The organism is Curtobacterium sp. 320, assembly GCF_031455235.1.
Classification (GTDB): Bacteria; Actinomycetota; Actinomycetes; order Actinomycetales; family Microbacteriaceae; genus Curtobacterium.
In genome coordinates this window covers 1-114367 of the sequence record NZ_JAVDSI010000009.1, presented here as the reverse complement: position 1 = coordinate 114367, position 114367 = coordinate 1, and the positions used below count along the sequence as shown (strand labels likewise).

Sequence of the window (114367 nt, the reverse complement as noted above, 5' to 3'; positions counted from 1 at the left end):
GGGTACCGCTCGGGGCCTCGGGACACACGGGGTTGCCGGTACGGTTCATCCATGGCGAACGACCACTACTTCTCCGCGAACCCGTCGTCGGACACCCGCGAACGCCAGATCCACGTCACCCTCGCCGGTCGCCCGCTCACCCTGACCACCGCCGCGGGGGTCTTCAGCCCGGACGGGCTCGACCGTGGCACGCGAGTGCTGCTCGGATCGGTGCCGCCGCCCGCGCACGAGGGGGCGCTGCTCGACGTCGGCTGCGGCTGGGGTCCGATCGCCATCACCATGGCCCTCGACTCCCCCGCCGCCCAGGTGTGGGGCGTCGACGTGAACGAGCGGGTGCTCGGTCTCGCCCGTGCGAACGCTGCTGCTGCGGGGGCCGACAACGTCACCGTCGCACTGCCGGACGAGGTACCGGCCGACCTGCGGTTCCGGACGATCTGGTCGAACCCGCCGATCCGGGTGGGCAAGGACGAGCTGCACCAGATCCTGCTGACGTGGCTGCCCCGGCTCGCGGTCGGTGGGGACGCGTGGTTGGTCGTGTCGAAGGACCTCGGGGGCGATTCGCTGCAGCGGTGGTTGCGGGAGTCGCTCGACGCCGGGTTCCACGTGTCGCGGGCGTCGACGGACAAGGGGTTCCGGGTGCTGCGGGTGCACCGCGCGGCCGAGTAGGCGGCGCGTGCGCGCGTGCCGCGTGCCTGGCGCCGTCGCGCGAAGCGCGCGGTCCGAGTGGAACCACGATTCCGACATCGAACCAGCGCGAGCACGCGGTTCAATGTCGGGAACGTGGTTCGACACGTCACGCGACCCGCCAGCGCGGCTAGCGCGCCGCGACCCGCCAGCGCGGCCAGCGCGCCGCGACCGGGCAGCGCGGCCAGCGGGCCGCAGCCAGCCAGCGCGGCCAGCGCGCAGCGCAGCCAGCGCGCCGCAGTCGGCCAGCGCGACCGACCCGCCCGTCCGCACCACGGCAGTGGCCAGGAGGCGCGACTCAGGTGACGAGCGTCGGCGCGCCGAACCGCGCCTCCTGGCCGGAAGCCCGCCCGGGTCAGACCGTCAGGTCACCCGAGAAGACGAGTTCTGCCGGCCCGGACAACGCGACGTGCTCGCCGTCCTCCGCCGCGAAGATGCGCACCGTGACGACCCCACCCGGCACGCGCACGCGCCACGTGTCCGGCGCACCGTTGCCCGCCCAGTACCGCGTCGCGAGGGCCGCGGCGACGGCGCCCGTGCCGCACGACAGGGTCTCGCCGCTGCCGCGCTCGTGGACGCGCATCGTGATCTGACCGACGCCGTCCTGCACGAGCGGGTCGCCCGGCAGCACGAACTCGACGTTCGCGCCGGCCGCGGGCACCGGCTCGAGCACCGGCACGTACGTGAGGTCGACCTCGGCGAGTTCGTCCTCGGTCGCGACGGCGACCACCACGTGGGGGTTGCCGACGTCGATGCCGAGCCCGGGGCGTGCTCCGTCGAGGTTCTTCGCCCGCACGAGCACGTCGTCCGCGCCGCCGCCCTCGATGCCGAGCCCCCAGCGCCCGAGGTCGGCGGAGAAGCCGTTGGTCGTCCGCTGGATGTCGACGAGGCCCTTGCGGCTGCCGACCGTCAGCGTCTCGCCGGGGGTGAGGTCGACGAGCCCGGACTCCGTGAGGTAGCGCGCGAACACGCGGATGCCGTTCCCGCACATCTCGGCGACCGTGCCGTCGGCGTTGTGGTAGTCCATGAACCAGGTCGCCGCGGGGTCCTCGGCGACGAGCGCCTGCCCTTCCGGCAGCGCATCGGACCGGACCGCCCGGATGACGCCGTCGCCGCCGACACCGAACCGGCGGTCGGCGATGGCGCGGATCCGCTCGGGGGTCAGGTCGACCGACGCGTCGGGGTCGGCGAACAGGACGAAGTCGTTGCCGGTCCCCTGGCCCTTGGTGAAGTGCAGCTCGGTCACGGGACGATCCTACGGGCAGCCGCTGTCAGAGCCGCCCGGTCGGCGCCGGTGACGTCGAGGAGCTCCGCGTCGGCGTACCGCCGGAACCACGACACCTGCCGTCGGGCGTACTTGCGCGTCGCGATGCCCGTCGCCTCGACCGCCTGGTCGACGGTCGCATCCCCACGGAGCACCTCGAGCGCCTGCGAGTACCCGATCGCCGCCCGCGCGGTCCGCCCCGACTCGAGGCCCTGCTCGCGCAGCCCCCGGACCTCGTCCACGAGCCCGGCGTCGAACATGCGCGCCGCGCGCTCGTGCAGCGCGGCGACGAGCTGCGCTCGTTCGCGGTGCAGGTGCAGGATCCGAGCGGGTCGCCAGGCGCGGGGCGCGGACGGGAGGCTCGGCGTGACCACCTCGGATCGGCTCGCGATCTCGAGTGCACGGATCAACCTCCGCGGGTTGCGGGCGTCGATGGTCGCCGCGGCCGCCGGGTCCAGGCCGCGGAGTCGTTCCAGCAGGATGCCCGGCCCGAGTTCCTCGTGCTCGCGCTCGAGGCGGGCGCGGAGTTCGGGGTCGGTCCCGGGGAACGCGAGGTCGAAGAGCACGGCCGAGACGTACAGCCCGCTGCCGCCGACGAGCAGGGCGACGTTCCCGCGGCCGTGGATGGCCTCGATCTCCGCCCGCGCATCACGCTGGTAGGCGGCGACACTGGCCTCGTCCGTGACGTCGAGCACGTCGAGCTGGTGGTGCGGGATGCCCCGGCGCTCCTCGACGCTGAGCTTCGCGGTGCCGATGTCCATGCCGCGGTAGAGCTGCATGGCGTCGGCGTTGACGATCTCGGCGGGGCGGCCTGCGGCGCGGAGGCGTTCGGCGATCGCGATCCCGAGGTCGGACTTGCCGGTGCCGGTCGCCCCGACGACCGCGATCAGGTCGCCGCCGCCGGCGCGCTCCTCGTCAGCGGCCGACACGGATGCTGGGCAGACCGAGCGACACCGGCCGCGGGCCGTCGGCGGCCCCGACGGGTGCCGGCGTCGGGACGCCACAGCTCTCCGCCTGGGCACGGTCCCACGCGTCGCCGGCACGGGTGCGCCGGATCCGCAACGGTGCGTCCCCGTCGGCGATCAGGAAGTGCGGGGCCGAGCGGGTGACCTCGACGGTGACGACGTCCCCGGGGCGCGGCACGTCCGATCCGCCCGGCACCGAGAAGTGCACGAGTCGGGAGTCCTCGGCGCGGCCCGACAGCCGGTGCGTGGCGTCGTCCTTCTTGCCCTCACCGGTGGCGACGAGGACCTGGACCGTGCGCCCGACCTGCTTCGCGTTCTCCTCTGCCGTGATGTGCTCCTGCAGGGCGACGAGCCGCTCGTACCGCTCCTGCACGACGTGCTTCGGCAACTGCTCGTCCATCGTCGCCGCTGGCGTCCCCGGCCGGATCGAGTACTGGAACGTGAACGCCGAGGCGAACCGCGACTGCTCCACGACGCGCAGGGTGTCCTCGAAGTCCGCGTCGGTCTCGCCGGGGAAGCCGACGATGATGTCCGTCGAGATCGCCGCGTGCGGGATCTTCGCCCGGACGCGGTCGAGGATGCCGAGGAACCGTTCGCTCCGGTAGCTGCGGCGCATCGCCTTGAGGACGCGGTCCGACCCGGACTGGAGCGGCATGTGCAGCTGGGGCATCACGTTCGGCGTCTCGGCCATCGCGTCGATGACGTCGTCCGTGAAGGCGGCGGGGTGCGGGCTGGTGAACCGGACCCGTTCGAGGCCCTCGATCTGACCGGCGGCACGGAGCAGCTTGCCGAACGCCTGGCGATCCCCGAACTCGACGCCGTACGAGTTGACGTTCTGCCCGAGCAGGGTGACCTCGATCGCGCCGTCGTCGACGAGTGCCTGGATCTCGGCGAGCACGTCACCCGGGCGGCGGTCCTTCTCCTTGCCGCGCAGCGACGGCACGATGCAGAACGTGCAGGTGTTGTTGCAGCCGACCGAGATCGACACCCAGCCACTGTGCGTCGAGTCGCGCTTGGTCGGGAGGGTCGACGGGAAGACGTCGAGCGACTCGAGGATCTCGATCTGCGCTTCGTCGTTGTGCCGGGCACGCTCGAGCAGCGTCGGCAGCGACCCCATGTTGTGCGTCCCGAAGACGACGTCCACCCACGGCGCCTTCTCGAGGATGACGTTCTTGTCCTTCTGCGCCAGGCACCCGCCGACCGCGATCTGCATGCCGGGGTGCTCGCGCTTGATGCCCGCGAGCTGCCCGAGGTTGCCGTACAGACGGTTGTCGGCGTTCTCGCGCACGGCGCACGTGTTGATGACGACCACGTCCGCCTGCTCGCCGTCGGCGGCGACGTACCCGGCGGCCTGGAGCGACCCGCTCAGCCGCTCGGAGTCGTGCACGTTCATCTGGCACCCGTAGGTGCGGACTTGGTAGGTGCGGGGGCGCGCTGCGACGGTGGCCATGGTCGTCCCAGTGTAAAACCGTCGCGACGCTACTCGAAGCGGACGGAGCCGCGAGGTCCTGCCGGCGGACGCCCACCGCCGTCGAGCGCACGCTCGACCGCGATCCGCACGATGCCGCCGTTGTAGCCCTTGCGCATCAGGAAGCCCGAGAGCCGTCGTTCCGCCGTCGCCCGGTCGAGCCCGCGGAGCTGCCCGGCACGCTTCTGCGCGAGGTCGATCGCCCGGACGAACTCGTCGTCCTCGTCATCGGCGGCTGCCTCGAGCGCCGCGTCGATCGCGACCTGGTCGATGCCGCGGCGCCGCAGTTCGGCGACGACGCCCTGGCGCCCCAGACCCTTGCGGTCGTGCAGGCGGTCGACGAGGTCGGTCGCGAGCGCCACGTCGTCCACGAGTCCGACGCGGGTGAGCCGCTCGATCTCGTGCTCGACGACGTCCGGGTCGAGGTCGTTCTTGGTCAGCATCGTGCGCAGCTCGGACTCGCTGACGCCCTTGCGACCGAGCGCGCGCATGCTGAGCCGCTCGGCGTCGGCACGCTGTTCGTCGATCGGCCGTGGGGCGTCCGCGGGGTCGAGTTCGGCACCGCCGTCGATCGCGAACACGGACGCCGTCGTGGCGTCTGCCGTCCGGTCGTCGTCGTAGCCGTCCTGCTCGGCACGGGCACTGCGGCCGCTGCCGTCCCCGACGACGGGCGAGAGCCACTCCGCCTGCGCCCGAGCGCCCTGGATCGGCAGCGGGACCGGCGCGTCGGCGTCGGCTCCGCCGTGGTCCGTCACGGCATCCGTGTCGCCCGCCGTCTCCGGCCCAGCCGCGGGTCGGCGACGGGACCGCGCACCGCGCGCACCGAACAGGTCGGTGACCGGTGCGAGGTCCTCGTCGCCGTCGTGGTCGGTCGTCACGCGCCCTTGCGCTCCGCGATCTTCGGCGCGATCGACTCGACGGGAGCCTCGACCGCCTCGGCCGACGCACCGCCGACACCGAGCTTGGCGAGGATCTTGCCCTCGATCTCAGCAGCGATCTCGGGGTTCTGGATCAGGAACGACCGCGAGTTCTCCTTGCCCTGCCCGAGCTGGTCGCCGTCGTACGTGTACCAGGCACCGGACTTCTTGACGATGCCGTGGTCGACGCCGAAGTCGAGCAACGAGCCCTCGCGCGAGATGCCCGTGCCGTACAGGATGTCGAACTCGGCCTGCTTGAAGGGCGGGGCCATCTTGTTCTTGACGACCTTGACGCGGGTGCGGTTGCCGACCGCGTCGGTACCGCTCTTGAGCGTCTCGATGCGACGGATGTCGAGGCGGACCGACGCGTAGAACTTGAGCGCCTTACCGCCGGCGGTGGTCTCGGGGCTGCCGAAGAACACACCGATCTTCTCGCGCAGCTGGTTGATGAAGATCATCGTGGTCTGCGTCTGGTTCAGGCCACCGGCGAGCTTGCGGAGTGCCTGCGACATGAGGCGCGCCTGCAGACCGACGTGCGAGTCACCCATCTCGCCCTCGATCTCGGCGCGGGGCACGAGCGCCGCGACGGAGTCGATGACGACGAGGTCGATCGAGCCGGAACGGACGAGCATGTCGGCGATCTCGAGCGCCTGCTCACCGGTGTCCGGCTGGGAGACGAGCAGCGCGTCGATGTCGACGCCGAGCTTCTTCGCGTACTCGGGGTCGAGCGCGTGTTCCGCGTCGATGAAGGCCGCGATGCCGCCGGCGCGCTGGGCGTTGGCGATGGCGTGCAGCGTCAGGGTCGTCTTACCCGACGACTCCGGGCCGTAGATCTCGATGATGCGGCCACGCGGGAGCCCGCCGATGCCGAGCGCGACGTCGAGGGCGACCGAACCGGTCGGGATGGTGGCGACGGGGGCGCGCTCGTCCGAGCCGAGGCGCATGACCGTGCCCTTGCCGAACTGACGGTCGATCTGGGCGAGAGCGGTCTCGAGGGCCTTCTCGCGGTCCTGGGGTGAGGGCATGGTGTGCTTCCTTCGTGCTCGGTGTCGGCCGCCTGTAGGCTGTCGCGTCCACCCGGCCGGTGGTGCAGGGCCGGTGCTTCAGCGACAAGGCTTCGGGCTGTTCCCGTTGACTCGAACCTAGGGCGGGCCACCGACATCACTGCCGACGACCGCGCGATCTGTGGACGAACTCTCCGGACAGCGCCGCTGTGGAGGAAGCTACCACCGATCGAACACCCGTTCGAGCAACACGCCGAACAGAGTTTCGGACGGAGACCGCGCGTCAGTCCCGCGGTTCCGCCAGCCCCTTGCCGTGCCGCTTCTCGAGCGGGACGTCCTGCGACTCGCACAGCGCCTCCCACACGCGGCGCGCATCGATGCCCGCGTCGAGCGCCTCGGCCGCCGAGCGTCCGCCGAGTTCCTCGAGCACCACGTCACGACTGACGACGGCACCGTAGGCATCGCCGAACACCTGGTCGACGGCCCGCCAGAACTCACTCACACGCATCATCCCAGCGTAACCGCGCCGCCCCGACGCCAGAGCACGGCCCCGGAACGCCGAACGCCCCCGCTGGCGGACCAGCGGGGGCGTTCGGGAAGCGGTGGCGTCAGCGCACCGCGAGGTCGTTGTCGAACTCGGCGACGAGGTCGTCCGGGAGCGTGTCGGGCACCGGGGTGAGCCCCTCGACCACCGCGAGACGGTCGCCGACCTCACGCATGATGGTCGAGATGGGGGTGTCCAGCGCGTCCGCGACGGACGCGAGGATCTCCGAGCTGGCTTCCTTCTGCCCACGCTCGACCTCGCTGAGGTACCCGAGAGCCACGCTGGCCTTGGACGCGACCTGACGGAGGGTCCGGCCCTTCTGCAAGCGGAAGTCCCGCAGAACGTCGCCGATTTCCTGACGAACGAGAACCATGAGAACTCCTCCTCTCTGTCGTCTCCGCGCCCGCTCGGTCCTGATGGCCGAGTTCGGGTTCAGCAACAGTAGCGTTGCCGGTTGCAGCATGCTAACCACGCCGGCTGCTCTACTGCTGGAGATTGCGTGAGATGTAACCCAGTGGAAACGGGACCTATTCCCGGGCCCGGATCGTGGACGACATCCGTGCCAGGAGTTCGGAGACGGTCGCCCAGCGGATTGCATCGCGATCGCCGTCGAGGTGCAACTCGTACGCCTGGGCACCGTCGGCGTCCGCGATGCCGACGAAGACCGTCCCCACCGGCTGACCGTCCTGCGGGTCGGGTCCGGCGACACCGGTCGTGCTGATGCCCCAGGTCGCGGGTGCGCCGTCGACCGCGAGTGCTGCTCGCACGCCCGAGGCCATCTGCCGGGCCACCTCGGGGTCGACGGCACCGTTGGACGCGAGCAGCGCCGACGAGACGCCGAGCACGGTGTGCTTCACGGGCGTCGCGTAGGCCACGACTCCCCCGCGCACCACGGCGCTGGCGCCCGGCACGCCGACGAGGGTCGCGACGACGAGTCCACCGGTGAGCGACTCCGCCACGGCGACGGTGTCGCCCCGTTCGGTCAGGCGCGCGACGAGGTCGCGGGCGGACGTCCGGACGTCGGGTCCGGTGTCGTGTCCTGGAGGCGCGGTGCCGGTGACGTCGTCGGCCGCCGTCACGCGGTGGTCCGGTTGTGCTTCCACGCCTGGTACAGGTAGTCGATGCCGCTCAGGATGGTCGCCAGGAAGGCCGCGGTCATCAGGATGCCGTTCACCCAGTGCGCCCAGTCCCCCACGAGGTTCCACCACGGGAAGAGCGCGGCGGTCAACGCGACGGCCTGCAGCACGGTCTTGATCTTGCCGCCCCGGCTCGCCGGGATCACCCGGTCCGAGAGCACCGCGAACCGGAAGACCGTGATGCCGATCTCGCGCACCATGATCAGCACGGTCACGTACCAGGGGAGCTCGCCGAGGATCGACAGCGCGACGAGCGCACCGCCGATGAGGACCTTGTCCGCGATCGGGTCGACGAGCTTCCCGAAGTCCGTGACGAGGTTCTGCCGGCGGGCGATGATGCCGTCGGCGCTGTCCGTGACGATGGCGACCACGAACACGACGGCCGCCCAGATGCGCAGCGGCCCGTCGGTGCCGGCGTCCGTCAGGAGCAGCACGAAGAACAGCGGCGCCATGAGGATGCGCACGACCGTGATGATGTTCGCGACGTTGCCCGTCGACGCCGGGCCGGGGCCCTTGCGCAGGAGTCGTCCGCGCCACGGGAAGCGTGCGCCGTGCGTGGTCTCCGTGCTGTCCGAGGCGGTCATCGCACTCACTCCCTGCCCGTCAGTCCCCACGCGTCCTCATCGGGCTCGTCGTCTGCTTCATCGTACCCGCGCGTCATGTCCGCCACCGGGTCGGCACCGTAGCGGTCGCCGTCGTCGGTCGGGGCGGACGCCGGCGCCGGAGCCGTGGGCGCCGGACCGGCAGCCGGGGCTGCCGGGGCAGCACCCGCTGGTGGCTCCTCGCCCCGGAGCTTCGCGAGCACGGCCGGCAGCTGGTCGGTCGTCACGAGGACGTCGCGCGCCTTCGAGCCCTCGGACGGCCCCACGATGTCGCGGGACTCCATGAGGTCCATCAGACGGCCGGCCTTGGCGAACCCGACGCGGAGCTTGCGCTGGAGCATCGAGGTCGACCCGAACTGCGTCGACACGACCTGCTCGACCGCCGCGAGGAGCAGCTCGAGGTCGTCGCCGATGTCCGCGTCGATCTCCTTGCGCTCGACCACGGCCTGGACGTCCTGGCGGTACTCCGGACGGGCCTGGCGGGTGACGTGCTGGACGACCTCGGCGACCTCGCTCTCCTGCACCCAGGCACCCTGGACGCGGAGCGACTTCGACGACCCCATCGGCAGGAAGAGGGCGTCGCCCTGCCCGATGAGCTTGTCGGCGCCCGGCTGGTCGAGGATGACCCGGGAGTCGGTGACGCTGGTCACCGCGAAGGCGATCCGAGACGGCACGTTCGCCTTGATGAGCCCGGTGATGACGTCGACCGACGGACGCTGCGTCGCGAGCACCAGGTGGATGCCGGCGGCACGGGCGAGCTGGGTGATGCGGACGATCGACTCCTCGACGTCACGCGGCGCGACGAGCATGAGGTCGGCGAGCTCGTCGACGACGACGAGCAGGTACGGGTACGGCTTGAGCTTCCGCTCGCTGCCGGCCGGAAGGACGATCTCGTTGTTCGCGATCGCCTTGTTGAAGTCGTCGACGTGCCGGAACCCGAACGACGCGAGGTCGTCGTACCGCATGTCCATCTCCTTCACGACCCACTGCAGCGCCTCGGCCGCCTTCTTCGGGTTCGTGATGATGGGCGTGATGAGGTGCGGGACGCCGGCGTAGATCGAGAGCTCGACGCGCTTCGGGTCGACGAGGACCATGCGGACCTCGGACGGCTTCGCGCGCATGAGCAGCGACGTGATCATCGAGTTGATGAACACCGACTTGCCGGACCCGGTGGAGCCGGCGACGAGCAGGTGCGGCATCTTCGCGAGGTTGGCCACGACGAAACCGCCCTCGACGTCCTTGCCGACGCCGATCGTCATCGGGTGCTTGGACTTGCGAGCGGCGTTCGAGCGCAGGACGTCACCGAGGGAGACGGTCTCGCGGTCGGTGTTCGGGATCTCGACGCCGATCGCGCTCTTGCCCGGGATCGGCGACAGGATGCGGACCTCGTTCGAGGCGACCGCGTACGACAGGTTCTTCGACAGGGCGGTGACGCGCTCGACCTTCACGCCGGGGCCGAGCTCGATCTCGTACCGGGTCACCGTCGGCCCACGGGAGAACCCGGTGACCTTCGCGTCCACCTTGAACTCGGTGAGGACGCTCGTGATGGCGGCGACGATGTCGTCGTTCGCCTGGCTGCGTGCGACCGACGGCGTGCCGGAGCTCAGCGTCGTGGCGGCCGGCAGCCGGTAGGGCGCGGCCGGGTCTTCGTCGGGGCCGGCCACCGGGGGCAGGCCGTCCGTGTCGTCGGCGGCGTCGACGGAGAGGTCCTCGGCCGGGAGCGACGGCGAGACCACCGGCGACACCGAGGCGTCCGGACGGACGACCTCGGCCGGCGCGGGGCGTTCCGGCACCGGGGTCCCGAAGTCACGCAGGGCCTGTTCGGCGATCTGCAGGTCCTGCTCGACCGAGTCGTTGAGGTTGACCGAACCGGGCTCGGCCGGCGTGTGGTCGACCAGACCGGCGGCGGCACCGGCGTTCGGGCCGGGTGCCGGCGCGGCTGCTGCGGCCGGGGGGACGGTCGACGTCGCACCGCTGATCACGGGGCTGTCGTACGCGGGGTCCTCTTCGCGACCGGACTTGTTCCGGCGCCACCACGGGATGGTCCCGCCCTCGGCGTCGGACTCGGCGGCCTTGTCGTCCTCGAAGCCGAGGTCGTCGAACAGCTGGAAGTCGGTGTCGCCCTTCGCGCCGCGCTTCTTCGTCGGCTTGGTCCGTGCGGCGGGCGCCTCGGCGACGGGCTCGTCCGTCTCGGTCGCCGGCGCTGGCGCGCCGAACAGGTACGCGTAGAGCTCGTGCAGCCGCCGACCGATCTTGTTCGGCGGCGTCTTGGTGATGATGAAGAGCGAGAGCACGAGCAGCAGCACCGCGACCGGCACCGCCACCCACTCCGTCGCGACCGCGACGAGCCAGGCGATCACGACCCAGCCGATGACACCGCCGGCGGTCGCCAGCGCGGGCATGCCGTCCGAGGCGCTCGGCTGCCCGCCGAACACGTGGCAGAGCGCCGCGATCGACACCAACAGCAGGCCGAGGCCGATCCCGATCCGGGTGTTGTCGTGCACGGACGCCGGGTGCCGGAAGAGCCACCCGGCGAATACGACCATGATGACGGGCAACGCGAAGGCCAGTCGGCCGAACAGCCCGCCGAACGTGTACGCGTCGAGCGCCACCGAGACGGCGTTCGACGGGTTGAGCCACTCGACCACCGCGCCGGCGACGGCCAGCACGAAGAGCAGGAACGGGAACCCGTCGCGCCGCTGGTCCTTCTCGAGCGTCTCCGTGCCGAGCAGGCGGAAGACCGCGCCGACGCCGTGCGCCATCGCGAGCCAGAACGTCACGAGGGGGTTCTGTTCTCGGAAGACCGGGGTCGGTGCGGCCTGCGGCAGCTTCTTCGTCGTGGCCTGGGTGCGCGACGAGCCACGCGTCCCGTTTCCACGGGACGACGAGGACGCGCGCGAGCGCGTGGTCGACTTGGTGCCTCCGGCCATGGGCAGAACCCTAATCCCCCCTCAGGACAAACCGAGCGCGGCCCGCCGGTCAGCCGACAGGCCGGAACGTGCCAGGAGGCGCGGTGCACGTCCGTCAGGAACGTGCACCGCGCCTCCTGGACACGGCCACTGCGACCACCGCGACGTGCGCGGTGGTCGCGACGAGCGCTACGCCTCGATGACCACCGGCACGATCATCGGACGACGACGGTGCTTCGTGTTCACCCATCGACCCACGGTCCGGCGGACGACCTGCCCGAAGGCGTGCCCGTCGCGCGTGCCGTTCGCGGCCGCCTCGGCGAGCGCCTTCGCGATCTGCGGACGGACGTCGTCGAAGACCGAGTCGTCCTCGGCGAAGCCGCGCGACTGGATCTCCGGGCCGACGACGCACTGGCCGGTGGTGAAGTCCACCGCGGCGAAGATCGAGATGAAGCCCTCTTCCGCGAGGACCCGGCGGTCCTTGAGGTCGGCGTCGGTGATCTCGCCCACGGTCGACCCGTCGACGTAGACGTACCCGATGTCCAGCTGGCCGGCGACCCGGACCTCGCCGTCCTTCAGGTCGACGACGATGCCGTCCTGGCCGAGGATGACGTTCCGCGGCGGCACACCGGTCTGGATCGCGAGGTCCGCGCTGGCGTACAGGTGGCGGTGCTCGCCGTGCACGGGCAGCACGTTCTTCGGCCGGAGGATGTTGTAGCAGTAGAGCAGTTCGCCGGCCGACGCGTGTCCGGAGACGTGCACCTTGGCGTTGCCCTTGTGCACGACCTTCGCGCCGAGCTTGGTGAGCCCGTCGATGACGCGGTACACGGCGTTCTCGTTGCCCGGGATCAGCGACGAGGCGAGGATGACGGTGTCGCCCTCGCCGATCTCGATCTGGTGCTCGAGGTTGGCCATGCGCGCGAGCACGGCCATCGGCTCGCCCTGCGACCCGGTCGACATGTAGACGATCTGGTCGTCGGGGACGTTCTTCGCCTTCTTCGTGTCGATGAGCACGTTCTCGGGCACCCGGAGGTAGCCGAGGTCGGCGGCGATCGTCATGTTGCGGATCATCGAGCGGCCCATGAACGCGACCTTGCGGTTCGCGGCGGCGGCGGCGTCGAGGACCTGCTGCACACGGTGCACGTGCGACGAGAAGCTCGCCACGACGACCTTCTTGCGGGCGCGCGTGATGATGTTCTCGAGCACGGGTCCGATGTCGCGCTCGGGCGCGGTGAAGCCCGGCACGTCGGCGTTGGTCGAGTCCGGCAGGAACAGGTCGACGCCCTGCTCCCCCAGGCGTGCGAAGGCACGGAGGTCGGTGATGCGGTCGTCCAGCGGGAGCTGGTCCATCTTGAAGTCACCCGTGTGCAGGACACGACCGGCGGGGGTCGTGATCGCGACGGCGAGGGCGTCCGGGATGGAGTGGTTGACGGCCACGAACTCGAGGTGGAACGGGCCGAGCTGCTCGGTCTGGTCCTCGGCCACGACGAGCGTGTACGGCTTGATCCGGTGTTCCTTGAGCTTCGCCTCGACGAGCGCGAGGGTCAGCGTGGAGCCGATCAGCGGGATGTCGTCGCGGAGCTTCAGCAGGTACGGGACGGCACCGATGTGGTCCTCGTGGCCGTGCGTGAGCACGACGCCGAGGACGTCGTCGAGGCGGTCCCGGATCGGCGCGAAGTCCGGCAGGATCAGGTCGACCCCGGGCTGGTGTTCCTCGGGGAAGAGCACGCCGGCGTCGACGATGAGCAGCTTGCCCTCGTACTCGTACACGGTCATGTTGCGACCGATCTCGCCGAGTCCCCCGACGGGGATGACGCGGAGGGTGCCGGCTTCGAGCGGCTGCGGTTCGGAGATCTGTGTGGGCATTCGGTCCTACGGATTCGGGCGACGCGCGTCCTGCGCGCCGCGTGTTCGCTAGCGGGTGGTGCCTGGCACCTTCGGAAGAGCACCGCCGGCCGCTGCGTTGCGGTCGGGGCGGAAGTTGGAGAAGTCGGCGCCCGGGATGTCCCGGACGGCTTCGAGCGAGGTCTCGATGGCGTACGCCTCGGAGTCCTCGGGGCCGACGAGCGGCAACCGGACGCGCGGGCTGCCGATGCGGCCGAGCCCGTGCAGGATGTACTTCGCCGCCACGGTACCCGGAACGTGCGTCATCACGGCACGGACGAGGGGTTCGACGCGCTTGTGCTCGGCGGTCGCGGTGGCCAGGTCGCCCCGGTTCACGGCGTCGACGATGGTGCGGTACGGCGTCGACGTGATGTTCGCCGTGACGCCGATGAGCCCCGTCGCGCCGATCGACAGGTGCGGGAGCACGTTCGTGTCGTCGCCCGAGAAGTACATGAGGTCGGTGTTGTTGAGCACCCGGGACACCTCGGCGAAGTCGCCCTTGGCGTCCTTCACCGCGAGGATGTTCGGGTGGTGCGAGGCCCGCACGATCGTCTCGTACGTGATCGGGATGCCCGTGCGACCGGGGATGTCGTACAGGATCACCGGCAGGTCGGTCGCGTCGGCGATCATCCGGAAGTGGGTGAGCACACCGGACTGGGTCGGCTTGTTGTAGTACGGCGTGACGATCATCACACCGTCGGCGCCGGCCTTCTCGCTCTGCTTGTAGAGGTGGATCGCGTGTGCGGTCTCGTTCGACCCGCCACCCGTGATGATCTTCGCGCGGCCCGCGGCGACGGACTTGCCGACCTCGACCAGCCGGAGCTTCTCGGGGTCGGTCAGCGTGCTCGTCTCACCGGTCGTGCCGGTGACCACGATGCCGTCGGCGCCGGCGGTGATGCAGTCGTCGATGTGCTGCTCGACGCCGGGCCAGTCGACCTCGCCGTCGGCCGTGAACGGGGTCACGAGGGCGACGAGGACCTGACCGAAGGGATTCTCACGCGGGGACACGGGCACCAGCGTACCGGGGATGCGCGCGAGGGCTGCCGTCCGCGTGGACGGTGCGGCCCAGGAGGCGCGGCTCGACCCCGCCCCACGCGCTGCGGCCGCGCGGTGCGTGGCCGTCCGGCGCTGGCGCGGCGCGGCCGCTGCGTCCGCCGCGTTCGCACAACGGAAGTCACGGGGAACCGCGGAAAGGCGCGGCGCGACGTGTCTTTGGTTGTGCGCCGCCCGCGGCGCGCGGCGCCCGCGGCGGCGCCCGGCGCTACGCGCGCCGGCGCCACTCGAGGAAGCGGTAGCGCGTCCCGTCGACGCGCGACTCCTGCCACGGCCCCTCGTCGACGAGCGACCATCCGGCCACCCCGGCGAGCGTCGGCGCCACGGTGTCCCCCGGCACCTCGGCGTCGATCACCGTCTCGGAGACCCGGTCGGCGAAGGGCATCCCCGCCGCGTACACCTGCCCGCCGCCCATGATCCACACGGCCTCGTCGGTGTCCAGCGCGGTCGCCAGGTCGTGCACGACCTCGGCCCCGTCGGCCGTCCACGAGGCGTCCCGCGTCAGCACGACGTTCCGCCGCCCGGGCAGCGGCCGGAAGCGCTCCGGCAACGACTCCCACGTGCGGCGCCCCATCAGGACGGTCGCGTCGCCGGTGACCTGCCGGAAGTGCGCGAGGTCCTCGGGCACGTGCCACGGCATCCCGCCGTCGGCCCCGATCACGCCGTTGGTCGAGCGCGCCCAGACCATCCCGACACCACGGACGGGTTCGGTCCACGAGGACGACATCAGACAGCGACCGTGGCCGTGATCGCCGGGTGGTGGTGGTAGCCGACGACCGTGAAGTCCTCGTACTCGTAGTCGTCGATCGAGTCGCGCGGCGCGAGCTCGAGTGTGGGGAGCGCGTACGCGGTACGGGACAGCTGCTCCTCCACCTGCTCGACGTGGTTGTCGTAGACGTGGCAGTCGCCGCCGGTCCACACGAACTCGCCGACCTCGAGCCCGGTCTGCGCCGCGATCATGTGGGTGAGCAGCGCGTACGAGGCGATGTTGAACGGGACGCCGAGGAACATGTCCGCGCTCCGCTGGTAGAGCTGGCACGAGAGCTTGCCGTCGTTCACGTAGAACTGGAAGAACGCGTGGCACGGGGCGAGCGCCATCTCGGGGATGTCGGCGACGTTCCACGCCGAGACGATCAGGCGGCGGCTGTCCGGGTTCGTCGTGATCTGCTCGATGACCTGGGCGATCTGGTCGACGTGCTCCCCCGACGGCGTCGGCCACGAACGCCACTGCACGCCGTACACCGGGCCGAGGTCGCCGTCCTCGTCCGCCCACTCGTTCCAGATCCGGACGCCGTGCTCCTGCAGCCAGCGGGCATTGCCGTCGCCGCGCAGGAACCAGAGCAGCTCGTAGGCGACGGACTTGAAGTGCACCCGCTTCGTCGTGACGAGCGGGAAGCCCTTCGACAGGTCGTACCGGAGCTGTGCGCCGAACAGGCTGCGGGTCCCCGTCCCGGTGCGGTCGCCCTTCGGAGTCCCTTCGGTGAGGACACGCCGCAGCAGGTCCTCGTAGGGGGTCGCGACGGTGGGGTCGGGCTGCACGGTCTCGCTGTCGGTCACGACCACGAGCCTACGACGAGCCGGAGACATCCACGGGCAGTTGAGTAGCGTGAGCGACATGACGACAGCGCCGCTCTCGATCCTGCTCGCCGGTGCGTCCGGCTTCATCGGTACACCCCTCGTCCACGCCCTGCGCGAGGCCGGGCACCACGTCACCACCCTCGTCCGACGCGAGCCGCGCACGGCGAGCGAGTTCCGCTGGTCCCCGGGCACCCGGAAGCTCGACCCGGCGATCCTCGACGGCGCCGACGTCGTGATCAACCTCGCCGGCGCGAACATCGGCAAGCTCCCCTGGACCGAGACTTACAAGCGGGAGATCCTGCAGTCGCGGGTGTCCGCCACCGAGACTCTCGTCGAGGCAATGCGCCACGCGACGAACCCGCCGCCGCTGTTCCTCTCGGGCTCGGCCTCGGGGGTCTACGGCGACCGCCCGGCCGACGTCCTGCAGGACGACGCGGCCGCCGGCACCGGCTTCCTCGCCGAGGTCTGCACCGCGTGGGAGGCAGCAGCGAACGCCGCTCCCGAGGGCGTCCGCGTCGTGACGCTCCGCACCGGCATCGTCGTCGGGAAGGGCGGCGGCGCGCTCGCACCGCTCGTCCCGCTCACGAAGACCGGGCTGGGCGGCCGCCTCGGCACCGGTGGGCAGCACTGGCCGTGGATCGCCCTCGAGGACGAGGTGGGCGCGATCGTGCACCTCGCGACGAGCCCCGACGCCTCGGACGTCGTCGGGCCGGTGAACCTCGCCGGCCCCGAGGCCGCCGTCGCCGACCGCATCACCAAGCGCGTCGCCGAGGACCTGCACCGGCCCTACCTCTTCCGGATCCCGGAGTTCGCGCTCCGGCTGCTCCTGCAGCAGGCGGCCGACGAGATGCTCCTGTCGAGCCAGCAGATGGTGCCGACGAAGCTGCTCGAGTCCGGCTACGCGTTCCGGTACCAGCGCGCCGAGGACGCGGTCGACGCCGCGTTCTGACGCGACCGGCTGCGGGCCCGGAGGCGCGGTGCGGGCCCGCACCGCGCCTCCTGTCAGGACGTGCGTGCCCTGGTGAGCGCTTCGCGCATCGCGGCCCGCGCCCGCTTGCGGTCACCCGCGGCGTCGTAGACGACGCCGAGTCGGTACCACCCGCGCCAGTCCGTCGGGTCGGACTCGACGGCGGCCTTGTACTCGGGGAAGAGCTCGTCGGCGGCCTCGCGCGTGGGACGCCCCGAGGGACGGACCGGGACGACGTCCGAGGGGGCGCCGCCCTCCTGCTCGAGCCGGGCGCCGAGCCGCGTGATGCGCAGGCCGAAGCGGAACTCGAGCACGAGCAGCAGCGCACCGATCGCCGCGACGACGAAGAGCGCGACGCCGATGCCGATGCCGATCGGGATGCCCGTCGCGATGAACGCCACGGCACGCTGCCCGACGAGCACGATGTACAGCGCCAGCAGCACCGCCATGAGCGCCGCGCCCCAGAAGGGCGAACGGAGGGACCGGGTCAGGCGCACGACGGTCAGCCGATGCCGAGGACGCTGCCGAGGCCGACCGTGAGGCCGCGCATCGACCCCACGGCGGACAGGGCCGCACGGATGCCGGCGACGTAGGCGACGTCGTCGTTCGTGTCGTGCCGGATGGTCAGGGTCTCGCCGGGGCCACTCAGCACCACGTCCTGCACGGCCTTGACGCCCGGCAGACGGAGCGAGTGGATCGGGACGCTCGCGACCTGCTGCCCCCGCGCGCGCTGGTCGACGTGGGGGGCGTCAACCGGACCGACCTCACGCCGGGCGTCGGCGATGAGCTCGGCCGTGCGGACCGCGGTGCCCGACGGGGAGTCGATCTTGCCGGCGTGGTGCGTCTCGACGATCTCGACCGAGGGGAACCACGGAGCGGCGATCGTCGCCAGGTGGGTGCCGAGCACGGACCCGATCGAGAAGTTCGGGACCACGAAGACGCCCTGCTCCGGACGCGACTCGAGCCCGGCGCGGAGCGTGGCGAGTCGGTCGCCGGACCACCCGGACGTGCCGACGAGCACGTTCGCGCCGCTCACGAGGGCGTTGTCGACGATCGCGGGGCTGAGCGCCGGGACGGTTACGTCCACCACGATCGCCGCGCCGCCGAACACGTCGGGACCGGCCTGGTGCGCGCCGTCCTTCGAGGACAGGCTCGCGACGAGCTCGAAGTCGGGCAGTTCCGCGACCACGGCGGCCACGAGGCCCCCGAGACGACCGGTGGCGCCGACGACGGCGACGGGAGTGACCATGTCCACCATCCTAGGATCGACGCATGACGCTCGAGGTCAGGACCGTGCCGGCAGACATCCCCGAGGTCGACGCCCTGCTCGACGCGTACCTCGACGAGCGCGAGGCCACGTTCCCGAGCGCGCAGGGGTCGTACTCGCGGAAGCGCACCCCGGCGGCCGAGTTCACGCCGCCGGTCGGCACCTTCGTCGTCGCGTACGACGGAGGTCGCGCGGTCGGGTGCGGCGGCCTCCGCCGGATCCCCGACGACGAGGACGACGTCCGGTTCGAGGTGAAGCACGTCTTCGTGACCCCGGAGGGACGAGGACGCGGTGTGGCGACGGCGGTCATGGACGCGCTCGAGGCACGCGGTGTCGAGCTCGGCGCGACGGCGATCGTGCTGGACACGAACGACTCCCTCGTCGCCGCCGGTGCGATGTATCGCGGTCGGGGCTACGAGCGGGTACCCGCGTTCAACGAGAACCCGAACGCGACCGCCTGGTACCGCAAGCCGGTGCGCTGAGGCGATCCGCGCCTCCGCTCCGAACGGCAGGGCGTGGTCCTGCTCCTCCGTGCCCTCGACTCCCCGACCCGCCTGCCGTTCCTCTCGATCTCGCTCGTCCGGATCGCGCTCGGACTGTTCTTCGCCGCGTCCGGGTGGAACAAGACCGTGACCGCTCCGGGTCGCGCGGCGATGGCGGAGACGATCCGCTCGATCGGCGCGCCGGTGCCCGACGTCACGGCCACCGTGGTCGCGGGCTGCGAGCTCGTCTTCGGCCTGCTGCTCGCCGTCGGCCTCGTGACGCGGGCGGCCGCGGCCGTCCTCGCCGTGATCAGCACGGTCGCGCTCACGACCGTGGCGGTCCACCAGCTCGGGCCGGCGGACGCGGTGACCTGGTTCAGCGACCTGCTGTACCTGCCCGAGGTGCTGTACCTGCTCCTAGCGGTGGTGCTGGTCGCGCTCGGCGGTGGGCCGTTCGGGCTGGACTGGGTGTTCCGAGCGCGGGTCGCCGCACTCCGGGCGCGCGGGGCCCGTCAGACGGGCTGACCGACCGGCAGGCCCGTCCTGAGTTCGACGGGCAGGTGCGCCAGGTCGTTGAGCGCGACGACCTCGGCCGGCTTGGCCGAGCGGATCCGGATGATCGTCAACGCCGTGTGCGCCACGTTCGTCCCCATCCAGCGCCACTCCGGCGCCTGGAACGCCTCGCGCACGAACCAGCCGATGACGGCGTTGTGCGTGATGAGGAGGTCGTGCCGGTCCTCGCGGGCAGGGGTGAACCACTCCGCCACCGCATCGCCCATCTGGGCCTGCCCGGCGACGATCTCTTCTTCCGTGATGCCGCCGTACCACCCCTGGTAGGCGTGCGGCATGTCCGGCGTCGGACCCGACGGGATGCAGTCGAAGAGCAGGGTCGACGGCTCGGGCTCGATCGCCGGGAGCCGCTGCGACAGGAACGACGCGGTCTCGCTCGGCGCTTCGAGCGGCGAGTGGTAGACGCCGTCGAACGGCACGCCGCCGAGACGGTCCGCGACGAGCATCGCCTGCCGCTTGCCGCGCTCGGACAGCTTGCCGTCCCGCAGCCCGTGTTCGGCGTCCTGGTGTTCTCCGTGCCGGACGAGGTAGAGGTAGTGCGACATGTCGGTGCTCAACCGCCGATCCCGATCGCGGCCGCGAGCTCGTCCTGCTGCACCGCCCCGACCACCGAGGTGATCGTGGGCCGGGTCAGGAGGTCGCGGGCCAGCTCGAGGACGTCGTCGGTGGTGACCCGGTCCACGCGCTCGAGCGCGGTGGCCAGGTCGGTGAACTCCCCCGTGCCGAGCTCGGACCGGCCGAGTCGGGTCATCCGGGCGTCGGAGTCCTCGAGCGAGAGCGTCAGCGCCCCCTCGATCTGCCCCTTCGCGCGACGGAGCTCGTCGCTGGTGATGCCGTCGTCGACCATCCGGCGGAACTCCGAGTCGACGATCTCGACGACCCCGGCGACGTTGTCGGGGGCGCACCCGGCGTAGACGCCGAAGGCACCGTTGTCGAGGTAGGCGGGCGCGAAGGAACTCACCGCGTAGGCGAGTCCGCGGCGCTCGCGCACCTCTTGGAAGAGTCGGGAACTCATGCCACCGCCGAGCACGGCGTTGAGCACGCTGAGGACCGGCCGCCGTTCGTCGCGGAGGTCGAGGCCCTGCGACCCGCGGAGCATCGAGACCTGTTCGGTCGGACGGTGCACGACCGAGAGCTTGGGGATCGCCGGGTCCGCCACCGGCTGCGGGGTCCGCCGTGCCAGCGGAGCAGCGTTCGGGGCGCCCTGGAACACGGCCTCGACGAGCTCGCAGAAGCGGTCGTGGTCGATCGCCCCGGCGGCGGTGACGACGATGCCGTTCGGCGCGTAGTGCTCGCGGTAGTGGGCGAGGACCTCGTCCCGCTGCACGGCGCGGATGCTCTCCGGCGTGCCGCCGATCGGCCGGCCGAGGGCGTGCCCGTCGAAGGCCGCGGCGAAGAACGCCTCGCCGGCGACGTCGGCCGGGTCGTCCGCCGCCATCGCCAGCTCTTCGAGGATGACCCCGCGCTCGATGTCGAACGCCGCGTCGTCGAGGACGGAGCCGGTGACCATGTCCCCGATGACCGAGACGGCCATCGGGACGTCGGCGTCCCGCACCCGTGCGTAGTAGCAGGTGTACTCCTTGGCGGTCGCGGCGTTGTGCTCGCCACCGACGGAGTCGAACGAGATCGCGATGTCGAGGGCCGACCGGGTCCGGGTCCCCTTGAACAACAGGTGTTCGAGGAAGTGCGTCGAGCCGTACTGGCCGTCGCGTTCGTCGCGGGAGCCGACCCCGACCCAGAAGCCGAGGCTCGTCGAACTCGCTCCGGGCATGGCCTCGGTCAGGACCCGCACGCCGGACGGGAGGACGGTTCGGCGGACGAAGGCGCCCCCGGACGTCAGGAACGACGTGTCCGGGGCCTCGAGCGGCAACGGCACTGGGTGGTTCATCGCAGACGAGCCTACTGACCTCGGAGCGCGCTCCATCCAGTTTCCACAGCCGCGCACCGTGTCACTCGAAGTGGGGTACAGAAAAGGAGGATAGAAAGACTCGTCTGTCTGTCCTCCTTGTGATACTGTTCTTCTACCGGATCGGAAGCCCCCCTATATTCCGATCCGGTGGCTCGGGACATCAGTCCTCACGCGGCACGAGTCCCCCCGCTCCGCCGCGGAGCCGATGAGCCCAAGGAGAGCCACGCTGTGACGGTCGATTCCCCCCAACCGACCGTCCAGCGTCTCCCTGGCCCGAGCACGAACCTCGCGTCGCCGGACGGGTCGAGCGTCCCCCCGGCTCCCCGTTCCGGCGGCGCGAAGGTCCGGATCCTCGAGACCGCCACGCGGCTCTTCTACGAAGAGGGCATCCACGGCGTCGGCGTCGACCGTCTCATCTCCGAGGCGAGCGTCACGAAGGCGACGTTCTACAAGCACTACGGGTCGAAGGACAACCTGATCCTGGCCTACATCCGGACGCAGCACGAGCGCGTGCAGCAGCGGATGGAACAGCTCATCGCCGACGCCGGTTCGCCCGAGGCGGCCGTCCGAGCCTGGGTCACGGCCCTCGCCGACGAGGTCAACGACCCCGAGTTCCGCGGCTGCGCGTTCCTCAACGCCGCCGCCGAGTACCACGACCCGCGCGACCCCGTGCGCGAGGTCGTCGCGATGCACCGCGACTGGTACACCGAGCGACTGGCCGACCTGCTGCAGGAGTCCGGCCACACCCTGCCGGGCGACGGTGCGGACGAGCTCATGCTCGCGCGCGACGGCGCCATGTCCGGCGCGTACGCCGGTGACGCGATCGCGGCGACGGCGGCCCTCGGCCGCGTCGTCGAGCGCGTGCTCGCCGCCTGACGACGTACGTCGCGTCGACGAACTCGACCGCCTGTCGGCCTGGAGGCACGGGTCGGCCCCGCACCGCGCCTCCCGTCCGCCGGTTGACACCGAGCGACATCCGAGCACGCGGGTGTTGGCTGGGGACATGGCCAACGACCCCAACTGGAACCTCCCCGAGGTCCCGTCCTTCACCCTGACCAGCCCCGACTTCACCGACGGCGGCGTGCTCCCGACGTCTGCCCGCGGCACCGACGCCGGCGGCGAGGACCGCTCCCCCGCGCTCGAGTGGTCGGGCGCTCCGGAGGGCACGCAGAGCTTCGTGCTCACGGTGTACGACCCCGATGCCCCGACGGGGTCCGGGTTCTGGCACTGGAGCCTCACGGACATCCCGGCGTCGGCGACCTCGTTGCCGGCCGGTGCCGGGACCGACGACGCGCTGCTCCCCGCCGAGGCGCTGCGCCGCCGCAACGAGTTCGGGACGGACACGTTCCTCGGCGCGGCACCGCCCGCCGGGCACGGGCCGCACCGGTACTTCTTCACGCTGAGCGCGCTCGACGTGCCCGTCCTCGAGGCGCCCGCGGACGCGACGCCCGCGGTGGTCGGCTTCGTGCTCCGCGAGCACCTGCTCGGCCGCGCGCAGCTCGTCGGTACCCAGGAGACCCCCGCCGCGTAGTCCCGCAACGGCGAACGGCCGCCGCCCCGGAAGGGACGGCGGCCGTTCGTGCGTCAGGACGCGGGAGGGATCAGCCCTCGGCCGGGGCCTCGGCGTGGGACTCGTGTCCCTTGCCGCCCTCGGTGTCCACCTCGTCAGCGACGACCGGCGCGAGCGACAGCTTGCCGCGGTCGTCCACCTTGGTGACCTCGACCAGGATCTTCTGGCCGACGCCGAGGACGTCCTCGACGTTCTCCACACGCTTGCCACCGGCGAGCTTGCGCACCTCGGAGACGTGGAGCAGACCGTCGCGGCCCGGGAGCAGCGACACGAACGCACCGAACGTGGCGATCTTGACGACCGTGCCGAGGAACTGGTCCCCGATCTCCGGGTTCGTCGGGTTCGCGATCGCGTTGACCTGGGCGCGAGCGGCCTCGGCCGACGGACCGTCGACGGCGCCGATGTACACGGTGCCGTCGTCCTCGATCGAGATGTCGGCGCCGGTCTCGTCCTGGATGCCGTTGATCGTCTTGCCCTTCGGGCCGATCAGCTCGCCGATCTTGTCGACGGGGATCTGCACCGAGATGACACGAGGAGCGGTGTCCGCCATCTCGTCGGGGGCGTCGATCGCCTCGTTCAGCACACCGAGGATGGCCGAGCGGGCCTCCTTGGCCTGCTTGAGCGCGGCGTCGAGGACCGACGAGGGGATGCCGTCGAGCTTCGTGTCCAGCTGGATGGCCGTGACGAAGTCCGAGGTGCCGGCGACCTTGAAGTCCATGTCGCCGAGCGCGTCCTCGGCACCGAGGATGTCGGTCAGCGCCGCGTAGCGGGTCTGACCGTCGACGGTGTCGGAGACGAGGCCCATCGCGATGCCCGCGACCGGGGCCTTGAGGGGCACACCGGCGTTGAGGAGCGACAGGGTCGAGGCGCAGACGGAACCCATCGACGTCGAACCGTTGGAGCCGAGGGCCTCGGACACCTGACGGATGGCGTAGGGGAACTCCTCGCGCGACGGCAGCACCGGCACGAGGGCGCGCTCGGCGAGGAAGCCGTGCCCGATCTCGCGACGCTTCGGCGAACCGACACGACCGGTCTCACCCGTCGAGTACGGCGGGAAGTTGTAGTGGTGCAGGTAGCGCTTCTTCGTGACGGGCGACAGCGAGTCGATCTGCTGCTCCATCTTGAGCATGTTCAGCGTGGTGACGCCCAGGATCTGGGTCTCGCCGCGCTGGAAGATGGCCGAACCGTGGACGCGCGGGATCACGGCGACCTCGGCGTCGAGCGGACGGATGTCGGCGAGGCCGCGACCGTCCATGCGGACCTGCTCGGTCAGGATCCGGCCGCGGACGACCTTCTTCGTGACCGACTTGTAGGCACCGCTGACCTGGCCGTTGGCGCTCTCGGGGAGCTCGCCGGCGGTCACCTTGGCGGCGATGGCCTCCTTGACGCGGGCCTTCAGGGCGTCGTCGGCGTCCTGACGCTCGAGCTTGCCGGCGATCTTGTAGACGTCGCCGAGCTCGGACAGCGCGATGGCCTCGACCGCGTCGTAGACCTCGGGGGCGTACGGCGGGAAGACCGGGTAGTCCTGGATCTCCTTGGCCGACTGGGCGGCCATCTTCGCCTGCGCCTCGACGAGCTGCTTGAGGAACGGCTTCGCCGCCTCGAGCCCCTGCGCGACGACGGCCTCGTCGGGCTTGGTGGCGCCGCCCTGGATGAGGTCCCAGCTGTGCTCGGTGGCCTCGGCTTCGACCATCATGATGGCGACGTCCTCGTTGCCGGCCTCGTCCGTGACGACACGTCCAGCGACGGTGAGGTCGAAGACGGCCTCGGCGAGCTGCGACGCCTTCGGGAACGCGACCCACTGGTCACCGATGAGCGCGAGGCGCACACCGGCGATCGGGCCGGAGAACGGCAGACCAGAGATCTGTGTCGACGCGGACGCCGCGTTGATCGCGAGCGCGTCGTAGAACTCGTCCGGAGCGATGCTCAGGACGGTGATGACGATCTGGACCTCGTTGCGGAGGCCGTCGACGAACGACGGGCGCAGCGGCCGGTCGATGAGGCGGCAGACGAGGATCGCCTCGGTGCTGGGACGGCCTTCACGACGGAAGAACGAACCGGGGATCTTGCCGGCGGCGTACGAGCGCTCCTCGACGTCGACGGTCAGCGGGAAGAAGTCGAACCCTTCACGCGGGTGCTTGCCGGCGCTGGTGGCCGAGAGGAGCATGGTGTCCTCGTCGAGGTACGCGGCGACCGCGCCCTGCGCCTGCTGTGCGAGCCGACCGGTCTCGAACCGGACGGTGCGCTTGCCGTACTTGCCGTTGTCGAGAACGGCCTCGGCGAACTTGATCTCGGGACCCTCCAAAAGGGTGCCTCCTTGATGTGTTCGGCAGGCTGGGGCCACGGCACCCGATGGTGCGTGCGCGCCGAAGGGATCGGGACGCATGTCTGGCCAGCAGTAGAAGCACTCGGGAAACCGTCCGGCCCGCGAGCCACCACCGATGACCAGCTCCGTGCCCGGCCTGCGCAGTGTTTGTCGTAACGCCCGGGGAAACGGTCCCTGGACGTGATGGACTTTACCAGTCCTCAGGGATTCGGCGGCGAGGCTCACGGCGAACCGGAGTGTCCTCGCTAGCCTGCTGCCATGCGCCTCACCCCCTCCCGGGGCTGGTTCGTCGCGGCCGCAGTGGTCGTCGGCGCGCTCGTCGCCCCCGTCGTCACCGCTGTCCCGGCGAACGCGACGGAGTACCCGAGCTGGCAGGACGTCGAGCACGCGAAGGGCAACGAGCAGACCAAGAAGGCCGAGGTCGCCAAGGTCCAGGCGGCGCTGGAGTCCGCCCAGCAGGCCGCAGCCGTGAAGTCGCAGGCCGCGCTCGTGGCGTCCCAGCGTGCGGACGCGGCCGAGTCGGCACTGGCGTCGGCCACCCAGGCCGCCACGAGCCTCCAGACCCAGGCGGACCAGGCGGCGAAGACCGCGGACCGCGCCCAGCAGCGCGCCGGCCAGCTCGCCGCGAACCTGTACCGCGACGGCAGCTCGAGCCAGATGACCACGCGCATCGCGACGGCGAAGGACCCCTCCCAGCTGCTGTACCAGCTGGGCGCGCTCGACCAGCTGTCGTCGACGTGGGCCGGCGTGATGGACGACGCCTCGGTCGCCGCGAGGACCGCGTCCTCGCTGCACGACCAGGCCACCCGTGCCGAGGACGAACGCGCCGACCTGGCCGACGCCGCCGAGACGAAGGCGAGCGCGGCGAAGGACGCCGAGGCCGCCGCCGACGCCGCGGTCGACGACACGCAGCAGCACAGCGACGAGCTGTACGCCCAGCTGGCGTCGCTCAAGGACACCACCGCGAAGACCGAGCAGCGCTACCAGCTCGGCGTGCAGGTCGCGGCGCAGAAGGCCGAACAGCAGCGGAAGCGCGAGGAGGCGGCCGCGGCAGCAGCAGCCGACGCGGCACCGAGCCCCGCCGTGCCGTCGACGAGCGGCGGCGGTTCGTCCTACCCGAGCACGGGCGGCGTCGTGGTCGACCCGGCGGGTGCCCAGGCCTACGCCCGCAGCGCCATCGGGTCGTACGGGTGGGGGTCGGACCAGTTCTCGTGCCTGGTGTCCCTGTGGACGCAGGAGTCAGGCTGGCGCGCGAACGCCCTGAACGTCTCCAGCGGTGCGTACGGCATCCCCCAGTCCCTCCCGGCGGAGAAGATGTCCGTCGCCGGTGCGGACTGGCGGACGAACGCGGCGACCCAGATCAACTGGGGCCTCGCCTACATCCACGATGCCTACGGCTCGCCGTGCGGGGCGTGGAACCACGAGATGAGCGTCAACCCGCACTGGTACTGATCAGCCGTCGTCGGCGGGCCAGCCCCCGATCCGGACGACGGTGCCGTCCGCAGCGACCAGGCGTGCCGCGCGACCGCTCCGCCGGAGCATCTCGGTGGCACCCTGTCCGCGGACGACCGCGGCGGTCGTCATCGTGTTCGCCGTGACGCACGACGGCGCGACGACGGTCACCGAACGCCAGACCGGTTCGGCCGGCAGCCCCCACCGCGGGTCGAGGATGTGGTGCCGGGCGTGGCCGTCCTGCTCCCACCGGCGCTTCTGGGTGCTCGAGGTCGCGACGGACCAGCCGGACGTGATCCGCACGTGGTCGGCGGGGTCGTCGTCGAGGTCCTGCACCCGGACCTGCCAGCCGCCGGACGGGTCGGGCCCGGCGGTCGCGACGTCCCCGCCGAGCGAGACGAGCGCGCCGATGCCGAGGCGGGCGGTGATGCTCGCCGCGGCCATGTCGGCAGCGGCGGCCTTGGCGGTGGCACCGAGGTCGAGCGTGACGCCCTCGGGCACGCGCAGGAAGGTGCCGGACAGCAGGACCCGCTGCCACGCCGGGCGGCCGTCGAGCGCTCGGGCCACGGCCTCCGGTGTCGGCACGGGTGGGGCGTCGGCGAACGCGGCGTCGTAGCCCAGCGACGCCATGCGGGCGCCGAGGGTCGGGTCGACGTCGCCGTCGGAGGCACGTGCGGCGTCGAGCGCGTGGTGCACGAGTGCGGCGAGGAGCGGGGAGACCTCGGCGCCGCGCACCAGGTCGGCGGCGCGGGCGACGAGCTCGGAGTCGCTGCGGAAGCGGCTGCACGCCGCGTCGACGGCGGCGGTGACCTCGACGACGCACGCTCGTGCGGCGGGGAGGTGGCGGCGGTCACGGTGGTCGAGGACGACGCGGGCGGTGGTGGTCCAGAGGTCCCACTCGGCTGCGGCACGCACGGTCACGATCCCGTCGTGGTCGCGTCCGAGGAGCCGGAGCCACCGGTCGTGCCCTGGGTCACGCCCTGGTCGGACGAGGTCCCGGCGTCGGTCGAGGTCCCGGCGTCGGACGAGGTCCCGGCGTCGCTCGTCGAGTCGGCCGAGCCCGTCGTGGCCTGCTCGTGCCCGAACCACACCCCGGCCCCGGTCAGCGCCGCGACCACGAGCCCGCCCACGCTGACGAGCGCACTCGTCGTCCAGCCGGGTCGCCGGCCGTTGCCCCTGGTGTCCATCGGTCCTCCTCGTCGTCACGATCCGTCGTCACGACGAGGTTCCCGAGCCCACCGGTGAGCGGGCCGGGTAGGGGCTGCACCCCCGCCCGACGACCCCTGTGGCCGGCCTAAGAGCGCACGGCCGAGTGGCCGAGCCCACCGAGCAGGGACGCGAAGTCCGCCGTCTCGGGGAGCGCGTCGGCTTCCTGCGGGGTCCGACGGGAGGCGCGGATCGCCCAGGCAAGGTCGTCCCCGGCCCGGCGGATGCGACCGTCCAGTGCGGCCGAGTCGCCCTCGCTCCCCCAGTCGTCGGTGGCGGCGAACACGCCGGTGGGGACGACCGCGGCGCGGAGGTACGCGAACACCGGACGCAGCGCGTGCTCGATCGCGAGCGAGTGCCGTGCGGTGCCGCCGGTGGCTCCGAGCAGGACCGGCATGTCGGCGAGCGAGTCCTTGTCGAGCACGTCGAGGAACGACTTCGCGAGACCGCTCACGCCGGCGGTGAAGATCGGCGTGACGAACACCACGGCGTCGGCCTCGACGACCGTCGCCATCGCGGCGGACAGCGCCGGTGCGGCGAACCCGGTGAGCATCGCGTCGGTGATCTCGTGCGCCAGCGGACGCAGGTCGACGTGCAGGACGTGCGCCGCGCCTCCTGGCAGGCCGGACGGGCTCGGTGCGGCGAGCGCCGCGATCGTGGCCTCGCCCAGGCGGTCGGCGAGCATGCGGGTGGAGCTGGGCTCGGAGAGCCCGGCGGAGACGACGGCGATGGTGGTCATGGTGAGTCCCGACTTTCGATGCGTTTGCATGAACATCGTACCCAACCGCACGTCCCCCGCAACCATTCCCGGGGAAACGGAGAACGCCCCGGCCCTCGTGTGAGGGCCGGGGCGTCCGGTCAAGCCGTGGGTCGGTCGACTAGCGACGCAGGCCGAGACGCTCGATGAGCGCACGGTAGCGGGCGATGTCGACGTCGGAGAGGTAACCGAGGAGACGGCGACGCTGACCGACCATGAGCAGCAGACCACGACGCGAGTGGTGGTCGTGCTTGTGCTCCTTGAGGTGCTCGTTCAGGTCGTTGATACGACGCGTCAGAACGGCGACCTGGACCTCGGGGGAACCGGTGTCGCCCGGGTGGGTCGCGTACTCTTCGATGATCTCCTGCTTGACCTTCGCGTCAAGTGCCATGCGTAGATCCCCTTTCAGTCCGTTGCGCGGTGCCCGTGCCTGATGCACGAGCGCTCTTTGTCCGCGGCCGTTCGACGGCAACCGCGCAAGACTACCAGATCGCTAGACGGTCCTGGCGCGCAGCCGACGCCGACGCGGTGCCGGCAAGAGACTGCGGACGAGGCCGACGAGCGTCGCGCCGAGCAGACCGCCGAGGCCGTTCGACAGGACGTCGCGCGGATCGGCCACGCGGTACGGCAGGTAGGTCGCCTGCGCGAACTCGATGCCGGTGGAGAGCACGACCGCGACGACCGCACCGAGGATCCACCACCGGCGCGGGAGCCACAGCGCGGCGAGCATCCCCACGGGCACGAACATCGCGATGTTGGCGAGGAACTCCACGCGGTCGTAGCTGAACCACGTGCCGTGCGGGAGCTGCTGCACCCAGGCGATCGCGTGCAGGACGAGGGAGTTCTGCGCCGCCGAGAAGACCTGCGGGGTCAGCGTCATCCGCCAGATCACCCAGGCGTACGCCGCGGTCAGGGCGAGGAGGAGGAGCTTCCGGAACATCCGGCCAGTCTGGGACACGGTCCTGGCAAGAACCGGCGGCGACGCTGGGTGAACGCCCGGCGGGACGGGCCGGGCCTGGGCACGCCGGGGTCGCACCTGCGAGCATGGGCGCATGCCGAGTCTCGAGGGAACCCGTGCACGCCGCAGCCCCGGCCGTCGTCAGTGGACGTGGATCGGGCTCGCCGCGGTCGTCGTCGCCGCGCTCGTCGTGACGCTCGTGCTCGTGCTCCCCCGCGGCACCGAGCCCACCGGCAGGCAGGTCGCCGAGCGGAAGACCGCGTCCGAGGCGTTCCCCGGCGGCCTCGCGGAGCAGCCCGAGGCCGAGAACCAACCCGGCAAGCGGGAGTCCGAGGCCCGTGCCGACGGCGACGACACCACGGCCCGGAAGATCGCCGTCATCGCGGACGAGCCGATCGCCACATGGCTGACGAACACCTCGGTGTCCGAGACGCGTCAGACCATCCGGGACGTCGTCCGCAGCGCCGAGCGGCAGCGGAAGACGCCCGTGTTCGTCCTCTACAACGTCCCGGACCGCGACTGCGGCAGCTACTCCAAGGGCGGGACCGCCGCGGACGAGTACCTGCCGTGGGTCCGGTCGGCCGTGCGGGCCATGGCGGGTTCCCGGGCCGTCGTGCTCGTCGAGCCGGACGCCATCGCCCAGATCCAGGTGTGCAAGCGCCTCGAGCAGGACCGCCTGCCCCTGATCCGCAAGGCCGTCGACGAGCTCAGCGGCCACGGCCTCACCGTGTACCTCGACGGCGGGAACGAGAACCGCGTGCCGACGGCGACGATGGCGAAGTGGCTGCGCGAGGCCGGGGTCGACCGGGTGCAGGGCTTCTTCACGAACGTCTCGAACTTCTACCGGGTCGACCAGGAACGCGCCTACGCCGACCGGCTCGCGGACGCGATCGGCGGCGACCCGCACTTCGTCATCGACGTCTCGCGCAACGGTCAGGGCTGGCGCGGGACCTGGTGCAACCCGGACGGCGCCGGCCTCGGCCAGGCCCCGCACGTCACCCGCGGCTCCACCCGGCTCGACGCGCTGCTGTGGGTGAAGACGCCGGGGCTGAGCGACGGCACCTGCAACGGCGGGCCGGCCGCCGGACAGTGGTGGGAGTCGTACGCCCTCGGGCTCGTGGAGAACCGCAAGCAGGACTGACCGCGGTGTCGGTGCCCGGTGGTTGCATGACGCCATGACCCCGACCGACCGCATCCGATCCGTCGTCCCGCCCTACCTGCTCCGCGCCGTCGCCGACGCCCAGGGCTTCCCACGCGCGGCCTCGGCGGCACGGACGGCGCTGGCGTCGCTCGACACCGTCCAGCGTCCGAAGCACGAGCACCGGGTCCGTCCGCAGGGCGTGAGCGGCACGGTCGACCGGTCGCCGCAGCGGACAATCTCCGACGCGCACGGCAGCACCACGCTCCCGGGCACCCCGGTCCGGCGCGAGGGCGACCCGGACTCCGGCGACCCCGCGGTGGACGAGGCCTACACGGGCCTCGGCGACACCCACGCCTTCTGGCTCGAGGTGTTCGGCCGGGTGTCGATCGACGGCGCAGGCCTCCCCCTCGACGCCACGGTGCACTACGGGCAGGACTACGACAACGCCTACTGGGACGGCAGCCGGATGGTGTTCGGCGACGGCGACGGCGAGGTCTTCAACCGCTTCACGATCGCGGTCGACGTCATCGGCCACGAACTCGCGCACGGCGTGACCCAGTACACCGCCGACCTCACGTACGAGGGGCAGTCCGGGGCGCTGAACGAGTCGATCAGCGACGTCTTCGGCTCGCTCGTCGCCCAGTACGCCCGCCGCCAGAGCGCCGACCAGGCGTCGTGGCTCATCGGCGAGGGGCTCTTCACCCCGGCCGTGCACGGCGTCGCACTGCGGTCGATGAAGGCCCCCGGCACCGCCTACGACGACCCGGTGCTCGGGAAGGACCCGCAGCCCGCGACGATGGCCGGGTACGTCGACACCACCGAGGACTCCGGCGGCGTGCACACGAACTCCGGCATCCCGAACCACGCCTTCTACCTGGCGGCCACGGCGATCGGCGGCAACGCGTGGGAAGGCGCCGGAGCCGTCTGGTGGGACGCCCTCACGTCCGACGCCGTCACCGCCTCGATCGACTTCGCCGGGTTCGCCACCGTCACCGTCGACGCCGCCCGCACGCGCTTCGGGGACGGGTCGGTGCAGCACACCGCGGTGCAGGACGCCTGGCGCACGGTCGGCGTGCTCGACTGAGCCGGGCTGTCGGCGTACCGTCGGGGGCATGCACATCGACGTCCGCCGCAGTGGGGGCATCGCCGGCACCACCAGGGGTTGGCGCGTCGACACCGACGCCTGCGACGACCCGGGCGGGTGGTCGGAGCTCGTCGGTGCCCTGCCCCGCGACGCCCCGGGTCCCCCTGCGCCGGGTGTCCGCGACGACTTCACGTGGACGATCACCGTCGAACGGACGACGGTCACGATCCCCGGCACCCGCCTCGACGGCCCGTGGGCGGCGCTGGTGACGCGTGTGCGGGCCGAGGGCACCCCGACCTGACGGACGCGGCCCGCGCCTCCCGTGTGCTCAGTCCACGTCGATGACGGTCAGGCGGCGCGTCGGGCGCGTCATGGCGACGTACACGGCAGCAGCCGCACGCGCCGCGTCCGCACCGACCCGCTCCGGGTCGACCAGCAGCACGCCGTCGAACTCGAGGCCCTTCGCATCGGCACCCGTGAGCACCGTGACGGACCCCGGCCGGGGCGACCCGAGGGACCGGACGTCCACCTCGGTCCGGGCCAACCGCTCGCGGACCGCGTCCACGTCGGCCTCGGGCACGATGACGCCGATCGTGCCGGCCCCGATGTGCTCCCGCTCGCTGCCGACGATCGCGGCGACCGTGTCGAGCACCTCGGCCCGGCTGGACGTGACGCGCACCACGGGGTCGCCGTCGCGCACGGCCTCGGTCCGGGTGACCGCGAGGCCGGCGGCGTCCGCGAAGGCCCCGGCGGCCTCGACGATCGAGCGCGGCGTGCGGTAGTTCACGGTGAGCTCCTCGACGCGGTGCTCGATCGGCACCTGGGGCGCGCGGCCCCGACGACGGCGGGCGAGGGCGCCGACGACGTCGTCCCACGTGCGGGCGGCCCCGGGCGAGGACCCCTGCGCCATGTCCCCCACGATCGTGAACGAGCGGAGCGGGTTCCGGCGGGCGAGCACCCGCCACTGCATCGGGGAGAGCTCCTGCGCCTCGTCGACGACGATGTGGCCGTAGGTCCACTCGCGGTCCTCGGCGGCGCGCTCGGCGGTGGAGCGGGGGTCGCCGCCCTCGGCGAAGGAGCCGGCGACCTGCTCGGCGGTGACGATGCCCTCGACGCCCATGTTCTCGATGGCCTGGCGGGCGTTCTCGATGTCGCGGTTGCGGCTGGCCTTGGCCGCGCGCTTGGCGGCACCGCCGGTGGGGTCGAACGGACCGAGGAGCTCGGCGGCCTCGTCGAGGAGCGGGACGTCCTCGACCGTGAACGCGGCTCCCCGCTCACGCAGCAGCAGGGCCCGGCGCTCCGGGGTCCAGTGGGGGGTGAGCGAGGCGAGCCAGTTCGGCCGGGCGTACAGGTCCTCAAGGAGCTTCTCCGGCGGCAGCGGCAGCCACGCGGTGTTGAGGAGCACGCGGGCGTCGTACGACGACCGGATGTCCTCGCGCAGGACCTTCTCGTCCGCCTCGTCGACGGTGGTCCCGCGCTGGCGGAGCTGCTCGGCGAGCAACCGCGTCATGGCGTCGAGCGCGGTCTTGTTGAACGTGACGCGGGCGGCGTTGTGGGGCTTCCCACGGTCCTGCGCACGCTTCATGGCGTCGGCGACGAGCTCGGGCGGCACGACGAGCCGCTCCCCCTCGACGTCGAGCGTGACCGACTCGGTCGGGACGACCTGGCGGGACCGCACCGCGCGACGGAGCAGCTGCGCCATCTCGGCCGAGCCCTTCACCGCGGCGACGTCGCGCTGGTCGTGCTTCGTCGCGTGCACGCCCGGGTAGAGCGAGCCGAGCGAGGCCATCACCACGCCGGTCTCGCCGAGCGACGGGAGCACCTGCTCGATGTAGGTCAGGAACGCCGGCGACGGGCCGACCATGAGCACGCCGGAGCCCCGGAGCCGCTCGCGGTACGAGTACAGCAGGTACGCCGCACGGTGCAGGGCCACGGCGGTCTTGCCCGTGCCGGGGCCGCCCTGGACGATGAGCACGCCCTCGAGCGGGGAGCGGATGATCCGGTCCTGCTCGCCCTGGATCGTCGCGACGATGTCCGTCATCCGGCCGGTGCGCTCGGCGGTGACCGCGGCGAGGAGCGCGCCCTCGCCCTGCAGGTGCGTGCGCTCGTCGTCGTAGAGCGCGGCATCGAAGACCTCGTCCTCGATGCCGACGACGCTGCGGCCGTCGAGGGTCAGGTGCCGGCGGGCGCGCATGCCCATCGGGTGCGCAGCGGTCGCCTGGTAGAAGGCGCTGGCACCGGGGACGCGCCAGTCGAGCAGGAGCGGTCGGTGGTCGCGGTCCCGCAGGCCCACGCGACCGATGTAGCGGAACGAGTCCTCGTCGCTGTCCGGCTCGGACACCTCGAGCCGCCCGAAGACCAGGCGGTCGCCGACGCGCTCGAGCGTCGCGATGGTGTCCTCGTAGAGCCGGGCGTACGCATCGCGCTCACTGCGGCTCTGGTGGTTCCCGCCGACCGCTTGACGGCGGGTCTCGGCGAGACGCTGCTCGGCCTCGGCGGTCAGCTCGTCGAGACGGCCGAACAGGCCGTCCACGTAGCCGCGCTCACGGTCGATCTCGGTCGGTTCTGACACACACAACCCTTCGGGACAGGGGAACCCAGTGTAGTCCCCCCATCCCGAAGTGAGGCTTCCTACATCTCTTCGTGCGTGTCCGGGTCGCCGTCCCAGAGGCGTCCGCGCTCGAGGCCGGAGATCGCCGCGACCTCGGCGTCGGTCAGCTCGAAGCCGAAGACGTCGAGGTTCTCGCGCTGCCGGGCCGCGTCGCCGGACTTCGGCACCGGGACGGCACCGATCTGGACGTGCCAGCGGAGCACGACCTGCCCGGGGGTGACCCCGTGCGCGGCGGCGGCGTCGACGATCGGCTGCTCCGTGAGGAGTTCCGACCGCTTCGCGAGGGGGCTCCAGCTCTCGGTGACGATGCCGAGCTCCTGGTGCACCTTCCGCAGTTCGCCCTGCGGGAAGTACGGGTGCAGCTCGACCTGGTTCACGGCCGGGGCGACACCCGTGGCGTCCACGATGCGACGCAGGTGCTCCGGGGTGAAGTTCGAGACGCCGATCGAGCGGACCTTGCCGCTGTCGCGGAGGTCGACGAAGGCCTTCCAGGTGTCGACGAACTTGTCCACGGACGGGTTCGGCCAGTGGATCAGGTAGAGGTCGACCGAGTCGAGGCCCAGGTTGCCGAGGGTCTCGTCGATCGAGCGGTGCGCCTCGTCGTAGCCGTGGTGGCGGCCGGGGAGCTTCGACGTGACGACGAGGTCCTCGCGCGCCACCTCCGACTCGCGCACGGCCCTGCCGACGGCGTCCTCGTTGCCGTAGTTGAGCGCGGTGTCGAGCAGCCGGTAGCCGCCCGCGATCGCCGTCCCGACGGCCGCCGCGCCCTCGTCGCCGTTCAGCCCGTAGGTGCCGAGGCCGAGCTCCGGGAACCGGTGTCCGTCGTTCAGCTCGATGGTCGGTGCGCCGACCTGCATCAGCGGACCCCGAGCAGGTCGATGACGAAGATCAGGGTCTTGCCGGACAGGAAGTGGCCACCGCCGGCGGGGCCGTAGGCGAGCTCCGGCGGGACGACGAGCTTGCGGCGCCCGCCGACCTTCATGCCGGGGATGCCCTCCTGCCAGCCGCGCACCAGGGCGGCGAGCGGGAAGTCGATCGGCTCGCCGCGGTTCCACGAGCTGTCGAACTCCTCGCCGGTCTCGTACTCGACGCCGGCGTAGTGCACCTTGACGGTCGACCCGGCGGAGGCCACGTCGCCGGAGCCCTCGACGATGTCGGTGATGACGAGCTCGGTGGGGGCGGGGCCCTCGGGGGCGTCGAACTCGGGCTTGCTGTTCAGGTCAGTCATGCCCGCCAGTCAACCAGAGAGCGCGGACACGGCCCCGCACGTCCACGGACGGCGCCGCAGCCCCCAGAATGGTTCCACCGTGACATCATCCACACCGACCGGCGAGCGCCGACGCCGTCTCCTCGCCGACCTCACCCCGCTCCGCCGCTCCCCCGCGTTCGCCCGGCTCTGGCTCGGCACCGCCATCGCCGGCATCGGCACGCAGATGACCACCGTCGCCGTTGGCCTCGAGGTCTACGACATCACCGGCTCCACCTTCGCGGTCGCCCTCGTCGGCGTGATCGCGCTCCTGCCGATGATCGTCGCCGGCCTCTACGGCGGGATGCTCGCCGACGCGTTCGACCGGCGCACCGTCGCACTCGTGTCCGCCGTGATCGCCTGGGCCGCCGTGGCCCTGATCGCCACGCACGCCTGGCTCGGCCTCCACAGCGTCGCCCTGCTCTACGTCCTCGCCACGGTCAACGCCGTCGCCGCGACCGTGAGCAACGCGTCCCGCTCCGCGATCGTGCCCCGGCTCGTGGGCACGGACCTGCTGCCGGCGGCGAGCGCCCTCGGCGGCATCGCCTCGGGGTTCCAGGTCACGGTGGGTCCCGCGGTCGCGGGTGTGCTCATCGCGGCCGTCGGCTTCGCCCCGACGTACACGATCGACGTGGTCCTGTTCACGTTCGCGTTCCTCGGGGTGTTCACCCTGCCGCGGATGGCCGCCGACCGGGACGCGCTCCGTCCGGGGCTCAGCTCGCTCGTCGAGGGGGCGCGGTTCCTCCGACGGTCGCGGAACATCACCATGACCTTCGTGCTCGACATCGTCGCGATGACGTTCGGGCAGCCCCGCGTGCTCTTCCCGGCGATCGGTGCGCTCGTGATCGGCGGCGGGTCGATCACGGTCGGCACCCTCACCGCGGCGTACGCGATCGGAGCACTGCTCTCGAGCGTGTTCTCCGGTCCGCTCGGACACGTCCGCCGCCAGGGCGAGGCGGTCGGCTGGGCGATCACCGCCTACGGTGGCGCGATCGCGGCGTTCGGCGTGGTCATCGCCTGCGCCCACGCGCTCGGCGGCCGCGAGGGCGACGCGTTCAGCACCGGCATCCTGCCCGCGCTCGGCCTCGCGGCACTCTTCCTCGCGGCGGCCGGCGGCGCGGACAACGTCAGCTCGGTGTTCCGGAACACGATCCTGCAGGCCGCCTCCCCGGACGGCATGCGCGGACGCCTGCAGGGCATCTTCATCGTCGTCGTCACCGGTGGCCCGCGGCTGGGCGACCTCTACGCGGGGCTCGTGGTCGCCGCCGGCATCGCGTACCCGCCGATCATCGGCGGTGTGCTGATCATCGGCCTGGTCGCGCTGCTCCTCCGCGCGGTGCCGTCCTTCCGCCGGTACGACGCACGGCACCCGCACGCGAACTGACGAGCGGAGCGGCCGCCGGACGCGACCACCGGCCGGACGGGAGGCGCGGTGCGGGCTGCCACCGCGCCTCCTGGCCCGCAGGTGTCGGGTACCGTACAACGCATGCCGGACAGCGCATCGCGCGACCTCCAGCGGACGGGAGTCCGCGCCGTGGTCCGGCGTACCTACCACTCGGTCATCCGGCACCGCGTCGTCGACGCGGCGGCGTCGCTGACGTTCTTCGCGCTGCTCACGGTGTTCCCGACGACGCTGACCGTGGTGTCGGCCCTGTCGATCGTGGACCGGCAGGGCGACAGCCTCGAGGACATCATCGGGATCCTCGGGTTCATCGTCCGCCCCGAGACGGCGGCGCACCTCGAGGGTCCGCTCCGGCAGCTCCTCACCCTGGACAACCCGTGGCTCGGCTTCGCGATCGGCGTCGTGCTGACGCTGTGGTCGCTCTCCGGGTACGCGACGGCGTTCGGCCGGGCGATGAACACCGCCTACGAGGTCGAGGAGGGGCGTCGCATCTGGAAGTTCCGCAGCATGATGCTCCTCGTCACGCTGCTCGTGATGGCCGGCGGTGCGATCGCGATCGTGATCCTGCTCGGCACGCCGACGATCTCCGCCGCGGTCATCCGGTCCTTCGGGTGGGCGCCGTGGATCGACGACTTCTGGAACGTGGTGAAGTGGCCGGTCCTCGCCGCCGACCTCGTCGTGATGGTCGCGGTGCTGTACTACGCGACGCCGAACGTGAAGACGCCGCAGCTGCGGTGGGTGTCCGCCGGTGCCGGGTTCGCCATCGTGACGTGGGCGCTCGCGACGCTCGGGTTCTCGCTCTACGTCGAGACGATCGGCGGCGGCAACAAGGCCTACGGGTGGCTCGGTGGCGCGATCCTGCTGCTCGTGTACCTGTACATCTCGAACTTCGTGCTCGTGGTGGGCGGTGAGCTCGACTCCGAGGTGATCCGGATGCGCCAGCTCCTCGCCGGGATCGAGGCCGACGAGTCCATCCGGCTGCCGCTGCGGGACGTCACGCGGAACTTCACGCTCGCCCGGTGGCGGGACGCCGACATCGCCGCCGCACACCACGTCCGGACGATCGCGGCGCAGCGGGCGGCCGAGGACGACGCCGATCCTGCCCAGGCCGAGGCTGCGGAACACCTGCGGGACCTGTCCCGGCAGGTGCGGGTCGGCGAGCCGCCGATGCCGTAGGCGCCGCGCGTCAGCGCTCGCGCGCCGCCCGGTCGAGCATCTCCTCGGTGACGACCGGGATCGCCCCCGTCGCCAGCTCGATGCCCGACAGCCGCGCCGGGCTCAAGACGCGCTGGACCTGGTCCTCCTCCATGAGCCCCGCCGCGGTCACGAGCGTCGAGATGGGCGTCGAGGTCGTCAACGCCGTGTGCGCGATCGACGCCGCGGCCGCGTACCCGATGTACGGCGTGAGCGCGGTGACGACGCCGACGTTCGTGTCGACCTGGGCCGCGAGCTTCGCCTCGTTCGCCTCGATCCCGGCCACGCAGTTCACCCGGAGCGTCGCGCACCCGCTCGCCATCCACTGCAGCGACTGCAGGATCGAGTGGGCGATGATCGGCTCGAACGCGTTGAGCTGCAGCTGCCCGCCCTCTGCCGCCATCGTGACCGTGGTGTCCGCCCCCACGACGGCGAACGCGATCTGGTTCACGACCTCGGGGATGACCGGGTTCACCTTGCCCGGCATGATCGAGGACCCCGCCTGCCGTGCCGGGAGCGTGATCTCCCCCAGGCCGGCCTGCGGACCCGAGGCCAGCAGCCGCAGGTCGTTGCAGATCTTCGAGAGCTTCGCCGCGCTCCGCTTCACGGTGCCGGACAGGGTCATGAACGCGCCGGCGTCGCTCGTCGCCTCGATGAGGTCCGGTGCCGTCACGATGTCGAGCCCGGACGCGACCTGCAGCTGGCGACGGACCTCGTCGCGGTACTGGGGGTCGGCCGTGATGCCGGTGCCGATCGCCGTCGCACCGAGGTTCGTCTCGGCGAGCAGCGGCATGACCGTCTTGAGCAGGAGGACGTCCTCCTGGATGGTGTGCGAGAAGCCGGTGAACTCCTGCCCGAGGGTCATCGGCACCGCGTCCTGCAGCTGGGTGCGTCCGATCTTCAGCACGTCCTGGAAGGCGTGCCCGCGCTCCGCGAAGGCGTCGGACAGCGCCTCGAGCTGCGACACGAGCCGCCGCACGCCGAGGATCATCGCGAGCTTGATGCTCGTCGGGTACGTGTCGTTCGTCGACTGGCTGCGGTTGACGTGGTCGATCGGGTGCAGGTACCCGTAGTCGCCCTTCTCGCGGCCGAGGAGCTCGAGGGCACGGTTCGCGAGCACCTCGTTCGTGTTCATGTTCGTCGAGGTACCGGCACCGCCCTGCACGATGTCGACGACGAACTGGTCCCGGAGCGAGCCGTCGCGGACCTCCTGCGCGGCACGGTCGATGGCGTCGGCACGCTCGGCGTCGAGCACCCCGATCGCCTTGTTCGCCCGGGCGGCCGCCTGCTTGACGGTCGCGAGGGCCTCGATGAGGTCCGGGTAGACCGCGATCGGCACCGAGGTGATGGGGAAGTTCTCGAGGGCGCGGAGGGTGTTGATGCCCCAGTACGCGTCCGCTGGGACGTCACGCGACCCCAGGGAGTCGGTCTCGGTACGGGTCTGTGCTGCTTCGTTGCCGGTCACGCCCACGAGGGTAGCCCGTCCGGCCGGTCGGGGCCGGGCCCCGGCCCGGGCGGGCGCGTCGCGACGTGCGAGGACGTCGCGGGTGGCGCCGTGGACGCGCGCGGTGAGGGCCTGGAGGCGCGGTGCGGGCCGGCACCGTGCCTCCAGGCCGTCAGGGGGTCGCGCCCAGGGCGCGCACGCCGGTCAGCGCGGGATGCGTCAGTGGAACTGCGGGACGATGAGGTAGATGCCGTAGAGGACGGCCACGCCGGAGACGACGAAGCAGGCGACGGACAGCGTCCGGAACCAGCGCACGGCGGTCGTGACGTTCGACGGGTGCGGGAACCCGACCGTCGCCGGACCGATCGTGCCGTCGTCCTTCACGGTGAACTTGCCGGCGCGGGTGTCGGCGGCGCTCCAGAAGCGGAGGCCGATCGAGTACACGGTGACCACGAAGCACGCGCCGACGAGCGACACGATCGCGACCGTCAGGAACGCGAACCAGTCGATGCCCATCAGCGTCGCCCTCCCTTGCGGCCGGCCATGCGGCGCAGGGTGCGCTCGCGGCTCAGCTCGGCTCGACGCGCGGCGACGGTCTCGGCGCGCTTCTTCCGCTGCAGGTCACGCAGCTCCTTGCGGGTGAACACCGCGTTGGCGGCGACGTCCACCTCGATCGCGGCAGCCTGCTCGTGCGGCTTGCGGAGCGACCACAGGTAGAGCCCGAGGATCACCGCGGCGCCGACGACCGCGTCGATGACGAGGCCCGTGACGCCGAGGCGGGCGATGCCGGACGCGACCGCGCCGACGGCAGCGGCTGCCGGGAGGGTGATGAACCAGGCGATCACGATCTTGCCGGCGGTGGACCACTGGATCTTCGACCCGCGGCGGCCCAGACCGGCGCCGATGATCGATCCGGAGGACACCTGCGTGGTGGACAGCGCGAAGCCGAGGTGGCTCGAGGCGAGGATCGTCGCCGCGGTCGACGCCTCGGCCGCGAAGCCCTGCGTCGCACGGATCTCGGTGATGCCGGACCCGAGCGTGCGGATGATGCGCCACCCGCCGGTGTAGGTGCCGAGGGCGATCGCCAGGGCGCAGGCGATGACGACCCAGAACTGCACGCCCTGCTCGGACGACTGCGCACCCGAGGCGATGAGGGTCAGCGTGATGACGCCCATCGTCTTCTGCGCGTCGTTCGTGCCGTGCGCGAGCGACACCATCGAGCTCGTGAAGACCTGGCCGATGCGGAAGCCGCCGCGCTCGTTCGGGAAGACCGGGCGCCGGGTGATCCGGTACGCGATCCGCGTGGACAGGAACGAGACCAGCGCGGCGATCACCGGCGAGAGGAACGCGGGGATGATCACCACCGTCAGCAGGGCCGCGTAGTTGACGGCGTTGAACCCCGCGCCGACGATCGCGGCACCGATGAGCCCGCCGAACAGCGCGTGCGAGGACGACGACGGCAGGCCGCGCAGCCACGTGATCATGTTCCAGACGACCGCCCCGATGAGCCCGGCGAAGATCATCTCCGGGCTGATCGCCACGCCCCCGGGCCCCTCGTTGATGAGGCCGTGCGAGATCGACGTCGCCACCGCGGTGCTGAGGAACGCACCGACGAGGTTGAGCACCGCGGCGACCGTGACGGCCACCTTGGGCTTCATCGCACCGGTGGCGATCGGGGTCGCCATCGCGTTGGCGGTGTCGTGAAAACCGTTTGTGAAGTCGAAGAAGAGGGCCAACGCGATGACCAGGACGACTATGAGTGTGATGTCCACCGCGGGCAAGTGTCCCAGGCTGGACGCCGCCTGGCAAACCCTGTCGGACACCTGCTGTTCATGTCGCCTTCGGACTCGTTCAGATCCGGAACCATTCCGATGGGAGAATGGACGGCATGGACACCGTCGAGCTCCTCATCCTGTTGGTCGGATCGCTCGCGGTGACGGGGTTCGCTCGGGCGAAGGGACTGCCGGCGCCACTGCTCGTGACGGCCGTCGCCCTGGCCGCGTCGTTCCTGCCGGGCCTCCCGCCGATCGAGATCGACTCCGAGGTCATCCTGACGATCATCCTGCCGCCGCTGCTCTACTCGGCAGCGCTCGACGTGTCGTGGCAGAGCTTCCGGCAGTCGATCAAGCAGATCCGTCGACTCGGCATCTTCCTCGTGATCATCACGGCACTGGCCGTCGGCCTCGCGGCGTACATCATCATCCCCGACATGGACTGGCCCGCGGCGATCCTGCTCGGTGCGATCGTCGCCCCGCCGGACGCGGTGTCGGCCGCCGCGATCGGCCGGAAGCTCGGGCTCCCCCGCCGCGTGATGACGGTGCTGTCCGGCGAGAGCCTCATCAACGACGCCGCGTCCCTGACGCTCGTGCGCGTCTTCACCCTGATCGCGGCGGGCACCTCGCTGACGATCTGGCAGGACCTCGGGATCTTCGGCCTCGCGATCGGCGTCGGGCTGGCCGTCGGCATCGTCCTCGGCGTCGCGGTGCACTGGATCCGGATGCGGATCAACGACCCGGTGGTCGAGACGATCATGAGCATCCTGCTGCCGTTCGTCGCGTACATCCTCGCCGAGGACCTCTCCGGCTCCGGGGTGATCGCGGTGGTGACCGCCGGCCTCTACATCGGCTACAACTCGCCGAAGGAGGGCTACGCGACCCGGCTCCAGGAGCGCCCGCTCTGGACGAGCATCGACGTCATCCTCGAAGGGTTCGTCTTCGCCCTGATCGGGCTCCAGCTCAACACCGTCGTGCAGGACCTCGTCGAGAGCGAGCGCAGCCTCGGGCAGACCCTGACCGCCGCGGCCGTGGTGCTCGTGGTGGTGATCCTCGTCCGGCCGCTCTTCGTGTTCGAGTCGTACGTGCGCAACCGCTTCAACGGCAGGTGGTTCCGACCCCTGCGCATCCGGCTGTCCCGCGGCCACCCGTCCCTGCGGTGGATGCGCGGCTCGGCGGAACCGAAGCTCAACTGGCGCGAGCTCACCGTCATCTCGTGGACGGGCATGCGTGGCGTGGTGACCCTCGCCGCGGCCGTGTCGGTCGTGGCGAACCCGGTCGACATCAAGGCCCAGGACACCATCTTCATCATCGCGTTCATCGTGACGGTGGGGACCCTCCTGCTCCAGGGACTCACCCTGCCGTTCGTGATCCGGTCGCTCAAGGTGCAGGACCCGGCCGAGGGCGAGGAGGACGTCCGCAGCGAAATGCGCCTCAACCAGCGCACGACCGAGGCCGCGATCGAGCTGCTCGAGAAGCGACGTCCGGACTGGTCGAAGCAGTACGGCGACGAGGCCGTCGACGCCGTGGTGAACCGGCTCAAGGCCCGGCTCGAGCGCCAGGCGGAGACGTTCCGCCGCGACGCCGAGGAAGAGGAGGACGAGGAGCGCAACGCCCCGGTCCGCCTGCGGGGTGCGCAGATCCAGGACATCCGGCGGGAACTGCTCGACCGTCGCCGCGAGATCGTGCTCGAGGAACGCGAGAAGGGCAACCTCGACGAGGAGGTCATGCGCCGCGTGCTCGTGACCCTCGACGCCGAGGAACTCGCGATGGACTCGGCGCAGGCGTCGCGCAGCCGGTCCTGACCGCGACCAGGATCCCGGGCGTATCCTGGCGGCCCGACCCAGAACAGGAGCGCATCGCCGAGTGAGCACGCCGCGGAACGACGTCCCCAGGAACAACGACCTCCCGGATCGTGACGGGGGGCCGCGGCAGTCATCCGCTCCCAAGCAGCGCACGACACGTCCGTCCACCCGCGGTGGTTCGAAGCCCCGACGCGGTGCCCCGGTCGCCGGCACCCGGCCGACCCGCACCGGCTCCGGTGGTTCCGGTCGCGTCCGGCAGGCACCAGTCCCGGAGCCGCAGCGCATCAGCGGCTACCGGCGTTGGTTCGGGACGCTGCACCCGTCGCTCCAGTTGATCGGCCTGCAGCTCTGGATGCCGCTGTTCTTCATCGTCGGCTTCTGCCTCTGCTACGTCTTCGCGTTCCACGCCCCGCACCCGCACGACGTCCCCGTGGCCCTCGTCGGCAGCGACCCCACACTCGTGGCCGCGATGCAGAAGGCACTCCCGGGCGAGTACCTCTTCCACACCTACGACTCCCTCGCGCAGGCGAAGCGCGACGTGCTCGCCGGCACCATGGCCGTGGCGTACGACCCCTCGACGAACGAGGTATTCAAGGCCACCGCACACCAGTTCCAGGTCGCCTCGCTCGTCCCCGTGACGCTGAGCACCGTCCTGACCGGCATCGGAGTGGCAGCCCCCACCGTGACCGAGCTGGCTCCGCTGCCCGCCTGGGACGAGTACGGCACCGTCGCCATGTACGTCATGCTCGCCTGGTGCATCGGCGGCTACATGGTCGCGATGTTCATCGGCATCATGGGCGGCCCGCTCCGACACCGCACCCGCATGGCCGTCATCGTCGTCGGTGGCCTGGTCATCTCGCTCATCACGAACACCCTCGCCGGGCCCGTGGTCGGCGCCATCCACGGGCACTGGATCGAACTCGTCCTCATCGCCTGGGGCTGGATCGTCGCGATCGGCCTCGCCGTCAACGGGCTGAGCTACTTCGTCGGCCGGTTCATCGCCGCGCCGGCCATGATCTGCTTCGTCTTCCTGTCGATGCCGTCGTCCGGCGGCGCCTACCCGAAGTGGTTCATGCCGGAGCCGTTCGCGTGGCTCAACAACGTCGTCGTCGGCTCGAGCATGGTCGACATGATCAAGCACCAGATCTACGGCGTCGGCCCGTCGTACTCGCGCGGCCTCATCACGATGGCCTGCTACGCCGGCGCCGGACTCGTCCTCATGTACTTCGGCAAGCAGTGGTGGGAGCGCCGACGCATCCGTGCCATCGTCACCGGCCGCACGACGATGTTCCAGGACGCCCAGACCGCGAACCGCGAGTTCCTCGGCAAGCAGCGCGACGCCGAGCTCGAGCGCCACGGGCTCACCTCGACCGAGACCGGCACGCTGAGCGTCCTCCACGACGACGACTGGGAGGACGAACGCGTCGGCGGCGACGTCTTCATGGGCGGTCGCGACGGCCTCGAGACCGAGACCACGCCCACGGGTCGCATCCCCGTCGTCCGTGGGGACCGCACCGGTCCGGTGCAGCGTCCAGGAGGCGCGGCGAACGGCCCCCGCACCCGTCCCGTCCCACGGGCGGACGGGTCCAGGGCACCGGGTCGCGCCGACGCCACGGGTCGCCCCGCCGACGGCGCCGGTGAGCGTCCGCACGGTCGGCACGCGGACCGCTGAGCCCCGAGCGGCGCGTATCCTGGGGGCATGAACCCGCGCATCGCCTGGCACCGCGTCCTCGTCACCGTCGTCGTCGTGTTCCTCGTGCTGACGGTCGGGTTCTACGCGGCGAGTGTGCTGCTCGCCCCCGCCGACGGCCGCAACGTCGCCGGGCTGTTCGTCGGCTGGGCGATGTTCGCGATGATCGGCGCGATCGTGTTCGGCATCATCGACTTCTTCGTGCGCCCGCTCGGCGGACGGAGCGGTGACGCCGAGGTCATCGCAGCGGCCGAGGAAGCCCGCACCGGCAGCACCCGCACGCAGACCCCCACCCGGTAGGACGACCCGCTGGGACGGCGACGGATCAGGGTCCCGACGGCGCGGCCACCCCGGTGCCGGTGTAGCCCGACACCGTGGCATCGTCCTCGGCGAACGTGAACCGCGCCCGCACCGATCCCCCGCCGAGCACGCCCGGCAACCAGTACTTCGCGTCGTCCCACATCGCGTCGAACGGCACGGCGTCGACCGGGATCCAGCGGGGTTCGAGTTCGTCGCTGCCCGACGGGCTGCCCTGCCAGCGGCGGCAGACGAAGACGTCCGAGACCTGGGACCAGGACGGGCGGTACGGGAACCGGTAGTCCAACGTGCCCCGTGCCTCCAGGTCCGCCGCGTCGATCCGCAGGCCGACCTCTTCCGCGACCTCGCGCACCGCCGTCTCGACGGCGGACTCCCCCGGTTCACGCTTGCCGCCGGGTCCGACGAGCCGGCCGGTCCCGAGGCCGCGTCGCTTCTCCCCGAGCAGCACCTCGGGGCCCTGCTCGCCGTCGCGCACGAGGTAGACGACGACCACGGCGGGGTGCTGGGACTTGCTCGGGTCGCGTGGGGTCACGCGTCCAGTCTGGCCGAAGTTCTGGCGTAGGCTTTTTCCATGGCGGGCACGCTGCGGGGGCACCATGGCTGAGCCGGGCAGGACCGGGCGCAGCCTCGAAGTGCTGCGCGCCGAGGCAGCCGAGGAGATCTCGATGATCGTCGAGCACCGCAGCCGCCAGGGCGAGGACCCGTGGGAGTTCATGCCGACGCTCCCCACCGTGGACGAGCAGGTCGTGCTCATCCTCCGCGCCGACGCCGTCGAGCTGGACGCCGCAATCGGGCAGCGGAGCGCGCAGTGGTCGATGCACCCCGCCTCCGGGCAGGGCACCCGCCTCGGCGAGGAGTACCACCGGCTCCGCCGCATCGCGCTGCAGCACCCCGAGCTGACGCCGGCGGTGTGGAAGCTCATGGGCGCGCTCCCCGAAGCCGGCTAGGTCCTTCCCGGCCGGGCTGCGGTTGGATGGCCCCATGACCGAAACCGTGCTCGCCGTCCTCAACCAGCCCTCCCGCGACCGCGCGCCGCACGACCCCGCGGCGGACGCGTTCACGTGGGCGAAGCCCCTCGAGGAGCACGTCCAGGTGCAGGACCTCGGCATCATCCGCGGCGACGGGGTCTTCGAGACCGTGACCGTGATCGACGGGCACCCGCAGGCACTCGAGGCACACCTGGCCCGCTTCGGCCGCTCGGCCGCGATGCTCGACCTGCCCGCACCGGACACCGACGCCTGGCGCCGGGCGATCGAGGCGGTGTGCGCCCGGCTCGACCCGGTCCGCGAAGCCTTCGTCAAGACCGTCCTCACCCGCGGCGTCGAGGGGTCGGACCGCCCGACGGGGTGGGTCTACGCGGCACCGTCCGGCGACTCGACCGCCGCACGCACCGAGGGCATCTCGGTCGTCACGCTCGACCGCGGCTACCGGCACGACGTCGAGCGGACGTCTCCGTGGCTGCTGCAGGGCGCGAAGACGCTGTCGTACGCGGTGAACATGGCGGCGCTCCGCGAGGCCGGCCGACGCGGAGCGGACGACGCCGTGTTCGTGTCGACGGACGGCTACGTGCTCGAGGGCACGCGCGCGAACCTCGTCCTCTCCGTCGGCGGGCGGCTCGTGACGCCGCGCACCGACATCGGGATCCTCGCCGGGACGACGCAGGCCGACGTGTTCCGCTTCGCCGAGGAAGCGGGCATCGAGACCGCCTACGAGCTCGTCACGCTGGACGACTTCCACGCGGCGGACGCGGCGTGGCTCGTCTCGAGCGTGCGCCAGGCGGCGCCGATCCGGTCGGTGAACGGCGTCGCGCGGACGATCGACGCGGAACTCACGACGCGGATCAACGACTTCCTGCTGGCGCGCGAGGTCTGAGACCCGCCTGCGGGCGGCGGACTGGAGGCACGGTGCGGGCCCGCACCGTGCCTCCCGTCCGGACCCTGGTCGCTACCAGCGCGGCGTGGTGACGCCCGTGCCGTCAGTCCACTCGAAGACGGACTCGCCCTCGATCCAGACGCGCCTCGCGCGGCTGGTCGCGTCGAGCGGGTCGCCGTCCCACAGCACGAGGTCGGCGTCGTAGCCCTCGGCGAGGCGGCCGACGCGGTCCCCGAACCCGAGGAAGTCGGCAGGGTTCGTCGTGAGCGCCTCGAGCGCGGTCTGGCGGGGCAGCCCCTCCTTCACCGCCGCGGTGGCCTGGTCGACGAGCATGCCGATCGGGACGACCGGGGCGTCGGTCGTGATCGCCACGCGGACCCCGGCCGCCGCGATCGCCGCGAGGTTCGGGATCCCGCGGTCACGGAGCTCGACCTTCGAGCGGCTCGTGAAGAGCGGGCCGTAGATGACGGGGATGTCCTTCTCGGCGAGGACGTGCGCGATCTTGTGCGCCTCGGTGCCGTGGTTCACCACCAAGCGGTACCCGAACTCCTCGGCCAGCCGGATCGCGGTGGCGATGTCGTCGTGGCGGTGCGTGTGCTGGTCCCACGCGAGCTCGCCGTCGAGGACGCGGACGAGCGCCTCCTTCGTGAGGTCGCGGGCGAACGGGTCGCCCTTCGCGGCGGCGGCGTCGCGGGCGGCGCGGTAGTTCTGCGCCTCGACGAAGGCGTCGCGGATGATCTTCGCGACGCCGAGACGGGTGGACGGGGTCTGTCCCTTGCCGCCGTAGACGCGCTTCGGGTTCTCGCCCAGCGCGCTCTTGATGCTCACCGTGTCGGAGATGAGCTGCTCGTCGATCGTGCGGCCGCCCCAGGTCTTGATCGCGACGGTCTGGCCGCCGATCGGGTTGCCGGACCCGGGCTTGACGACGATCGAGGTGATGCCGCCGGCGAGGGCGTCGCGGAAGCCCTCGTCGTCGATGTCGATCGCGTCGATCGCGCGCACCCCGGCCATGTTCGGGCCGGTCATCTCGTTCGTGTCGTTGCCCGCCTCGCCGTTCGCCTCCTCGTGGATGCCGACGTGCCCGTGCGACTCGACGAAGCCCGGGACGAGCCACGCACCCGCGGCGTCGACGACCGGCAGCCCGGCCGGGGGCGAGACGTCCGGGCCGATCGCGGTGATGCGACCGTCCTCGACCACGACGGCGCCGCCGTCGAACTCGGGGGCGGTGACGGGGACCACGTGTGCGTTCGTCACGACGAAGGAGTTGCTCATGCCACCACGGTACCGACGGGGGCGGACACCGCGGCCGTGCACACGACATGCAGATTCCTCGCGGCGGTGGCCGGCGCCGCTCTAGCGTCGAGCCGTCGTCCCGTCGTCCTGTCTCGTCCACCGTGGAGGAACCGATGCCCCGCACCGAGCACCCCTGGCCGTCCCACACCACCGTCACGCTCCCCTGGCGCAGCAGCGTGCGCGGCCCGCGGCAGGACCGCGAGACGACGTCGGTGGTGGCGTCGGTCCCGCCGCGCATCGCCCGGCTCCCCTGGTCCCCGGACGCCGACACCGCAGCGCTGCTCGACCGCGCCGCCGCCGCGCTCGTGCACCTCGACGAGCACCACGGCGACCGGCTCTTCGTGCTCGGTCGCGTGCTCGACCGGACCGAGGCCGTCGCGACCTCCCGCATCGAGGACGAGCACGCCACGCTCGACGACCTCGCGCGGGCCGTCGTCGGCGTCCGGGCGAACCGCAGCGCGACGGCGATGGTCCGGGCCGGCGGGGCGATCGAGACGCTCGTGTCGTCCGCGACGTCCGGCACGATCACGGAACGGGCGCTGCTCGCGGCCCACCACCGGCTCCTGTGCGACGACCCGGTCGACGGCCGGTACGCCGGACGCTGGCGGGACGTGCAGAACTGGATCGGCGGCGGCGCCACGCCCCGGCTCGCGCGCCACGTCCCGCCGCCGGCCGCGCTCGTGCCCGAGCTGATGGACGACCTGTTCGCGTTCCTCCACCGCGACGACCTGCACCCGATCGCGCAGGCGGCCATCGCGCACGCGCAGTTCGAGTCGATCCACCCGTTCACCGACGGCAACGGACGGATCGGCCGCGCGCTCGTCGCCGCCGTGCTCCGCCGTCGTGGCCTCGCTCGGATCGTCACGGTGCCGGTCGCGACCGCCCTGGTCGCCGAGCGGGACCGGTACTTCTGGCACCTCGACCGGTACCGTCGCGGTGTCGTCGACGAGTGGGTCCGTGACGTCGCGATCGCGATCGGCACGGTGTGCGACGAAGCCACGGTCACGGCGCTGCTCCTCGACGAGGGCGCCGTCCCCCGCGGGTCGCGGTGGTGGCCGACCCGGGCGCACGACGCCGTCGCCCGGACCCTCCTCGACGATCCCGTCGTCACCGAGGACCACCTCGAGCAGCTGCTCGGCGACGACGCCCGCTCGATCGACACCGTGACCGACGACCTCTGCCGCGCCGGGGTGCTGCGGCCGGTGACCGAGCGGCGCCGTCGCCGAGCGTGGCTCGCGGTGGCCGTCGCCGACGAGGTGACGGCCTTCACCGACCGCGTCCACGACGCCGTCACACACCGGGCGAATAGGGTGGGGTGGTGAGCACCGAGCACGCCCAGGCCACCCCGCCCACCGCCGCCAAGCGGCCCGTGACGCGGACCCACCACGGCATCGACTTCGTCGACGACTACGAGTGGCTGCGCGACAAGGAGTCGCCGGACACCCTGGCCTACCTCGAAGCCGAGAACCGCCACACCGAGCAGGCGACGGCGCACCTCGACGGACTGCGCGACCGGATCTTCGCCGAGGTGAAGAACCGCGTGCAGGAGACCGACCTCTCGGTGCCCGTCCGCATGGGCGACTGGTGGTACTTCACGCGCACGGCCGAGGGGAGCCAGTACGGCGTGCACTGCCGTGCGCCGATCAGCGGGCCGGACGACTGGACCCCGCCGGCGGTGACCGAGGGCGAAGCGACGCTCCCCGGCGAGCAGGTCGTCCTCGACGGCAACGCGCTCGCGGACGGCCACGACTTCTTCTCGCTGGGTTCCTACGACATCAGCGACGACGGCACACGGCTCGTCTACGGCATCGACGTCGAGGGCGACGAGCGGTACACCCTGCACGTGCGGGACCTCACGACCGGCACCGACCTCGGCGACGAGATCCCGAACACCGGCTCCGGGGCGACGTTCGACCCGTCCGGGCGATTCGTGTTCTACCCGACCGTCGACGACTCCTGGCGGCCCGACCGCATCTGGCGGCACACCGTGGGCAGCCCGGCGGCCGATGACGTCGTCGTGTTCGAGGAGCCGGACGACCGCTACTGGGTCGGCGTCGGGGTCACCCGGTCGTCGCAGTACATCGTGATCGAGCTCGGGTCGAAGATCACCTCCGAGGCGCTCGTCCTCGACGCGGCCGACCCCACCGGCGAGTTCCAGGTCGTGTGGCCCCGGCGCGAGGGCGTCGAGTACGAGATCGAGCACGCGATCGTGGGCGGCAGCGACCGGTTCCTCGTCCTGCACAACGACGGTGCCGAGAACTTCGAGCTCGTCGACGTCCCCGCGGACGACCCCACGTCGGAGCGCGACCGGCGGGTCGTCGTCGCGCACCACGCCGAGCGTCGGATCGAGGCGGTGGACGCCTTCGCCGGACACCTCGCGCTCGAGTACCGGTCCGAGGCGCTCCCCCGCGTCGCGATCATCCCGATCGAGGGCGACGGCTACGGCGACGCACACGAGGTCCCCTTCGACGAGGCACTGTTCTCGGCCGGGCTCGGTGGCAACCCGGAGTGGGACCAGCCGACGCTCCGGATCGGGTTCACGTCGTTCGTCACCCCGTCCGAGGTGAGCGACCTCGACCTCGCGACGGGCGAGGTCACGGTCCTGAAGCGCCAGCCCGTGCTCGGCGGCTACGACCCGGCCGACTACGTCCAGGAGCGCGACTGGGCCACCGCCGACGACGGCACCCGCGTGCCGATCTCCATCGTGTGGCGCCGTGACGCGGTCGACACCGACCGTCCGGCACCGCTGCACCTCTACGGCTACGGCTCGTACGAGCACTCGATCGACCCCGGGTTCAGCGTCATGCGCCTGTCGATGCTCGACCGCGGCGTCGTGTTCGCCGTCGCCCACGTGCGCGGTGGCGGCGAGATGGGTCGGCACTGGTACGAGAACGGCAAGACCCTCACGAAGAAGAACACCTTCTCCGACTTCGTCGCGGTCGCCACGCACCTGATCGACACCGGACGCACCACCGCCGACCGGCTCGTCGCCGAGGGCGGCAGCGCGGGCGGGCTCCTGATGGGCGCTGTGGCGAACCTCGCCCCGGAACGGTTCGCCGGGATCCTCGCGGCGGTGCCCTTCGTCGACGCGTTGACGAGCATCCTCGACCCCGACCTGCCGCTGACGGTCATCGAGTGGGACGAGTGGGGCGACCCGCTGCACGACCCCGAGGTCTACCGGTACATGAGCGAGTACTCGCCGTACGAGAACGTCCGCGACGACGTGCAGTACCCGGAGATCCTCGCCGTGACGTCCATCAACGACACCCGTGTGCTGTACGTCGAGCCCGCGAAGTGGACCGCGAAGCTGCGTGAGGTCGGCGCCCCGGTGCTGCTCAAGACCGAGATGGCAGCGGGGCACGGCGGCGTCAGCGGCCGGTACGCCTCGTGGAAGGAGCGGGCGTTCGAGCTCGCCTGGCTCCTCGACGTCCTGGGGCTGGCGGACGAGGCGCCCGCCGCGTGACGCTCACACGCGGTTGAGCGCGTGCACCGCCTCGTCGTAGGACTCCTCGGCGAGGCGCACCCGGTCGCCCGCGAGCACCCCGTACCCGAACGTGCCCTCGCCGCCGCGCTCGGCGATCGCCGCGTTCGTGCGCAGCGTGTCGAGCGCGTGCAGGGAGCGCACCCGCTCGGTGAGGACGTCGGCCGCCGTCCCGATCCGCTTCCACAGTGCGTGCGGGAACGCGTCGTCGCCGAGCACGTCCATCGTCAGGCGCGCGCGCATCGTCGCCTGCCAGGCGGCCTCGGTCGTGGCACGGTCGGCGGCCTCACGCGCAGCGGCGGTGTCCGAGGTGTCGTCGGCGACGGCGGCGCGCACGAGTTCGCGGACCTCCGGCTTCACCTGGGCGACGACGTCCTGCGCGACCTTCTTCGGCGATCGGAGGGCCCAGGCGGTCGGTGCGGGGCGCTCGACCGCATCGTCGAGGGCGTCGAGGAGCTCGAGGAACGGCTCGCCGTGCAGGAACGCCACGACGTCCCGGACCGACTGGTCGCGACGTTCGCGGGTGGCCGCCAGGATCCGCTCGCGCGTCATCGCGTCGACGAGCTCGTCCTGCGCCGGGGTCGACGCGCGCGGCAGCCGGTCGATGAGGTACTGCGCCAACGCAGCGCGCGCGGTGACGGCGGCGAGTCCGTCCGCCCCCGCGGCAGCGCGGTCGACGGCGTCGCCGGCGGCGAACGCCGGACGGTACGCGCCGAGGATCGCGGCGATCTCGAGGGCGGTCTCGGCCGCCTGCCGGAGGTCGGTGGCGTCGCCGGAGCGGAGCCGCGCCTCCTGGGCGAGGAGCGCGGCGCGGAGCTTCCGCAGCCGCTTCACCAGCACGCGTGCGGTCGTTCCCTTCTCCGGCTTGTCCTCGGCCTGGAGGCGCGGTGCCGGTGCTCCTGCCAGCCCACGTGCCAGCTTGGACGAGACGGCGGCGGGGCCGGCGCCGACGGCGGCGAAGCGCCCGTCGAGCGACGCGAAGAGCTCGTGGGCGACCTGCGGGTCGACGCCGCCGACGATCTCGACCTCGACCTCGCGCCAGGTGCGCGGGGTCTCAGGGGCGTCGTCGTCGAGCCGCGTCGCGCGGACCTGGTCGTCGGCGAGCTCGGCGATCTGGTCGCCGTCCTCGTCGAGCAGCCGCGTCACCGTGCGGGTCGTCGTGATCCGGACCACCGGGTGGAGGCCCCGGCCACGGCGCTCGGTGAAGAGTGCGGCGAGGACCTCGTCGGGGACGGTGTCGGCGTCGTCGGTGAGCGGGAAGTGCTGCTCGTGCCGGACGGTGTCGGACGAGGCGCGCTTGATGTGCCAGCCGGCGTCGGGGCCACCAGTCCGGCGGCGCACCGTCACGCGGGCGGCCACGAGGTCGTACCGCTCGGTGTCCCAGTACGTCGCGTCGAGGTCGAACGGCTCCTGGTGCTCGGTGCGGATGATGCCGCCGATGCCGACGAGGTCCGGCAGGGCACCGCCCTCGGGCAGGTCGTAGGTTCGCTCGATCTCGAGGTGCGTGTCGCTCACGCGGTCCTGTCTACCAGGGCTTCCCCGTGTTCCCCGAACCGGGCGGGGGCATCTGTGGAGAACCGCCCCGCGATGCCGACGGCGACGAGCGCGACCAGGAACGGGACGAGCTGCAGTGCGCACGAGAGCGTCGACTTGAGCGAGTAGGCGGCGCTCGTCTCCCAGACCGCGTTCGACAGCGGGGACACCAGGAGGGACGCGACGACGGGCAGCAGCAGGAGCGACCAGGTCCAGCCCGGCCGTCCTCGGACGACGAGCCACACCGCCGCCCAGGCAGCGGCCACGAGGCCGAGCAGGAGCCAGGGGGACACGGGCAGGCTGACCAGTCCGGTGACGACGGCGAGCCAGACCGCGGTCACGGCGAGCACGACGACGGCTCCGAGCGCCCGGCGGCGGAGGGGTGCCCCGGTCGCGAGGAGTACACAGGTCGCGACCGCCAGGCCGGGCACGACGGCGAGTCCGATCGCCAGGAGCGCGAACATCGGGAGCGTCGCCCCGACGCCATTGTACCGCTGCATGAGGCCGATACCCACGCTCGCGGCCAGGAAGGACCCGACGGCGACGACGAGCAGGACCGGGATGGTCGGGATCGTGTGCGTCGAGCGACGGACGGACAGCGGTGCTGCGGACATGGTGCTCCCCCAGGAAGATCGGTGGCCGGCGCGACGGTGGAACAGCGCCGTGGTGAGTGCGCCGAACGCGAGGGCGGTCGGCGAGAGGTCGAGTGCACGGGCGTCGCGGACGTCGGCGAGCCACTGCTCCCGACGGTCGGCGCGGTGCGTGGCGGGCGAGAGGGCGACCGCTGCCGTCAGGAGCAGCCGGTTCACGGCGTTCACGGGTGCACCGGCCGCGCGGGGCAACCCGCTCCGGTCCCCCGCGCCGCTGCACGCTCGGCTTCGGCGTGCGCTGCGACGAGCGTGCGTGCGGCGGCGGCTCCGTCCGGCGTGAACTCGTAGAGCCGCCGTCGGGGGCCGGAGCGCTCGGCGTCGTCGTCCCACGAGGACCGGATCCAGCCCTGCCGTTCGAGACGTTCGAGGATCGGGTACACGGTGCCCGCCTGACGTCCGGTCGCCTTGATGACGAGCAGCCCCCAGGTCGGTCCGTCGGCGGAGAGCAGTGCGTCGAGCACGTCCAGCGTGGGGACGGTGACGCGTCGGATCGGGTCCATGCGCTGAACCTACCTATGTAGAACAAGCTCGTCAACCCCTGGACGACGAGGCGCACCTCGCGCCCAGAACCCGGGGTTAGCCTGAGGACATGAGCGAGACGATCACCCGCGACGCGTTCGTGCCGGAGGCCGGCGCCGTCACGATGTTCACGACCAGCTGGTGCGGCTACTGCGCGCGCCTGAAGAACCAGATGTCGAAAGCCGGGGTCCCCTACCGCGAGGTCGACATCGAGCAGACGCCCGGCACGGCCGAACTCGTCGCCGAGGTCAACGGCGGCAACCAGACCGTGCCGACGCTGGTGTTCCCCGACGGCAGCACGGCGACGAACCCCTCGCTCGCCGAGGTCCAGTCGCGCATCTGACGCCGCGGGCGCCCACGTCGAACCACGAAACCGACACCGAACCAGGCCGAAGCCCCGGTTCGATGTCGGTTTCGTGGTTCGTAGCCGGGCGCGCCGGGCGGCGCCGGCCCTAGCCGCGCTCCAGCGCCTCGGTCAGCAGCGCCGCCATCGCGTCGAGCTGGATGTCGCCGGAGTCGACGATCTCCTCGTCGGAGCCGTCGAGCGCGCGGGCCGCCAGGGACGCCTTCGAGTCGATGAGCTCGGCGATCTTGGTGTCGATCGTCTGGGCGGCGATGATGCGCCACGCCGTGACGGGCTCCTCCTGCCCGATGCGGTGCACGCGGTCGATCGCCTGGGTCTGCTCGGCGCTCGTCCACGACAGCTCGGCGAGCACGACGTTCGACGACACCTGCAGGTTCAGGCCGACGCCCGCCGCGGTGAGCGAGCAGACGATCACGGCGACGTCGGGGTCGTTCACGAACGAGTCGATCTCGGCCGTGCGCTGCGCCGGCGTCTGGTCGCCCCGGACCGTCGCGGTGCGGAGGTGTCGACGTGCGAACACCTCTTCCGCCTGGTCCATGACGTCGAGGTGCTTCGCGAAGAACACGACCTTGCCGACGTTCGAGGCGAGCTGCGCCGCGTAGTCCGCCGCGAGCTGTGCCTTGGCCCGACCGATGCGCCGCACCATCGAGAACACGTTCTCCCCGGTCGGCGAGGCGTCCTGGTCCTCGAGCTCCCAGCGCGCGACCTGGCGGACGAGCTTGTGGTCGATGCCGACGACCGGGTCCTGCCCGGTGCGGGCGTCGAGCGCCTGGTGGTACCGCTTGACGAGCTTCGCGGTGAGCTCGCGCTCGGCATCGCGGATCGAGCGGCCGACCTCGTCGTCGAGTTCGACGGGGATGTCGGCGATCCGACGTGCCGGGATGTCCGCGGCGACGTCGACCTTGCGGCGGCGGACGATGCCCTGGTCGATGACGGCCTTGCGGGCCTCGACGAAGAACCCGGGGTCGGCCGGCGTCAGGCCGATCTCCTCGAGCTCGTTCATGAGCTTGGCGCGCGGCTTCTTGTCGTCGATCCAGCCGAGGTACTCCCAGATGGTGCGGAAGTCCTCGACCGAGTTGATCAGCGGCGTGCCGGTGAGGGCCATGAGCAGCGGCGACGCGGTGCGCGACCGGATCGCCTCGGCGAGCTGCAACACGAACTTCGAGCGCTGCGAGTCCTTGTTCTTGATGAAGTGCGCCTCGTCGACGACCATGCCCTTGAACCCGAAGTTCCCGAGCCAGCCGGCGTGCCGGTCGAGGATCTCGTAGTTCACGATGACGATGTCGGCGAACCCGTCGAGGTCGTCCCCGTCGCCGTGGATGACCGTGGCGGTGCGGTTCGGGACCCAGCGGGCGGCCTCGCGCTTCCAGTTCGTCTTGACGACGTTCGGCACGACGACCAGCAGCGGGAAGGCGTTCGCGGCCTCGGCGGCGAGGAGCGACTGCGCGGTCTTGCCGAGGCCGGGCTCGTCGGCGAGCAGGAACGTGCGGTGGCCCTGCGCCGCGGCGGCGATGAGCTCCGCCTGGTGCTTCATGAGCGTGGTGCCCGATCGCGAGTGCAGCGTCGTGGGCTCCGGCAGCGGCATCGTCGCCGCTCCCCCGCCCGCGCCGTACTCGAACGACTTGAAGAGCGGGCCGAACAGCTCCCAGTTCGCCAGGCGACGCGGGTGCGCGACGGGCTGGTCGGCGAGCGCGAAGTCCGGCGGCAGGAACGGGTTCGCGAGCTGTCGCTGCACGACGGCCTGCGGCACGACCGCACGCACCGGGCTCTCCACCGTCGGCGAGGGCTCCGCCGCGATGACGAGTTCCTCGGGCTGCAGCTCCATGCCGCCCGCGATCATCATGTCGCGCTTCACGGTGCGGGTCGTCTCGCTGACCGACGCCTCTTCCGTGAGGAGCTGGATCACGCTGGTGTCCCGCGCCGCGGTCTTCGCGAGGATCGTCGCCACGCCGTCGAGCCGCTTGAGCTGCTCGGCGCGCTGCGAGTCGGTGAGTTCGGTGTCCGCCTTAACCCGTGCGCGTTCCTCGCGCATGAGCAGGGCGACCGCCTGGAACTTCGAACGGTTCGACGCCTTGAGCGGTCCACGCTGCGCCGCCGCCTCGACCTCGCGCACGGCGCGGGCGAGCACGGGGATGACGCCGTCGTTGTCGAGCGGCCTGGTGCGACGCGACGCGGTCCGCGTCCCGCCGGCTGCTCGCCGGGTGCCTGATCGAGCCAACGCTCCTCCTGTTCCGCCCGTTCGTGCGGGCGAGCCGCCCCGCGGGGCGGAAGTCCTGAACCGGCGCCTGGCACGGCTCCGGTGTTCCGGGGGCCACCGTGGCCCACCGCTTCGCCGGTCCCCGTCCGGGAGACGTGGAGTCCCGCGGACCGTTCCCATCGCGGCCACCGGGTGGGGCCGGATGCGACGGTCCGCGCCGGGATCCGGCGCCGTCACACGCACGTGATGCCCCCTCGGAGCGATCACGGACCCGGTTCCCACGTCGGTCAAGTGACCGACTGCTGCGTCCGGAATCGACGCGGCACGCGGGAACGCGGTGCGTGCGCGCTCAGTTTACTCCCCGACCACCGACGGAGGCGACTCGACGACGCCCGCGCGAGTCGCGCCTCCTGGATCCGCCTGCTCTCGGGTCCAGGAGGCGCGGTGCGGACCCGTCCCGCGACCGGCGTCGCGCGGGTGGTCGCGTCAGGCCTGTGGTGCGGAGCGCGGACGGAGGAGCCCGTCGGAGGGGACGATCGGCGTCGCCTCCGCGAGGGCCGCCTGCGTCGCCGCCAGCAGCTGCTCCGCCGTGTGGATCCCGTTCGCGGAGCCGGTCGTGGCCTGGCCGCCGGCGTGCGCGAGCAGTTGCGCGCCGATCGCCGGGCCGATCCGGTCCGACTGGTCGGGGTTGCGCGCGATCCAGTCGCGCGCGACGGCGTCGGCGAGGCGTTCGGCGGCCGCCCCGCGCTCCGCGTCGCCGCGCGACCGGTGCCACAGCCCCGTGACGACGAGGTGCGCCACCACGGCACCGATGTCGCGTACCGGGTAGCCCCAGCCCGCCGTGTCGATGTCGAGCAGGCCGGAGATGCGCCACGGCTCGTCCTCGTCGACGAAGACCTGCTCGAGGTGCAGGTCGCCGTGCACGACCTGCTTCGTCGCGGTCGCCCAGCCGATCGAGCGTCGTCCGATGGCGTCGTAGAGCGCGTCGATCTCCTCGGCGTCCTGCGGCAGCGCGGCGACGAGGGTGCGGCGGTGCCAGTCGGCGTGGTCCATCGCGTCGGCGCGGGCCTGCTGCGTCATCGGGACCGTCGCGATCCGCCCGGTCAGCGCGGCGAGGGAGGCCACGAAGCGCGGGTCGTCCGCGATCTCGAGGATGCGACTGCCGGCGGGGACCCCGCGGATGCGTTCGAGGACGAGCAGACCGTCCCCACGGCTCGACAGCACCCGCGGCACCGGCAGTCCGGCGGCGACGAACTGCTCGTGCGACTTCTCGATCGGGGCCACCCGGTGCGGACGCACGACTTTGAGGAAGAGGGTCCCCTCGGCGGCGTCGACCCGCACCACGGCACGCTTGCCCGGTCGGTACGCCGCGACCGTGAGGGTCGGGTCGGTGACCGGCATGCCGAGCGTCGTGAGGAGCTCGGCGACGGCGTCGCGGTACGTCACCTGGGGCAGCACCGGTAGCCCGGGGTCGTTCGGGTACGCCCACACCGAGACCGGCTCGCCCGTTGCGGGGTCGGTGACGATCGCGCTGTTCTGGTCGTGGGTCCCGCCGGTGTCGACGTAGGTCAGGACCGTGGCGCGCTGACCGTTGCGGTCCACGGTGTCGACCTCGTAGCCGTACAGGTAGCCGTTGCCCGAGGGTTCGACCGAGTGCGCGCGTGCGGCCACGACGGAGGTCCCGGAGCCGGCGAAGGCCTGCGGGATGACGCGCTCATGGTTGGGCCACACGAGACCAGTCAACCGGACGGGGCGGGATTCGTCGCGTTCGTGCACGGCTCGGCGCGCGCACCGTGGCTACCGTGGTCGTCGTGAACCCGGTCGCGCGTCTCCGCAGCTCCAGTCGCACGCCGTTCCTGCAGGTCGTCAAGACCGCGGTCGCGGTGGTCGCCGCCGTGCTGCTGTGCCGGGTGCTCATCGACGGCCCGTTCCCGACCTTCGCCGCGATCGCCGCACTGCTCGTGGTGCAGCCGAGCATCAACCAGTCGTTCGTGAAGGGACTCGAGCGCAGCGCCGGGGTCGTCCTCGGGGTCGTGCTCGCCACCGGGTTCCACCTGCTGCTCGGCGACACCGTGTGGGTCGTCCTGCTCGTCATCGTGCTCGCGATCCTCATCGCGTGGGCGCTGCGGCTCACCCCGACCTCGGCGACGCAGGTCGGCATCAGCGGCATGCTCGTGCTCACCGCGGGCGTCGTCACGCCGAACTACTCGGCCGACCGGATCCTCGAGACCGTCCTGGGAGCGATCGTCGCCCTCATCGTGAACGCGCTCATCGTGCCGCCGGTGCTGCTCGGTCCGGCGCACCTCGCGGTCGCACGGCTCGCCCGGGACACCGCCGCCGCGTTCGAGCGGGTCGCGATCGGGCTCACCGAGGGGTGGGACCAGGACCGCTGGCACGAGGCGCTCCTGCAGGCCCGGGCGCTCCGGCAGCAGCACGCCCGCGCCGAGGCCTCGCTCACCGCGGCCCGGGAGTCCCTCACGATGAACCCGCGCGGCGGCCGGCACCGGACCGTCCTCGACGAGGACATCGTCGTGGCCGAACACCTGCGTGTGCTCGTCACCCGGGTCACCGGCATGACCCGGGCGATCCAGGACAACACGGCGCCCGACCTCCGGGCCGACCCCGTCGTCGGGAGCATCGCCACCGAGGTCGCCCGGATCGCTGCCGACGTCCGGGCGCTCAGTGCCCGGGTCGCCGCGAAGGAGGTGCCCGTGTCGACCGCTGCGTCCCCTCGGCCCCGGTGGTCGGTGCCGACGTCGCCGCAGCACGACGAGGACGTCGCGGAGCCGGCACTCACGGCGCCGCTCGAGGTGATCCGGCCGAACTCTCGGCACTGGATCCTGATCGGGGCGCTGCTCGAGGACATCCGGCGCGTGCGCGAGGAGCTGCTCGGCGAGGACGACTGACGCGGAACGTGGGCGGGCGCGTGCGCACTCGTGGCGCGTCAGCGTGCGGCGGATGCTGCCTCGGCCGCCGAGTGCACGATGTCGTCCCAGATCGTCGCCGTCGGCACGGTCGAGTCGCTCGAGACGACCTCGACGCTCGCGAACCGGCTGATCTCGGCCACGACGGCATCGGCCCCCGCGGCACGAGCGGCGACGCTCGCGATGTCCGGGACCGCCGCCCGGAGCTCGGCGACCACACGGTCGCGGCTGTCGTCCTCCATGTCGCCGAGCACGCCGATGCCCTTCCAAGCGGCGTCGAGCTCGGCACGCAGACGGACGAGGGCCGGGTGTTCCGGCATGTCGTTCATGGTGCCCCCACTGTGGACGTGACGTCGGGTACGCCGCTTCCGGTGCGCGAGCATAGCAACGAAGCAAGCAGTCCTCACGTCCCACGAACGGGGGACAGACCGTTCTACCTGTCCGACCGCCGTGACTGTGACGAGATTCAGCGAGTTCAGCCGTGGGATCTCCCGCATGTACAGGTTCGATGCCACGATGGGGTCGAGGAGGTCGCTATGCGCCTGTTGGTGGTCGAGGACGATGACGAGATGCGCGCGCTCATGGAACGTGGGCTCGCGGCAGAGGGGTACCGCGTCACCGCGGTCGAGAACGGGGTCGAGGCACTGATCGCGCTCGGCGACCAGGCGTTCGACCTGGCCGTCGTGGACGTCATGATGCCCGGCATGTCCGGCTTCGAGCTCGCCCGACGCATCCGCGAGCGCGAGGACCCGGTCCGGATCCTCCTCGTGACCGCGCGGGACGCCGTCGACGACCGCGTGTTCGGCCTCGACGCCGGCGCCGACGACTACCTCACGAAGCCGTTCGCCTTCGCCGAGCTCACCGCTCGTCTCCGCGCCCTCGGCCGTCGCGAGTCCGCCGGCGCCCCGCGCACCATCGAGGTGGGCGACGTCGCGATCGACTCCGAGGCCCGTCGCATCCTGATCAAGGGCCAGCGGGTCGCCGTGAGCCCCACGGAGTTCGCGCTCCTCCGGCTGCTCGCACGGTCGGTGGGCACCGTGGTCGACCGCCCGAAGATCCTCGAAGAGGTCTGGGACGGCTCGCAGCACGTCGACCCGAACGTCGTCGAGCAGTACATCTCGTACCTCCGCAAGAAGCTGACCTCGCACGAGGCGACGGTCGCGATCTCCACCGTACGCGGCCGCGGCTACCGGCTCGATCTGCTCGGGGCGTGACCGGTTCCGGGCGTGGCCTGATCCGTTCGCTGCGGAACCTGTCGCTCCGCGCTCGGATCACCATCGGGTCCACGGCGATCGCGGCGGTGGTCATCGTGCTGCTCGTGCTCGTCATGCGGTTCCAGGTGGTCAGCGTCGTCGCGAGTGCCACGCGCACCCTGCTCGACGCGGACGCCGACCCGTACGTGGCCACGCTCGAGGTCGACAGCGACCCCGACCTGTCCCCGCCCGGCAACCTCCAGCTCGTCGCCGTCGTGTCGCCCTCGGGCAAGATCGCGTTGTCGACCATGCCGACGAAGGTCGAGCGGGCCCTCGGGAGCCTGACGTCGACCAAGGCCGGCACGTCCGTCATCAACGTCTCCGGATCCCAGTACCGCGTCGTCGTCGAGCACCCCGTCAACCAGGCGGGTCGGTGGACGGTCGTGGCGGCCCGCAACTCGCAGGCCGAGGCGATCGTCGTCGACGACCTGACCTCGACGCTGTCGCTCACCGGGCTCGCGATCCTGGTCGCGTTCGGCGTCGCCTCGTGGGTGCTCGCGACCGCCGCCCTGCGCCCGGTGAACCGGATGCGCCGCGAGGCCGAGCGCCTCTCCGTCGCCCCCGAACGCGCCGAGCTGCCGGTCGGTCCTGCCCAGGACGAACTCGCCTCGCTGGCGACGACCCTCAACGCCTTCCTCGCCCGCACGCGCCAGGCCACCGAACGCGAGCGCCAGATGGTCTCGGACGCGAGCCACGAACTCCGCACGCCCCTCGCGATCCTGACGACCCAGCTCGACCTGGCGTCCCTCGACGGGGACGACGCGGCCGCCCTCGCCGCCCACATCGAGCGCGCGAAGCTCAGCGTCGCGCGGCTGTCCCGCCTGGCGAACGACCTGCTCGCGCTGTCCCGCATCGAGGAGTCCGAGCGCCGCGAACAGGACGGCGCCGAACAGCAGCCCACGGGCTGGTCGGACCTCGGCGACGAGGTCATGAGTGCCGTCGACCGCGTCCGGCTCATCGCGTCCGCCAAGGACATCACCGTCGACTTCGACCTGGAGTCCCCGGTCGCCGTCGGGGGTTCCGGCCCGGGCATCGGCGGCGGCACCGTGGAACCGCGGTACCGGCTCGACACCGGTGGCATGGCGCAGCTCGTCACGAACATCGCCGGCAACGCGGTCTCGGCACTCCCCCGCGGCGGCGGCGTCTTCGTCTCGTGGCGCAGTGCCGGCGGCGAGGGGATCCTGCAGGTCACGGACGACGGCCCCGGCGTGCCGGAGTCGTTCATCCCCGTCGCCTTCGACCGGTTCACCCGCCCCGACGAGGCCCGGAAGTCCCGCCCGAACCCCGACCCCGCGACCGGCACGATCCCCTTGCCGGGTGGTTCCGGACTCGGGCTCGCGATCGTGCGGGCCGTGGCGGAGCGGGCTGGCGGGACGGCGTCGCTCCGGAACGTGCGGTCCGGCGGGCTCGAGGTCACGATCCGCATCCCCGAGGTGCAGTAGCCGGTCGGTCACTGGAAGTCCCTCGACCGGGTGCGGACCGACAGGGACAGCTGTTCGATCCGGTCGGCCACCAGGTTCACGACCCCGTCCGGCGACCGCTCGAGGATCCCCCGCACGATCACGGCCGGCGCCTCGCGCGCGACCCGTCGGTACCGCCCCCACACGCCGACGCTGCAGATGACGTTCACCAACCCGGTCTCGTCCTCGACGTTCATGAACGTGATGCCGGACGCCGTCGCCGGACGCTGCCGGTGCGTCACGATCCCCCCGACCTCGACCCGCCGTCCGGTCTCGGCCGTCGCGGTGTCCTGGACGCTGAGCACCCCGCGGGCCACGAGGCCGCCACGGACGTGCCGCACGGGATGGTCGTCCGTCGTCATCCCCGTCGACCACATGTCCGCGATGAGGACGTCACCGCTGGTCATCTGCCCGAACAGCGGCGGCTGCACCGTCACCTGGGTGTCGGGCAGCTGGTCGGGACGCTCGGCCGCGGCCTGTGCCGCCGACCACATCCCACCCCGCCGGTCGACCCCGATCGACGCGAAGGCGTCGGCGGCAGCGAGCGCCTCGAGCTGCGCCGTGGTCAGGCCGACACGGCGAGCGAGGTCGGACATGTCGGTGAAGGGACCGTGGGCGTCCCGCTCGGCGACGATCTTCTCGGCGCTCTTCCGGCCGAGCGAGGAGACCTCGGCCAGCCCGAGGCGGACCGCGAAGGCGCCGTCCCGCCGGTGCCGCGCCGTGTCGTCGGGCGTGGCCTTGTCGAACGGCAGCACCGGGGGCTGTTCCTCGGCCAGGCAGTGGTCGTGACCCGTCGCGTGGACGTGCGCCGCGCCTCCTGGACCACCGGCGGCGTCGTCGTCGTCGTCGGCGTCGGCGTCGTCGTCGTGCAGCGGCTCCAACGTGGCGTCCACGCCGGACCGCAGGATGTCCGGTCGCAGGACGGTGACCCCGTGCCGTCGGGCGTCGGCCACCAGGGTCTGGGGTGAGTAGAACCCCATCGGCTGCGCACGGAGCAGCGCGGCGAGGAAGGCTCCGGGGTAGTGCAGCCGCATCCACGCGCTCGCGTAGACGATGAGCGCGAAGCTGATGGAGTGGCTCTCCGCGAAGCCGAAGTTCGCGAACGCCTGGATCTTGGCGTAGATGGCGTCGGCGTCCTCGCCGTGGATGTCGTTCGCGGCCATCCCGGCGTAGAGCTTCTCGCGGAGCCGGTCGATCTTCTCGTGCCCGCGCTTCGACCCCATCGCACGCCGGAGCAGGTCGGCGTCGTCCCCCGAGCACCCGCCCACCGCGATCGCCATCTGCATCAGTTGTTCCTGGAAGAGCGGGACGCCGAGGGTCCGCTCGAGCACGGGTTCGAGCGACGGGTGGATGTACGTGATCGGCTCTTCGCCCGTGCGCCGCCGGATGTACGGGTGGACTGCGCCGCCCTGGATCGGCCCGGGGCGCACCAGGGCGACCTCGATCACGAGGTCGTAGAAGCGTCGCGGCAGCAGTCGGGGCAGCGTCCCCATCTGCGCTCGGGACTCCACCTGGAACACCCCGATGGTGTCCGCGCGGCACAGCTGGTCGTAGACGCCCTGTTCCTCCTTCGGGATGGAGTGCATGTCCCACCGCTCCCCGCAGTGCTCGTCGGCGAGGTCGAACGAGTACTGCAGCGCGGCGAGCATGCCGAGCCCGAGCATGTCGAACTTCACGAGGCCCATGTAGGCGCAGTCGTCCTTGTCCCACTGCAGCACCGTCCGACCGTCCATGCGGGCGTGCTCGATCGGCACGACCTCGCCCACGGGCCGGTCGGTGAGGACCATGCCGCCGGAGTGGATGCCGAGGTGCCGGGGGAACCCGAGCACCTGCTGCGCCATGTCGACCACGGTGTCGGGGATGTCGTGGTCTTGGCTCTCGGTCACCGAGCCCCAGCGTTCGACCTGCTTCGACCAGGCGTCCTGCTGCCCGGGGCTGTGGCCGAGCGCCTTCGCCATGTCCCGCACGGCGCCCTTCGGCCGGTAGGTGATGACGTTCGCGACCTGTGCGGCGTTGAACCGGCCGTACTTCTCGTAGACGTACTGGATGACCTCTTCACGCCGGTCGGAGTCGAAGTCGACGTCGATGTCGGGTTCCTCGTCGCGCATGGCCGACAGGAACCGTTCGAACGGCAGCCCGTAGCGGATCGAGTCGACCGCGGTGATCTCGAGCAGGTAGCAGACCGCCGAGTTCGCGGCCGAACCGCGGCCCTGGCAGAGGATCCCGCGCTCACGGGCGTACTGCACCATGTCCCGCACGATGAGGAAGTAGCCGGGGAAGTCCTTGTCCTCGATCACCGAGAGCTCGCGCTCGATGCGCTCGCGCTTCTGCGGGTCGACGCCGTCGGCGCTGCCGGGGTAGAACCGGCGGGCACCGCGCCAGGTCAGCTCCCGCAGCCAGGACATCGTGGTGTGTCCGTCGGGGACGTCGATGTCGGGCAGCCCGGGCTTGACCGTCTTCAACCGGAACCCGAGCTCGTCGGCGAGTTCGACGCTGTGCTCGACCGCCCCGGGGTAGCGGGCGAACCGCCGGGCCATCTCCGCCCCCGAGCGGAGGTGTGCCGTGGGTGCCGCCGGCAGCCACCCGTCGATCTCGTCGAGACTGCGGCGGGCACGGACCGCGGCGAGCGCCGTCGCCACCGGGAACCGGTCCGGGGTGGCGTAGTGCACGTTGCCCGTGGCCACCGTCGGCAGTGCGTGCTTCGCGGCGAGGGTGGCGAGGGCGTCGTTCCGGGCCGTGTCCATCGGGTCGCCGTGGTCGGTGAGCTCGACGACGACCCCTGCCGTGCCGAACCGGTCGAGCAGGACGCGCAGGGCGTCCTCGGCCGCGGACTCGCCCCCGCGCTCGAGTGCCTGCCGGACGGCCCCCTTGCGGCACCCGGTCAGCACACGCCAGTGCCCGTCCGACCGTGCTGCGAGGTCGTCGAGGTCGTACCGGGGTCGACCCTTCTCGGCGCCGGCCGCCAGGTGCGCACGCGTGACGGCGCCGGCGAGCCGGTGGTACCCGTCCTGCCCGTCCGCCAGCAGGAGCAGGTGCGTGCCCTCGGGGTCGGGCACGCCGTTCTGCGGTTCGGTCAGCCCGAGGGACAGCTCGGTGCCGTACACCGTGGCGACGGTCGGGTAGGCCTCGGCCACCTCGGCCATGCGCGCGGCACCGTAGAAGCCGTCGTGGTCGGTGAGGGCGAGCCCGTGCAGGTGCAACCGAGCGGCCTCTTCGAAGAGCTGTTCCGGGCCGCTCGCGCCGTCGAGGAAGCTGAACGTCGAGTGCGCGTGCAGCTCGGCGTACGGCACGACCGGCACGTTCGTGTCGTCGGCCACCGGCGGGGTCGTCGGCGCGTAGGGCTCGCGCTTGCGGGACCACGCGGGGCTGTCCCCGCCGTCGCCGTCGTGCGTGCTGCCGGGGCTCCGCTTGTCGGACAGCGCACGTTCGAACTGGGACCACGGGATCGGCGGGTTGCTGTACCCCATCAGTGTTCCCCCGTCCGGGCGGTCACGTCGCCACCGCCTCGGCCCACCACCGGTGGTCGGCGAGCACGAGGTACCACGCACGGCCGTCGGCGTCGACGAGCTGCAACCGGTGGAGTCGGCGTCCGCCGGCCTCCCACCAGCGCACGACGAGCGGCCACGGTCCGGCCCACGCGGTCACGGCGTCGAACCGGCCGCCACGCTCCCCCTCGGCACGGAACCGTTCCGGGACCCCGGTGAGGACGCCGCGGTCGTCGACGTCGACGGTGCCGCCGTCGCCGGTGACGACGTCCACCGGGCGCGGACGGTCGAGCACGGTCGCCGGCGGCGGACCGGGAAGCTTGCCGGGCCACGGGCGGTCGCGGACGGTCGCCAGCGCACGCTCGCCACCGGCGGGAGCGTCGCCCCACGGCACGAGCACCACGCGTTCGGCCAGGGTGCGCCCGCCGCCGATCCGTGGCGTGACCACCCCGTCGTGCCCGACCAGTCCCTGCACGCGGGCGAGACCGTGGTGCACGCGTTCGTCCGGTCCGGTCCCCCAGAGCCCGCGTTCGTGGTTCGCCATGTCGTCGACCGCGACGGGCTCGAGCACCACCTGGACGACCGGCGCCTCGAGCCCGGTCGGGTCCACCCCGCCGGCGAGCTGCCAGCGCACCCGGTCCACCACGTCGGCGGCGTCGAACCACCGCGGGTGCACCCACGTGCGCTCGAGCAGGATGTCCCGCTCGTCGACGATGCCGACCCGGATCGTGGTGGCGACGAGTCCGGCTGCCCGCAGGCGTGCGGCGAAGTCGTCGGCGGAGCGACGGAACGCGAACGCGATCTGGTCGGCACGGTCGAGCGGGGGTTCGAACGACGCCTCGACCCGGAGTTCGGGCGGGACCGCGCGCGCCGCGACCGCTCGCGGGTCACGACCGCCGGCGAGCCGGTGCAGGAACGCCCCGGCGAGTCCGAACCGGTCGCGCACCTGTTCGTCGGCCAGCGCGGCGAACTCGCCGAGGGTCTGGATGCCGAGGCGCCCGAGCAGCATCGCGAGGTCGGCGTCGCCGAGCACGCCGAGCGGCAGCCCGGCCAGGAACGGCGCCGAGCCGTCGACGGGCACGATCCGCACCCGCTCCCCCGGACGTGCCGGGCGAGCCCGTGCGGCCTGTTCGGCGGCGAACGGGGTGTCCGCGACGCCGGCGCGCACCCCTGGAGCACCGTGGTCGGCAGCGATGCCGGCGAGGGTCGCCGCGGCGGCTCGTTCTCCGCCGTAGTACCGGGCCGGCCCGCGGGACCGCAGCGCGAGGGTGCCCGGGCGGAGGACCTCGACACCGGGGACCGCCGCCTCGATCGCGCGGATGACCGGTTCGAACGCCCGGTGGTCGAGCGCGTCGTCGTAGGGCTGCACGACGAGCTCGGGGCAGCGTGCCTGTGCCTCGCGCACGCGGAGCCCACGGACCACGCCGTGCTGCCGAGCACTGGCGGAACTGGCGTACACCTGGCCCTTCACCACGAGGGCGAACGGGTGGTCCGGCGGCGACCCGGCAGCGCGAGCGGCCGCGATCACCGGCCAGTCCGGGCACCACAGCACGATCGTCCGGGTCGGCGGAGGCTCGGGCAGCGCCCCACCGCGGGCGAGTGCGTCGGCTCGGATCGACCGCGCATCGGGCACGCCCGCCGCACCCGCGCCGGCCCCGCGTCCGGCGAGGGCACCGGTGACCCGGGACCCGGTCGTCCGGGTCCGGCCGCCGCCACGGGGGCTCACGACGCCACCGCCACGGGACGCAGCACGGGTGTCGTCCGGCCGGGGCTGGACGCCGCAGCGGTGGGGACGGCGGCCCGGACCGTGCCGTCCGCCGCGGGCAGCAGCAGGTCGGCGTCCACCGGTCGCCCCGCTCCGGCACGACCGGACGCCGACACCGTGACCCGTCGTTCCGTCAGGAAGCCGTGCCCGACCCCGATGCCGCTCCACTCGGACCGGGTCACCCGCAGCGAGACGTCGGCCCCGGGCCAGGACCCGAGCGCGACGAGCGCCCCACCACGCTGACGCAGCCGTGCCGACAGCCGGGAGACGTCGCCCGGCACCACCCGACCGAGCGGACGGGTGAGGACGATCTGGGCGACGTCCGCCAGCGCGGCCGTCACGGTGAGCCACTGGTCACCCGGGTCCGGTACGAGCACGAGCCGTTCGAGGTCGATGCCGGCCGCGGCCGCTGCCTCGACCCCGAAGGACGGCACCCCCACCACCGCGCACCAGGCACCGGCGGCCGAGGCTGCCTGCAGCATCGTCATCGCGAGGAGCACCGACTCGTGCACCGAGTAGGACCCGCCCACGCGGATCGCGCCACCCGGCAGGAGCGGTGCGAGCGCCTCGGCCGTGGGCAGCCCCTCGGTGTCGACCCGGGTGGACTCCATCTCGGCCACACGCGACCGCAGCGAGGTGATCCGTTCGAGTGCGGCGCGGGCGTCACCGAGGTGGTCGACCCGCCGCACCGGCCGGGCAGGACCGGGCCGCCCGGTCGGCTCTCCGTGAGCCCCGGGCGATCGGAGTGCCGCCGCCGTCTGCATGCCCTCATATTCGAACATGTGTTCGATGATGTCAATCGGGTCCGACATCCTGTGGACAGTTGCTTCGAACACGCGTTCGACACGCCGTGTGAGCGGTGGATCAGCGCCCTGTGGAGGAGCGACCCGGCACCGCTGCCCGACGATCCGCCGTCACCAGCGGGCGACGGCCCCCACACCGGCGAGCACCGAGCGCGTCTTCGTCTCGACCTCGTCCGCTTCGTCCGCGGCGACCGACGACCACGTCACCGCGCCGCCGGCACCGAACGACCGCGACCGCACCGTGCCCCGGTCGTCGATGACCGTCACCAGTGTGCGGATCACCACCGACAGGTCGACCGCGCCGCTGGCCGAGAAGTACCCGATCGCACCCGAGTACAGGCCGCGAGGCCCGTCCTCGAGCCGATCCGCGATCCCCATGGCACTGATCTTCGGCGCGCCGGTCATCGACCCCGGCGGGAAGGCGGCGTGCACCACGGCTGCCCGCGACGTCCCCTCTGGCAGGACCGCACCGATCGTCGACACCATCTGGTGCACGCTCGCGTACGTCTCGACGTCGCAGAGCCGGTCGACGTGCACCGACCCCGGTACCGCCGTCCGGAGCAGGTCGTTCCGGAGCAGGTCGACGATCATGACGTTCTCGGCTCGGTCCTTCGCGCTCACGGCGAGTCCGGCACGGACCGCTTCGTCCTCCACAGGGTCGTCGGAGCGCCGACGGGTCCCCTTGATCGGCTCCGCGGACACCCTCCCGGACGCATCGATCCGCAGGAACCGCTCAGGAGAACGGCTCGCCACGCGCAGCGGGCCGAGCCGCAGGTACGCGCCGAACGGGACAGGGTCCGCCGCGCGCAGCCGCAGGTACTCGGTCAGGTGGGGGTCCGTGGCGGGGGCCCGCCGCGCCTCCTGGACCGGCGGCACCGCGAAGGCGGTGGTGAGGCACACCTGGAACGCGTTGCCCGCACGGATCTCCGCGCGGCACGCGTCCACCGCCGTCTCGTAGGCGGCGCGCGTGACGCGCCCGGTCGCCGGAGCGGGGCCCGGGAGGAACGGGGCCACGTCGTCGACGTCGACCTGCGTGACCGGGGCGGTCACCCTCTCCAGCCATGCGCGGTTCCGCGCGCTGGCCTCGGGTTCCGCATTGCTCGCCAGGGCGAGTGCCCAGGCGTCACCGGCGGCGTCGACGACCACCGCGCGGTCGACGAACCGCAGGTCCGCGTCCGCGTGCCCCTCGGCCGTCCGGTCGACGCCGCCCGACTCGCGACCGAGCTCGTAGCCGAGGAACCCGACCCAGCCGAGCGCGAAGCCGCAGCCCGCGACCGGTTCCGGCAGCACCGGGGTGCGCGCGAGCAACTCGGTGAGGACCGCGAAGGCGGGTCGGTCCGATCCCTCGGCGGTCGCGACGCCCCCGAACCACGATCGGGACGCCGGGGTCGTCTCGACGAACGCCCGTCGCGTCTCGTGCCGGAACCGCGCTGCGAACGGGCCGTCCGTCAGCGCCAGGACCGACCACCGGGCACGGGCGCGCGCGGTCGGGGGCGAACCGGCCGGCAGCGAGGAGTCGAGCCAGACCACGTCGGCGCCGGACGCGGCGGCGAGGGCGCCGAGGTCGGGAGTCGACGGCAGCCGCCGGACCTCGATCCGGGCGGACGCGGGTGCTGCCGTCAGACCGCCGCGATCGTCCACGAGGCCGCCGACGAGGACCCGGGCTCGAGCACGACGAGTCCCGCGTCGGACCCGGCGTTGAAGGCGTCCGGCGCACAGGTCATCGGCTCGACCGCGAGACCCGCACGGTGGTACTCCGGCACGACGTGGTCGGCGGTGTGCACCTGCGCCCAGCCGCACTCCGGGCCGAACGAGGCACGGACACCGCGGCCGTCGGCGGCGGTGAGGACGATCGTCGCGATGCCGTCGGCGTCGCGGCCGAACCCGGTGAAGGCGTGGTCGATGAACCGGTCGCCGATGCGCGTCGCGGAGCGCAGGTCGAACTCGTCGTGCACCGGCGCGAGGCCCGTCGGGACGAGGCGGTCCTCGGTGACCTCGAGCACCTCGGCCGCCGGCAGCGTCAGGGTCCAGTCGTCGACACGACCCTCGCCGGCGACGAGGTACGGGTGCGGACCGGTCCCCCACGGTGCCGCGTCGGCACCGGTGTTCGTGCCGGTGATCGTCGTGTGCAACCCCTCGCCGTCGACGCGGTACTCGACCAGTACCTCGACGCGGAACGGGTACCCGTCCTGGGCGGGCACCGTCGTGGCGAGGACCGCGCGGTCCGGTTCGTGCGCGACGATCCGGAAGTCGGTCCAGGCGACCAGTCCGTGCAGCGCGTGCTGTCGCTTCGGCTCGGTCAGCGCGAGCTCGTGCTCGGTCCCGCCGAACGTGTACTTCCCGTCGACGACCCGGTTCGGCCACGGCGCCAGGACGGCTCCGCGGAAGGCCGGGCGGACCTCGTCGGCGTCGAACGGCACGACCAGGTCGCGTCCCTCGTACCGGAACGTCCGCAGTGTCGCCCCCACCGAGGCGATCTCGGCCGTGTAGCCGCCGGCGGTGATCGTCAGGGCGGAACCGGACAGGGGTGCGTCGCTGCTCATGCGCTCAGCGTACTGGGGACGCGGGAGCCGGATCGCCTCGGGCGCGCGTCCCCGGAACGAGAAGACCCCCGCGGTTCCGGAGAACCGCGGGGGTGAGGGTGGATCTGAGGGGACTCGAACCCCTGACCCCCTGCATGCCATGCAGGTGCGCTACCAGCTGCGCCACAGACCCGAAATGTTGGTGTTCCCACCGACTTCAGTGTGCCTCCGTTCCCCGGAGGCACCATAGAAGCGTACACCATGCGAACGCCGGGTGACGAAATCGTCGCCGCCACCCGGGCGCGTCGCACCTACGCGGTGTGGTCCACCGGGAGCTCGAGCGGGATGGTCGGGCAGTCCGACCAGAGACGCTCGAGCGAGTAGTACTGACGGTCTTCTTCGTGGAAGACGTGCACGACGATGTCGCCGAAGTCGATGAGGACCCAGCGGCCCTCGCTCCGGCCTTCACGACGGAGCGGCTTGGCCCCGGCTTCGAGGAGGCGCTCTTCGATCTCGTCCGCGATGGCGAGCACGTTGCGCTCGTTCCGGCCGGTCGCGAGCAGGAACACGTCGGTGAGCTGCAGCGGCCCGGTCACGTCGAGGGCGACGAGGTCCTCGGCCTGCTTGGCGTCGGCCGCCTGGGCGGCGATCTGCACGAGTTCCACTGCGCGTGAGGAGGCGGTCACGGATTCCTTCCGGTCGATCGACCTGGCAGGCTGCCGGATCGCTTGATGGGTCACGATCATAAGCCACCCACCGACACACGGCCAGGCCGTGCGCGGTGGGGAGGACTCAGAACGTGTGGGTCGTGACGAGGGCCACGATGATGACGGCTGCAGCGGCGACGCCGACGGCACCGACCGTCACGCCGAGGATGAGCGGCGTGCGCGACTCCTTCGGCTTGGCAGCCGCGAGGACGACCTGCCGCGTCGAGGTGTGGCTCGACACCGCACGGCTGGCACGGACCGGGCTGGCGTCCGTGTCGGGCTGTTCGTCGTGCTGCTCGAGCAGACGGTCGACCTCGGCACCGTCGATCGGCCGGTGCGACCCGGTCGAGGACAGCGACGCAGGCAGGTCGATCGAGCCGGTGAGGATGACCTCGCCCGTGGCGTTCAGCGCACCCGTCGGGTCGGCGAGGGCCGAGTTCGGCAGGATGATCGCGTTCGTGTTGGTCACGGCGACGCGGCGCGTGCCGGTCTCCTCGTCGTGGACCTCGGCGTCGTTCGAGTCGTGCGCCTGCTGCGACCAGTGGCCGACGGGCGGCTCGAACGCGGTCGTGAGGGGCTTCGGCTCGGCCGGACGCTGGAACGAGGCCGGCACCCGGGGGGCGTCGGCGTCGCCATCGGTGTCGCCGGCGGACGACGGCGCGCCACTCGACGTGGGCGCCGAGGCAGCACGCGCGGGCTGGGCGGCGTTCTGGACCGGGACCTCGTTCGTGTCGTCCTCGTCCAGCGAGAGCGGGAACACTGCCGGCGTGGAGGACTGGATCGGGGTGCGCTGCGCCGTGGCGGGGACGTCCGTGGTGCCCAGCGTGTCCGGAGCGTCCGGCGTGCCCGGCGCGTCCGAGTCGGCTTCGGTGTCGGACGGCTCGGTGGCCTCGGGTGGAGCCCAGGTCGACCGGTGGCGACGCGGCTCTTCGCTGTGGGCGGCGGCTTCTTCGAGGGGCTCGACCGCGTCGGGCGATCCGTCCGCCTCGGTCGCCTGTGCCACGGCCGCCTGGTCGAGCACGACCGTCTCGGCCGAGGGCTCGGGGTCGACGGAGGACTCCTGCGCGAGCGGCTCTGGCTCGGCGGTCGACGTGCCCGTCGCGGCCGACGTGCCCGTCGCGTCCGTCGCGCCAGGGCGCTCCGGTCCACCGTGCAGGGCGTCGACCGAGCCGAGGACGTCCTCGACGGTGCGGTCGGACGACTGCGGGGTCGGGTTCTGCAGCGGGACGGGCTGGATCGCCTGCCCCTCGGCCGCACGCAGCTGCCGGATCTGCCGACGGGTGAGTCCACCCGAGCCGGGGACGATCTCGGTCGCCGAGGCCGGGGGCATCGACGGCTCACCGGAGCCGGCGGACGACGGCGACGAGGCCGACGACGGCACGGCGGACTGTGCGGGTGCGCCGGGGGCGGGAGCGACGTGGCTGCCGGGACGGTGGCGCACTTCCGGCTGCTCGGCCGGGGCGGCGACGGTCGGGGGCGGCGTCACGGGCTGCGCACCGCCCGCGGCGGCACGCTCCCGCTCGCGCGCCTGGCGCCGCGACAGGGGCGGCTGCGCGTCGGACGAACTCATGCAACGCTCCGATACAGATGGTGCTTGGAGATGTACTGGACGACACCGTCGGGGACCAAGTACCACACGGGGAAACCACGTCTCACCCGGTCGCGGCAGTCGGTCGACGATATTGCCAGCGCGGGAACTTCGAGCAAGCTTACGTCTCGTTCGGGCAGACCCGTGATGCTCAAGGCGTGTCCCGGACGTGTCACAGCGACGAAGTGCGCGAGGTCCCAGAGGCCATCATGGTCCTTCCAGTCGACAATCTGCTGGACGGCGTCTGCGCCGGAGATGAAGACCAGCTGCGCGTCGGGTCGCTGCTCGTGCAGGTCCTTCAGCGTGTCGACCGTGTAGGTCGGGCCCGGGCGGTCGATGTCCACGCGGCTCACGGTGAACATCGGGTTCGACGCCGTGGCCACGACGGTCATGAGGTAGCGGTGCTCGGCGTCGGTCACACCGGACTTCATGTACGGCTGCCCCGTGGGGACGAAGACCACTTCGTCGAGGTCGAACGCGCGCGCCACTTCGGACGCTGCCACGAGGTGGCCGTTGTGGATCGGGTCGAACGTGCCACCCATCACGCCGATGCGAGGCCGCCCCGTGCTCTCGAGCATGGAGTCGCGGGTCAGTACTCGGCGCGACCGAACTCGTCGACACCCGTCTCGTGGGTGCGCGTGGCCTCGAACTTGTGCGAGTGGCGGTAGGCCACGTCACGGAAGCTCCAGGTCACGAACCCGAGGAACGCGAAGAAGAGGGCACCGACGAGCGGGAACACGTACGCGGGGACCCCCGAGGCGTGCTCAGCGGCTTCTGCGAGGAAGGTCATTGATCCGATGCTCCGTTCGGTCGGGGGAATTCGCCGTTCAGTCTAGCCGCGGATCTGTCCCTGCCCGCGCACGATCCACTTGGTGCTCGTCAGCTCGGGCAGCCCCATCGGCCCACGAGCGTGCAGTTTCTGCGTGGAGATCCCCACCTCGGCACCGAACCCGAACTCCCCACCGTCGGTGAACCGCGTCGAGGCGTTCGCCATCACGACCGCGGAGTCGACCTCGGCCAGGAAGCGCTCGGCCGTGTCGACGTCGTTGGTGACGATCGACTCGGTGTGGTGCGTCGACCAGCGCGCGATGTGCGCCATCGCCGCATCGACGTCGGGCACCACCCGGACGGACAGGTCGAGGTCCATCGACTCGGTCGCCCAGTCGTCGTCCGTCGCCCGGAGCACACCGGGCACGAGCACCCGTGTGGCGTCGTCACCACGGAGCGTGACGCCCGCAGCCCGCAGCCGGTCGGCCAGCGCGGGCAGGAGCCGGTCGGCCGCCCGCTCGTGCACGAGGAGCGTCTCGAGCGCGTTGCACACGCTGGGCCGCTGCACCTTGCTGTTCAGGACGATGTCGATCGACCGGTCGAGCGGGGCCGACTCGTCGAGGAAGACGTGGACGACCCCGGCACCCGTCTCGATCACGGGCACCTGCGACTCGGTCACGACGGTCTGGATCAGTGACGCGCTGCCCCGCGGGATGAGCACGTCGACGAGCCCGCGTGCCCGCATCAGGTCGGTCGCGCCGGCACGCCCGAACTCGTCGATCGTCTGCACGAGTTCGCGCGGCAGCCCCGCCGAGGCGACGGCGTCCTGGATCCGGGCGACGAGCACCGCGTTGGTGCGCTGCGCCGCCGAGCCGCCCCGGAGCACGACCGCGTTGCCGCTCTTCAGCGCGAGGCTGGCGATGTCGACCGTGACGTTCGGCCGCGCTTCGTAGATCGCGCCGACGACCCCGAACGGCACCCGCACTTGGGAGAGCTGCAGCCCGTTCGGCAACCGCGACCCGCGGACGTGCTGCCCGACCGGGTCGGTGAGGCCGACGACGTGCTCGACCGCGGCGGCGAGGGCGTCGATGCGGACGGGATCGAGCCGCAACCGGTCCAGGAGCCCGGACGAGAGCCCGCTCTCCTCGCCCGCCAAGAGGTCCTCGTGGTTGGCCGCGACGATCTCGTCCGTCGCCTGTCGCACGCCCGCCGCGATCGCGAGGAGCGCCGCGTCCTTCACCGCGGTCGTCGCCGTGGCGAGGACCGACGCCGCGTCGCGCGCAGCGACGAGCTTGTCGGTCAGGGTCGGGGCGGATGCGGTCAGCGACATGGCTCGATTCTAGGCGCGGGGGTCCGCCACATGACGGCGGTCCGGCTGACCTGTGGAGGGCCCTGGAGGCGCGGCTCCTGTGGAGGAGTCAGCACACGCCCGCAGCGCCCGCACCACTCGGTCCGCGCGCCCCGCGAGCGGGCACGACACGCCGCAGGCGTGCCGCCGAGGTCGCGGAATCCGTCGCTCGGAGGCGCCGAGAGTGACGAACAATGCCCCCTCGGCGGACGTGAGCGGCGCGTCGCAGCCGACCCGCGCCTCCCGAACCGAACGAAACGAACCGAACCGAACGAAACGAACCGGAACCCCGTCAGCCCCGCGCCGCCGCCTCGAACCAGGTCCCGACCTGCTCCCCCGCCAACGCCCGCTCCACGAGCGCCGTCGCCGTCACGAGCACCGCCGTGCCGGCCTCCGCCGCGAGCCGCGCGGCAGCCACCTTCGTCCCCGCTCCCCCGGTCCCCACGCCCGCGGCACCGATCGACCCGAACGTGACCCCGGCGAGCTCGTCGCCGAACGGCACGTGGGTGATCGGCTCCGCGCCGGGCTGCTCCGGGGGCCGCGTGTAGAGCGACTCCACGTCGGACAGCAGCACGAGCGCATCGGCCCCGAGCAGCCGGGCCACGAGCGCCGCGAGCCGGTCGTTGTCCCCGAAGCGGATCTCGTGCGTCGCCACGGTGTCGTTCTCGTTCACGATCGGCAGCACCCGCAGCGCGAGCAACCGGTCGATGGCCCGCTGCGCGTTCACCCGGTGCGTCGGGTTCTGCAGGTCCCCCGCGGTCAGGAGGATCTGCGCCGCGACGACCGCGTGCCGGTCGAGTTCCTTCTGGTACCGGAACATCAGGACGTTCTGCCCGGTCGCGGCGGCGGCCTGCTGGGTGGCGAGGTCGTCGGGGCGGCCCTCGAGCCCGAGGAACGGGAACCCGGTGGCGATGGCGCCGGAGGACACGAGGACGACCTCGGTCCCCCGGGCGTGCGCTGCCGCGATGGCGTCCACGAGCGGGGCGATCTGCCCGGTGTTGTCACCGCTGACCGACGACGACCCGACCTTGACCACGATCCGCTTGGCACGCGGGATGTCCTCGCGCCGGGTGACGGGTCCGAGGTCGGTGCGTGCGGTCGTGTCGGTCATGCCGTGGTCAGTCCCTGTCGTCCCGGTCGGCTTCGGCGGGAGACAGGTCTCCGTCCTCCGCCCACAGCCCGGCGATGCGCTCCTGCTCGAGCTCGGCACGCGCCGCGGCCTTGGCGTCCATGCGCTCGAAGTACTCCTCGCGACGCTCGTTGCGGGTCGGACGCGAGGTCGCGCCGATCCGGGCGTCGGTCCCGCGGGCGCTCGTGATGAGTTCAGCGGTCGAGGTGAGCGTGGGCTCCCAGTCGAAGATCGTGCCGCCGTCGCCACCGATGACGACGGTGGACCCGGCGACGGCTCCGGCCTTGAACAGGCCGTCCTCGACGCCGAGCTTCGCCAGGCGGTCGGCGAGGTAGCCGATCGCCTCTTCGTTGGTGAAGTCGGTCTGCTGCACCCAGCGCTCCGGCTTCGCACCGCGGATGCGGTAGAAGCGGTGCTCCTCGCCGCCTTCGGCGCGGATGGTGAAGGGCTTGTCGTCGACCGCCTTGGGGCGGAGGACGATGCGCTCGGCCACCGGCTCGGCGGCACGGGAGGCGCGGGCCTGCTCCACGACGTCGGCCAGCGCGAACGTCAGCTCGCGCAGGCCCTTGCGGGACGCGGTCGAGATCGGGAAGACGCGGTAGCCGCGACCCTCGAGCTCCTCGCGGACGAACTCCGCGAGTTCGGCTGCCTCGGGCACGTCGACCTTGTTGAGCGCGATCATCTGCGGGCGCTCGAGCAGCGGCACCTGGCCCTCGGGGACCGGGTAGCGCTCGAGTTCGCCGAGGATGACGTCGAGGTCGCTGATCGGGTCACGGCCGGGGTCGAGCGTGGCGCAGTCGATCACGTGCAGGAGTGCCTCGCAGCGCTCGACGTGACGGAGGAACTCGAGGCCGAGGCCCTTGCCCTCCGACGCGCCCTCGATCAGACCGGGGACGTCGGCGACGGTGAAGCGGGTGGACCCGGACTCGACGACGCCGAGGTTCGGCGTGAGGGTCGTGAACGGGTAGTCCGCGATCTTCGGCTTCGCAGCGGAGATCGCGGCGATGAGCGAGGACTTGCCGGCGCTCGGGAACCCGACGAGGGCGACGTCGGCGATGGTCTTCAGCTCGAGGCTGACGTCACCGGCCCAGCCCTCGGTGCCGAGCAGCGCGAACCCGGGGGCCTTGCGCTTCGTGGTCGAGAGCGCGGCGTTGCCGAGACCGCCCTGACCGCCGGGGGCGATGACGACGCGCATGCCCGGCTCGGTCATGTCCGCGAGGACGTCGCCGTTCTCGTCGTACACCACGGTGCCGATCGGCAGCGGGAGCTCGAGCGTCTCACCGCTGATGCCGCTCCGCATGTCGCCCATGCCGGGCTGCCCGTTCTTGGAGGAGCGGTGCGGCGAGCGGTGGTAGCCGAGCAGGGTCGTCACCTGGGGGTCGGCGACGAGGACGATGTCGCCACCGTCACCGCCGTTGCCGCCGTCCGGGCCGGCCAGCGGCTTGAACTTCTCACGGCGGACCGACACGCAGCCGTTGCCGCCGTTCCCCGCGGTGAGGTGCAGGGTCACGCGGTCGACGAAGGTCGCCATGGGTCCACTCCTTGGTGTTGCAACGAAAGAACGGGAGGGGCGGGCACGTGGCCCGCCCCTCCCGCAGAGTCAGATCGTCGAACTGCTTACGCGTTGACGATGTTGACGACCTTGCGGCCGCCCTTGGTGCCGAACTCGACCGCACCGGCCGAGAGGGCGAACAGCGTGTCGTCGCCACCGCGGCCGACGTTGGCGCCCGGGTGGAAGTGGGTACCGCGCTGGCGGAGGATGATCTCACCGGCGTTGACGACCTCGCCACCGAAGCGCTTCACGCCGAGGCGCTGTGCGTTCGAGTCACGACCGTTGCGAGTGGAGCTCGCACCCTTCTTGTGTGCCATCTTCTACTCCCGCCTTACGCGATCGAGGTGATCTTGACGCGGGTGAGCTCAGCGCGGAAACCCTGACGCTTCTTGTACCCGGTCTTGTTCTTGAACTTCTGGATGACGACCTTCGGACCGCGGAGGTCCTCGAGCACCTCGGCGGTGACCGTCACGTTGGCGAGCTCGGAAGCCGCCGACGTGATCTTGTCACCGTCCACGAGGAGCACCGGGGCGAGGTCGATGTTGCCCTTGTCGTCGGCCTTGGCACGGTCGATCGTGATGATCGTGCCGACCTCGACCTTCTCCTGACGGCCGCCGGCGCGCACTACTGCGTAAACCACGTGGAAATCCTTACGTAACTCTGCTTGAGGGAAGTCTCGGGTGCCCACTTCTGCACGAGCGGTTCCCGGAGGGCCGGGCCCGATCGGCGACGCAGGCAGAACGGCCCGCTGACACCAGGGATCGAGAATACTCGATGCCCCCAGGTCCGGTCAAACGGCGACACACGTACGATTGCCGTGTGACCGTGATGATCGACCCGCCGACGTGGCCCGCACACGACACTCTGTGGTCGCACCTCGTCAGTGACACATCATACGACGAGCTGCACGAGTTCGCTGGACGCGTCGGTATCCCACGTCGTGCGTTCGACCACGACCACTACGACGTGCCGCTGTCGCGCTACGAGGAACTCGTCGCTGCCGGGGCTACGGCGGTCACCGGGCGCGAGCTGGTGCTGCGCCTGATCGGCAGCGGGCTGCGGGTCGCCCAGCGGGACAAGCACACGTTCTGAGCGCGCGGCCGCGCGCGCACGGTGCGAGATCCCGTGCTGGGTGCGACGGTCGTTCCCTCGCACCCATCCCGGCACCTGGCACGCGGCGCGGCGCGGTGGCGCGCGGCGGGCCAGGAGGCGCGGCGCACCCCCGCCCCGCCGGGCACCTCCCTCGGCGCGCGGCCGACTCCCGGGCGTGGCGTGGCGCGGCGGTGCGGCGCCAGCGCGCGTGGCGAGCCCGAACGACATCGCCGAGGTCGGACGACGTCGGGGACGTCGCACCGCCGCGGGCGCAACGGACGGCGCATGCAACCTGCGACAAGGTCGACGTCGGACGACCTCGACCATGTCGCATCACGTCGGCGCCCGGCACACAGCACGGCACATGGCCACGAACCCGCACGCGGCCGCTCAGCGGCTCAGCGCGGCGCCGGACCACCCCACGGGTTCGACGGGGGCTGCGGCGGCGCGTACGGCGGCACCTGGGCCCCCTGCGCCCCCGCCTGACCCTGCTGCGACGACGGCTGCACGGTCGCCGGCGGCACCGCGTCGGCCGGTCGGACCGTCCCGGGCGTGCCGGGTGCTCCGGGCGCACGACGTCCGCCGCGGGGCCGCCCGAGCCAGAGCCACGCCGCGGTCGACGTCGCGATGAGCATCAGCGTGAACGGCACACCGGACTGCAGCGGGCGGGTGACGACGTCGATGAGGAGCTGGGCGCCTCCGGAGCGGACGGCGCTGAACGTGCCCGTGAAGACCCCGACGAGCGCCAGGGCGATCGTCCCAGCGGCCCCGGCGAGCACGGCGCGGAGGAGCACCGTCGGCAGCGGGCTCCGTCGGTCGACGGGCGTGAGGAACGCCAGCGCGAGGAAGGCCCCGGCGTAGAACGGGAACGGCGTGGCGAACACCCCGGACACGAACCCGCCGACCAGGCTGCCGCCCGCGCCGTAGCTCGCGAACGGGTGCACCACGAACGAGGCGCCGAGCAGGCCGACGAGCCCCGAGACGAACTCGACGAGGACGATCGACACGACGGCGATGAGTGCGCCGGCCGTGTTCCTGACCGACGCTCCCGGAGCGAAGGCCCGACGCGGATCCGCCGGCGTCCGCGGTGGGCGCGGAGCCGGCGCGGACCCGCCGTACTGCGGCCCGCGGTACGGGCCGCCCTGCGGCGCACCGTACGGAACGCCGGACTGCTGCGGACCGCCGTACTGCTGCGGTCCCCCGTACGCTCCGCCCGGCTGCTGCGGGGCACCGGCGGGCGGCGCGGGCTGGGACCAGCCCGCGCCGTAGTACCCACGATCGTGCTGCGACCGCTGCGGATCGCCGGGGTTCGACATCGTCAGTTCCCCAGGATCACGGCGCCGTCGTCGGTGTCGTCACCCTCGGCCGTCGCCGGTGCGCTGATGCTCGGGGACGAGACGCGACGGGACCGCGAACGGCCCTGCCCCGGCTGCTTGGGCTCCGGGAGCGCCTGCAGCACGGAGTCGAGCAGGGACTCGGCGTCCCCGCTGACCTGGCGCGGCTCGCGCTTCGTGGCGGCGATCGGGATGTCGAGGATCGCGACCGAGGTCTCGGCCGGGGTCACCGGGGCGCTCGAGCTCACCCGACGGCGGGTCGGCGCCTTGGCCGGCGCGTCCTCGACGGCGGGGGCAGCAGCGACCGGAGCCGCCGCAGCCGGAGCGGCGTCAGCCGACGTGCCCTGCTCGGGCGCGGGCGGTGCATCGGGCGTCGAGGACGAGCCGGACGCGGTGTCCGCCGTCGTCTCGGGCGCACCGGCACCGCGGCCGCCACGACGACGTCGACGCTTCGAGCCCGACGACTGCTCGCCGTGCTCGGACTGCGACGCGCCGGTGTCCGGACCGGACTCCGCGGCGGGTGCCTCCGGAGCCGATGCCGCCGATGCCGCCGAACCCGCCGACACTGCAGAGGACGCCGAAGCCGGGGTCGCAGCCCCGTCGTGCTCCTCGTGTGGGATGGTCGATGCGGCGATCCGGGACAGCGCGCTCTTCACGTCGTCCGTGATCTGGTGCGCGTGCGACGAGCCGTTCGACGACGAACCGTTGCCGGACCCGCCGTTCGACCCGCTCCCACCGTTCGAACCGTTCCCGCCGTTGCCGGCCCCACCGCGGCTCTTGCGACGGCTCTTCGACGGCCCCGGGTCGGCGTTGTTGTCGTTGACCTTGGCGTTGACCTCGTCGAGGGACTCGCGGAGCCCCACGCCGATCTTCTTGCGGGTCATCTGCACGAGGCCGAGCGAGGTGACCTCGGCGACCTGGTGCTTCGTCCGGTCACGGCTGAGGCACTCGACGAGTCGACGCAGCACGAGGTCGCGGTTCGACTCGAGCACCATGTCGATGAAGTCGACGACGATGATGCCGCCGATGTCCCGCAGGCGGAGCTGGCGGACGATCTCCTCGGCCGCTTCGAGGTTGTTCTTCGTGACGGTCTCCTCGAGGTTGCCGCCGGACCCGACGAACTTCCCCGTGTTGACGTCGACGACCGTCATGGCCTCGGTGCGGTCGATCACGAGCGAACCACCCGAGGGCAGCCAGACCTTGCGGTCGAGCGCCTTCTCGATCTGCTCGTTGAGGCGGTACTCCTCGAAGGAGTCCGGGCCGTCGTAGATCTCGACGCGGTCCTTGAGGTCCGGCGCGACCGCGGTGAGGTACTCGTCGATCGTCTCGCGCGCCGCGGAGCCGTCGATGATGAGCTTGGTGAAGTCCTCGTTGAAGACGTCGCGGACGATCTTCACGAGCAGGTCCGGCTCGGAGTGGAGCATGACCGGCGCCTGGCCGTTCGCGACCTTCTTCTGGATCGCCTCCCACTGGCTGGTGAGCCGCTGCACGTCGCGGGTGAGCTGCTCCTCGGTCGCGCCCTCGGCGGCGGTGCGGACGATGACGCCCGCGTGCTCCGGGAGGACCTCCTTGAGGATCTTCTTGAGGCGCGCCCGCTCGGTGTCCGGCAGTTTGCGCGAGATGCCGTTCATCGAGCCGTTCGGCACGTACACGAGGTAACGACCCGGCAGCGAGACCTGGCTCGTCAGACGGGCGCCCTTGTGTCCGACCGGGTCCTTCGTGACCTGCACGAGCACCTTGTCGCCCGGCTTGAGCGCGGCTTCGATCCGACGCCCGTGGTTGCCGGTGTCGACCGAGTTCCAGTCGACCTCGCCCGCGTACAGCACGGCGTTGCGACCGCGACCGATGTCGACGAACGCCGCCTCCATCGAGGGCAGGACGTTCTGCACCTTGCCGAGGTACACGTTGCCGATGAGCGACACGTTGTGCGACTTCGTCACGTAGTGCTCGGCGAGGACACCGTCCTCGAGCACGCCGATCTCGATCTTCGAGGCGCTCGACCGGACGATCATCTGCCGGTCGACGCTCTCGCGGCGGGCGAGGAACTCGTCCTCGGTGACGACCTGGCGTCGACGGCCGGCATCGCGCCCGTCGCGGCGGCGCTGCTTCTTCGCTTCGAGCCGCGTCGAGCCCTTCACCTTCTGCGGCTCGGTGATGTACTCGACCTCGCGACGGCGGGGCTCCTGGTGGTCCCGCGGCTCGCGCGGCTCGCGGGGCTCACGGCCTTCGCGGTCGGCGCTCGTGCCGCGGCGACGCGACCGACGGCGTCCGCCGCCCTGCTCGTCGTCGTCGTCCTCGTCGTGACGGGGCGCGCGCTCGGGCAGGTCCGGCAGGACCGGGGCGTGGAAGATCAGGCTGAGCGTGCTCGTCGCCTTGGGGACGAACGGCTCGTCGACGGGCTCCGCCGGACTGGAGGCGCTGCTCGCGTCCGCCTCGACCGTCGCGGCCGGTGCGGCTGCGGTCTCGGTGTCGTCACCGGCCGTGATGACCGGCAGGTCGCCCGTGAGGGTGCTCACGTCGTGCGGCTCGTCGCCGCCGGCGGTCGCCTCGACGGCGACCGACACGGTGGGCGCCTCCGGCGCTCCCCCGGCTTCGGGCGCTGCGTCCGTCACCGCGAGCGTCTCCGCGCCGGCGTCGGTCGTGCCGTCCGCCGGAGACCCGGTCACCTGCTCGACGGGGCCGGTCTGCGCGGCGTCACCCCGTGCCTCCTGGCCTGCCGACCGGGCGCGCCGACCGCCGAACAGGCGGCCTCGACGCTTCGGTGCGACTTCTTCGTTGTTCGTGTTGTCGTTGTTCTGCTCCACCATGGACCTGGTGCACTCCTTGACCCCGCTCGCATCCTGTCCGGACGGCGGGAATTCTGTAGTTGTAGCGGGTGGCGACCACGCCCCCGCGTTCGCTGTCTTGTGACCGTCGCGTCGCGCGCGTCCCGGTCACGGTGCGCTCTCACCGCACCTGATCGTCCGGGCTGGGCCCGGAAAGCTTTCGTCGTCGTGCGGATGGCCGCACGACCTCCAGGGATTATCGCATGCCGCACCGGGAAAGGACCGGATCGAGCATGCGATGATGACGCCGTGAGCACGCCAGCACCTGCCGTCCGCCGTCCGATCGCCATGGGCGTCTTCCTCCTGATCACCGGTGCCGTCGGTCTGTACGGCGCCTTCCGACTGGTCATCGACGAGTTCGAGAAGTACGCGCACCCCCAGGCAGTGCTGTCCTGCGACGTCAACCCGTTCATCAACTGCTCCGACGTGATGGCCAGCTGGCAGGGGCACCTGCTCGGGTTCCCGAACCCGCTGCTCGGCGTCATGGGCTTCGTCGCCCCGATCGCCGTCGCGGTCATGCTCCTGGCCGGGTTCCGGAACGGTTCGCGCTGGTTCTGGATCGCGTTCAACGCGGGCGTGTTCCTGGCGTGGGTCTTCGTCACGTGGCTCTTCACCCAGACCGTCTGGTTCATCGGCGCGCTCTGCCCGTGGTGCATGCTCGTCTGGTCGATGACGATCCCGATGTTCTGGGTGTTCACGATCTGGAACGCCGCGCAGGGTCGCTTCGGCGCCGGCGCACAGCGGCTCGGCCGGACCCTGCTGCCCTTCTGCTGGGCGTTCCCGCTGGCGAACTACCTGTTCATCGCCGTGTCGATCCTCATCGTGTTCCCGCGGGTCCTCTCCTCCTTCTGAGCGCTTCTGAGCGCCCGCTGAGCGTTGCCGATGACGCGTCACCGAATTCCTGGGTCCTTCCCAGCCAGATCGGCCGATCGGCCCACCAGCACGACCTACGCTCGATGGCGATGAGCGAGAACGAGAGCAAGAAGGCCCGGCGGGAGGCAGCGCGGGAGCGCGCACGCCTCGCCCGCGCGAAGGAGCAGGCGCGTCGACGCCGCAACAAGACCCTGGGGATCAGCGGCATCATCGTCGGCGCGCTCGCGGTCGCCGCGATCGTCGTCGTGGTGGTCGCGAACTCCGTGCAACCTGCCGGCCCCGGGCCGAAGAACATGGCGAGCGACGGTGTGCTCCTGACGGGGTCGAACGGGCAGATCGTCCCCGTCACCACGAAGGCCACGCCGGAGGGCGGGAAGCCGACCCCGACGAAGCAGGACGACTCGGTCGCGAACATCACCGTGTACTCGGACTACATGTGCCCGTACTGCAACCAGTTCGAGACGAGCCAGATGTCCCAGATCCAGCAGTGGGTGAAGGACGGTTCGGCGACGCTCGAGCTGCACCCGTTCAACCTGCTCGACCGCGTGTCCCTCGGCTCGAAGTACTCGACCCGTTCGGCCGCCGCCGCAGCCTGCGTCGCGAACTACGACCCGGACGCGTTCCTGGCGTACAACACGTCGCTCTACGAGAACCAGCCGTCCGAGAGCACGCGCGGCCTCACGAACGACAAGCTCGCATCGCTGGCGAAGGCCGCCGGGGCGACGAACGAGAACGTGGCGTCCTGCATCACGGACCAGGAGTTCGCCGGGTGGGTTGCCGACGCGACGAACCGGGTGCTGAACGACCCGATCCCGAACTCGTCGCTCGACAAGGTCACCGGCACCCCCACCGTGATCGTCAACGGCAAGCAGTACAACGGGTCGCTCACCGACACGGACGCCTTCGCCGCGTTCGTGGAGCAGAACGGCGGGAAGGCGTAGTCCCGGCCGCTCCGGACGACGACGGCCCCCGCTTCCGATCGGAAGCGGGGGCCGTCGTCGTCCGGCGTGCTACTTCGACGCGGCGTCGATCTCGGTGATGACGTCGGTCAGCGTGGCGATCTTCTTGCCGTTCACGAGGACGGTCGGCGTGCCGAAGCCCTGCGTGCCCTGCAGTGCCGGATCGGCCAGCACGGCGTTGGTGGACTTCGTCACCCACCCGCGGAAGCGCTCGCTCGACAGGCACTCGGAGACGTTCGACCCGGTCGCGCCGCCGGCCTTGACGAGCTTCGCGATCTCGGCGTTCGTCAGGCCCTTCGTGCCCTCCTCCGGCTGGTTGTCGAAGAACTGCGTCTGGACGTCGAGGAACTTGTCCGGCGCGTAGTTCGCGACGCACATCGCGGCGTTCGCGGCACGGCTGGCGTACCGCGAGTTCTGGTAGCTGCGGTCGAGGATCGACACGGGCTGGATCGCGAGGGTCGCGTCGCCGGACTTCACCTTGTCGAGGATCTGGTCGGCGTAGGCGGCCTCGAACTGCTTGCAGACCGGGCACGCCCAGTCGACGTACTCGGTGACCTGGACCTTCCCGTCGGCGGCCGCGGTGGGCACCGGGGACGGGGTGGCCTTCGCCGACACCGCGCCGGAGGTCACGGGGGTGACCGTGCCGTCGCTGCCGGTGAACTGGATCGCACCGGTCGCCATGTTCTTCGGCCCGGCCGCGGACACGGCGGGCTGGTTGTTCACGTTCACCACCACGATCGCGACGATCGCGGCGACGGCGATGATCCCGAGGCCGATGCCGCCCTGCAGGAACCAGCGGTTGCGGCGCTTGCGGCGCTTCTCGGCCTCGGCGCGCTGCCGGGCGACGTCACGGGCGTGCTGGCGACGCTCGTTCTTCGTGGGACGGTCGTTGTTCGTCACGCGTCGGTCCCCCGGACTCAGGCGAACCAGAGCGCGAGCTCGCGCGCCGACGACTCGGGGCTGTCGGAGCCGTGCACCAGGTTCTGCTGCACCTTGAGGCCCCAGTCGCGGCCGAGGTCACCGCGGATCGTCCCCGGCGCGGCCGAGGTCGGGTCGGTGGTGCCGGCGAGCGACCGGAAGCCGGCGATGACGCCGTTGCCGGCGACGCGCACGGCGACGACCGGGCCGGACTGCATGAACTCGACGAGGGGCTCGAAGAACGGCTTGCCCTGGTGCTCCTCGTAGTGGGCGTCGAGCAGGTCACGGGGCGCCGTCACCATCTTCAGGTCGACGATCTCGTAGCCCTTGGCCTCGATCCGGCGGAGGATCTCACCGGTGAGCTGGCGGGCGACGCCGTCGGGCTTGACGAGGACGAGGGTCTCTTCGAGATCGGACACGCGGAACTCCTGGTGTTTCGTGGTCGAACGGGGTGGTCAGTCCTCGCCGAGGGCCGCGCGTCTCGCGGCGTTCTGACGGTCGAGCTGACCGCCCTTGACGAAGCAGAAGACCCACAGCGCCAGGAACACCACGGCCACGGCGAACATGAACGGTTCGATGAACCCGGTGGCGAGGATGGCCGCCTGCAGCAGCCACCCGAACCCTACACCGGCGCGGTTGCCGGTCAGGCGAGAGGCCAGCGCCAGCACGATCATCGAGCCGATGCCACCGCCGAACGCGACCGCCGGCGGGAGCGTCCCCTTGCCGAACACGACGAGCATCGGGAAGAAGAACATGATCGCCTCGAGCACGAGGGTGATCGACAGCAGGCTCTCCCGTGCACCGCGATCGCGTCGCGGCCGACGGGTGCGCGGTGCGCGTGGGGTCCTGGAGGCGCGGCCCGCGTCCGTCACTTCGTCCCGCCTTCGGCGTGGACCAGGTCCATGACCCGGCCCACCATCACGATCGAGCCCGCGACGAGCACCATGGCGTCGTCCGCCTCGGCGTCGTCCGCGAGGTCACGGGCTTCCTGGAGGGCGGCCTCGAGCGACGGCTCGACGACGACCCGGTCCTCGCCGACCTCGTCGACGACGACCCGGGCGAACTCGTCCGCGTCGAGGGCACGCTCCCCCGGCGGCTGGGTCACGACGAAGGTCGCGACGGTGTCCTTGAGCGCGCGGACGAAGCCGCGGGCGTCCTTGTCGCCGAGGATGCCGACGACGCCGACCACGTGCTCGGACGGGAACGCCACGGGGAGCGCTTCGGCGAGCGCGCGTGCGCCGTGCGGGTTGTGCGCCGCGTCGACCACCACGGTCGGACCCGTGGCGATCGGCTGGAGTCGGCCGGGGCTGGTCGCACCGGCGAGTCCCTCGGACAGGACGTCCTCGTCGAGGGCCTGCGAACCGCGGCCGAGGAAGGCCTCGACGGCGGCGATCGCGACGGCGGCGTTGTGCGCCTGGTGCCGGCCGAAGAGCGGCAGGAACAGGTCGTCGTAGCGTCCGGCGATGCCCTGCACGGTGATGAGCTGGCCGCCGACGGCCGGCGTCACGTCGACGAGCCGGAAGCCGTCCCCCTCGACCGCGAGGGTCGACTCGGTGAGCTCGGCCGCGCGCTGCAGCTCGGCGAGCGCCTCGGGCGTCTGCGCGCTCGAGACGATCGACGACGACGGCTTGATGATCCCGGACTTCGTGCGGGCGATCTCGGCGACGGTACTGCCGAGCTGCTTGGCGTGGTCGATCGCGATCGGCGTGAACACCTGCACCTGGCTCTGCACGACGTTGGTGGAGTCCCACTCGCCGCCCATGCCGACCTCGATCACGGCGACGTCGACCGGAGCCTCGGCGAAGCACGCCAGGGCGAGGACGGTCAGCGCCTCGAAGAAGGTCAGCGGGAGCTCGCCCTTGTCGGTGAGCTCCTGGTCGGTCATCTCGAGGATCGGGGCGATGTCGTCCCAGTTCTCCACGAAGCGGTCGGCGGCGATCGGGGTGCCGTCGATGACGATGCGCTCCCGGATCGACACCAGGTGCGGGCTCGTCATGAGGCCGGTCCGGAGGCCGTGTGCCCGGACGATGCTCTCGGCCATGCGCGCGGTCGAGGTCTTGCCGTTCGTGCCGGTCAGGTGGATCACGGGGTACGACAGGTGCGGGTCGCCGAGGAGCTCGACGGCGCGCCGGGTCGCGGACAGCCGGTGTTCGGGCGACTGCTCGCCGATCCGGGCGTACAGGGCCGCCTCGACGCGCTTGACCTCGTCGTCGTCCGCGCCGTAGGGCACGGCGTCGGCGGGGTCCGTCGCACCGGCGGGGCCGACGGGGATCTCGATGCCGTCCTCGGACGGTTCTTCGGGGTACTCGCTCATGCGCGTGACACCTCCACGGTCACCTTCGCACCGTCACCGACGTCGGTGGTGGTGGCGTCTGCCCCGAGGGGCACGATCTCGACGCTCGTCGACAGGGTCTCCCCCGCGATGAGCTGCTGGTGGGTGCGGACCGCCGCGTCGGCGACCTCGTCCGCGCCGAGGGTGAGGACGATGCGGTCGCTGACGTCGAGGTCGGCGTCACGGCGGGCCTGCTGGACGGCGCGGACGACGTCGCGGGCGAGTCCCTCGGCCTCGAGCTCGGGCGTCGTCACGGTGTCGAGCACCGCGAAGCCGCCGCCGTCGAGGAACGCCACCGCCACGGAGTCGTCGGCGACGGTGAGGTCGAGCGTGTACTCGCCCTCGACGAGGTCGACGCCGCCGACGGTCACGCCGGACTCGGTCGCGGTCCAGTCGCCCTTCTTGGCGGCTGGGATGACCTGCTGGACCTGCTTGCCGATGCGGGGTCCGGCGGCACGGGCGTTCACGGTGAGCTTCCGCTCGATGCCGTACCGACCGAGCGACGACTCCTCCTGCTGCTCGAGCACGACCTGCTTGACGTTGAGCTCGTCGCGGAGGATGTCCACGAAGGGTTCGACGGCCGCCGGGTCGGGCACCACGAGCGTCAGGGTGGCGAGGGGCAGGCGGACGCGCTTGCCGGTGGCCTTGCGGAGCGCGAGCCCCTTCGAGGCGACGTCCCGCACGCGGTCCATGGCGTCGACGAGCGCCTGGTCGGCCGGGAACTCCTCGGCGTCGGGGAAGTCCTCGAGGTGGACGCTGCGGCCGCCGGTCAGTCCCCGCCAGACCGCGTCGGTCACGAGCGGGGCAAGGGGTGCGGCGACGCGGGTGAGCGTCTCGAGCACGGTGTACAGCGTGTCGAATGCGGCACGGGCCTCGGGCGAGGACTCGGCGCCGAGCCAGAACTTGTCGCGCGACCGGCGCACGTACCAGTTCGTCAGCACGTCGGCGAAGTCGCGGACGGCCTGGGCGGCGAGCGGGGTGTCGAGCGCATCGAGGTGCTGCTGCACGTCCGACACGAGCACCCGGGTCTTCGCGAGCAGGTAGCGGTCGAGCACGTCGGTGCTCGCCGTGCTCCGCGACGCCTGGTACCCGGACTCCCCCGACGCGTTCGCGTAGAGGGTGAAGAAGTAGTACGTCGACCAGAGCGGGAGCAGGAACTCGCGGACGCCCTGGCGGATGCCCTCTTCCGTGACGACGAGGTTCCCGCCGCGGATGACCGACGACGACATCAGGAACCAGCGCATCGCGTCGGCACCGTCGCGGTCGAACACCTCGGAGACGTCCGGGTAGTTCCGGAGCGACTTCGACATCTTCTGGCCGTCGGAGCCGAGCACGATGCCGTGGCTGATGACGTTCTTGTAGGCCGGCCGGTCGAACAGCGCGGTGGACAGCACGTGCATGACGTAGAACCAGCCGCGGGTCTGCCCGATGTACTCGACGATGAAGTCGGCCGGGTTGTGCGACTCGAACCACTCGCGGTTCTCGAACGGGTAGTGCACCTGGGCGTACGGCATCGACCCGGAGTCGAACCAGACGTCGAACACGTCGGTGATCCGGCGCATCGTCGACTTCCCGGTGGGGTCGTCCGGGTTGGGGCGCGTCAGGTCGTCGATGAACGGGCGGTGCAGGTCGACCTCGCCGTCGGCGTTCACCGGCAGTCGACCGAAGTCACGCTCGATCTCCTCGAGCGAGCCGTACACGTCGGTGCGCGGGTGCTCGGGGTCGTCGGACTGCCACACCGGGATCGGCGTGCCGAAGTACCGGTTGCGGGACACCGACCAGTCGATGGCGTTGCCGACCCACTTGCCGAACTGACCGTCCTTGACGTTGTCCGGCACCCAGTTGATTTCCTGGTTGAGCTCGCCCATGCGGTCGCGGAACTCGGTCACGCGGACGAACCAGCTCGACACGGCCTTGTAGATGAGGGGCTTCCGGCAGCGCCAGCAGTGCGGGTAGCTGTGCTCGTAGGACGCCTGGCGGAGCAGTCGCCCGGCGTCGCGGACGGCCTTCGTGAGGGGCTTGTTCGCGTCCGACCAGAGCATCCCGGCGACCTCGCCGAACTGCGACGTGAAGACACCGCCCTCGTCGAGCGACAGCACCACGGGGATGCCCGCAGCGGCGCAGACCACCTGGTCGTCGGCACCGTAGGCCGGGGCCTGGTGCACGATGCCGGTGCCCTCGCCCGTCTCGACGTAGTCGGCGACGAGGATCTTCCAGGCGTTCTCCATGCCCTCGGTCTCCGCGAGGAAGTCGAAGAGGCGCTCGTACTCGACGCCGTCGAGCTCCGCACCCGTCAGGGTGCGGACGACCGCGGCAGCGGCGTCCTCGGCAGTCTCGTAGCCGAGGTCCTTCGCGTAGGCGGCCACGGTGTCCGACGCCAGCATGTACCGGGCGGAGCCGGCGGCGCCACCGTCAGCCGCGCCTCCTGGGCCGGCCGGCAGCACCACGTACGAAACCGCAGGCCCGACGGCCAGCGCGGCGTTCGTGGGCAGGGTCCAGGGGGTCGTCGTCCAGGCGAGCGCACGCACGCCGTCGAGCCCGAGCTCCGCGGCGCGCGAGCCCCGCAGCGGGAACGACACCGTGACGGACTGGTCCTGGCGCATCTTGTAGACGTCGTCGTCCATGCGCAGCTCGTGGTTCGACAGCGGCGTCTGGTCGTTCCAGCAGTACGGCAGGACCCGGAAGCCCTCGTACGCGAGCCCCTTGTCCCAGAGCTGCTTCCACGCCCACAGCACGCTCTCCATGAACGTCACGTCGAGGGTCTTGTAGTCGTTCTCGAAGTCGACCCAGCGCGCCTGGCGGGTGACGTACTGCTGCCACTCGTCGGTGTACTGCAGGACGGACTTCTTGGCGGCGGCGTTGAAGACGTCGACGCCCATCTCGTCGATCTCGTGCTTCTCGGTGATGCCGAGCTGGCGCATCGCCTCGAGCTCGGCGGGCAGGCCGTGCGTGTCCCAGCCGAAGCGGCGGTGCACCTGCTTGCCGCGCATGGTCTGGTAGCGCGGGAAGACGTCCTTCGCGTACCCGGTCAGGAGGTGGCCGTAGTGCGGCAGGCCGTTGGCGAACGGCGGGCCGTCGTAGAACGTCCACTCGTCGCAGCCCTCGCGCTGGTCGATCGACGCCTGGAACGTGCCGTCGCCCTTCCAGAAGGCGAGGATCCCCTGCTCGACGGCGGGGAAGGACGGCGACGGGACGACGCCGTCTGCGTCGGAATCAAGTGGGTAGCGCACCGCGGGGCTCCTGTGGGTTGCCGGTTCTCAGGACCACGAGGACGGAGCAGGCTCCGCGGTACCACCTCGCTTGCCGCTCCGGGTGACCCGGGGCGACCGCTCGTTGCCGGGGCGTGCGCGGCCCGGTCCGCCCGGTTCTACTGCCGGCGGTCGATGGTGCTGACGGCCGGGTTCTTCCGGAGGCTCCCCGGTGATGGCCGGATCGACGCCTGTGTGCACGAGTTTAGCGGACGAGAGCATGCTGGAGCGATGCCCTCGTCAGATGCTGCCCCCGCGCAGCAGGAGCGTCCCGATTCCCTGCTCACCGTCGTCATCGCGTTCGGCGCGAACCTGCTCGTCGCGATCGCCAAGACGATCGCCTCCCTGATCTCGGGGTCGGCGTCCATGGTCGCCGAGGCCGCGCACTCCTGGGCCGACACCGGCAACGAGATCTTCCTGCTCGTCGCCGAACGGCGTGGCTCGAGGAAGCGCGACACCGCGCACCCGCTCGGCTACGGCCGTGAGACGTACATCTGGTCGATGTTCGCCGCGTTCGGCCTCTTCACCGCCGGCGCCATCGTCTCGATCTACCACGGCATCACCGAGCTCGGGGACACCGGGCCGGCCGAGGACGTGCTGCTGAACTACATCGTCCTCGGGCTGTCGTTCTGCCTCGAGGGCACGAGCTTCCTGCAGGCGTACCGGCAGGCGCACGGCGCGGCGACGAAGCGGCGGGTGCCGGTGCTCCGGCACGTCCTGCAGTCGTCGAACCCGACCCTCCGTGCCGTCTTCGCCGAGGACGCCGCGGCACTCATCGGCCTCGTGGTCGCGTTCCTCGGGGTGTTCCTCCACCAGGTCACCGGCCTCGCGGTCTTCGACGCCGTCGGCTCGATCGCGATCGGGATCCTGCTCGGGGTCGTCGCGATCGTCCTGATCGACCGCAACCGTCGGTTCCTGCTCGGGGAGAGCACGTCCCCGGAACTCGAGAACGCGGTGCTCGTCGAGCTGCTCGGGCGGTCGCAGATCGAGCGCGTCACCTACCTGCACCTCGAGTTCGTCGGGCCCTCGCGGGTCTACCTCGTCGCCGCGGTCGACCTGACCGGCAACGAGAACGAGGAGCACGTGGCGGTGCGATTGCGCGACGTCGAGAAGTCCCTCGAGGAGAGCCAGTACATCGAGGAGGCCGTGCTCACCCTGAGCTACCCCGGCGACGAGTCGCTCGTGCCGACGGGCGACGACGTGCCGGAGGTGGTGCGGGACGGGACGGCCGAGGACGTCGCCGCGGGCGGGGCCGGCACGCTCCGGACCGACTGAGCCGCACGCATCTGCCGCGCGGTCGGGTCAGCCGCGGTCGGCGGGCACCAGGGTCGCGGTGTCCCCGCGCCGCTCGATCACCAGGCCGTCCCGCACGACCCACACCCGCAGCGCGTCGAGCCGGAACTCCTCGAACCGCTCCGGGTGCTCCCGCAGCAGGGTCCGCAGGTCGTCGTCCATCGGGAACCGCGGGTCGATCCCGGCGACGAGCACGCCGTAGTCCCCGTGCGTCACCCCCTGGGTCGCGCCACGACGGCCGATGAACACGGCGAACGACTGCTGCGCCGACCCCGACACGAGGACCCGGACGTCGTCAGGCACCCCGCGTTCCTCGAGGACCCCCTCGAGCCGGGCGAACCCGGTGGTGCGGGTCTCGGCGACGGTCCGCACCACGACGACCGCGGGGACGATCGTCACCACGACAGCGAGGAGCGCGACCACGGTCGTGAGCGGCGGCCGCAGCCGGGCGAGCCGGGTGTACCCGACGGCGGCGAGCGCGATGATCCAGGGCATCCACGCCTGGTAGTAGTGCGGCAGTGCGACGTTGGCCGTCGAGTAGAAGACGACGAGGATCCCGAGCGCGATCCCGAGGAGCGCGACGAGCCGGTCCGGGCGGATCGCGAACGCCGCGGCCATGCCGACCAGGAGCACGACGACCGTCGGCCACCCGACGCCCTCGACGACCCGCACGAAGTTCGTCCACCACGGCGCGATCATGTACGTCTTCCCGAGGACCGAGATGATGTGCCCGCGGGTGTCGTGCTTGCCCTGGAACTCGATCATGAAGGTGATCGCCCGGACCCCGCCGACGGGCACGTACGCGACGACGAACACCACGGCGAACGCCGCGGCGGCCGCGACGCCCCCGGTCAGCAGCCCGGACCAGCGCCGGAACAGCAGCGGGACCGCGACCAGCGCGAGCACGAGGACGGTGGTGGTGACCTTCGACGTGACCGACAGCGCCAGCAGGGCACCGGCGAGCGCCATCCACCACCAGCCGTCCCAGGCCGTGGTCCGGTCGGCGGGGCGTCGGGGTCGGGTCGCCCACTGCCAGGCAGCGGCGAGCGCCGCCACGGCGAAGAAGGTCATCAGCGGTTCGAGGAGGGCGAGCCGGTCGATCCGTGCGGCCGTGCCGGACGCGACGTCCGCCCACGTCGGCGAGTCGGCACGCGGCGTGAGCCACCAGAGCCCGGCGGCGAGCACGGCGCCCCAGTACCCGATCGGACGCCGGAGCCAGGCGAACAGGACGATGCCGGTGCCGAACGAGGCCGTCGCGGCGACGAGACGGGGCCCGAGCACGCCCTCGCCGAACACGAGCTGCGCGACGCCGAACAGGTACTTGCCGGTCGGCGGGTGCTGCAGGTTCGAGGTGAGCACCCCGTGCACGTAGTCCCACCCGGCCCGCGTGTAGGTGAACTCGTCGACGTAGGTGCTCTGTCTGCCGATGTGCCAGTACGCGACGAACACCCCCGCGAGGGCGACCACGGCGAAGACCGCGGTTCGTGTCCATCGCGCGCGGGTCATGGGGAGAGAGCCTATTGGGCCGGACCTCAGTGGGAGTCGAGACCCGCTGCGACCGGGGTGAGCGCCGCCCCGACGTACTCGACGAGCGGTCGGCGCCCGACCCCGTCCGAGACCCAGACGCCGAAGGCCGCTGCGGCCGCCCCGAGCATGGCGCCGGACACCGTCTGGGGCCAGAGCGCCGCCGGGTGCTCCCCCGTCCGGCGGGCGACGAAGGCCGCCACCGCCGCGTGCTGGGCCGTCACCCGTGCCGCGACGCTCGCCACGAGCTCGGCCCCGATGCCCATCACCTCGGCCTGTGCGATCGCCCAGGGGACCCGGTCGGGGTCGTGGGCGCGGGCGGTGGCGAGCAGCGCGGCCTCGACGGCCCGCACCGCGGACTCCTCGGTCGAGGCGGCGAGGCACGCCGGGAGCGTCGCGACCGCGGCGTCGAGGTCGAGCCAGAGCACGTCGGACTTCGCCGTGAAGTAGTTGAAGAACGTCGCACGGCTGACCCCGGCCCGTGCGGCGATCTGGTCGACCGTGGTCCGCCCGTAGCCCTGCTCGAGGAACAGCTCGGCCGCGGCGTCGGCGAGCACCTCGGCGCTCGAGCGTCGGGGGCGGCCACCGCGGCGCATCGGTTCGTCCATGGGCCCCAGTAAACCGCTAGACTCGTTCAGCCATGATCTTGGACTCAGTACAGAAAACCACCGTCGTGGTCGCCGGCGCCGCCGCACTCCTCCTCGTGCTCGCCGGCTGCACCGGCGGGGGCACCGCGACGTCGAACAGCACACCGGTCGACGGCGGCACGCTCACGTACGCCTCGGGCGACGCCGAACCCACCTGCCTCGACCCGCACGTCGGCGGCAACTACCCGCAGGCGCTCCTGTCCACCCAGTACATCGAGGAGCTCACCGCGCTCGACGACGGCAAGCCCGTCCCCGCGCTGGCGAAGTCCTGGACGACGAGCGACGACGGCAGGACGCTCACCTTCACGCTGCGCGACGACGTGACCTTCACCGACGGCACGCCCTTCGACGCCGCCGCGGTCGTGGCGAACATCGAGCACGTGCAGGACCCGGCGACCGCGTCGAGCACGGGGTACCTCGCGCTGCAGTCGATCACGAAGGCGACGGCCACCGACGACCACACCGTCACCCTGACGCTGAGCCGGCCGGACAGCGCGCTGCTCGAGTCGTTCTCGCAGCCGTGGGTCGGTATGGAGTCCCCGAAAGCGCTGGAGCGCTCGCAGGCGGTGAACTGCGAGTCGCCGGTCGGCACCGGCCCCTTCGAGGTCACCGGCTGGAAGCACGGCGACCGGGTGACGCTCCGCAAGAACGCCGACTACACGCCGCTCCGCGGCAGCACGGAGCCCCGCCTCGACGGCATCACGTGGCGCTTCCTGCCCGACTCGACCTCGCGGTACGCGGCACTGCAGTCCGGCCAGGTCGACGTCATCGACAACGCCCAGCCCGACCAGCTCAAGGCGGCCTCGTCGAAGGGGTCCATCCGCGACCTCGACGCTCCGCGCCCCGGTGCGTCGAACCGCCTCGAGCTGAACTCCGGCCACGGGGTCTTCCGGGACGAGGCCGTCCGCAAGGCATTCATCGCCGGCGCCGAGATCGACCCCGGCATCCGGTCGCTCTTCCTCGGGACGGCGAAGCGCTCGTACTCGGTGCTCTCCAGCGTCGAGCCGTACGGGTACTCCGACAAGAGCCTGTTCCAGTACTCCCCGACGAAGGCGAAGCGACTCCTCGACGACGCCGGCTGGAAGGTGGGCAGCGACGGCATCCGCGAGAAGGACGGAGAGCAGCTGACCGTCACGTTCCCGGTGTCGACGAACCAGTCCGTCCCCGCCGAGCGCAGCCTGTTCCAGCAGATCCAGGCCTCCGAGAAGGCCGTCGGCTTCAAGGTCGTGCTGCAGGAGCTCGACCTCTCCAGCTGGTACGCGGCCCTCGCGGCGAACGAGTACGACGTCGTCAGCGCGCCGTACACGAAGGTGGGCGCGGACGTCCTCCGCATCCTGTACGACTCCGCCAGCATCACGCCGGCACCGTCCGGGTACTTCGCGAACCTCGCCCAGCTCGACGACCCGAAGCTCGACGATCTGCTCCAGCGGGCTGCGCAGACCTCGGACACGTCCGAGCGCGGCGATCTCTACGAGCAGGCGCAGGAGATCATCCTGTCCAGCGGCACCGTCCTCCCGCTCTACGACCAGCAGAACCACTTCCTGCTGCGGTCGAGCGTGCACGGTGTGCAGACCACCGCGGTGTCGACGCCGTGGTTCGGCACGGCCTGGATCGACCGCTGATCGCGACCTCGCGATCGTCGGACGGGAGGCACGGATTGCGTCGCGGACGTCGAGGCACGCCCGCCGCGTGGTCGGCGTGGACCCTGTGGGGACTGCGCCGCCTGGCCGGCGGCATCGGGGTGCTCTGGGCGGTCGCCACGATCGTGTTCGTCGCGATCCGGCTCATCCCGGGCGACCCGGCGCTCGCGATCCTCGGCGGACCGGGCTCCCAGGCCTCGGCCGAGGCGGTCGCGCAGGTCCGACAGGAGTACGGCCTCGACCGGCCGGTGCTCGTGCAGTACGCGGTGTTCCTCGGGCGTCTGGCGACGGGGCACCTCGGTGACTCGTACGCGTTCCGGACGCCGGTGTCGACGCTCCTCGGGCAGCAGCTCCCGGTCACGCTGACCCTGGCCGTGGCCGGGCTCGTCGTCGCCTGGGTGCTCGCCATCGTCGCCGCGTGGTGGTCGACGCAGCGCGGTCGGTTCGCCGCGGGACTCACGAGCGCCCTGAGCGTCACCGCGAGCGTCACCCCGCACTTCTGGCTCGGCAGCGTCCTCATCGTGGTGTTCGCCAGCGCCCTCGGCTGGGTGCCGGCGGTCAGCGACGGCTCGGCCCGGGGCTGGGTGCTGCCGGTCGTCACGGTGGCCGTGCCGGTCGCCGGGTACCTCGCCGAGACCGTCCGGGACGGCGTGGTCGACGCACAGCGGTCGGCCTTCGCACTCGCGGCCCGCAGTCGTGGCGAGACCCGCGCGGGACTGTTCGGCCGGCACCTGCTCCGGCACGCCGCACTCCCGGGGATCGCCCTGTCCGCGTGGGCGTTCGGTTCGCTCGTGTCCGGTGCGGTCGTCGTCGAGTCGGTGTTCGCGCTCCCGGGCATCGGGCGCGCACTCGTGACCGCGGTGACGCAGCGGGACATGCCGCTCGTCGCGGGCATCGCGCTGGTGTCGGCCGCCGCGTACGTGGTCGTGCTCGCCGTCGCGGACCTCGTCGAGCGTGTGGTGGACCCGCGTGCCGGCGGGACGGCCGAGGCGGGGGCGACCCGGCGTCGCGCCCCGCGCGTCACCCGGCACGGGGCGGGCGCACGGTGAGCGGGATCGCCGAACCGCGCCTCCAGGCCGGTGCCCAGGGTGACGCGTCCGCCGGACGGTCCGAGCGAGTCCGTGGGGGGACGCTCGGCCCGGCCGGATGGACCGCTGCCGCCGTCGTGGCGCTGGCCGTGGTCGCGGCGGTGTGGCCGGCCCTGCTCGGCGGTGGCGACCCGCTCGCCGTGCACCCGGCGCAGGCGCTCCAGGCGCCGTCGTGGTCGAGCCCGTTCGGCACCGACGAGTCCGGGCGGGACGTCCTCGCCCGGGTCGTCGCCGGGACGCGGGCGTCGCTCGTGGTCGGTGTGGTCGCGACGCTCGTCGGCGGCGGGGTCGGGGTCGTGCTCGGCGTGGTCGCGGGACTCGGCGGGCGCGTCGTCGACGGGGTCGTCGGCCGACTGACCGAGGTCGCGTTCGCGCTCCCCCTGCTCCTCGTGGCGCTCGTCGTCATCGCGGTGACCGGCCCCGGGCCCGTCCCGGCGATGCTCGCGGTCGGGTTCGCCACGGCGCCCGGGTACGCCCGGATCGTCCGCGGGCTCGTGCTCCGGGCGCGCCGCTCGCAGGTCGTCGAGACAGCCGTGCTGATGGGCCGCTCCCCCGCCGTCATCACCGCGCGGCACGTGCTCCCCGCGGCGCTCTGGCCGGTCGTGGCGGTCGGGACGCTCGGCGTCGGACAGGCGATCGTGTGGGCCTCGGCGCTGAGCTACCTCGGCGTCGGCACCCCGCCACCCGCGCCGGAGTGGGGCGCGATGCTGGCCGACGGTCGCACCTACCTGCAGACGGCCCCGTGGATGAGCACCTTCCCCGGCCTCGCGATCGTGGTCCTGGCGACCGCGGTGACCGTGCTCGGCCGGGCGATCCGACGAACAGGAGCGATCCGATGACCGTGCTCGACGTGCAGGGGCTGACCGTCAGCATCGGCGGGGCAGTGGTCGTGCAGGACGTCGCGCTGCACGTCGATGCCGGCGAGTGCGTCGCGCTCGTCGGCGCCTCCGGCTCCGGCAAGACCGTCACCGCACGGGCGGCGCTCGGCCTGTCGGCGCCCGGCTCGTCCGTCCGGGTCGACCGGCTGACCGTGGCCGGGCTCGACGTCCGGGCGTTCTCGGACCGCAGGTGGCGGAGCGTGCGCGGCTCGCGGGTCGGCTACGTCGGCCAGGAGGCCCTGGGCGCCCTGGACCCACTGCGTCCCGTCGGGCGAGAGGTCGCGGACGCCCTCCGGCTGCACACGGACATGACGGCGGCGCAGCGGGTGGGGGCCGTGCGGGACGCACTCGCCGCGGTCGGCCTCGACCCGGCGCTCGCCACGGACGGTCGGCTTGCGGGCTCCTTGTCCGGCGGGATGCGCCAGCGCGCCCTCATCGCCGCGGCCACGGTCGGGTCGCCGGAGCTCGTGGTCGCCGACGAACCGACGACCGCGCTCGACGCCGGGGTCGCGGTCACCGTGATGGAGCAGCTGCGTGCGGCCCAGTCGCGCGGCGCCGGGCTGCTCGTCATCACGCACGACCTCGGGCTCGTCGCGGGGTGGGCGGACCGGGTGGTCGTCGTGCACGAGGGACGCGTGGTGGAGCAGGGGCCGGTGGCGTCGGTGTTCGCGGCGCCGCAGCACGAGGCGACGCGGGCGCTGGTGCGGGCCGCGGGTGCGGGTGCCGGTGCGCCCGGGGCGGGTGCGCGCGGGACGGGTGCGGAGAGTGCCGGGGCGCCGGAGGCCACGCACGGTGCGCGGTTCGCCGGCGGTGGCGGCACGCACGGTGCGGGGTTCGTCGGCCAGACCCCGGCGGACCACCCCGTGCGAGGCTCCGACGCCGCACCCAGCCCGCGACCCGGCACCGAACCACCGGCGTCGCACGGTGCGGGCGTGGTGCTCGCGGCCGAGGGGCTCGCGCGGGCGTTCGACGGCGTCCCCGCCGTGCGCGACGTGTCGTTCGGGCTCGAGCGCGGGCGCGTCCTCGGCGTGATCGGTGCGTCGGGGTCCGGCAAGACCACGCTCGCGAGGATGCTCCTCGGCCTCGAACTCCCCGACGCCGGCACCGTCACGCTCGACTCGTCGCCGTGGGTGCCGCTCGACGAACGCACCCGCCGGCCCCTGCGGCACCGGGTGTCCGCGGTGGTGCAGGACCCCGGGGCGACGTTCGACGAGCGGTGGAGCGTGGAGCGGGTCCTCGCGGACGCGTTCACCTTCGGCGCCGAGCGGTCGGCCCGTGGTGCGCTCGGTGCCCGCATCGACGCGGCGCTCGACCAGGTGGGGCTCGACCCTGCGCTCCGGCGACGCTCGCCGCTGACGCTGTCCGGCGGGCAACGGCAGCGCCTCGCGATCGCCCGCGCACTCGCGACGTCGCCCGAGGTCATCGTGCTCGACGAACCGGTCACCGCACTCGACGCCACGGTGCAGGACGCGGTGCTGACGCTCCTCGAGGGGCTCCGGGACAGCACGGGGGTGGCGATGGTCTTCGTGTCGCACGATCTCCGGGCCGTCCGGCGGATGGCCGACGACGTGCTGGTCGTGCACGAGGGCCGGGTCGTCGAGCAGGGCCCCGCCGCGACGGTGTTCGACCGCCCGGCGCACGCCGTTACCGCGCGCTTGCTGCGGGCCGCCGAGCGGCTCGCCGCGGGCCCGCGGCCCGAGGCCGGCGCCGCGTAGCGCGCGCCGCGCGCCTGAGGTCGCCGAGACTCGGCCCGGCGGACACTTTCGCGGGTCGGAGGCCCGAGGAACGTCCGGCCAGCCGAGTCTCGGCGCAGGGCCGCGCCGCGCACCGCCGCGCCGCGCACCGCGCCCGGACGAGCGGAGGCACGGCGCGACGTCCGAGACGGACGCGCACCGTGCCTCCTGGCAGCCAGCGGCTACGAGCCCGCGGGCTCCTTCGAACCGTCACCGGACGACGGCACGTCGCCCGAGATGATCGGGATCTCGCTCGTCGAGAAGTCCTTCGCCCAGTCGGACTGCGCCAGCTCGGACTCCGGGTCGTTGTAGTCCTCGATGACCCCGGCGATCTCGTCCTCGTGCGCCACCGTGGGGCCGGACCCCATCAGCGGCGTCGCGGCCGTCTCCTTGGTGAAGTAGACGGCGACGAGCCCGATCAGGGCAGCCAGCATCAGGTAGAACGCCGGGATGTCCTCGGCCCAGCCGTACCCGGCGTCCTTCGCGGCGTTGATGAGCGCCGAGGTGGCGAGCGGGGTCGTCCCACCGAAGAGCGACACCGACACGTTGAACGCGATGGCGAGCGCGCCGTAGCGGATGATCGTCGGGAACAGCGCCGGCAGGGTCGACGGCATGGTCGAGGTGAACGTCACGAGCACCACGCCCAGGATCAGGAGTCCCGCGAAGACCCCCACGCCGGTGCCGGTCTGCACCAGCTTGAGCGCCGGCCACGACAGCAGGATGAACCCGACGCAGCCCGCGGCGAGCACGGGACGTCGGCCGAACTTGTCGGACAGGCGACCGCCGAACGTGATGACGACCATCATGAGGATCATCACGATCACGATGAGGATCAGGCCGAACGTGGCGTTCTGGCCGAGGTTCTGCTCGAGGTACGTCGGCATGTACGACAGGAGCATGTAGTCGGTCACGTTGAACACGAGGACCAGACCGATGCAGATGATCAGGGAGCGCCAGTTCTCGGCGAAGAGCTTGAGGAACGGGGTCTTCTGCCCCTCGCGCTCGGCGGCCTGCTCCTGCTGCTTCTGGAACGCCGGGGTCTCCTCCAGCTTGAGGCGCAGGTAGAGACCGATCAGGCCGAGCGGGCCGGCGATGATGAACGGGATGCGCCAGCCCCAGCTGAGCAGGGCCTCCTCGGAGAGGCCGAACTGCAGGCCCGTGACGATCGATGCGCCGAGCACGTAGCCGGCGAGGGTGCCGAACTCGAGCCACGAGCCCATGAACCCGCGGCGCTTGTCCGGCGAGTACTCGGCGATGAACGTCGCCGCGCCGCCGTACTCACCACCGGTCGAGAAGCCCTGCACGAACCGCGCCACCAGCAGCAGCACGGGCGCCCAGAAGCCGATCGAGTTGTAGCTCGGGATCAGGCCGATCATGAGCGTGCCCGCGGCCATCAGGATCATCGTGAGGGCGAGGACCTTCTGCCGGCCGATCCGGTCGCCGATCGGGCCGAAGACCGCACCGCCGATGGGGCGCACGATGAACGCGGCGGCGAAGAAGCCGAAGGTCGCGACGATGTTCGCGGCGGGGTCGCCCTCGGGGAGGAAGACCTTCGAGATCGTCACCGTGAGGTAGGCGAAGATGCCGAAGTCGAACCACTCCATGGCGTTGCCGAGCGCGGCGGCCGCGACGGCACGCTTGAGCAGCGACTCCTCGACGACGGTGACGTCGTCCTCGGTCAGCTTGCGGCGTGCGCGCTTCGCGGCGCCCTTGGTGCGCAGGGGGCGGTCGCCCCGTGCGTTTCCTGCTTCGTTCGGTGCCACGTGAGTTCCTCCGGTAGTGCTGTGTCTTGCCTTCGGGCGCCCGGCGGACGGCGACGCTGCAGTCCCTGCGAACCCCGCGTCCGCCGGACAAACTCCGACAGACTATCAGCTGCCCGGCGTGTCTGCCGGATCCGTGTGCTATTGGCCACCGGAGGGTCGGTGCGAGCCGCTACGATCGTGGGACTGCGCAGCACGCGCACACACTCAGGCACCTCATCACGGACTCGGTGCCGCACACAGCGGTCGCAGCACCGCACCGAACGGAAGGCCCGCCATGTCGAAGCCCATGCCCGAGAAGCCCACGGTGGACGGACTCGAAGACGTCTGGGGCCCGGTCTGGGAGCAGGACGGCACCTACCGGTTCGACCGCGACGCCGCCGGCGACCGCAGCAACGTCTACTCGATCGACACCCCGCCGCCGACCGCCTCGGGTTCGCTCCACATCGGGCACGTGTTCTCGTACACGCACACCGACCTCAAGGCCCGGTACGAGCGCATGCGCGGCAAGCACGTCTTCTACCCGATGGGCTGGGACGACAACGGTCTCCCCACCGAGCGTCGCGTGCAGAACTACTACGGCGTCCGTTGCGACCCGCAGCTCCCGTACGACGCCACCTTCGTGCCGCCGTTCGAAGGTGGGGACAACAAGTCGTCGAAGGCGGCCGACCAGATCCCGGTGTCGCGCCGCAACTTCATCGAGCTGTGCGAGCGCCTGACCGTGCAGGACGAGCAGCAGTTCGAGCACCTCTTCCGCACGCTCGGCCTCTCCGTGGACTGGACGCAGTCGTACCGGACGATCGACGACACCTCGCGGGCGAGCGCCCAGCGTGCCTTCCTCCGCAACCTCGAGCGTGGTGAGGCCTACCAGGCCGACGCCCCGACGCTCTGGGACGTCACGTTCCGCACGGCCGTGGCCCAGGCCGAGCTCGAGGACAAGGAGATGCCGGGCGCGTACCACGGCATCGCCTTCCACCGCACGGACGGCGGCGACGACGTCGTCATCCAGACCACCCGCCCCGAGCTGCTCCCCGCGTGCGTCGCCCTCGTCGCGCACCCGGACGACGAGCGCTTCCAGGACCTCTTCGGCACGACGGTCCGCTCCCCCCTGTTCGACGTCGAGGTCCCGGTGCTCGCGCACCACCTCGCGCAGCAGGACAAGGGCGCCGGCATCGCGATGGTCTGCACCTTCGGCGACACCACCGACGTCGTGTGGTGGCGCGAGCTGCAGCTGCCGAACCGCGCGATCATCGGGTTCGACGGTCGCGTCCGCTCCGACGAGCCGTCCTGGATCGAGTCCGACGGCGGCAAGGCGCTCTACGCCGAGATGGCCGGCAAGACCGTGTTCTCGGCGAAGAAGGTCGTCGTGGACGCGCTGACCGAGTCCGGCGAGCTGATCGGCGACGTGAAGACGATCAACCACCCCGTGAAGTTCTTCGAGAAGGGCGACAAGCCGCTCGAGATCGTCTCGACCCGCCAGTGGTACATCGTGAACGGTGCCCGCGACGAGCAGCTCAAGGCGACCCTCCGGCAGCGCGGCGACGAGATCGCGTTCCACCCGGACTTCATGCGCGTCCGGTACGACAACTGGGTCGGCGGCCTCTCCGGCGACTGGCTCATCTCGCGCCAGCGCTTCTTCGGCGTGCCGCTGCCGGTCTGGTACCCGCTCGACGCCGACGGCAACCCGGTCTTCGACCAGCCGATCGTCCCGACCGAGGCCCAGCTCCCCGTCGACCCGGCGTCCGAGCCGGCCCCGGGCTACACCGAGGACCAGCGCGGTGTCGCCGGCGGGTTCCAGGGCGAGCTCGACGTGATGGACACCTGGGCCACCTCGTCGCTCACCCCGCAGCTCGCGGGCAAGTGGGAGACCGACCCGGCGCTCTACGACCTCGTCTACCCCTACGACGTCCGCCCGCAGGCGCAGGACATCATCCGCACGTGGCTGTTCACGACGGTGCTCCGCAGCCAGCTCGAAGCGGACACCGTCCCGTGGAAGCACGCGAGCATCTCCGGCTTCATCGTGGACCCCGACCGCAAGAAGATGTCGAAGTCGAAGGGCAACGTCGTCACGCCGCTGTCGATCCTCGAACAGCACGGCGCCGACGCGGTCCGGTACTGGGCCGCCTCGTCGAAGCTCGGCACCGACGCGGCGTTCGACCCGCAGAACCCCAAGCAGATCAAGGTCGGTCGTCGTCTGGCGATCAAGGTCCTCAACGCCGCGAAGTTCGTCTACGGCTTCCCGCTGCCCGAAGGCGCCACGAGCGTCACCGAGCCGCTCGACGTCGACGTGCTCGCCGAGCTCGGGTCGGTCATCGACCAGGCCACCACGGCGTTCGACGCGTTCGACCACGCCCGTGCCCTCGAGGTGATCGAGCGCTTCTTCTGGACCTTCTGCGACGACTACCTCGAGCTCGTCAAGGAGCGCGCGTACGGCACCGCCTCGGACGCGACGCACGAGACCCAGGCGAGCGCGGTCCTCGCGCTCCGCGCCGCGATCGACGCGCTGCTGCGCCTGCTGGCACCGTTCCTCCCGTTCGCGACGGAGGAAGTGTGGGCCTGGACCCACGAGACCAGCGTGCACCGCGCCTCCTGGCCGACCGTGGCCGAGCTGCCCACGCAGGCCGAGCCGACGGGGCTCCTCGGGGCGGTGGGCCAGGCGCTCATCGGCATCCGCGGGGCGAAGACGGCCGCCAAGGCGTCCCAGAAGACGCCCGTGACGCGCGCCGTCGTGCAGGCCCCGGCCGAGACGCGGGCGCTCATCGAGCGCGCTGCGGTCGACCTGGCGGCCGTCGGCCGCATCGAGAACCTGTCGTTCGAGGACGGCGCGGAGCTGGCCGTCACCGAGATCGAGCTGGCGGAACAGCAGGCGTAACGTCGGGCGTCCGGGCCGGGTCGCGTGTGCGATCCGGCCCGTCCACCACCGGACTGGAGGCACGGATGCAGTTGGGCAGACGCTGGAACGTGGGTGCCGAGGCACCCGGGCAACTCCCCGAGGCGATGGTCGTCGCCGTGCGGGGCGTCGAGGACGAGCTCGCGTCGGAGTCGGTCGGCACGGCGGGGTGGGGCTGGACCCTGACCTTCCTCGAGGGCAAGCCGATGGTCGCGCTCGACGACGGCACCTCGATCCACCTCGACGACGCCGGGCACGCCCAGGTCACGAACCCCGACGACGCCCCCGAGGAGGACTGAGGGCGCGCCGCGCGCGGCGTGCATCGCTTGGTGAGCAGAAATGGTCGGGTCCCGCTGGGGAACCCGACCATTGCTGCTCACGATGCGAGCACGCGCGCTACTTCACGAGCCAGCCCAGGAGCACCTCGTTCACCTCGGCGGTGTGCGTGGTGAGCAGGCCGTGCGGGGCGCCCTCGATCTCGACGTACTCCGCCGCGGGCAGGGCCTTGGTGAAGCGTCGGCCGGTGGCGTCGATCGGCAGGATGTTGTCCGCCGTGCCGTGCACGATGAGCGCCGGGACGGTGACCTTCGGGATGTCCTGACGGAAGTCGGTCGGCCACGTCAACGGTGCCGCGGCGGACGCGATCGCACCCGACCCGGCGGCGACGTTCCACGCGTTCCGGACGGCCTCCTCCGAGATGCGGGAGCCGAGGTTCTCCGACAGGTTGAAGAAGTCCTGGTAGAAGTTCGTGAAGTACGCGTACCGGTCCTTCTTCACGTCGGCGGCGATGCCCTCGAAGAACGACATCGGGCCGGCGCCGTCGGGGTTGTCGTCGGTGATCGCCAGGAAGGGCTCGAGCGAGGCCAAGAACGCGACCTTCGCGACCCGGTCCTCGCCGTGGCGGCCGATGTACCGGGCGATCTCGCCGGTGCCCATCGAGAAGCCGACGAGGATCACGTCGTGCAGGTCGAGGGTCGTCAGGACCGTGTGCAGGTCGTCGGCGAAGGTGTCGTAGTCGTACCCGGTCGACGGCTGCGAGGACTGCCCGAAGCCACGGCGGTCGTACGTGATCACGCGGTAGCCGGCCTCGAGCAGAGCCGGGGTCTGCCCCTCCCACGAGTTGCCGTCGAGGGGGAAGCCGTGGATCAGCACGATCGGCTGGCCGGTTCCCTTGTCCTCGTAGTGGAGTTCGATGTCGACGCTGTTCTCGGTCCCGACGGTGATGGCACCCATGGTCGTTCCTTCCCTGAACCTCGCGGAGAACGGTCGTTCTCCGTCGATGTGGCTTACACTAGAGAACGGTCGTTCCCGGCGCAAGTCGAGAACGGTGAACACGCAGCGAACGGGGTACGCCATGGCAACCAGCACGCTCCCGACCGTCGACCCCGACGTCCGGGCACACATCGTCGACGTCGCCGACCAGCTCTTCTACGCGCGCGGCATCCAGTCCGTCGGCATGGACGAGATCCGCACCGGCGCCGGGGTGTCGCTCAAGAAGCTCTACGCCGCGTTCCCCGGCAAGGAGCAGCTGATCGCCGCGGTCCTCGCCGGACGCCACGACGTCTGGGAACACGGAGTCCACGGCGCGGTCGACACCGCTACCACCCCGCGTGACAAGCTGCTCGCGGTCTACGACTTCCTCGAGTCGTGGTTCGGCGACGACACCTTCCGCGGCTGCGGGTTCATCAACGCGTTCGGCGAGCTCGGGGCGACCTCCCCCGCCGTCGCCGAGATCGCCCGTGCCCACAAGGACTCGTTCCAGCGCTTCGTGCAGGACCTCGCGGCCTCGGTCGTCCGCGACCCCGCCACCGCCGAGGAACTCGCCGCCCAGCTCGCCCTCCTCGCCGAGGGGGCGCAGACCACGGCCGCGATCGCCGGGTCGACGACGCCGGCGCGGCACGCGCGGCGGGCAGCCGAGACCCTCATCGACGCGGCGACGCGCGCCTGAGACGCGACCGACTCTCGGACAGGAGGCGCGGGTCGGGTCCGCACCGCGCCTCCCGTCAGACAGCGTCACCGGTCCGTAGGGTGGAGCGATGGCAACCCCGTTCGATGGACCGAGCACACTCCCCTACGCCCTCCCGCCGTTCCGCGAGGTACGGCTCGAGCACTACCGCCCCGCGTTCGACGCCGGCATGGCCGAGCAGCGCACCGAGGTCGAGGCGATCGCAGCCTCCCCCGACGAACCCACCTTCGAGAACACCCTCGTGGCGCTCGAGCGCACCGGCCAGCTGCTGGCCCGCGTGAGCCACGTGTTCTTCTCGCTGTCATCGGCGGACTCGACGCCGGAGCTGCACGACCTCGAGGCCGAGGTCTCCCCGCTCCTCGCGGCGCACCGCGACGCGATCACCCTCGACGGACGTCTGTACGCACGGGTGGCGGCGGTCCGCGATTCGCTCGACGACCGGGCCGACCTCACTGACGAGGACCGTCGGCTGGTCGAGCGGACGCACACCGAGATGACCCTCGCGGGCGCGGGGCTCGACGACGCCGGCAAGGAACGGCTCACCGCGATCAACCAGGAGCTCTCCACCCTCACGACGACCTTCGAGCGGAACCTGCTCGAGGACACGAACGACCTCGCCGTGCACGTGTCGGACGCTTCGGAACTGTCGGGCCTCGACGACGGCGCCAAGTCCGCCGCCGCCGCAGCCGCTGCCGACCGGGGGCTCGACGGCTGGCTCATCACACTGCCGCTCTACACCGGGCATCCGTGGCTGTCGTCGCTGGCCGACCGCGGGCTGCGTCGGCGGATCATGGAGGCGTCGCTCTCCCGTGGCCGTCGGGGCAACGAACACGACAACCGTGACGTCCTCCTGCGCATCGTCCGACTCCGGGCCGAGCGCGCAGAACTGCTCGGCTTCCCGAACCACGCCGCGGTCGTCACGGCCGACGAGACCGCCGGGACGCCCGAAGCCGTCGACGGTCTGCTGTCGTCCCTTGTGGGCGCGGCCGCTCGCAACGCCGACGACGAACGGGACGTTCGCGCCCGGGTGCTCGGTCACGAGGTCGAGTCGTGGGACTGGGCGTACGCGACCGAACTCCTGCGCGGTGAGCAGTTCGCGGCGGACAGCTCGGCGCTCCGCCCCTACTTCGAGGCCGACCGGGTGCTGCACGACGGCGTCTTCCACGCTGCCGGCGAGCTCTACGGCCTGACGTTCACCGAGCGCCCCGACCTGCACGGGTACAACGACGAGGTGCGGGTGTTCGAGGTGCGCGGCGCCTCCGGTGAGGAGGTCGGGCTCTACCTGCTCGACCTCTACACGCGGGACGGCAAGCGCGGCGGCGCGTGGATGAACCCCGTCGTGGAGCAGTCCGCGCTGCTCGGCACGCTGCCCGTCGTCGTGAACAACCTCAACGTCGCGAAGCCGGCCGCCGGATCGCCGACGCTCCTGATCCAGGACGAGGTCGAGACGCTCTTCCACGAGTTCGGGCACGCGCTGCACGGCCTCATCGCCCGCACCACCTACCCCCGCTTCTCGGGCACGAACGTGGAGCGGGACTTCGTCGAGTTCCCGTCGCAGGTGAACGAGATGTGGGTGTCGTGGCCGTCCGTCCTGGCGAACTACGCCAAGCACCACGAGACCGGAGCGCCGCTGCCGCCGGAGCTCGTCCTGGGGCTCAGCGACTCCGCCGGCTTCAACGAGGGGTTCGCGACGACGGAGTACCTCGCCGCAGCGCTGCTCGACCAGGCGTGGCACCGGCTCTCCGCTGCCTCGGCGGCTTCCGTGACCTCGGTCGAGGACTTCGAGCGGGCGGCTCTGGAATCCGCGGGCGTCGCGGTCGAGGCCGTCCCGCCGCGGTACTCGTCGACGTACTTCGCGCACACGTTCTCGGGCGGGTACGACGCCGGGTACTACGGGTACATCTGGTCCGAGGTGCTCGATGCCGACACGGTGGAGTGGTTCCGCTCGAACGGTGGGCTCTCGCGCGCAGCGGGTGAGCGGTTCGCGTCGAAGTTGCTCGGGGTCGGCGGGGCGAAGGACCCGCTCGAGGCGTACCGGGACTTCCGCGGGCGCGATGCCGAGGTGGGGCCGCTGTTGCGGCGCCGCGGGCTGGAGTAGGGCGGGGCGGGCGCGCTGCGCGCGCGCACGCTGCGCGCCGCCCTGCGGCGCAAGCCGCCGGTGCACAACCAAAGCCACCCCGAGCCGCGCGCATGCGCGGCTCGGGGTGACTTGCGCTGTGCGCAGCGCGCCGACGCGCAGCGTCGAACCACGAATCCGACATCGAACCACCACCGACGGCCGGTTCGACGTCGGAAACGTGGTTCGAACGTGCGCCCGGCCCGCCGCCGCGCGAGACGCCAGCTCGCGCGCGGCGCGCAGCGCGCGAAGCGAAGCGCAGCATGGCGCGCAAGCGCGCGCCGCGCGCCCTGCGCTACGCGGACTTCTCGACGCGCTTCGCCCTCGGCCGCGGGACGATCGTCGGCGCAGCGTTCTCGAGCACCGACTCGCGGGTGATCACGACTCGTGCAACATCGTCGTCCGACGGCACGTCGAACATCACCGGCCCGAGCACCTCTTCGAGGATCGCCCGGAGCCCACGAGCACCCGTCTGCCGCAACACCGCGAGGTCCGCGATCGCCTCGAGCGCACCCCGATCGAACTCGAGCTCCACCCCGTCGATCTGGAACATCCGCTGGTACTGCTTCACGAGCGCGTTCTTCGGCTCGGTCAGGATCTGCATGAGCGCCGACTGGTCGAGCTGCGACACCGTGGTCACGACGGGGAGACGCCCGATGAACTCCGGGATGAGCCCGAACTTGTGCAGGTCTTCCGGCAGGACGTCAGCGTAGAGGTCCTGCTGGTCGAGCGGGCTGTGCAGGGGTGCACCGAAGCCGATGCCCCGCTTGCCGACGCGCGACGAGACGATGTCCTCGAGCCCGGCGAACGCCCCCGCCACGATGAACAGCACGTTCGTCGTGTCGATCTGGATGAACTCCTGGTGCGGGTGCTTCCGACCGCCCTGCGGCGGGACCGAGGCGACCGTGCCCTCGAGGATCTTGAGGAGCGCCTGCTGCACGCCTTCGCCCGAGACGTCGCGCGTGATCGACGGGTTCTCGGCCTTGCGCGCGATCTTGTCGACCTCGTCGATGTAGATGATGCCGGTCTCGGCACGCTTCACGTCGTAGTCGGCCGCCTGGATGAGCTTGAGCAGGATGTTCTCGACGTCTTCGCCGACGTACCCGGCCTCGGTCAGGGCAGTGGCGTCCGCGACGGCGAAGGGCACGTTGAGCCGCTTCGCGAGGGTCTGGGCGAGGTAGGTCTTGCCGCAGCCGGTCGGCCCGATGAGCAGGATGTTCGACTTCGCGATCTCGATGTCGTCGCGGTCTTCGGCTGCCGTGATCTGCCCCTGCGCGCGGATGCGCTTGTAGTGGTTGTAGACCGCCACCGCGAGGGAGCGCTTCGCCGGGTCCTGCCCGATGACGTACTCCTGCAGGAAGTCGAAGATCTCGCGCGGCTTGGGGAGCTCGAAGTCACCGCTGGCGGTGTCCTCGCCGGCTTCGGCCAGTCGCTCTTCGATGATCTCGTTGCACAACTCGACGCACTCGTCGCAGATGTACACCCCGGGACCGGCGATCAGCTGCTGGACCTGCTTCTGGCTCTTGCCGCAGAAGGAGCACTTGAGCAGGTCAGCGCTCTCTCCGATGCGTGCCATGTCGGTGCCCTCCTTGGTAGACCGATGCAGGTCGACGACCTGCCCGACTCGTACCGAGCCTAATCGCAACCGGTGACACCGACCGCGACGCCGAGCCGGTTTCGCCCGGCGCGTTCGCCCAGGGCGTTCGATCCTGCTACCGTGTCCACGACTTCTCTACAAGTTGTAGAAGCCGCAGTCGCGGGTCGGAGGACCCGCAGTCCCGGAAGGAACCCCATGTCCAAGCGCCTCGCCGTCGTCGGCACCGCGACCCTCGGCGTCACCGCCGCGATCGTCCTCGGCACCGCGGGTGTCGCCAGCGCCCACGTCTCGGCGACGGCCACCTCGACCGCGGCGAACTCGTACACGACGGCGACCTTCTCGGTCCCGCACGGCTGCGACGGCTCCCCCACGACGAAGATCGAGTTCCAGGTGCCGGAGTCCGTCATCGAGGTCACGCCGACCGTCAACCCGAACTGGACGATCACGAAGGCCACGGCGCCGTACACGAGCCCGTCGGCCTCCGCGGACGACGAGTCCGCCGAGGACGCGGGCGAACGCGTCACGAGCGTCACCTACACGGCGAAGACCCCGCTCCCCGCCGACGAGCGCGACACCTTCGCGCTGTCCTTCTCGCTCCCGGACGGCAAGCCCGGCGACCTCGTCGAGTTCCCGGCCCTGCAGACCTGCGAGAAGGGCTCGGTCGAGTGGAACCAGGAGCAGAAGACCGGAGAAGCCGAGCCCGAGCACCCCGCGCCCTCGATCACGCTGACCGCGGCCGAGGCCACCGACGACGACGGTGACCCCGTCGCCGCCACCCCCACGCCCGCAGCAGCAGCAGAGTCCACGCCCGCCGACCCCGACCTCGTCGGACGCTTCCTCGGCCTCGGCGGCCTGGTGCTCGGCGCAGCCGCCCTGGTCGTCGCCGTCGCCGGCACCCGCCGTCGGAGCGCCTCCAAGTGACGGAGCGCGACACCTCGACGAGGCGCGTCACGACGACGGACCGCGTCACGTCGACGGAGCGGTCACCGCGCCTCCGGCGGGCCTGGAGGCGCGGTGCCGGTGTCGCCGCCACCCTCGCCATCGCAGGCGGTGCGGTCCTCGGCCTGGCCGGCCCCGCCAGCGCGCACAACTACATGATCGCCTCGACCCCGAAGGTCGACGGCACGCTGACCGCGCTGCCGAAGGCCTTCGAGATCACGACGAACGACAAGCTGCTCGACATCGACGACACGAACTCGGGCTTCGCCTACCGGATCGTCGGCCCGGACGGGAAGTACTACGAGGACGGCTGCCTCGACGTGGACGGCCCCTCGATGACCACGACGGCCGCACTCGGCGCCTCGGGGAAGTACACCGTCGAGTGGCAGATCGTCTCCGCCGACGGACACACCGTGTCCGACGAGTACCGCTTCACGTGGGACGCTCCCGCCGGGTTCACACCGGCGAAGGGCTCGTCCACCCCGCCCGTCTGCGCCACGGCCGGCAGCGCGGCGAGTGCCAGTGCCGACACCACGGGCACCGCCTCGGGCGACACCGACTCCACGACGTCCGACGCCCTCTGGATCGGTGCCGGCGGCGTCGTGCTCGTCGGGCTCGTCGTCGCGCTCCTGCTGCTCCTGCGTCGTCGCCCCACCCCCGCGGCCGACGACGACCCCACCGACGACTGACCCCACCGCACGACGAAGGCCCCGCACCGATCGGTGCGGGGCCTTCGTCGTGCGGCTCGCCGGGACTACTTGACGAGCGCCGGCAGGTTCTTGCGGCTCGTGAGGACCTGGTCGATCAGGCCGTACTCGAGCGCCTCTTCGGCGGACATGATCTTGTCGCGCTCGATGTCGTTGTTGACCTGCTCCGGCGTGCGGTTCGAGTGCTTCGACAGGGTCTCCTCGAGCCAGGTGCGCATGCGGAGGATCTCCGCTGCCTGGATCTCGATGTCGGAGGCCTGACCGCCGCCCTGCTGGACCGCCGGCTGGTGGATGAGCACGCGTGCGTTCGGGAGCGCCAGACGCTTGCCGGGGGTACCGGCAGCGAGGAGCACCGACGCCGCCGAGGCAGCCTGACCGAGGCAGACCGTCTGAATCTGCGGACGGATGTACTGCATCGTGTCGTAGATCGCCGTCATCGCGGTGAACGAGCCACCGGGCGAGTTGATGTACATCACGATGTCGCGGTCCGGGTCCATCGACTCGAGCACGAGCAGCTGGGCCATGACGTCGTCGGCCGACGCGTCGTCGACCTGGACGCCGAGGAACACGATGCGGTCCTCGAACAGCTTCGCGTACGGGTCCTGCCGCTTGTAGCCGTAGGCCGTGCGCTCTTCGAAGCTCGGCAGGATGTACCGATCAGTGGGGGCCGGGACGTTCTGCGCGCCACCGAGCATGGGGAGATGCATTCTCGTTTCCTTTTCTTCGGTGGGTGGGGTCAGGACTGGGCGTCGGGCTCGGCAGCGTCGGTGGGGGTCTCGCCGTCGCCGACGGTGCCACCACCGCCGATGACCTCGGTCGACGATGCACGGAGGTGGTCGACGAAGCCGTACTCGAGGGCTTCCTGCGCCGTGAACCAGTTGTCGCGGTCGTTGTCCTTGAGGATCTGCTCGATCGACTTGCCGGTCTGCTCCGCCGTGAGCTCGGCCATCCGCTGCTTCATGTCGAGGATGACCTTCGCCTGCGTCTGGATGTCGGCGGCGGTGCCACCGAACCCACCCGACGGCTGGTGCAGGAGCACACGCGCGTTCGGGGTGATGTAGCGCTTGCCCGGGGTGCCCGACGAGAGCAGGAACTGCCCCATCGAGGCGGCGAGGCCGATGCCCACCGTGACGATGTCGTTCGGCACGAACTGCATCGTGTCGTAGATCGCCATACCGGCGGTGATCGAGCCACCGGGCGAGTTGATGTAGAGGTAGATGTCCTTCTCAGGGTCCTCGGCGGCGAGCATCAGCAGCTTGGCTGCGATCTCGTTCGAGTTGTCGTCGCGGACCTCGGAGCCGAGCCACACGATCCGGTCTCTCAGAAGGCGGTCAAAAACACTGGGGTTCAGTGTCGCTTCGGCCATGGAAAAGCTCCCGTTCAGTTGTCGCTTGTTGTCGAACTTATCGGGTGCAACGCACCACTTCTCGTCTGTTCGCTGTCGGCAATGCGGTGGTGCCGAAATACGGGACGGGAGGCGCGGGGGCAGCGGGCACCGCGCCGCCCCGCCCGGGGGGGGGGGGGGGGGCCCACCCCGGTAGCCTCCGTTCCGGGCCGGGGCGGGGGGGCCGGCGGCCCGCAGCCCCACCAACACCCCGGCGCCCGCGCCCACCCCC

Annotated in this window: 103 protein-coding genes and 1 tRNA gene; 37 read left to right on the top strand and 67 right to left on the bottom strand. The window is 71.6% G+C overall.

What is annotated here, in order from left to right; genetic code table 11:
• The first annotated feature begins 51 nt into the window (after window positions 1–51).
• Window positions 52–666 (top strand): methyltransferase, encoded by a 615-nt coding sequence (locus J2X60_RS13240; protein WP_309888091.1) that lies wholly within the window; start codon window positions 52–54, stop codon window positions 664–666.
• Between the two features lie 373 nt (window positions 667–1039).
• Here the strand turns inward: J2X60_RS13240 and dapF are convergent, their stop codons facing one another.
• The 14 genes from dapF to J2X60_RS13170 form a co-directional block, all read right to left on the bottom strand.
• Window positions 1040–1930 carry a diaminopimelate epimerase gene (dapF, locus tag J2X60_RS13235; RefSeq protein WP_309888090.1) on the bottom strand — a complete coding sequence of 297 codons (891 nt, stop codon included), beginning with the start codon at window positions 1928–1930 and terminating at the stop codon, window positions 1040–1042.
• On the bottom strand, window positions 1927–2877 hold the full coding sequence (gene miaA, locus J2X60_RS13230) for a tRNA (adenosine(37)-N6)-dimethylallyltransferase MiaA (RefSeq protein ID WP_309888088.1): 951 nt from the start codon (window positions 2875–2877) through the stop codon (window positions 1927–1929). Before miaA ends, dapF begins: the two co-directional genes overlap by 4 nt.
• Complete coding sequence (gene miaB, locus J2X60_RS13225; RefSeq protein ID WP_309888086.1) at window positions 2864–4363, bottom strand: tRNA (N6-isopentenyl adenosine(37)-C2)-methylthiotransferase MiaB; 1500 nt, start codon at window positions 4361–4363, stop codon at window positions 2864–2866. Before miaB ends, miaA begins: the two co-directional genes overlap by 14 nt.
• Window positions 4364–4392: 29 nt before the next feature.
• Window positions 4393–5259 (bottom strand): regulatory protein RecX, encoded by an 867-nt coding sequence (locus J2X60_RS13220; RefSeq protein WP_309888084.1) that lies wholly within the window; start codon window positions 5257–5259, stop codon window positions 4393–4395.
• On the bottom strand, window positions 5256–6323 hold the full coding sequence (gene recA / locus J2X60_RS13215) for a recombinase RecA (RefSeq protein WP_070416506.1): 1068 nt from the start codon (window positions 6321–6323) through the stop codon (window positions 5256–5258). Before recA ends, J2X60_RS13220 begins: the two co-directional genes overlap by 4 nt.
• Window positions 6324–6585: 262 nt before the next feature.
• Window positions 6586–6810: a DUF3046 domain-containing protein gene (locus J2X60_RS13210; RefSeq protein WP_022907383.1), complete on the bottom strand. Its 225-nt coding sequence runs from the start codon at window positions 6808–6810 to the stop codon at window positions 6586–6588.
• A gap of 100 nt (window positions 6811–6910) precedes the next feature.
• Window positions 6911–7219 (bottom strand): helix-turn-helix domain-containing protein, encoded by a 309-nt coding sequence (locus J2X60_RS13205; RefSeq protein WP_058742950.1) that lies wholly within the window; start codon window positions 7217–7219, stop codon window positions 6911–6913.
• Between the two features lie 154 nt (window positions 7220–7373).
• The gene (locus tag J2X60_RS13200; protein WP_302847417.1) at window positions 7374–7949 is read right to left on the bottom strand and encodes a CinA family protein; all 576 of its coding nucleotides are present in this window, start codon (window positions 7947–7949) and stop codon (window positions 7374–7376) included.
• Window positions 7922–8575: a CDP-diacylglycerol--glycerol-3-phosphate 3-phosphatidyltransferase gene (gene pgsA, locus J2X60_RS13195; protein ID WP_083294987.1), complete on the bottom strand. Its 654-nt coding sequence runs from the start codon at window positions 8573–8575 to the stop codon at window positions 7922–7924. Before pgsA ends, J2X60_RS13200 begins: the two co-directional genes overlap by 28 nt.
• Window positions 8572–11514: a DNA translocase FtsK gene (locus J2X60_RS13190; RefSeq protein WP_309888081.1), complete on the bottom strand. Its 2943-nt coding sequence runs from the start codon at window positions 11512–11514 to the stop codon at window positions 8572–8574. Before J2X60_RS13190 ends, pgsA begins: the two co-directional genes overlap by 4 nt.
• 168 nt (window positions 11515–11682) lie before the next feature.
• Window positions 11683–13359, bottom strand: coding sequence for a ribonuclease J (locus tag J2X60_RS13185; RefSeq protein ID WP_070416509.1), 1677 nt, complete (start codon window positions 13357–13359; stop codon window positions 11683–11685).
• A 48-nt stretch (window positions 13360–13407) separates the two neighbouring features.
• Window positions 13408–14385 carry a 4-hydroxy-tetrahydrodipicolinate synthase gene (gene dapA, locus J2X60_RS13180; RefSeq protein WP_071295500.1) on the bottom strand — a complete coding sequence of 326 codons (978 nt, stop codon included), beginning with the start codon at window positions 14383–14385 and terminating at the stop codon, window positions 13408–13410.
• A gap of 253 nt (window positions 14386–14638) precedes the next feature.
• Window positions 14639–15157, bottom strand: coding sequence for a dihydrofolate reductase (locus tag J2X60_RS13175; protein WP_309888078.1), 519 nt, complete (start codon window positions 15155–15157; stop codon window positions 14639–14641).
• Window positions 15157–15987, bottom strand: a complete 831-nt coding sequence (locus J2X60_RS13170) for a thymidylate synthase (protein WP_309888076.1) — start codon at window positions 15985–15987, stop codon at window positions 15157–15159. The genes J2X60_RS13175 and J2X60_RS13170 overlap by 1 nt, the downstream gene beginning before the upstream one ends.
• 58 nt (window positions 15988–16045) lie before the next feature.
• Here J2X60_RS13170 and J2X60_RS13165 point away from each other — a divergent pair, with 58 nt between their 5' ends.
• Window positions 16046–16957, top strand: a complete 912-nt coding sequence (locus tag J2X60_RS13165; protein ID WP_309888073.1) for a TIGR01777 family oxidoreductase — start codon at window positions 16046–16048, stop codon at window positions 16955–16957.
• A 53-nt stretch (window positions 16958–17010) separates the two neighbouring features.
• Here J2X60_RS13165 and J2X60_RS13160 read toward each other — a convergent pair whose 3' ends face one another.
• Entirely contained in the window at window positions 17011–17472 is a 462-nt protein-coding gene (locus J2X60_RS13160) for a tetratricopeptide repeat protein (protein ID WP_396127799.1), read from the bottom strand.
• A gap of 5 nt (window positions 17473–17477) precedes the next feature.
• Entirely contained in the window at window positions 17478–18224 is a 747-nt protein-coding gene (locus J2X60_RS13155; RefSeq protein ID WP_309888066.1) for a dihydrodipicolinate reductase C-terminal domain-containing protein, read from the bottom strand.
• Between the two features lie 23 nt (window positions 18225–18247).
• On the opposite strand from J2X60_RS13155, the gene J2X60_RS13150 reads away from it, so the two are divergent.
• Window positions 18248–18724, top strand: a complete 477-nt coding sequence (locus J2X60_RS13150; protein ID WP_309888064.1) for a GNAT family N-acetyltransferase — start codon at window positions 18248–18250, stop codon at window positions 18722–18724.
• A 33-nt stretch (window positions 18725–18757) separates the two neighbouring features.
• Window positions 18758–19249 carry a DoxX family protein gene (locus J2X60_RS13145; protein WP_309888062.1) on the top strand — a complete coding sequence of 164 codons (492 nt, stop codon included), beginning with the start codon at window positions 18758–18760 and terminating at the stop codon, window positions 19247–19249.
• Here J2X60_RS13145 and J2X60_RS13140 read toward each other — a convergent pair.
• Both J2X60_RS13140 and J2X60_RS13135 read right to left on the bottom strand, forming a co-directional pair.
• Complete coding sequence (locus tag J2X60_RS13140; protein ID WP_070419134.1) at window positions 19237–19839, bottom strand: histidine phosphatase family protein; 603 nt, start codon at window positions 19837–19839, stop codon at window positions 19237–19239. The two genes, J2X60_RS13145 and J2X60_RS13140, sit on opposite strands and share 13 nt — an antisense overlap.
• An 8-nt stretch (window positions 19840–19847) precedes the next feature.
• A complete protein-coding gene (locus tag J2X60_RS13135) occupies window positions 19848–21182 on the bottom strand; it encodes a pitrilysin family protein (protein WP_309888060.1) in 1335 nt (444 codons plus the stop codon).
• 249 nt (window positions 21183–21431) lie between these two features.
• Between J2X60_RS13135 and J2X60_RS13130 the strand changes: the two genes are divergently transcribed.
• Entirely contained in the window at window positions 21432–22079 is a 648-nt protein-coding gene (locus J2X60_RS13130) for a TetR/AcrR family transcriptional regulator (RefSeq protein ID WP_071301677.1), read from the top strand.
• Between the two features lie 127 nt (window positions 22080–22206).
• The gene (locus tag J2X60_RS13125; RefSeq protein WP_309779075.1) at window positions 22207–22734 is read left to right on the top strand and encodes a YbhB/YbcL family Raf kinase inhibitor-like protein; all 528 of its coding nucleotides are present in this window, start codon (window positions 22207–22209) and stop codon (window positions 22732–22734) included.
• 70 nt (window positions 22735–22804) lie between these two features.
• Here J2X60_RS13125 and J2X60_RS13120 read toward each other — a convergent pair whose 3' ends face one another.
• Entirely contained in the window at window positions 22805–25078 is a 2274-nt protein-coding gene (locus J2X60_RS13120) for a polyribonucleotide nucleotidyltransferase (protein WP_071295422.1), read from the bottom strand.
• A 279-nt stretch (window positions 25079–25357) separates the two neighbouring features.
• Between J2X60_RS13120 and J2X60_RS13115 the strand changes: the two genes are divergently transcribed.
• Window positions 25358–26551: a hypothetical protein gene (locus J2X60_RS13115; protein ID WP_309888057.1), complete on the top strand. Its 1194-nt coding sequence runs from the start codon at window positions 25358–25360 to the stop codon at window positions 26549–26551.
• On the opposite strand, the gene J2X60_RS13110 is transcribed toward J2X60_RS13115, so the two are convergent.
• From J2X60_RS13110 to J2X60_RS13090, 5 genes are all read right to left on the bottom strand, one after another.
• Window positions 26552–27472 (bottom strand): FAD:protein FMN transferase, encoded by a 921-nt coding sequence (locus tag J2X60_RS13110; protein ID WP_309888055.1) that lies wholly within the window; start codon window positions 27470–27472, stop codon window positions 26552–26554.
• Window positions 27469–27738, bottom strand: coding sequence for a hypothetical protein (locus tag J2X60_RS13105; RefSeq protein ID WP_309888053.1), 270 nt, complete (start codon window positions 27736–27738; stop codon window positions 27469–27471). The genes J2X60_RS13110 and J2X60_RS13105 overlap by 4 nt, the downstream gene beginning before the upstream one ends.
• 107 nt (window positions 27739–27845) lie before the next feature.
• Window positions 27846–28496 carry a CE1759 family FMN reductase gene (locus J2X60_RS13100; RefSeq protein ID WP_309888051.1) on the bottom strand — a complete coding sequence of 217 codons (651 nt, stop codon included), beginning with the start codon at window positions 28494–28496 and terminating at the stop codon, window positions 27846–27848.
• Window positions 28497–28635: 139 nt separating this feature from the next.
• Complete coding sequence (gene rpsO, locus J2X60_RS13095) at window positions 28636–28905, bottom strand: 30S ribosomal protein S15 (protein ID WP_070416523.1); 270 nt, start codon at window positions 28903–28905, stop codon at window positions 28636–28638.
• A 102-nt stretch (window positions 28906–29007) separates the two neighbouring features.
• Complete coding sequence (locus J2X60_RS13090; RefSeq protein WP_175473608.1) at window positions 29008–29454, bottom strand: VanZ family protein; 447 nt, start codon at window positions 29452–29454, stop codon at window positions 29008–29010.
• A gap of 112 nt (window positions 29455–29566) precedes the next feature.
• Here J2X60_RS13090 and J2X60_RS13085 point away from each other — a divergent pair, with 112 nt between their 5' ends.
• Genes J2X60_RS13085 through J2X60_RS13075 form a run of 3 tightly spaced genes read left to right on the top strand, consistent with a single transcriptional unit; the run spans window position 29567 to window position 31998 of the window.
• Entirely contained in the window at window positions 29567–30613 is a 1047-nt protein-coding gene (locus J2X60_RS13085; RefSeq protein ID WP_083403315.1) for a glycoside hydrolase family 6 protein, read from the top strand.
• 34 nt (window positions 30614–30647) lie between these two features.
• The gene (locus J2X60_RS13080) at window positions 30648–31697 is read left to right on the top strand and encodes a M4 family metallopeptidase (protein ID WP_309888047.1); all 1050 of its coding nucleotides are present in this window, start codon (window positions 30648–30650) and stop codon (window positions 31695–31697) included.
• Window positions 31698–31725: 28 nt separating this feature from the next.
• Complete coding sequence (locus J2X60_RS13075) at window positions 31726–31998, top strand: protealysin inhibitor emfourin (RefSeq protein WP_309888045.1); 273 nt, start codon at window positions 31726–31728, stop codon at window positions 31996–31998.
• 27 nt (window positions 31999–32025) lie between these two features.
• On the opposite strand, the gene J2X60_RS13070 is transcribed toward J2X60_RS13075, so the two are convergent.
• The 3 genes from J2X60_RS13070 to J2X60_RS13060 are packed head-to-tail and all read right to left on the bottom strand — an operon-like array spanning window position 32026 to window position 35536.
• Window positions 32026–34269: an ATP-binding domain-containing protein gene (locus J2X60_RS13070; protein ID WP_309888043.1), complete on the bottom strand. Its 2244-nt coding sequence runs from the start codon at window positions 34267–34269 to the stop codon at window positions 32026–32028.
• 59 nt (window positions 34270–34328) lie between these two features.
• Window positions 34329–35165 (bottom strand): aldo/keto reductase, encoded by an 837-nt coding sequence (locus tag J2X60_RS13065; protein ID WP_309779066.1) that lies wholly within the window; start codon window positions 35163–35165, stop codon window positions 34329–34331.
• Window positions 35165–35536 carry an FKBP-type peptidyl-prolyl cis-trans isomerase gene (locus J2X60_RS13060; protein ID WP_092094011.1) on the bottom strand — a complete coding sequence of 124 codons (372 nt, stop codon included), beginning with the start codon at window positions 35534–35536 and terminating at the stop codon, window positions 35165–35167. Before J2X60_RS13060 ends, J2X60_RS13065 begins: the two co-directional genes overlap by 1 nt.
• A gap of 79 nt (window positions 35537–35615) precedes the next feature.
• On the opposite strand from J2X60_RS13060, the gene J2X60_RS13055 reads away from it, so the two are divergent.
• Window positions 35616–36938 (top strand): MFS transporter, encoded by a 1323-nt coding sequence (locus J2X60_RS13055; RefSeq protein WP_083403314.1) that lies wholly within the window; start codon window positions 35616–35618, stop codon window positions 36936–36938.
• A 102-nt stretch (window positions 36939–37040) separates the two neighbouring features.
• Window positions 37041–38132 carry a YihY/virulence factor BrkB family protein gene (locus tag J2X60_RS13050; RefSeq protein ID WP_309888040.1) on the top strand — a complete coding sequence of 364 codons (1092 nt, stop codon included), beginning with the start codon at window positions 37041–37043 and terminating at the stop codon, window positions 38130–38132.
• Between the two features lie 10 nt (window positions 38133–38142).
• Here J2X60_RS13050 and J2X60_RS13045 read toward each other — a convergent pair whose 3' ends face one another.
• From J2X60_RS13045 to J2X60_RS13035, 3 genes are all read right to left on the bottom strand, one after another.
• Complete coding sequence (locus tag J2X60_RS13045) at window positions 38143–39615, bottom strand: aspartate ammonia-lyase (protein ID WP_070419138.1); 1473 nt, start codon at window positions 39613–39615, stop codon at window positions 38143–38145.
• 198 nt (window positions 39616–39813) lie between these two features.
• Window positions 39814–40110: a hypothetical protein gene (locus tag J2X60_RS13040; protein ID WP_309888038.1), complete on the bottom strand. Its 297-nt coding sequence runs from the start codon at window positions 40108–40110 to the stop codon at window positions 39814–39816.
• Window positions 40110–41366, bottom strand: a complete 1257-nt coding sequence (locus tag J2X60_RS13035) for an inorganic phosphate transporter (protein ID WP_083294992.1) — start codon at window positions 41364–41366, stop codon at window positions 40110–40112. The genes J2X60_RS13040 and J2X60_RS13035 overlap by 1 nt, the downstream gene beginning before the upstream one ends.
• Window positions 41367–41482: 116 nt before the next feature.
• Here J2X60_RS13035 and J2X60_RS13030 point away from each other — a divergent pair, with 116 nt between their 5' ends.
• The 3 genes from J2X60_RS13030 (at window position 41483) to J2X60_RS13020 (ending at window position 45161) form a co-directional block, all read left to right on the top strand.
• A complete protein-coding gene (locus J2X60_RS13030) occupies window positions 41483–43171 on the top strand; it encodes a sodium:proton antiporter (protein WP_071295413.1) in 1689 nt (562 codons plus the stop codon).
• A 61-nt stretch (window positions 43172–43232) separates the two neighbouring features.
• Window positions 43233–44843 carry an ABC transporter permease gene (locus tag J2X60_RS13025; protein WP_309888035.1) on the top strand — a complete coding sequence of 537 codons (1611 nt, stop codon included), beginning with the start codon at window positions 43233–43235 and terminating at the stop codon, window positions 44841–44843.
• A 27-nt stretch (window positions 44844–44870) separates the two neighbouring features.
• A complete protein-coding gene (locus J2X60_RS13020; protein WP_071295411.1) occupies window positions 44871–45161 on the top strand; it encodes a hypothetical protein in 291 nt (96 codons plus the stop codon).
• Between the two features lie 25 nt (window positions 45162–45186).
• Here J2X60_RS13020 and J2X60_RS13015 read toward each other — a convergent pair whose 3' ends face one another.
• On the bottom strand, window positions 45187–45711 hold the full coding sequence (locus tag J2X60_RS13015; RefSeq protein WP_175475779.1) for an 8-oxo-dGTP diphosphatase: 525 nt from the start codon (window positions 45709–45711) through the stop codon (window positions 45187–45189).
• A 64-nt stretch (window positions 45712–45775) separates the two neighbouring features.
• On the opposite strand from J2X60_RS13015, the gene J2X60_RS13010 reads away from it, so the two are divergent.
• Together J2X60_RS13010 and J2X60_RS13005 are read left to right on the top strand one after the other, a co-directional pair.
• On the top strand, window positions 45776–46126 hold the full coding sequence (locus J2X60_RS13010) for a tryptophan synthase subunit alpha (RefSeq protein ID WP_070416534.1): 351 nt from the start codon (window positions 45776–45778) through the stop codon (window positions 46124–46126).
• A 34-nt stretch (window positions 46127–46160) separates the two neighbouring features.
• A complete protein-coding gene (locus J2X60_RS13005; protein WP_309888033.1) occupies window positions 46161–47051 on the top strand; it encodes an aminodeoxychorismate lyase in 891 nt (296 codons plus the stop codon).
• Window positions 47052–47123: 72 nt separating this feature from the next.
• On the opposite strand, the gene J2X60_RS13000 is transcribed toward J2X60_RS13005, so the two are convergent.
• On the bottom strand, window positions 47124–48323 hold the full coding sequence (locus tag J2X60_RS13000) for an amidohydrolase (RefSeq protein WP_309888031.1): 1200 nt from the start codon (window positions 48321–48323) through the stop codon (window positions 47124–47126).
• Window positions 48324–48457: 134 nt separating this feature from the next.
• Here J2X60_RS13000 and J2X60_RS12995 point away from each other — a divergent pair, with 134 nt between their 5' ends.
• Both J2X60_RS12995 and J2X60_RS12990 read left to right on the top strand, forming a co-directional pair.
• Entirely contained in the window at window positions 48458–49666 is a 1209-nt protein-coding gene (locus J2X60_RS12995; protein WP_309888029.1) for a Fic family protein, read from the top strand.
• The gene (locus J2X60_RS12990; protein ID WP_309888027.1) at window positions 49663–51807 is read left to right on the top strand and encodes a S9 family peptidase; all 2145 of its coding nucleotides are present in this window, start codon (window positions 49663–49665) and stop codon (window positions 51805–51807) included. The genes J2X60_RS12995 and J2X60_RS12990 overlap by 4 nt, the downstream gene beginning before the upstream one ends.
• A 3-nt stretch (window positions 51808–51810) precedes the next feature.
• Here the strand turns inward: J2X60_RS12990 and J2X60_RS12985 are convergent, their stop codons facing one another.
• From J2X60_RS12985 to J2X60_RS12975, 3 genes are read right to left on the bottom strand one after another with little or no spacing between them, the layout of a single operon-like run.
• Window positions 51811–53340, bottom strand: a complete 1530-nt coding sequence (locus J2X60_RS12985) for a CYTH domain-containing protein (RefSeq protein WP_309888025.1) — start codon at window positions 53338–53340, stop codon at window positions 51811–51813.
• Window positions 53337–54176, bottom strand: coding sequence for a hypothetical protein (locus J2X60_RS12980; RefSeq protein ID WP_309888023.1), 840 nt, complete (start codon window positions 54174–54176; stop codon window positions 53337–53339). Before J2X60_RS12980 ends, J2X60_RS12985 begins: the two co-directional genes overlap by 4 nt.
• Window positions 54173–54508, bottom strand: a complete 336-nt coding sequence (locus J2X60_RS12975) for a helix-turn-helix transcriptional regulator (RefSeq protein WP_309888021.1) — start codon at window positions 54506–54508, stop codon at window positions 54173–54175. Before J2X60_RS12975 ends, J2X60_RS12980 begins: the two co-directional genes overlap by 4 nt.
• An 89-nt stretch (window positions 54509–54597) precedes the next feature.
• Here J2X60_RS12975 and J2X60_RS12970 point away from each other — a divergent pair, with 89 nt between their 5' ends.
• Window positions 54598–54870 (top strand): mycoredoxin, encoded by a 273-nt coding sequence (locus J2X60_RS12970; protein WP_070416538.1) that lies wholly within the window; start codon window positions 54598–54600, stop codon window positions 54868–54870.
• Between the two features lie 109 nt (window positions 54871–54979).
• On the opposite strand, the gene J2X60_RS12965 is transcribed toward J2X60_RS12970, so the two are convergent.
• Both J2X60_RS12965 and J2X60_RS12960 read right to left on the bottom strand, forming a co-directional pair.
• On the bottom strand, window positions 54980–57109 hold the full coding sequence (locus J2X60_RS12965) for a DEAD/DEAH box helicase (protein WP_070416539.1): 2130 nt from the start codon (window positions 57107–57109) through the stop codon (window positions 54980–54982).
• 465 nt (window positions 57110–57574) lie between these two features.
• Window positions 57575–58819, bottom strand: a complete 1245-nt coding sequence (locus J2X60_RS12960; RefSeq protein ID WP_071295406.1) for an aminoglycoside phosphotransferase family protein — start codon at window positions 58817–58819, stop codon at window positions 57575–57577.
• An 80-nt stretch (window positions 58820–58899) separates the two neighbouring features.
• Here J2X60_RS12960 and J2X60_RS12955 point away from each other — a divergent pair, with 80 nt between their 5' ends.
• Window positions 58900–59994 carry an aromatic acid exporter family protein gene (locus J2X60_RS12955; RefSeq protein WP_092384860.1) on the top strand — a complete coding sequence of 365 codons (1095 nt, stop codon included), beginning with the start codon at window positions 58900–58902 and terminating at the stop codon, window positions 59992–59994.
• A 38-nt stretch (window positions 59995–60032) separates the two neighbouring features.
• Here the strand turns inward: J2X60_RS12955 and J2X60_RS12950 are convergent, their stop codons facing one another.
• Complete coding sequence (locus J2X60_RS12950; protein ID WP_070416541.1) at window positions 60033–60341, bottom strand: hypothetical protein; 309 nt, start codon at window positions 60339–60341, stop codon at window positions 60033–60035.
• A gap of 207 nt (window positions 60342–60548) precedes the next feature.
• Between J2X60_RS12950 and J2X60_RS12945 the strand changes: the two genes are divergently transcribed.
• Both J2X60_RS12945 and J2X60_RS12940 read left to right on the top strand, forming a co-directional pair.
• Window positions 60549–61226 (top strand): response regulator transcription factor, encoded by a 678-nt coding sequence (locus tag J2X60_RS12945; protein WP_070416542.1) that lies wholly within the window; start codon window positions 60549–60551, stop codon window positions 61224–61226.
• Entirely contained in the window at window positions 61223–62707 is a 1485-nt protein-coding gene (locus tag J2X60_RS12940) for a HAMP domain-containing sensor histidine kinase (RefSeq protein WP_309888019.1), read from the top strand. The genes J2X60_RS12945 and J2X60_RS12940 overlap by 4 nt, the downstream gene beginning before the upstream one ends.
• Window positions 62708–62715: 8 nt before the next feature.
• On the opposite strand, the gene J2X60_RS12935 is transcribed toward J2X60_RS12940, so the two are convergent.
• The 15 genes from J2X60_RS12935 to rplU form a co-directional block, all read right to left on the bottom strand.
• A complete protein-coding gene (locus tag J2X60_RS12935; protein WP_309888017.1) occupies window positions 62716–66192 on the bottom strand; it encodes an error-prone DNA polymerase in 3477 nt (1158 codons plus the stop codon).
• A 22-nt stretch (window positions 66193–66214) separates the two neighbouring features.
• Window positions 66215–67825, bottom strand: coding sequence for a DNA polymerase Y family protein (locus J2X60_RS12930; protein ID WP_396127801.1), 1611 nt, complete (start codon window positions 67823–67825; stop codon window positions 66215–66217).
• Between the two features lie 107 nt (window positions 67826–67932).
• On the bottom strand, window positions 67933–68757 hold the full coding sequence (locus J2X60_RS12925; protein WP_309888014.1) for a hypothetical protein: 825 nt from the start codon (window positions 68755–68757) through the stop codon (window positions 67933–67935).
• Window positions 68758–68889: 132 nt separating this feature from the next.
• On the bottom strand, window positions 68890–70419 hold the full coding sequence (locus J2X60_RS12920) for an anthranilate synthase component I family protein (RefSeq protein WP_309888012.1): 1530 nt from the start codon (window positions 70417–70419) through the stop codon (window positions 68890–68892).
• Window positions 70398–71321, bottom strand: a complete 924-nt coding sequence (locus tag J2X60_RS12915) for an aldose 1-epimerase family protein (RefSeq protein WP_309888010.1) — start codon at window positions 71319–71321, stop codon at window positions 70398–70400. Before J2X60_RS12915 ends, J2X60_RS12920 begins: the two co-directional genes overlap by 22 nt.
• Window positions 71322–71420: 99 nt before the next feature.
• Window positions 71421–71493 (bottom strand) — tRNA-Ala (locus J2X60_RS12910).
• Window positions 71494–71611: 118 nt separating this feature from the next.
• The gene (rsfS, locus tag J2X60_RS12905; protein WP_070416546.1) at window positions 71612–71986 is read right to left on the bottom strand and encodes a ribosome silencing factor; all 375 of its coding nucleotides are present in this window, start codon (window positions 71984–71986) and stop codon (window positions 71612–71614) included.
• A 106-nt stretch (window positions 71987–72092) separates the two neighbouring features.
• Window positions 72093–73577: a hypothetical protein gene (locus tag J2X60_RS12900; protein ID WP_309888008.1), complete on the bottom strand. Its 1485-nt coding sequence runs from the start codon at window positions 73575–73577 to the stop codon at window positions 72093–72095.
• Window positions 73574–74173 (bottom strand): nicotinate-nucleotide adenylyltransferase, encoded by a 600-nt coding sequence (gene nadD, locus J2X60_RS12895; RefSeq protein ID WP_022907294.1) that lies wholly within the window; start codon window positions 74171–74173, stop codon window positions 73574–73576. The genes J2X60_RS12900 and nadD overlap by 4 nt, the downstream gene beginning before the upstream one ends.
• A gap of 11 nt (window positions 74174–74184) precedes the next feature.
• Window positions 74185–74385, bottom strand: a complete 201-nt coding sequence (locus tag J2X60_RS12890; protein ID WP_309888006.1) for a hypothetical protein — start codon at window positions 74383–74385, stop codon at window positions 74185–74187.
• 42 nt (window positions 74386–74427) lie between these two features.
• Window positions 74428–75693 carry a glutamate-5-semialdehyde dehydrogenase gene (locus J2X60_RS12885; RefSeq protein WP_070416549.1) on the bottom strand — a complete coding sequence of 422 codons (1266 nt, stop codon included), beginning with the start codon at window positions 75691–75693 and terminating at the stop codon, window positions 74428–74430.
• A 310-nt stretch (window positions 75694–76003) separates the two neighbouring features.
• On the bottom strand, window positions 76004–76822 hold the full coding sequence (gene proB, locus J2X60_RS12880) for a glutamate 5-kinase (RefSeq protein ID WP_254789344.1): 819 nt from the start codon (window positions 76820–76822) through the stop codon (window positions 76004–76006).
• 7 nt (window positions 76823–76829) lie between these two features.
• Window positions 76830–78371, bottom strand: a complete 1542-nt coding sequence (obgE, locus tag J2X60_RS12875; protein WP_309887998.1) for a GTPase ObgE — start codon at window positions 78369–78371, stop codon at window positions 76830–76832.
• A gap of 86 nt (window positions 78372–78457) precedes the next feature.
• Entirely contained in the window at window positions 78458–78709 is a 252-nt protein-coding gene (gene rpmA / locus J2X60_RS12870) for a 50S ribosomal protein L27 (RefSeq protein ID WP_070416551.1), read from the bottom strand.
• A 14-nt stretch (window positions 78710–78723) separates the two neighbouring features.
• The gene (gene rplU, locus J2X60_RS12865; RefSeq protein WP_022905369.1) at window positions 78724–79032 is read right to left on the bottom strand and encodes a 50S ribosomal protein L21; all 309 of its coding nucleotides are present in this window, start codon (window positions 79030–79032) and stop codon (window positions 78724–78726) included.
• A 188-nt stretch (window positions 79033–79220) separates the two neighbouring features.
• Here rplU and J2X60_RS12860 point away from each other — a divergent pair, with 188 nt between their 5' ends.
• Window positions 79221–79484 (top strand): DUF4031 domain-containing protein, encoded by a 264-nt coding sequence (locus J2X60_RS12860; protein WP_229085138.1) that lies wholly within the window; start codon window positions 79221–79223, stop codon window positions 79482–79484.
• Window positions 79485–79882: 398 nt separating this feature from the next.
• Here the strand turns inward: J2X60_RS12860 and J2X60_RS12855 are convergent, their stop codons facing one another.
• Together J2X60_RS12855 and J2X60_RS12850 are read right to left on the bottom strand one after the other, a co-directional pair.
• Window positions 79883–80800 carry a hypothetical protein gene (locus J2X60_RS12855; protein ID WP_309887996.1) on the bottom strand — a complete coding sequence of 306 codons (918 nt, stop codon included), beginning with the start codon at window positions 80798–80800 and terminating at the stop codon, window positions 79883–79885.
• 2 nt (window positions 80801–80802) lie between these two features.
• A complete protein-coding gene (locus J2X60_RS12850) occupies window positions 80803–83625 on the bottom strand; it encodes an Rne/Rng family ribonuclease (RefSeq protein ID WP_309887994.1) in 2823 nt (940 codons plus the stop codon).
• Between the two features lie 267 nt (window positions 83626–83892).
• Here J2X60_RS12850 and J2X60_RS12845 point away from each other — a divergent pair, with 267 nt between their 5' ends.
• Both J2X60_RS12845 and J2X60_RS12840 read left to right on the top strand, forming a co-directional pair.
• Window positions 83893–84495, top strand: coding sequence for a vitamin K epoxide reductase family protein (locus tag J2X60_RS12845; RefSeq protein WP_229085097.1), 603 nt, complete (start codon window positions 83893–83895; stop codon window positions 84493–84495).
• Between the two features lie 110 nt (window positions 84496–84605).
• The gene (locus J2X60_RS12840; protein WP_175473612.1) at window positions 84606–85457 is read left to right on the top strand and encodes a thioredoxin domain-containing protein; all 852 of its coding nucleotides are present in this window, start codon (window positions 84606–84608) and stop codon (window positions 85455–85457) included.
• A 69-nt stretch (window positions 85458–85526) separates the two neighbouring features.
• Here J2X60_RS12840 and J2X60_RS12835 read toward each other — a convergent pair whose 3' ends face one another.
• From J2X60_RS12835 to ileS, 5 genes are read right to left on the bottom strand one after another with little or no spacing between them, the layout of a single operon-like run.
• Window positions 85527–86375 carry a thioredoxin domain-containing protein gene (locus J2X60_RS12835; RefSeq protein WP_309887992.1) on the bottom strand — a complete coding sequence of 283 codons (849 nt, stop codon included), beginning with the start codon at window positions 86373–86375 and terminating at the stop codon, window positions 85527–85529.
• A 17-nt stretch (window positions 86376–86392) separates the two neighbouring features.
• Window positions 86393–86812: a nucleoside-diphosphate kinase gene (gene ndk / locus J2X60_RS12830; protein WP_070416558.1), complete on the bottom strand. Its 420-nt coding sequence runs from the start codon at window positions 86810–86812 to the stop codon at window positions 86393–86395.
• A gap of 36 nt (window positions 86813–86848) precedes the next feature.
• Entirely contained in the window at window positions 86849–87265 is a 417-nt protein-coding gene (locus J2X60_RS12825) for a DUF4233 domain-containing protein (protein WP_070416559.1), read from the bottom strand.
• Window positions 87262–88707, bottom strand: a complete 1446-nt coding sequence (locus tag J2X60_RS12820; RefSeq protein WP_083403306.1) for a folylpolyglutamate synthase/dihydrofolate synthase family protein — start codon at window positions 88705–88707, stop codon at window positions 87262–87264. Before J2X60_RS12820 ends, J2X60_RS12825 begins: the two co-directional genes overlap by 4 nt.
• Window positions 88704–91955, bottom strand: coding sequence for an isoleucine--tRNA ligase (gene ileS / locus J2X60_RS12815; RefSeq protein WP_309887988.1), 3252 nt, complete (start codon window positions 91953–91955; stop codon window positions 88704–88706). The genes J2X60_RS12820 and ileS overlap by 4 nt, the downstream gene beginning before the upstream one ends.
• Before the next feature lie 249 nt (window positions 91956–92204).
• On the opposite strand from ileS, the gene J2X60_RS12810 reads away from it, so the two are divergent.
• Window positions 92205–93248 (top strand): cation diffusion facilitator family transporter, encoded by a 1044-nt coding sequence (locus J2X60_RS12810; protein ID WP_071295394.1) that lies wholly within the window; start codon window positions 92205–92207, stop codon window positions 93246–93248.
• Window positions 93249–93275: 27 nt separating this feature from the next.
• Here J2X60_RS12810 and J2X60_RS12805 read toward each other — a convergent pair whose 3' ends face one another.
• Both J2X60_RS12805 and J2X60_RS12800 read right to left on the bottom strand, forming a co-directional pair.
• Window positions 93276–94772 (bottom strand): hypothetical protein, encoded by a 1497-nt coding sequence (locus tag J2X60_RS12805; RefSeq protein ID WP_309887985.1) that lies wholly within the window; start codon window positions 94770–94772, stop codon window positions 93276–93278.
• 26 nt (window positions 94773–94798) lie between these two features.
• A complete protein-coding gene (locus tag J2X60_RS12800) occupies window positions 94799–95398 on the bottom strand; it encodes a TetR/AcrR family transcriptional regulator (RefSeq protein WP_070416563.1) in 600 nt (199 codons plus the stop codon).
• Window positions 95399–95430: 32 nt separating this feature from the next.
• Here J2X60_RS12800 and J2X60_RS12795 point away from each other — a divergent pair, with 32 nt between their 5' ends.
• The 4 genes from J2X60_RS12795 to J2X60_RS12780 are packed head-to-tail and all read left to right on the top strand — an operon-like array spanning window position 95431 to window position 100758.
• Complete coding sequence (locus tag J2X60_RS12795; protein WP_309887983.1) at window positions 95431–97059, top strand: ABC transporter substrate-binding protein; 1629 nt, start codon at window positions 95431–95433, stop codon at window positions 97057–97059.
• 35 nt (window positions 97060–97094) lie between these two features.
• Window positions 97095–98126, top strand: a complete 1032-nt coding sequence (locus J2X60_RS12790; RefSeq protein ID WP_309887974.1) for an ABC transporter permease — start codon at window positions 97095–97097, stop codon at window positions 98124–98126.
• Window positions 98123–99004, top strand: coding sequence for an ABC transporter permease (locus J2X60_RS12785; RefSeq protein ID WP_309887971.1), 882 nt, complete (start codon window positions 98123–98125; stop codon window positions 99002–99004). Before J2X60_RS12790 ends, J2X60_RS12785 begins: the two co-directional genes overlap by 4 nt.
• Window positions 99001–100758: an ABC transporter ATP-binding protein gene (locus J2X60_RS12780; RefSeq protein ID WP_309887969.1), complete on the top strand. Its 1758-nt coding sequence runs from the start codon at window positions 99001–99003 to the stop codon at window positions 100756–100758. Before J2X60_RS12785 ends, J2X60_RS12780 begins: the two co-directional genes overlap by 4 nt.
• A gap of 200 nt (window positions 100759–100958) precedes the next feature.
• On the opposite strand, the gene proP is transcribed toward J2X60_RS12780, so the two are convergent.
• Complete coding sequence (gene proP / locus J2X60_RS12775) at window positions 100959–102539, bottom strand: glycine betaine/L-proline transporter ProP (RefSeq protein ID WP_309887967.1); 1581 nt, start codon at window positions 102537–102539, stop codon at window positions 100959–100961.
• A 274-nt stretch (window positions 102540–102813) separates the two neighbouring features.
• Here proP and valS point away from each other — a divergent pair, with 274 nt between their 5' ends.
• Both valS and J2X60_RS12765 read left to right on the top strand, forming a co-directional pair.
• The gene (gene valS, locus J2X60_RS12770; RefSeq protein ID WP_309887965.1) at window positions 102814–105408 is read left to right on the top strand and encodes a valine--tRNA ligase; all 2595 of its coding nucleotides are present in this window, start codon (window positions 102814–102816) and stop codon (window positions 105406–105408) included.
• Between the two features lie 65 nt (window positions 105409–105473).
• Complete coding sequence (locus J2X60_RS12765) at window positions 105474–105725, top strand: hypothetical protein (protein WP_309887963.1); 252 nt, start codon at window positions 105474–105476, stop codon at window positions 105723–105725.
• 97 nt (window positions 105726–105822) lie between these two features.
• Here J2X60_RS12765 and J2X60_RS12760 read toward each other — a convergent pair whose 3' ends face one another.
• Window positions 105823–106659 carry an alpha/beta hydrolase gene (locus tag J2X60_RS12760; protein ID WP_309887961.1) on the bottom strand — a complete coding sequence of 279 codons (837 nt, stop codon included), beginning with the start codon at window positions 106657–106659 and terminating at the stop codon, window positions 105823–105825.
• 121 nt (window positions 106660–106780) lie between these two features.
• On the opposite strand from J2X60_RS12760, the gene J2X60_RS12755 reads away from it, so the two are divergent.
• Both J2X60_RS12755 and J2X60_RS12750 read left to right on the top strand, forming a co-directional pair.
• Window positions 106781–107374: a TetR/AcrR family transcriptional regulator gene (locus J2X60_RS12755; protein ID WP_070416569.1), complete on the top strand. Its 594-nt coding sequence runs from the start codon at window positions 106781–106783 to the stop codon at window positions 107372–107374.
• Between the two features lie 88 nt (window positions 107375–107462).
• Entirely contained in the window at window positions 107463–109490 is a 2028-nt protein-coding gene (locus tag J2X60_RS12750) for a M3 family metallopeptidase (protein ID WP_309887958.1), read from the top strand.
• Window positions 109491–109803: 313 nt separating this feature from the next.
• On the opposite strand, the gene clpX is transcribed toward J2X60_RS12750, so the two are convergent.
• Window positions 109804–111084 (bottom strand): ATP-dependent Clp protease ATP-binding subunit ClpX, encoded by a 1281-nt coding sequence (gene clpX / locus J2X60_RS12745; RefSeq protein ID WP_022907244.1) that lies wholly within the window; start codon window positions 111082–111084, stop codon window positions 109804–109806.
• 216 nt (window positions 111085–111300) lie between these two features.
• On the opposite strand from clpX, the gene J2X60_RS12740 reads away from it, so the two are divergent.
• Both J2X60_RS12740 and J2X60_RS12735 read left to right on the top strand, forming a co-directional pair.
• The gene (locus J2X60_RS12740; RefSeq protein WP_309887956.1) at window positions 111301–112026 is read left to right on the top strand and encodes a YcnI family protein; all 726 of its coding nucleotides are present in this window, start codon (window positions 111301–111303) and stop codon (window positions 112024–112026) included.
• A complete protein-coding gene (locus J2X60_RS12735; RefSeq protein ID WP_309887954.1) occupies window positions 112023–112733 on the top strand; it encodes a copper resistance protein CopC in 711 nt (236 codons plus the stop codon). The genes J2X60_RS12740 and J2X60_RS12735 overlap by 4 nt, the downstream gene beginning before the upstream one ends.
• Before the next feature lie 65 nt (window positions 112734–112798).
• Here the strand turns inward: J2X60_RS12735 and J2X60_RS12730 are convergent, their stop codons facing one another.
• Window positions 112799–113458, bottom strand: a complete 660-nt coding sequence (locus J2X60_RS12730; protein ID WP_070416572.1) for an ATP-dependent Clp protease proteolytic subunit — start codon at window positions 113456–113458, stop codon at window positions 112799–112801.
• 29 nt (window positions 113459–113487) lie between these two features.
• On the bottom strand, window positions 113488–114117 hold the full coding sequence (locus J2X60_RS12725) for an ATP-dependent Clp protease proteolytic subunit (RefSeq protein WP_070416573.1): 630 nt from the start codon (window positions 114115–114117) through the stop codon (window positions 113488–113490).
• Between the last annotated feature and the right edge of the window lie 250 nt (window positions 114118–114367).

Bases quoted from the DNA above. Each gene is read 5' to 3' on its own strand.
- J2X60_RS13105 (WP_309888053.1), bottom strand. From the start codon at position 27,738: ATGGACACCAGGGGCAACGGCCGGCGACCCGGCTGGACGACGAGTGCG.
- J2X60_RS13090 (WP_175473608.1), bottom strand. From the start codon at position 29,454: ATGTTCCGGAAGCTCCTCCTCCTCGCCCTGACCGCGGCGTACGCCTGG.
- J2X60_RS12950 (WP_070416541.1), bottom strand. From the start codon at position 60,341: ATGAACGACATGCCGGAACACCCGGCCCTCGTCCGTCTGCGTGCCGAG.
- miaB (WP_309888086.1), bottom strand. From the start codon at position 4,363: ATGGCCACCGTCGCAGCGCGCCCCCGCACCTACCAAGTCCGCACCTAC.
- J2X60_RS13085 (WP_083403315.1), top strand. From the start codon at position 29,567: ATGCCGAGTCTCGAGGGAACCCGTGCACGCCGCAGCCCCGGCCGTCGT.
- J2X60_RS13175 (WP_309888078.1), bottom strand. From the start codon at position 15,157: ATGTCGTCCTCGTGGACCGAACCCGTCCGTGGTGTCGGGATGGTCTGG.
- J2X60_RS12765 (WP_309887963.1), top strand. From the start codon at position 105,474: ATGCAGTTGGGCAGACGCTGGAACGTGGGTGCCGAGGCACCCGGGCAA.
- J2X60_RS12860 (WP_229085138.1), top strand. From the start codon at position 79,221: ATGATCGACCCGCCGACGTGGCCCGCACACGACACTCTGTGGTCGCAC.
- nadD (WP_022907294.1), bottom strand. From the start codon at position 74,173: ATGCTCGAGAGCACGGGGCGGCCTCGCATCGGCGTGATGGGTGGCACG.
- J2X60_RS12740 (WP_309887956.1), top strand. From the start codon at position 111,301: ATGTCCAAGCGCCTCGCCGTCGTCGGCACCGCGACCCTCGGCGTCACC.
- J2X60_RS12760 (WP_309887961.1), bottom strand. From the start codon at position 106,659: ATGGGTGCCATCACCGTCGGGACCGAGAACAGCGTCGACATCGAACTC.
- J2X60_RS12800 (WP_070416563.1), bottom strand. From the start codon at position 95,398: ATGGACGAACCGATGCGCCGCGGTGGCCGCCCCCGACGCTCGAGCGCC.
- J2X60_RS13115 (WP_309888057.1), top strand. From the start codon at position 25,358: ATGCGCCTCACCCCCTCCCGGGGCTGGTTCGTCGCGGCCGCAGTGGTC.
- J2X60_RS13080 (WP_309888047.1), top strand. From the start codon at position 30,648: ATGACCCCGACCGACCGCATCCGATCCGTCGTCCCGCCCTACCTGCTC.
- J2X60_RS12755 (WP_070416569.1), top strand. From the start codon at position 106,781: ATGGCAACCAGCACGCTCCCGACCGTCGACCCCGACGTCCGGGCACAC.
- J2X60_RS12925 (WP_309888014.1), bottom strand. From the start codon at position 68,757: ATGTTCGAATATGAGGGCATGCAGACGGCGGCGGCACTCCGATCGCCC.
- J2X60_RS12970 (WP_070416538.1), top strand. From the start codon at position 54,598: ATGAGCGAGACGATCACCCGCGACGCGTTCGTGCCGGAGGCCGGCGCC.
- J2X60_RS13000 (WP_309888031.1), bottom strand. From the start codon at position 48,323: ATGAGCAACTCCTTCGTCGTGACGAACGCACACGTGGTCCCCGTCACC.
- J2X60_RS12820 (WP_083403306.1), bottom strand. From the start codon at position 88,707: ATGAGCGAGTACCCCGAAGAACCGTCCGAGGACGGCATCGAGATCCCC.
- J2X60_RS13050 (WP_309888040.1), top strand. From the start codon at position 37,041: ATGCCGGACAGCGCATCGCGCGACCTCCAGCGGACGGGAGTCCGCGCC.
- valS (WP_309887965.1), top strand. From the start codon at position 102,814: ATGTCGAAGCCCATGCCCGAGAAGCCCACGGTGGACGGACTCGAAGAC.
- J2X60_RS12750 (WP_309887958.1), top strand. From the start codon at position 107,463: ATGGCAACCCCGTTCGATGGACCGAGCACACTCCCCTACGCCCTCCCG.
- J2X60_RS13190 (WP_309888081.1), bottom strand. From the start codon at position 11,514: ATGGCCGGAGGCACCAAGTCGACCACGCGCTCGCGCGCGTCCTCGTCG.
- rpmA (WP_070416551.1), bottom strand. From the start codon at position 78,709: ATGGCACACAAGAAGGGTGCGAGCTCCACTCGCAACGGTCGTGACTCG.
- J2X60_RS13155 (WP_309888066.1), bottom strand. From the start codon at position 18,224: ATGGTCACTCCCGTCGCCGTCGTCGGCGCCACCGGTCGTCTCGGGGGC.
- J2X60_RS13135 (WP_309888060.1), bottom strand. From the start codon at position 21,182: ATGAACCACCCAGTGCCGTTGCCGCTCGAGGCCCCGGACACGTCGTTC.
- J2X60_RS12780 (WP_309887969.1), top strand. From the start codon at position 99,001: ATGACCGTGCTCGACGTGCAGGGGCTGACCGTCAGCATCGGCGGGGCA.
- J2X60_RS13040 (WP_309888038.1), bottom strand. From the start codon at position 40,110: ATGGGCATCGACTGGTTCGCGTTCCTGACGGTCGCGATCGTGTCGCTC.
- J2X60_RS13165 (WP_309888073.1), top strand. From the start codon at position 16,046: ATGACGACAGCGCCGCTCTCGATCCTGCTCGCCGGTGCGTCCGGCTTC.
- J2X60_RS13100 (WP_309888051.1), bottom strand. From the start codon at position 28,496: ATGACCACCATCGCCGTCGTCTCCGCCGGGCTCTCCGAGCCCAGCTCC.
- J2X60_RS13030 (WP_071295413.1), top strand. From the start codon at position 41,483: ATGGACACCGTCGAGCTCCTCATCCTGTTGGTCGGATCGCTCGCGGTG.
- J2X60_RS13125 (WP_309779075.1), top strand. From the start codon at position 22,207: ATGGCCAACGACCCCAACTGGAACCTCCCCGAGGTCCCGTCCTTCACC.
- J2X60_RS13150 (WP_309888064.1), top strand. From the start codon at position 18,248: ATGACGCTCGAGGTCAGGACCGTGCCGGCAGACATCCCCGAGGTCGAC.
- J2X60_RS13010 (WP_070416534.1), top strand. From the start codon at position 45,776: ATGGCTGAGCCGGGCAGGACCGGGCGCAGCCTCGAAGTGCTGCGCGCC.
- J2X60_RS12850 (WP_309887994.1), bottom strand. From the start codon at position 83,625: ATGGTGGAGCAGAACAACGACAACACGAACAACGAAGAAGTCGCACCG.
- J2X60_RS13185 (WP_070416509.1), bottom strand. From the start codon at position 13,359: ATGCCCACACAGATCTCCGAACCGCAGCCGCTCGAAGCCGGCACCCTC.
- J2X60_RS12995 (WP_309888029.1), top strand. From the start codon at position 48,458: ATGCCCCGCACCGAGCACCCCTGGCCGTCCCACACCACCGTCACGCTC.
- J2X60_RS13020 (WP_071295411.1), top strand. From the start codon at position 44,871: ATGAACCCGCGCATCGCCTGGCACCGCGTCCTCGTCACCGTCGTCGTC.
- J2X60_RS12885 (WP_070416549.1), bottom strand. From the start codon at position 75,693: ATGTCGCTGACCGCATCCGCCCCGACCCTGACCGACAAGCTCGTCGCT.
- J2X60_RS12805 (WP_309887985.1), bottom strand. From the start codon at position 94,772: ATGACCCGCGCGCGATGGACACGAACCGCGGTCTTCGCCGTGGTCGCC.
- J2X60_RS12945 (WP_070416542.1), top strand. From the start codon at position 60,549: ATGCGCCTGTTGGTGGTCGAGGACGATGACGAGATGCGCGCGCTCATG.
- J2X60_RS13205 (WP_058742950.1), bottom strand. From the start codon at position 7,219: ATGGTTCTCGTTCGTCAGGAAATCGGCGACGTTCTGCGGGACTTCCGC.
- obgE (WP_309887998.1), bottom strand. From the start codon at position 78,371: ATGGCGACCTTCGTCGACCGCGTGACCCTGCACCTCACCGCGGGGAAC.
- J2X60_RS12855 (WP_309887996.1), bottom strand. From the start codon at position 80,800: ATGTCGAACCCCGGCGATCCGCAGCGGTCGCAGCACGATCGTGGGTAC.
- J2X60_RS12890 (WP_309888006.1), bottom strand. From the start codon at position 74,385: ATGACCTTCCTCGCAGAAGCCGCTGAGCACGCCTCGGGGGTCCCCGCG.
- J2X60_RS13210 (WP_022907383.1), bottom strand. From the start codon at position 6,810: ATGCGTGTGAGTGAGTTCTGGCGGGCCGTCGACCAGGTGTTCGGCGAT.
- clpX (WP_022907244.1), bottom strand. From the start codon at position 111,084: ATGGCACGCATCGGAGAGAGCGCTGACCTGCTCAAGTGCTCCTTCTGC.
- J2X60_RS12810 (WP_071295394.1), top strand. From the start codon at position 92,205: ATGCCCTCGTCAGATGCTGCCCCCGCGCAGCAGGAGCGTCCCGATTCC.
- J2X60_RS12935 (WP_309888017.1), bottom strand. From the start codon at position 66,192: ATGGGGTACAGCAACCCGCCGATCCCGTGGTCCCAGTTCGAACGTGCG.
- J2X60_RS12915 (WP_309888010.1), bottom strand. From the start codon at position 71,321: ATGAGCAGCGACGCACCCCTGTCCGGTTCCGCCCTGACGATCACCGCC.
- rpsO (WP_070416523.1), bottom strand. From the start codon at position 28,905: ATGGCACTTGACGCGAAGGTCAAGCAGGAGATCATCGAAGAGTACGCG.
- J2X60_RS13075 (WP_309888045.1), top strand. From the start codon at position 31,726: ATGCACATCGACGTCCGCCGCAGTGGGGGCATCGCCGGCACCACCAGG.
- J2X60_RS12795 (WP_309887983.1), top strand. From the start codon at position 95,431: ATGATCTTGGACTCAGTACAGAAAACCACCGTCGTGGTCGCCGGCGCC.
- J2X60_RS12725 (WP_070416573.1), bottom strand. From the start codon at position 114,117: ATGGCCGAAGCGACACTGAACCCCAGTGTTTTTGACCGCCTTCTGAGA.
- J2X60_RS12730 (WP_070416572.1), bottom strand. From the start codon at position 113,458: ATGCATCTCCCCATGCTCGGTGGCGCGCAGAACGTCCCGGCCCCCACT.
- J2X60_RS13065 (WP_309779066.1), bottom strand. From the start codon at position 35,165: ATGCAGGTCGGCGCACCGACCATCGAGCTGAACGACGGACACCGGTTC.
- J2X60_RS13060 (WP_092094011.1), bottom strand. From the start codon at position 35,536: ATGACTGACCTGAACAGCAAGCCCGAGTTCGACGCCCCCGAGGGCCCC.
- recA (WP_070416506.1), bottom strand. From the start codon at position 6,323: ATGCCCTCACCCCAGGACCGCGAGAAGGCCCTCGAGACCGCTCTCGCC.
- proB (WP_254789344.1), bottom strand. From the start codon at position 76,822: ATGACCGACACGACCGCACGCACCGACCTCGGACCCGTCACCCGGCGC.
- J2X60_RS13140 (WP_070419134.1), bottom strand. From the start codon at position 19,839: ATGTCGCACTACCTCTACCTCGTCCGGCACGGAGAACACCAGGACGCC.
- J2X60_RS13005 (WP_309888033.1), top strand. From the start codon at position 46,161: ATGACCGAAACCGTGCTCGCCGTCCTCAACCAGCCCTCCCGCGACCGC.
- J2X60_RS12840 (WP_175473612.1), top strand. From the start codon at position 84,606: ATGAGCGAGAACGAGAGCAAGAAGGCCCGGCGGGAGGCAGCGCGGGAG.
- J2X60_RS12900 (WP_309888008.1), bottom strand. From the start codon at position 73,577: ATGAGTTCGTCCGACGCGCAGCCGCCCCTGTCGCGGCGCCAGGCGCGC.
- J2X60_RS13240 (WP_309888091.1), top strand. From the start codon at position 52: ATGGCGAACGACCACTACTTCTCCGCGAACCCGTCGTCGGACACCCGC.
- J2X60_RS12975 (WP_309888021.1), bottom strand. From the start codon at position 54,508: ATGGACCCGATCCGACGCGTCACCGTCCCCACGCTGGACGTGCTCGAC.